The organism is Streptomyces sp. NBC_00210 (genome assembly GCF_045160975.1).
Lineage (GTDB): Bacteria > Actinomycetota > Actinomycetes > Streptomycetales > Streptomycetaceae > Streptomyces.
This window is the reverse complement of record NZ_CP108120.1, coordinates 2,716,838-2,829,942: the sequence shown is the minus strand read 5'-3', so window position 1 is coordinate 2,829,942 and position 113,105 is coordinate 2,716,838. Positions and strand designations below refer to the sequence as shown.

The 113,105-nt window shown below is 69.1% G+C and carries 106 protein-coding genes, 1 tRNA gene and 6 pseudogenes (2 of these 113 running past the window's edge); 63 read left to right on the top strand and 50 right to left on the bottom strand.

The annotated features are described in order from the left end of the window. The 3 genes from OG729_RS12665 to OG729_RS12655 form a co-directional block, all read left to right on the top strand. On the top strand, positions 1-410 hold the 3' portion of the coding sequence (locus OG729_RS12665; protein WP_405806055.1) for a helix-turn-helix domain-containing protein. It extends 340 nt beyond the left edge of the window; 410 of the gene's 750 nt are visible here — the last part of the coding sequence; the start codon falls outside the window, past its left edge; its stop codon occupies positions 408-410. 77 nt (positions 411-487) lie between these two features. Continuing rightward, positions 488-1,168 carry a hypothetical protein gene (locus tag OG729_RS12660; protein WP_405806054.1) on the top strand — a complete coding sequence of 227 codons (681 nt, stop codon included), beginning with the start codon at positions 488-490 and terminating at the stop codon, positions 1,166-1,168. A gap of 202 nt (positions 1,169-1,370) precedes the next feature. Continuing rightward, entirely contained in the window at positions 1,371-1,766 is a 396-nt protein-coding gene (locus OG729_RS12655; protein ID WP_360872343.1) for a nuclear transport factor 2 family protein, read from the top strand. A 115-nt stretch (positions 1,767-1,881) separates the two neighbouring features. On the opposite strand, the pseudogene OG729_RS12650 reads toward OG729_RS12655, so the two are convergent. Beyond that, a pseudogene (locus OG729_RS12650) lies at positions 1,882-2,108 on the bottom strand (DNA-binding protein); the annotation flags it as partial. A gap of 80 nt (positions 2,109-2,188) precedes the next feature. Beyond that, positions 2,189-2,845: a hypothetical protein gene (locus OG729_RS12645; protein WP_405806053.1), complete on the bottom strand. Its 657-nt coding sequence runs from the start codon at positions 2,843-2,845 to the stop codon at positions 2,189-2,191. A 270-nt stretch (positions 2,846-3,115) separates the two neighbouring features. On the opposite strand from OG729_RS12645, the gene OG729_RS12640 reads away from it, so the two are divergent. Further along, on the top strand, positions 3,116-3,262 hold the full coding sequence (locus OG729_RS12640) for an integrase (protein ID WP_405811467.1): 147 nt from the start codon (positions 3,116-3,118) through the stop codon (positions 3,260-3,262). 514 nt (positions 3,263-3,776) lie between these two features. Beyond that, positions 3,777-5,015, top strand: coding sequence for a hypothetical protein (locus tag OG729_RS12635; RefSeq protein ID WP_405806052.1), 1,239 nt, complete (start codon positions 3,777-3,779; stop codon positions 5,013-5,015). Between the two features lie 279 nt (positions 5,016-5,294). On the opposite strand, the pseudogene OG729_RS12630 reads toward OG729_RS12635, so the two are convergent. From OG729_RS12630 to OG729_RS12615, 4 genes and pseudogenes are all read right to left on the bottom strand, one after another. Continuing rightward, a pseudogene (locus tag OG729_RS12630) lies at positions 5,295-5,957 on the bottom strand (maleylpyruvate isomerase N-terminal domain-containing protein); the annotation flags it as partial. Positions 5,958-5,972: 15 nt separating this feature from the next. Beyond that, positions 5,973-6,903 (bottom strand): annotated as a pseudogene (locus tag OG729_RS12625) (IS5 family transposase). Then, positions 6,885-7,097, bottom strand: coding sequence for a hypothetical protein (locus tag OG729_RS12620; RefSeq protein WP_405811465.1), 213 nt, complete (start codon positions 7,095-7,097; stop codon positions 6,885-6,887). The pseudogene OG729_RS12625 and the gene OG729_RS12620 overlap by 19 nt, the downstream one beginning before the upstream one ends. A gap of 393 nt (positions 7,098-7,490) precedes the next feature. Further along, positions 7,491-7,622, bottom strand: a complete 132-nt coding sequence (locus OG729_RS12615; RefSeq protein WP_405806050.1) for a hypothetical protein — start codon at positions 7,620-7,622, stop codon at positions 7,491-7,493. Here OG729_RS12615 and OG729_RS12610 point away from each other — a divergent pair. Continuing rightward, positions 7,620-7,899, top strand: a pseudogene (locus OG729_RS12610) (transposase family protein); the annotation flags it as partial. The gene OG729_RS12615 and the pseudogene OG729_RS12610 overlap by 3 nt on opposite strands. A gap of 296 nt (positions 7,900-8,195) precedes the next feature. Further along, on the top strand, positions 8,196-9,497 hold the full coding sequence (locus OG729_RS12605; protein ID WP_405806048.1) for a PQQ-binding-like beta-propeller repeat protein: 1,302 nt from the start codon (positions 8,196-8,198) through the stop codon (positions 9,495-9,497). Positions 9,498-9,904: 407 nt separating this feature from the next. Here OG729_RS12605 and OG729_RS12600 read toward each other — a convergent pair. Beyond that, positions 9,905-9,976 (bottom strand) — tRNA-Arg (locus OG729_RS12600). A 124-nt stretch (positions 9,977-10,100) separates the two neighbouring features. Between OG729_RS12600 and OG729_RS12595 the strand changes: the two genes are divergently transcribed. The 25 genes from OG729_RS12595 (at position 10,101) to OG729_RS12475 (ending at position 36,375) form a co-directional block, all read left to right on the top strand. Beyond that, a complete protein-coding gene (locus OG729_RS12595) occupies positions 10,101-10,583 on the top strand; it encodes a response regulator (RefSeq protein ID WP_360872266.1) in 483 nt (160 codons plus the stop codon). Positions 10,584-10,638: 55 nt separating this feature from the next. Beyond that, entirely contained in the window at positions 10,639-11,727 is a 1,089-nt protein-coding gene (nrtL, locus tag OG729_RS12590) for an ArgS-related anticodon-binding protein NrtL (protein ID WP_405806046.1), read from the top strand. Between the two features lie 20 nt (positions 11,728-11,747). Then, positions 11,748-13,139, top strand: a complete 1,392-nt coding sequence (gene lysA / locus OG729_RS12585; protein WP_405806044.1) for a diaminopimelate decarboxylase — start codon at positions 11,748-11,750, stop codon at positions 13,137-13,139. 100 nt (positions 13,140-13,239) lie between these two features. Continuing rightward, the gene (locus OG729_RS12580) at positions 13,240-14,529 is read left to right on the top strand and encodes a homoserine dehydrogenase (protein WP_405811117.1); all 1,290 of its coding nucleotides are present in this window, start codon (positions 13,240-13,242) and stop codon (positions 14,527-14,529) included. Positions 14,530-14,535: 6 nt separating this feature from the next. After that, positions 14,536-15,594: a threonine synthase gene (thrC, locus tag OG729_RS12575; protein WP_405806043.1), complete on the top strand. Its 1,059-nt coding sequence runs from the start codon at positions 14,536-14,538 to the stop codon at positions 15,592-15,594. 339 nt (positions 15,595-15,933) lie between these two features. Further along, on the top strand, positions 15,934-16,854 hold the full coding sequence (thrB, locus tag OG729_RS12570) for a homoserine kinase (RefSeq protein ID WP_360872252.1): 921 nt from the start codon (positions 15,934-15,936) through the stop codon (positions 16,852-16,854). 388 nt (positions 16,855-17,242) lie between these two features. Beyond that, on the top strand, positions 17,243-19,246 hold the full coding sequence (rho, locus tag OG729_RS12565) for a transcription termination factor Rho (protein ID WP_405806041.1): 2,004 nt from the start codon (positions 17,243-17,245) through the stop codon (positions 19,244-19,246). 326 nt (positions 19,247-19,572) lie between these two features. Next, a complete protein-coding gene (locus OG729_RS12560) occupies positions 19,573-20,676 on the top strand; it encodes an LCP family protein (protein ID WP_405806039.1) in 1,104 nt (367 codons plus the stop codon). 180 nt (positions 20,677-20,856) lie between these two features. After that, a complete protein-coding gene (rpmE, locus tag OG729_RS12555) occupies positions 20,857-21,081 on the top strand; it encodes a 50S ribosomal protein L31 (protein ID WP_149181220.1) in 225 nt (74 codons plus the stop codon). A 101-nt stretch (positions 21,082-21,182) separates the two neighbouring features. Then, on the top strand, positions 21,183-22,262 hold the full coding sequence (gene prfA / locus OG729_RS12550; RefSeq protein WP_360872242.1) for a peptide chain release factor 1: 1,080 nt from the start codon (positions 21,183-21,185) through the stop codon (positions 22,260-22,262). A gap of 30 nt (positions 22,263-22,292) precedes the next feature. Beyond that, positions 22,293-23,138: a peptide chain release factor N(5)-glutamine methyltransferase gene (gene prmC / locus OG729_RS12545; protein WP_405806037.1), complete on the top strand. Its 846-nt coding sequence runs from the start codon at positions 22,293-22,295 to the stop codon at positions 23,136-23,138. A 40-nt stretch (positions 23,139-23,178) separates the two neighbouring features. Beyond that, positions 23,179-23,826, top strand: coding sequence for an L-threonylcarbamoyladenylate synthase (locus tag OG729_RS12540; protein ID WP_360872231.1), 648 nt, complete (start codon positions 23,179-23,181; stop codon positions 23,824-23,826). Continuing rightward, complete coding sequence (locus OG729_RS12535) at positions 23,823-24,461, top strand: protein-tyrosine-phosphatase (RefSeq protein ID WP_360872228.1); 639 nt, start codon at positions 23,823-23,825, stop codon at positions 24,459-24,461. The genes OG729_RS12540 and OG729_RS12535 overlap by 4 nt, the downstream gene beginning before the upstream one ends. A gap of 466 nt (positions 24,462-24,927) precedes the next feature. Continuing rightward, positions 24,928-26,199 (top strand): serine hydroxymethyltransferase, encoded by a 1,272-nt coding sequence (glyA, locus tag OG729_RS12530; protein ID WP_405806035.1) that lies wholly within the window; start codon positions 24,928-24,930, stop codon positions 26,197-26,199. A gap of 106 nt (positions 26,200-26,305) precedes the next feature. Continuing rightward, the gene (locus OG729_RS12525; protein WP_405806033.1) at positions 26,306-27,673 is read left to right on the top strand and encodes an MraY family glycosyltransferase; all 1,368 of its coding nucleotides are present in this window, start codon (positions 26,306-26,308) and stop codon (positions 27,671-27,673) included. 262 nt (positions 27,674-27,935) lie between these two features. Next, positions 27,936-28,373 carry a hypothetical protein gene (locus tag OG729_RS12520; RefSeq protein WP_360872220.1) on the top strand — a complete coding sequence of 146 codons (438 nt, stop codon included), beginning with the start codon at positions 27,936-27,938 and terminating at the stop codon, positions 28,371-28,373. Between the two features lie 228 nt (positions 28,374-28,601). Then, on the top strand, positions 28,602-29,411 hold the full coding sequence (gene atpB / locus OG729_RS12515; RefSeq protein WP_360872217.1) for a F0F1 ATP synthase subunit A: 810 nt from the start codon (positions 28,602-28,604) through the stop codon (positions 29,409-29,411). Positions 29,412-29,493: 82 nt separating this feature from the next. Next, positions 29,494-29,724, top strand: coding sequence for an ATP synthase F0 subunit C (gene atpE, locus OG729_RS12510; protein ID WP_137993321.1), 231 nt, complete (start codon positions 29,494-29,496; stop codon positions 29,722-29,724). A gap of 44 nt (positions 29,725-29,768) precedes the next feature. Further along, entirely contained in the window at positions 29,769-30,314 is a 546-nt protein-coding gene (locus OG729_RS12505) for a F0F1 ATP synthase subunit B (protein WP_360872214.1), read from the top strand. After that, positions 30,311-31,126, top strand: a complete 816-nt coding sequence (locus OG729_RS12500; RefSeq protein ID WP_405806030.1) for a F0F1 ATP synthase subunit delta — start codon at positions 30,311-30,313, stop codon at positions 31,124-31,126. Before OG729_RS12505 ends, OG729_RS12500 begins: the two co-directional genes overlap by 4 nt. 130 nt (positions 31,127-31,256) lie before the next feature. Further along, entirely contained in the window at positions 31,257-32,849 is a 1,593-nt protein-coding gene (atpA, locus tag OG729_RS12495; RefSeq protein ID WP_360872209.1) for a F0F1 ATP synthase subunit alpha, read from the top strand. Between the two features lie 20 nt (positions 32,850-32,869). Next, the gene (locus tag OG729_RS12490) at positions 32,870-33,787 is read left to right on the top strand and encodes a F0F1 ATP synthase subunit gamma (RefSeq protein ID WP_360872206.1); all 918 of its coding nucleotides are present in this window, start codon (positions 32,870-32,872) and stop codon (positions 33,785-33,787) included. Beyond that, a complete protein-coding gene (gene atpD / locus OG729_RS12485) occupies positions 33,787-35,229 on the top strand; it encodes a F0F1 ATP synthase subunit beta (RefSeq protein WP_360872203.1) in 1,443 nt (480 codons plus the stop codon). The genes OG729_RS12490 and atpD overlap by 1 nt, the downstream gene beginning before the upstream one ends. 185 nt (positions 35,230-35,414) lie before the next feature. Next, positions 35,415-35,786: a F0F1 ATP synthase subunit epsilon gene (locus OG729_RS12480; RefSeq protein WP_360872200.1), complete on the top strand. Its 372-nt coding sequence runs from the start codon at positions 35,415-35,417 to the stop codon at positions 35,784-35,786. Between the two features lie 139 nt (positions 35,787-35,925). Beyond that, positions 35,926-36,375 carry a DUF2550 domain-containing protein gene (locus OG729_RS12475; RefSeq protein ID WP_360872197.1) on the top strand — a complete coding sequence of 150 codons (450 nt, stop codon included), beginning with the start codon at positions 35,926-35,928 and terminating at the stop codon, positions 36,373-36,375. Positions 36,376-36,440: 65 nt separating this feature from the next. On the opposite strand, the gene OG729_RS12470 is transcribed toward OG729_RS12475, so the two are convergent. The 3 genes from OG729_RS12470 to OG729_RS12460 all read right to left on the bottom strand — a co-directional run bounded on the left by OG729_RS12470 (position 36,441) and on the right by OG729_RS12460 (position 40,314). Further along, on the bottom strand, positions 36,441-38,303 hold the full coding sequence (locus OG729_RS12470) for a glycosyl hydrolase family 18 protein (protein ID WP_405806028.1): 1,863 nt from the start codon (positions 38,301-38,303) through the stop codon (positions 36,441-36,443). A 158-nt stretch (positions 38,304-38,461) separates the two neighbouring features. Continuing rightward, entirely contained in the window at positions 38,462-39,112 is a 651-nt protein-coding gene (locus OG729_RS12465; RefSeq protein ID WP_360872191.1) for a response regulator transcription factor, read from the bottom strand. Continuing rightward, positions 39,109-40,314, bottom strand: a complete 1,206-nt coding sequence (locus OG729_RS12460) for a sensor histidine kinase (protein WP_405806027.1) — start codon at positions 40,312-40,314, stop codon at positions 39,109-39,111. The genes OG729_RS12465 and OG729_RS12460 overlap by 4 nt, the downstream gene beginning before the upstream one ends. Before the next feature lie 142 nt (positions 40,315-40,456). Here OG729_RS12460 and OG729_RS12455 point away from each other — a divergent pair, with 142 nt between their 5' ends. After that, positions 40,457-41,047, top strand: a complete 591-nt coding sequence (locus tag OG729_RS12455) for a hypothetical protein (RefSeq protein ID WP_405806025.1) — start codon at positions 40,457-40,459, stop codon at positions 41,045-41,047. Between the two features lie 97 nt (positions 41,048-41,144). Here the strand turns inward: OG729_RS12455 and OG729_RS12450 are convergent, their stop codons facing one another. From OG729_RS12450 to OG729_RS12440, 3 genes are read right to left on the bottom strand one after another with little or no spacing between them, the layout of a single operon-like run. Further along, the gene (locus OG729_RS12450) at positions 41,145-41,717 is read right to left on the bottom strand and encodes a cob(I)yrinic acid a,c-diamide adenosyltransferase (RefSeq protein ID WP_405806024.1); all 573 of its coding nucleotides are present in this window, start codon (positions 41,715-41,717) and stop codon (positions 41,145-41,147) included. 13 nt (positions 41,718-41,730) lie between these two features. Next, the gene (locus OG729_RS12445) at positions 41,731-42,486 is read right to left on the bottom strand and encodes an ABC transporter permease (protein WP_405806022.1); all 756 of its coding nucleotides are present in this window, start codon (positions 42,484-42,486) and stop codon (positions 41,731-41,733) included. A gap of 8 nt (positions 42,487-42,494) precedes the next feature. Continuing rightward, complete coding sequence (locus OG729_RS12440; RefSeq protein ID WP_405806021.1) at positions 42,495-43,277, bottom strand: ABC transporter ATP-binding protein; 783 nt, start codon at positions 43,275-43,277, stop codon at positions 42,495-42,497. A 79-nt stretch (positions 43,278-43,356) separates the two neighbouring features. Between OG729_RS12440 and OG729_RS12435 the strand changes: the two genes are divergently transcribed. From OG729_RS12435 to OG729_RS12420, 4 genes are all read left to right on the top strand, one after another. Then, on the top strand, positions 43,357-43,995 hold the full coding sequence (locus OG729_RS12435) for a TetR/AcrR family transcriptional regulator (RefSeq protein ID WP_405806019.1): 639 nt from the start codon (positions 43,357-43,359) through the stop codon (positions 43,993-43,995). A gap of 128 nt (positions 43,996-44,123) precedes the next feature. Next, positions 44,124-44,972: a 3-hydroxyacyl-CoA dehydrogenase family protein gene (locus OG729_RS12430; protein WP_405806018.1), complete on the top strand. Its 849-nt coding sequence runs from the start codon at positions 44,124-44,126 to the stop codon at positions 44,970-44,972. 208 nt (positions 44,973-45,180) lie between these two features. After that, a complete protein-coding gene (locus tag OG729_RS12425; RefSeq protein WP_041984301.1) occupies positions 45,181-45,504 on the top strand; it encodes an STAS domain-containing protein in 324 nt (107 codons plus the stop codon). A 255-nt stretch (positions 45,505-45,759) separates the two neighbouring features. Next, positions 45,760-48,186 carry an ATP-binding protein gene (locus tag OG729_RS12420; protein WP_405806016.1) on the top strand — a complete coding sequence of 809 codons (2,427 nt, stop codon included), beginning with the start codon at positions 45,760-45,762 and terminating at the stop codon, positions 48,184-48,186. Positions 48,187-48,256: 70 nt separating this feature from the next. On the opposite strand, the gene nucS is transcribed toward OG729_RS12420, so the two are convergent. Then, complete coding sequence (gene nucS / locus OG729_RS12415) at positions 48,257-48,919, bottom strand: endonuclease NucS (protein ID WP_356226140.1); 663 nt, start codon at positions 48,917-48,919, stop codon at positions 48,257-48,259. Between the two features lie 241 nt (positions 48,920-49,160). On the opposite strand from nucS, the gene OG729_RS12410 reads away from it, so the two are divergent. Then, the gene (locus OG729_RS12410; protein WP_142213642.1) at positions 49,161-49,553 is read left to right on the top strand and encodes an SCO5389 family protein; all 393 of its coding nucleotides are present in this window, start codon (positions 49,161-49,163) and stop codon (positions 49,551-49,553) included. Between the two features lie 84 nt (positions 49,554-49,637). Here OG729_RS12410 and OG729_RS12405 read toward each other — a convergent pair whose 3' ends face one another. Then, positions 49,638-50,699 (bottom strand): LLM class flavin-dependent oxidoreductase, encoded by a 1,062-nt coding sequence (locus tag OG729_RS12405; protein ID WP_405806015.1) that lies wholly within the window; start codon positions 50,697-50,699, stop codon positions 49,638-49,640. 212 nt (positions 50,700-50,911) lie between these two features. On the opposite strand from OG729_RS12405, the gene OG729_RS12400 reads away from it, so the two are divergent. Beyond that, positions 50,912-51,244 (top strand): ATP/GTP-binding protein, encoded by a 333-nt coding sequence (locus OG729_RS12400; protein ID WP_360872161.1) that lies wholly within the window; start codon positions 50,912-50,914, stop codon positions 51,242-51,244. Between the two features lie 112 nt (positions 51,245-51,356). On the opposite strand, the gene OG729_RS12395 is transcribed toward OG729_RS12400, so the two are convergent. The 5 genes from OG729_RS12395 to mce all read right to left on the bottom strand — a co-directional run bounded on the left by OG729_RS12395 (position 51,357) and on the right by mce (position 59,473). Then, entirely contained in the window at positions 51,357-52,184 is an 828-nt protein-coding gene (locus tag OG729_RS12395; RefSeq protein ID WP_360872158.1) for an ABC transporter permease subunit, read from the bottom strand. Then, positions 52,181-53,374, bottom strand: a complete 1,194-nt coding sequence (locus OG729_RS12390; protein WP_405806013.1) for an ABC transporter ATP-binding protein — start codon at positions 53,372-53,374, stop codon at positions 52,181-52,183. Before OG729_RS12390 ends, OG729_RS12395 begins: the two co-directional genes overlap by 4 nt. 491 nt (positions 53,375-53,865) lie before the next feature. Beyond that, on the bottom strand, positions 53,866-54,804 hold the full coding sequence (locus tag OG729_RS12385) for a cellulose-binding protein (protein WP_360872153.1): 939 nt from the start codon (positions 54,802-54,804) through the stop codon (positions 53,866-53,868). 114 nt (positions 54,805-54,918) lie between these two features. Further along, positions 54,919-58,878, bottom strand: a complete 3,960-nt coding sequence (scy, locus tag OG729_RS12380; RefSeq protein WP_405806011.1) for a polarized growth protein Scy — start codon at positions 58,876-58,878, stop codon at positions 54,919-54,921. A gap of 166 nt (positions 58,879-59,044) precedes the next feature. After that, positions 59,045-59,473: a methylmalonyl-CoA epimerase gene (gene mce, locus OG729_RS12375; RefSeq protein WP_360872148.1), complete on the bottom strand. Its 429-nt coding sequence runs from the start codon at positions 59,471-59,473 to the stop codon at positions 59,045-59,047. A gap of 146 nt (positions 59,474-59,619) precedes the next feature. On the opposite strand from mce, the gene OG729_RS12370 reads away from it, so the two are divergent. Together OG729_RS12370 and meaB are read left to right on the top strand one after the other, a co-directional pair. Then, on the top strand, positions 59,620-60,828 hold the full coding sequence (locus OG729_RS12370) for an acetyl-CoA C-acetyltransferase (RefSeq protein ID WP_405806009.1): 1,209 nt from the start codon (positions 59,620-59,622) through the stop codon (positions 60,826-60,828). Between the two features lie 32 nt (positions 60,829-60,860). Continuing rightward, the gene (meaB, locus tag OG729_RS12365) at positions 60,861-61,817 is read left to right on the top strand and encodes a methylmalonyl Co-A mutase-associated GTPase MeaB (RefSeq protein ID WP_405806007.1); all 957 of its coding nucleotides are present in this window, start codon (positions 60,861-60,863) and stop codon (positions 61,815-61,817) included. Between the two features lie 370 nt (positions 61,818-62,187). Here the strand turns inward: meaB and OG729_RS12360 are convergent, their stop codons facing one another. From OG729_RS12360 to OG729_RS12345, 4 genes are all read right to left on the bottom strand, one after another. Then, positions 62,188-62,664, bottom strand: coding sequence for a MarR family winged helix-turn-helix transcriptional regulator (locus tag OG729_RS12360; protein ID WP_405806005.1), 477 nt, complete (start codon positions 62,662-62,664; stop codon positions 62,188-62,190). Positions 62,665-62,793: 129 nt separating this feature from the next. Continuing rightward, positions 62,794-63,576 (bottom strand): AIM24 family protein, encoded by a 783-nt coding sequence (locus OG729_RS12355; RefSeq protein ID WP_360872136.1) that lies wholly within the window; start codon positions 63,574-63,576, stop codon positions 62,794-62,796. Then, positions 63,573-64,223, bottom strand: a complete 651-nt coding sequence (locus OG729_RS12350; protein ID WP_405806003.1) for an AIM24 family protein — start codon at positions 64,221-64,223, stop codon at positions 63,573-63,575. The genes OG729_RS12355 and OG729_RS12350 overlap by 4 nt, the downstream gene beginning before the upstream one ends. After that, complete coding sequence (locus OG729_RS12345) at positions 64,223-64,861, bottom strand: AIM24 family protein (protein WP_360872131.1); 639 nt, start codon at positions 64,859-64,861, stop codon at positions 64,223-64,225. Before OG729_RS12345 ends, OG729_RS12350 begins: the two co-directional genes overlap by 1 nt. Before the next feature lie 196 nt (positions 64,862-65,057). Here OG729_RS12345 and OG729_RS12340 point away from each other — a divergent pair, with 196 nt between their 5' ends. After that, positions 65,058-65,402 (top strand): DUF3817 domain-containing protein, encoded by a 345-nt coding sequence (locus OG729_RS12340; protein ID WP_360872128.1) that lies wholly within the window; start codon positions 65,058-65,060, stop codon positions 65,400-65,402. After that, entirely contained in the window at positions 65,399-65,692 is a 294-nt protein-coding gene (locus OG729_RS12335; protein WP_360872124.1) for an MTH1187 family thiamine-binding protein, read from the top strand. Before OG729_RS12340 ends, OG729_RS12335 begins: the two co-directional genes overlap by 4 nt. 18 nt (positions 65,693-65,710) lie before the next feature. On the opposite strand, the gene OG729_RS12330 is transcribed toward OG729_RS12335, so the two are convergent. Next, positions 65,711-66,694: a DUF5937 family protein gene (locus OG729_RS12330; RefSeq protein ID WP_405806001.1), complete on the bottom strand. Its 984-nt coding sequence runs from the start codon at positions 66,692-66,694 to the stop codon at positions 65,711-65,713. An 83-nt stretch (positions 66,695-66,777) separates the two neighbouring features. On the opposite strand from OG729_RS12330, the gene OG729_RS12325 reads away from it, so the two are divergent. From OG729_RS12325 to OG729_RS12310, 4 genes are all read left to right on the top strand, one after another. Then, on the top strand, positions 66,778-68,310 hold the full coding sequence (locus OG729_RS12325) for an MFS transporter (RefSeq protein ID WP_405806000.1): 1,533 nt from the start codon (positions 66,778-66,780) through the stop codon (positions 68,308-68,310). A gap of 10 nt (positions 68,311-68,320) precedes the next feature. Beyond that, entirely contained in the window at positions 68,321-68,830 is a 510-nt protein-coding gene (locus OG729_RS12320; protein ID WP_360872117.1) for a MarR family transcriptional regulator, read from the top strand. 107 nt (positions 68,831-68,937) lie between these two features. After that, positions 68,938-69,261, top strand: a complete 324-nt coding sequence (locus tag OG729_RS12315) for a DUF3817 domain-containing protein (protein ID WP_360872114.1) — start codon at positions 68,938-68,940, stop codon at positions 69,259-69,261. A 77-nt stretch (positions 69,262-69,338) separates the two neighbouring features. Then, positions 69,339-71,039 carry a methylmalonyl-CoA mutase family protein gene (locus OG729_RS12310; protein ID WP_360872112.1) on the top strand — a complete coding sequence of 567 codons (1,701 nt, stop codon included), beginning with the start codon at positions 69,339-69,341 and terminating at the stop codon, positions 71,037-71,039. Between the two features lie 209 nt (positions 71,040-71,248). On the opposite strand, the gene OG729_RS12305 is transcribed toward OG729_RS12310, so the two are convergent. Next, complete coding sequence (locus OG729_RS12305) at positions 71,249-71,884, bottom strand: TetR/AcrR family transcriptional regulator (protein WP_405805997.1); 636 nt, start codon at positions 71,882-71,884, stop codon at positions 71,249-71,251. A gap of 241 nt (positions 71,885-72,125) precedes the next feature. Here OG729_RS12305 and OG729_RS12300 point away from each other — a divergent pair, with 241 nt between their 5' ends. The 4 genes from OG729_RS12300 (at position 72,126) to OG729_RS12285 (ending at position 76,325) form a co-directional block, all read left to right on the top strand. Then, positions 72,126-73,094, top strand: coding sequence for a tetratricopeptide repeat protein (locus OG729_RS12300; RefSeq protein ID WP_360872106.1), 969 nt, complete (start codon positions 72,126-72,128; stop codon positions 73,092-73,094). 655 nt (positions 73,095-73,749) lie between these two features. Continuing rightward, positions 73,750-74,406, top strand: a complete 657-nt coding sequence (locus tag OG729_RS12295; protein WP_360872103.1) for a DUF6230 family protein — start codon at positions 73,750-73,752, stop codon at positions 74,404-74,406. Between the two features lie 97 nt (positions 74,407-74,503). Then, entirely contained in the window at positions 74,504-75,058 is a 555-nt protein-coding gene (locus tag OG729_RS12290; protein WP_405805995.1) for a DUF6114 domain-containing protein, read from the top strand. Further along, positions 75,048-76,325 carry a hypothetical protein gene (locus tag OG729_RS12285; RefSeq protein WP_405805993.1) on the top strand — a complete coding sequence of 426 codons (1,278 nt, stop codon included), beginning with the start codon at positions 75,048-75,050 and terminating at the stop codon, positions 76,323-76,325. The genes OG729_RS12290 and OG729_RS12285 overlap by 11 nt, the downstream gene beginning before the upstream one ends. Before the next feature lie 80 nt (positions 76,326-76,405). On the opposite strand, the gene OG729_RS12280 is transcribed toward OG729_RS12285, so the two are convergent. Both OG729_RS12280 and OG729_RS12275 read right to left on the bottom strand, forming a co-directional pair. Beyond that, entirely contained in the window at positions 76,406-76,822 is a 417-nt protein-coding gene (locus OG729_RS12280; RefSeq protein WP_405805991.1) for a DUF4279 domain-containing protein, read from the bottom strand. After that, positions 76,819-80,559, bottom strand: coding sequence for a hypothetical protein (locus OG729_RS12275; RefSeq protein WP_405805989.1), 3,741 nt, complete (start codon positions 80,557-80,559; stop codon positions 76,819-76,821). The genes OG729_RS12280 and OG729_RS12275 overlap by 4 nt, the downstream gene beginning before the upstream one ends. A 215-nt stretch (positions 80,560-80,774) precedes the next feature. On the opposite strand from OG729_RS12275, the pseudogene OG729_RS12270 reads away from it, so the two are divergent. Further along, positions 80,775-80,972, top strand: a pseudogene (locus OG729_RS12270) (ATP-binding protein); the annotation flags it as partial. 243 nt (positions 80,973-81,215) lie between these two features. Here the strand turns inward: OG729_RS12270 and OG729_RS12265 are convergent. The 5 genes from OG729_RS12265 to pta all read right to left on the bottom strand — a co-directional run bounded on the left by OG729_RS12265 (position 81,216) and on the right by pta (position 87,404). Beyond that, positions 81,216-81,503 (bottom strand): DUF397 domain-containing protein, encoded by a 288-nt coding sequence (locus tag OG729_RS12265; protein WP_405805988.1) that lies wholly within the window; start codon positions 81,501-81,503, stop codon positions 81,216-81,218. Beyond that, positions 81,463-82,311, bottom strand: coding sequence for a Scr1 family TA system antitoxin-like transcriptional regulator (locus OG729_RS12260; protein WP_405805986.1), 849 nt, complete (start codon positions 82,309-82,311; stop codon positions 81,463-81,465). The genes OG729_RS12265 and OG729_RS12260 overlap by 41 nt, the downstream gene beginning before the upstream one ends. A 272-nt stretch (positions 82,312-82,583) precedes the next feature. Further along, positions 82,584-84,014 carry a pyruvate kinase gene (gene pyk / locus OG729_RS12255; RefSeq protein ID WP_360872083.1) on the bottom strand — a complete coding sequence of 477 codons (1,431 nt, stop codon included), beginning with the start codon at positions 84,012-84,014 and terminating at the stop codon, positions 82,584-82,586. 100 nt (positions 84,015-84,114) lie between these two features. Further along, a complete protein-coding gene (locus tag OG729_RS12250) occupies positions 84,115-85,326 on the bottom strand; it encodes an acetate kinase (protein WP_405805983.1) in 1,212 nt (403 codons plus the stop codon). Beyond that, the gene (pta, locus tag OG729_RS12245) at positions 85,323-87,404 is read right to left on the bottom strand and encodes a phosphate acetyltransferase (RefSeq protein ID WP_360872077.1); all 2,082 of its coding nucleotides are present in this window, start codon (positions 87,402-87,404) and stop codon (positions 85,323-85,325) included. Before pta ends, OG729_RS12250 begins: the two co-directional genes overlap by 4 nt. Positions 87,405-87,706: 302 nt before the next feature. On the opposite strand from pta, the gene OG729_RS12240 reads away from it, so the two are divergent. Together OG729_RS12240 and OG729_RS12235 are read left to right on the top strand one after the other, a co-directional pair. After that, on the top strand, positions 87,707-88,732 hold the full coding sequence (locus OG729_RS12240; protein ID WP_360872074.1) for an ATP-dependent 6-phosphofructokinase: 1,026 nt from the start codon (positions 87,707-87,709) through the stop codon (positions 88,730-88,732). A gap of 196 nt (positions 88,733-88,928) precedes the next feature. Beyond that, positions 88,929-89,930, top strand: a complete 1,002-nt coding sequence (locus tag OG729_RS12235) for an RICIN domain-containing protein (RefSeq protein WP_405805981.1) — start codon at positions 88,929-88,931, stop codon at positions 89,928-89,930. A gap of 37 nt (positions 89,931-89,967) precedes the next feature. Here the strand turns inward: OG729_RS12235 and OG729_RS12230 are convergent, their stop codons facing one another. The 6 genes from OG729_RS12230 to OG729_RS12205 all read right to left on the bottom strand — a co-directional run bounded on the left by OG729_RS12230 (position 89,968) and on the right by OG729_RS12205 (position 96,510). Beyond that, complete coding sequence (locus tag OG729_RS12230) at positions 89,968-90,645, bottom strand: helix-turn-helix domain-containing protein (RefSeq protein ID WP_405805980.1); 678 nt, start codon at positions 90,643-90,645, stop codon at positions 89,968-89,970. Positions 90,646-90,786: 141 nt separating this feature from the next. Continuing rightward, on the bottom strand, positions 90,787-91,611 hold the full coding sequence (locus tag OG729_RS12225) for a carbohydrate ABC transporter permease (protein WP_405805979.1): 825 nt from the start codon (positions 91,609-91,611) through the stop codon (positions 90,787-90,789). Next, a complete protein-coding gene (locus OG729_RS12220) occupies positions 91,611-92,477 on the bottom strand; it encodes a carbohydrate ABC transporter permease (RefSeq protein ID WP_405805978.1) in 867 nt (288 codons plus the stop codon). Before OG729_RS12220 ends, OG729_RS12225 begins: the two co-directional genes overlap by 1 nt. After that, positions 92,474-93,829, bottom strand: a complete 1,356-nt coding sequence (locus tag OG729_RS12215) for an ABC transporter substrate-binding protein (protein WP_405805976.1) — start codon at positions 93,827-93,829, stop codon at positions 92,474-92,476. The genes OG729_RS12220 and OG729_RS12215 overlap by 4 nt, the downstream gene beginning before the upstream one ends. A gap of 292 nt (positions 93,830-94,121) precedes the next feature. Next, positions 94,122-94,820 (bottom strand): response regulator, encoded by a 699-nt coding sequence (locus OG729_RS12210; protein ID WP_405805975.1) that lies wholly within the window; start codon positions 94,818-94,820, stop codon positions 94,122-94,124. Positions 94,821-94,881: 61 nt separating this feature from the next. Next, positions 94,882-96,510 (bottom strand): ATP-binding protein, encoded by a 1,629-nt coding sequence (locus OG729_RS12205; protein ID WP_405805974.1) that lies wholly within the window; start codon positions 96,508-96,510, stop codon positions 94,882-94,884. A 125-nt stretch (positions 96,511-96,635) separates the two neighbouring features. Here OG729_RS12205 and OG729_RS12200 point away from each other — a divergent pair, with 125 nt between their 5' ends. Beyond that, positions 96,636-98,009, top strand: a complete 1,374-nt coding sequence (locus OG729_RS12200; protein WP_405805972.1) for a cation:dicarboxylate symporter family transporter — start codon at positions 96,636-96,638, stop codon at positions 98,007-98,009. 275 nt (positions 98,010-98,284) lie between these two features. On the opposite strand, the gene OG729_RS12195 is transcribed toward OG729_RS12200, so the two are convergent. Both OG729_RS12195 and OG729_RS12190 read right to left on the bottom strand, forming a co-directional pair. Then, positions 98,285-99,223 (bottom strand): DUF1996 domain-containing protein, encoded by a 939-nt coding sequence (locus OG729_RS12195; protein WP_405805971.1) that lies wholly within the window; start codon positions 99,221-99,223, stop codon positions 98,285-98,287. A gap of 33 nt (positions 99,224-99,256) precedes the next feature. Continuing rightward, a complete protein-coding gene (locus tag OG729_RS12190) occupies positions 99,257-100,738 on the bottom strand; it encodes a glycoside hydrolase family 16 protein (RefSeq protein ID WP_405805969.1) in 1,482 nt (493 codons plus the stop codon). Positions 100,739-101,032: 294 nt separating this feature from the next. Here OG729_RS12190 and OG729_RS12185 point away from each other — a divergent pair, with 294 nt between their 5' ends. Together OG729_RS12185 and trxA are read left to right on the top strand one after the other, a co-directional pair. Then, positions 101,033-101,425 carry a MerR family transcriptional regulator gene (locus OG729_RS12185; protein ID WP_405805968.1) on the top strand — a complete coding sequence of 131 codons (393 nt, stop codon included), beginning with the start codon at positions 101,033-101,035 and terminating at the stop codon, positions 101,423-101,425. A gap of 3 nt (positions 101,426-101,428) precedes the next feature. Continuing rightward, positions 101,429-101,773, top strand: coding sequence for a thioredoxin (gene trxA / locus OG729_RS12180; RefSeq protein ID WP_405805966.1), 345 nt, complete (start codon positions 101,429-101,431; stop codon positions 101,771-101,773). A gap of 158 nt (positions 101,774-101,931) precedes the next feature. Here the strand turns inward: trxA and OG729_RS12175 are convergent, their stop codons facing one another. Further along, positions 101,932-102,549 carry a DUF3455 domain-containing protein gene (locus OG729_RS12175; protein ID WP_405805965.1) on the bottom strand — a complete coding sequence of 206 codons (618 nt, stop codon included), beginning with the start codon at positions 102,547-102,549 and terminating at the stop codon, positions 101,932-101,934. 619 nt (positions 102,550-103,168) lie between these two features. Here OG729_RS12175 and OG729_RS12170 point away from each other — a divergent pair. Continuing rightward, positions 103,169-103,274: pseudogene (locus tag OG729_RS12170) on the top strand (transposase); the annotation flags it as partial. Between the two features lie 53 nt (positions 103,275-103,327). Here the strand turns inward: OG729_RS12170 and OG729_RS12165 are convergent. From OG729_RS12165 to OG729_RS12130, 8 genes are read right to left on the bottom strand one after another with little or no spacing between them, the layout of a single operon-like run. Continuing rightward, a complete protein-coding gene (locus OG729_RS12165) occupies positions 103,328-104,554 on the bottom strand; it encodes an MFS transporter (protein WP_405805964.1) in 1,227 nt (408 codons plus the stop codon). Then, complete coding sequence (locus OG729_RS12160) at positions 104,554-105,540, bottom strand: LLM class flavin-dependent oxidoreductase (protein ID WP_405805963.1); 987 nt, start codon at positions 105,538-105,540, stop codon at positions 104,554-104,556. Before OG729_RS12160 ends, OG729_RS12165 begins: the two co-directional genes overlap by 1 nt. A 51-nt stretch (positions 105,541-105,591) precedes the next feature. Next, positions 105,592-106,788, bottom strand: a complete 1,197-nt coding sequence (locus tag OG729_RS12155; protein ID WP_405805961.1) for a 3-deoxy-7-phosphoheptulonate synthase — start codon at positions 106,786-106,788, stop codon at positions 105,592-105,594. Further along, positions 106,785-107,813, bottom strand: coding sequence for an FkbO/Hyg5 family chorismatase (locus OG729_RS12150; protein ID WP_405805959.1), 1,029 nt, complete (start codon positions 107,811-107,813; stop codon positions 106,785-106,787). Before OG729_RS12150 ends, OG729_RS12155 begins: the two co-directional genes overlap by 4 nt. Position 107,814: 1 nt before the next feature. After that, positions 107,815-108,471, bottom strand: coding sequence for a DsbA family protein (locus tag OG729_RS12145; RefSeq protein WP_360872008.1), 657 nt, complete (start codon positions 108,469-108,471; stop codon positions 107,815-107,817). Beyond that, complete coding sequence (locus tag OG729_RS12140) at positions 108,468-108,947, bottom strand: nucleoside deaminase (protein ID WP_405805957.1); 480 nt, start codon at positions 108,945-108,947, stop codon at positions 108,468-108,470. Before OG729_RS12140 ends, OG729_RS12145 begins: the two co-directional genes overlap by 4 nt. A gap of 14 nt (positions 108,948-108,961) precedes the next feature. Further along, positions 108,962-109,279, bottom strand: coding sequence for a multidrug efflux SMR transporter (locus tag OG729_RS12135; RefSeq protein WP_360872003.1), 318 nt, complete (start codon positions 109,277-109,279; stop codon positions 108,962-108,964). 45 nt (positions 109,280-109,324) lie between these two features. Next, a complete protein-coding gene (locus OG729_RS12130; RefSeq protein ID WP_405805956.1) occupies positions 109,325-109,750 on the bottom strand; it encodes a DMT family transporter in 426 nt (141 codons plus the stop codon). Between the two features lie 137 nt (positions 109,751-109,887). Here OG729_RS12130 and OG729_RS12125 point away from each other — a divergent pair, with 137 nt between their 5' ends. From OG729_RS12125 to OG729_RS12105, 5 genes are all read left to right on the top strand, one after another. Next, complete coding sequence (locus OG729_RS12125; RefSeq protein ID WP_360871997.1) at positions 109,888-110,334, top strand: MarR family transcriptional regulator; 447 nt, start codon at positions 109,888-109,890, stop codon at positions 110,332-110,334. Positions 110,335-110,802: 468 nt separating this feature from the next. Next, a complete protein-coding gene (locus tag OG729_RS12120; protein WP_405805954.1) occupies positions 110,803-112,278 on the top strand; it encodes an AMP-binding protein in 1,476 nt (491 codons plus the stop codon). Next, complete coding sequence (locus OG729_RS12115) at positions 112,275-112,532, top strand: phosphopantetheine-binding protein (protein ID WP_360871991.1); 258 nt, start codon at positions 112,275-112,277, stop codon at positions 112,530-112,532. Before OG729_RS12120 ends, OG729_RS12115 begins: the two co-directional genes overlap by 4 nt. A gap of 46 nt (positions 112,533-112,578) precedes the next feature. After that, on the top strand, positions 112,579-112,953 hold the full coding sequence (locus OG729_RS12110; RefSeq protein ID WP_360871988.1) for an ectoine synthase: 375 nt from the start codon (positions 112,579-112,581) through the stop codon (positions 112,951-112,953). 78 nt (positions 112,954-113,031) lie between these two features. Beyond that, positions 113,032-113,105, top strand: the start of a protein-coding gene (locus tag OG729_RS12105; protein ID WP_405805952.1) for an acyl-CoA dehydrogenase family protein. 1,081 nt of this gene lie beyond the right edge of the window; only the first 74 of its 1,155 coding nucleotides appear in the window; it begins with the start codon at positions 113,032-113,034; its stop codon lies off the right edge, out of view.

The window sequence follows — 113,105 nt, the reverse complement described above, 5'->3', positions numbered from 1 at the left end:
GAGCCGACGTGAGGCGATACAGCGTGCACCGTGGCCTCCTGCCGACGCTGCTCGACGAAGCAGACGTGGTGCGCGCCGGCGCCAGTGCGGCGCCGCGCGTGGGCGCTGACTATGTGGCTCCGGGCCGAGCCGAGATCTACGTACATCCGGAGCGGATCGGAAAACTGGAGGCTGCATTCGGTCTCGTCCTGGACGCTCGGCGCGGCAACCTCGTTGTTCGCGTGCCGCCGGCTGACGCCTGGCCGTTCCTGGTGTCGGCTGCTGGGGATGCGGATGAAGGGAAAGATGCCCCGGCCGCCGTGGTTGCGGCTGACTTGCTCGACGCGCACGAAGACCGAGCCGGCGTTGCGGCCGTCGGCATCCTTGAATCGTTGCTCGAATCCGCAGCGCTGAGGAGGGATGCCAAGTAATGCCTGAACCGAGGGTGCGGATTGAGTCCGACTTGCTGACAGGGCCGGTTGTGGGGCTGTGGCACACGCTTTTGGACTTGTCGGAGAAGGTTCCACGAATGTGGACCCTGATCGGCGGGCAAATGGTGCTCCTGCACGGTTTGGAGCACGACAGGACCCCGCCGGCTGCGAGTCTCGATCTCGATGTGCTGGCAGATGTGGTTTCCCACCAGAGGAGCCTCCGGCTGCTCGTGGCCGCGCTGCAAGGATTGGGGTTCGAATCTGCCGGAGTATCACCCGAGGGCAAGACACACAGATACAGGCGTGATGACGGCGTGGGAGAGCTGGTGGTCGACCTGCTTGCTCCGGACAACCTCGGGGAGAGGGCCGACCTTACGACCACGCCTCCGGGCTCAACCCTTGAGGTTCCCGGCGGCCGCCAGGCAGTGCAGCGGACGCAAAGCGTGACGGTCCAGCTGGATGAGCGCGCCGGAGTCATCCACCGCCCCAGTCTGCTGGGCGCGATCGTGGGAAAGGCTGCGGCGCTGAGCATCCCGACTGCTCCCCAGGACAAGCACTACCGGGACCTGGCGTTCTTGCTCTCGCTGCCGGCCAATCCGCGAACCTTGAAGCAGGAGTTGACGAAGGGGGATCGCAGGAGGCTGGCCACGGCGACGGCGCTGCTCGACCCTGGCCATGAGGCTTGGCGGGAACTGGGCGATGCCGAGGCCCAGGCTGATGGGCAAGCCATGTACCGCTTCCTGTCATCGGCCGACTGACGGTCTGAGCTGCGTTCACCCACCTCTCACACGCTGGTAGCGCTGGAGAACGACGAAGAGCCGGACCCGGTGGGACTGGATCTTCGGCGACCCGTGGACAGCCGGGGCACGGTGCCCGTAGCGCTCTGGCGGGGGCGGGTAGGGGGTGACAGGGTGGAGGTATCAGTCATATCCCCGTTTATCAGGAAGGGCGGCGAAAGTCATGGCTGAGCATCCGCACGCCGCACTCGTACGCAAGGGCTACGAAGCCTTCTCCCGTGGCGACATGGACACACTCCGTGGCCTCATGACCAAGGACGCCGCGTTGCACGTCCCCGGCAACAGCCAGCTGTCCGGCGACTTCAAGGGGCAGGACGCGATCATCGACTACTGGGGCCGTCTTTTCTCCCTGACGGACGGCACGCTCAAGAGCGAGCTGCAGCACCTGCTCGTCGACGGCCGGGGGCACGTCGTCTCCGTCCACCGCGTCACGGCCACCCGGCAGGGCCGCAGCCTCGACATGATCGGAGGCATCGTCTTCAGGATCGTCGGCGACAAGGCCACCGACTTTGACGAATGCGCGACGGACATCGACGCCTTCGACGAGTTCTTCGCCTGATGGCCTGATGGCCTGATGCCCGGGCGCCCGGGCCCCTCCTACGCTTGTCGGCTACTCGGGCAGGTTTCACCCCTGATTCGCGGGCGCAGTTGAGAGGGATTCTGGGTGCCGGGAATCAGACCTTGATGACGGTGATGCGTGAGCCGCACAGGGCGGTGACGGCTTCGGGGTCCGAGGTGAGGACGGTGACGGGGCCGGGGCGGCGAGAGCGGTGGCGCTGAGCATGGCGTCGATCGCGCACTTGTGGCCGTGCAGCCCTGCGCCGACGAGGAGGGTGGCGGCGTGGCGGGCGATCGGTTCACTGATGGGTTCCACGACGAGGCGGGACAGCGTCCATGGAGGGGAGGGGGCGTGGGGTCGGGGTCCTCGGTGCCCCGCTGCCGGGCGACCACAGCCGCACCGACCCGTAGATCATTTACGAGTCAACCCTCGGCCTGCCGGGCGGTCTCGGAACGGGTGCGTTCGTATTCGGTCGGGTCCAGGATTTGCCAGACTGCCTGGCCGATGGCGAGGACGCCGCGGGCCGGCAGGGCCACGTCACCGATCCGCGGATTGTCCTGCAGCCGGACGGGGAGTCCGAGGTCGACGCCGTCGAGCGTGGCTCGTGAGTCATTGATGAAGTACATCTGCTGTGGCATGAGGGTTCCGGTGTGACCGCTCGGCATCACGCCGGACATCTGAAGGTGCCCCATTCCCAGTGCGCGGGCCATTCGCTCCCGAGCCCGGACCAAAGATCGCGCTCGCCATGTGGCGAGCGGTAGCGCCACGCTGACGCTGTTGAGGAAGCCGAGGAGGCGGGTCGAGGAGGCGGTGAGAGTCCAGTCCAGTGAAGGAGCATCCATCGTCACCTGCAAGGAGGCCGGGCCCGTCCAGGTGAGCCCGATACGGGCGTATCCCGTACGGTCGCAGGCCGCGCCGTAGTACCGGGGGCATGCTGTGTCCAGTCGTGCCCCGTGGACATGGATCGACCAGCTGCCGCTCGGATCGCGATGCCACAGCGTGCGGTAAGGCCCGAAGCTGTTCTCAGGAAAGACTCGGAGCGCGAGCACGTGACCGGAGTCGAAGGGCAGCGCAAACACGCCCCAACCCTTGACGTACTCGTGATCGGGCCAAGGTGCCCGACCCCGCACAGTGGGGATGTCCGACAACCTGGATGACAAGTCGAGCATCGTCATCACTCCCGGGCGTTGACCAAGAACTTCGATGCCCCGGTTCAAGCGTAGGACGGACAGGAGGCGGAAACCGGTCGAAGCCTGCCCGTGGGCTCTTCGACACGGGGAGTAAGGACAGCGCCGGGGTCGGCCGTGCATCTTCGGTCGGTGTCCCGCTGCTCGTCGAGGGGCTTCGACGTGCGCAGCGAGGTCGACCCGACGGAAGTTGCCGAGCGAGCAGGCAACAGTGTTGAGGTCCTGCTGAGTCGGTACGCCAAGAGCATCGATGGACGGCAGGAGGTCGCCAACCGTCGCATCGAGGGTCTGCTGCGCGAGTACAACTGAGACTCAGCGTCCCCGAGACGCACTGCCTCCGGATGCGCGACCGCGCCTGCTCCGGATCGGCCACCACCCTGGGATCCACGCATGCCGTCTCGTACGTCGGTGGCTATCGGCGTGCCCGCGGCCGGCGGCTTGTGGGTCTTTGCTGGAATGTCCCCCGCGCGGCCCGGTCAACGCCCAGGTCAACGGTGAGTTCTGGCGGACGGGCGCTGTTGCAGAGTGGTGACAGTACGGGGATTGTCCGGCCGATCTTGGTGGGTGAGGATGAACACATCGCCGCACAGCCGGAACCGAACAGGGCCGGACGGTAGGCGAGTTCACGCACCATCCGGTAAGCCTCTCCGCGCTGCCCGATCAGTTCCACCCCGTACTGCCTCGTTCCTTTTGCTGTCTCGTACCACCTCTCATCTGCTTCACCGTGCCGCGGCCACTTCGCCGCGCTGCTCCTGCGTTCGGCCGACACCCGCCCATCCAGCGGAAGCCCGGCCCCTAGTCGATTCCTTGGGGGGAGTCCACCATGTCCGCTCGCTTCGCCTCCGCCGCTGCTCTCACCGTCGCCGCTGCCGTCGGCACCACCCTCGTCCCGCTCACCGCGTATGCCGCGCCGGTGGCCTCCGGCAAGCCGCTCACGATCGAGCTGGGCACCCCGGCGCCGGCCGGACCGCTGAGCCGTGGCGGGGCTACCGAGACGTTCACGTTCACCGTGAAGAACTCCTCGGACAAGGCGGTCGACTTCCTGCCGTGGATGGTGGCCGACTCGGACGGTGCGAGCCCCGTGGCGTCCTCCCACATCGTCTTCGACGTGGAGCCGGTGAACGCCCCGGCGACGGACGACTACGTCATGCAGCAGGACGGCTCTGCGCAGGGCCTCTTCTACCCGGCCGGAAAGCCCAAGGGCGACCCGTTCTCGGTGCCCGCCAAGGGCGAGCTGAGCTGGAAGGTGTCCGTCGGCCTCGGCAAGAAGTACCCCTCCAACAACGGCAACCTGAAGCTGGAGGCGGCCGACCTGCTCGACCATGCCCAGCGCGAGAAGGACGACACCCTCGTCTTCGAGACCAGCCCGAAGGTCGAGTCCGGTCCGGCCAGTCTGCGCCTTCTGTCCGACCCGAAGACGCCCATCAAGCCCGGCACGTACGGCCAGGTCTCCCTGATCCACCAGCTCAAGGGCACGGCGACGTTCGACTCCGACCTGGCGACGACGCTGGAGGTCGAGCAGGGCCCCGACGACACGCAGTTCGTCCCCCAACTCGTGGTCGAGGAGCTCGCGGCCGACGGCAGCTACATCAGGGCCACCCGGATCGACGGCCAGAACAAGTGGCAACTGTCGGACATCGGCAAGAACTTCATCATGCACCGCACCACCCTTCGCGTGAGCGTCGTCGACTTCAAGGGCATCCAGAAGCCGCTCAAACTGAAGCTGCACGCGTCGAGCTCGCTGACCGAGGGCAACATAACGCCGTTCCTGGGCGCGGACGGCGCGATCACCATCGCCCCCGAGCGCGGCACCACGACGCCGGGCGGAACACCGTCGGCGCCCCCGTCCGCCACGCCGTCGCCCACGACCTCGGCGTCCGCGTCCCCGGCTCCGTCCGCCTCGCCCACGGACACGGCGACGACCGGCGCGAACACCCCCCGCACCACCACCGGTGCGCTCGCCTCCACGGGCTCCCCCGACACCACCTGGTACGCGGCCCTGGCCGCCGCTTTGATCGGCGCCGGCGGCGTGCTTACCGCGTTGCGTCTGCGCCGCCGCTGAGGCAGTGCGGCCGATGCGTCGATTTCAGCCGTGGGCATGGGGGAGGGTCTGAACCGGGCGATCAACCGCCGCTGTCACGAGACAGCCCGCGGTCAATGAACAAGCTGGGAGCCCTACGCGTCTCATCCTGAAACGCTCAGTCAGGCGGGCGATGGCCCCGCCTCAGCCCTGCGTCTTTGTCGCGAGTCCCCACAGCGGCCCCGAGGCCATCACAGCGTGGCTGTAGCCGTTCGCGGGAACAATGCCCTCGGGGCGGACGAGGTGGCGCGTCGTCACGTCCTACTCCGGCTCCCAGGCTTGGAGCAGGTCGAAGAGATGTCGGTCGCCGTGGAGTTGCAGGGAGTCCACCGGAATGCGGTCGTACAGGGTGAGGACCAGCTCACTGGCCGTGCCCCGGGCGGAGGCGGCGGCCGCGTCCGGGTCCTCGTCGGCAACGGTGTCAGACATTGTGCCGGGCGTGGGGAGGCGGGTGGTCCGTGCGCCGTCGCCGGAGAGGGAGAGGCGCCAGGAGCGGCCCTCTATGGCGTGGAAGTCGACGGCAGCGGCCTTGTGCGGCCAGGCGCTTGTCCATGCGCAGCAAGTGGACAGGAACTCGTCGACACCGTCGAGTGCCGCTTCGTCCGGCAGCGGCTGCGGGGTACCCAGGGTGATCTGGGCGTCGTAGGTGTGCACCGCGATCTCCTGGAGCTGGTGCCGGGCGACGGCACCGGAGGTCTGCGGCGACTCCGACCACCACGTCCAGCAACCGGCATCCGGGCCGGCCTCGCGCAGTGCGCTCAGCAACTGCTCCGTCGACTCGACCGACCAGGCCAGCAGGGCCTCGTGCTCCCGGGGCGCAGCCAGGGCGCCCTCCGAAGCGGTCTCGGCCGGGGGAGCATCGGCATGCCCTGCGGCGACGGTGGCGGCCCAGCGGCGGTGCACCCCGCCCAGATGTTGCACTAGGCGCTGTTTCTCGGATCATGTGCGGAGCCAGATCAGGAGTGCTGCGAGTGTGACGGTGCCGAGGTAGATGTAGGCGCGTTTCTCGTAGCGGGTGGCGACGGCTCGGAAGCCCTTCAACCGGTTGATGGCGCGTTCGACGGTGTTGCGCTTCTTGTAGCGCTCGCTGTCGAAACCGGTGGGCCGGCCGCCTCGGGAACCGCGGTTGCGGCGGTGTTCTTGCTGGTCGAGACGTTCGGGGATGGTGTGCCGGATTCCACGTCGTCGCAGGTAACGACGGTTAATTCGGGACGTGTAGGCCTTGTCCGCCAGGACATGGTCGGGGCGAGTGCGGGGCCGCCCGACTCCGGTGCGAGGCACGGATACCTGCTCCAGCACGCGCTCGAGCTGAGGGCCGTCGCCGTAGTGTCCGGGTGTCAGGACGAGGGCGAGGGGTCGGCATCGTCCCTCCGCGGCGAGGTGGATTTTGGTCGTGAAGCCTCCGCGGGAGCGTCCCAGGCATTCGCCGATCTGACCACCTCCGCCAATCGGGCGGCCAGCTTCCGAAGCACCGGATCGGCCTGGTTCGTCCCCCGGACGGCCCCCTTTGAACAACCGCGGCCGGCCGAGCCTTCCTTGCGCCGGCGGCGTGCTGGTGGGCCCGCACCGCTGTTGAGTCCACCGAGACGTCCCAGTCGATCCGGCCCGCGGCGTCCTCGGCGGCCTGGACCTTCGACAGCAGCATCTCCCACGTTCCATCCGCGGACCAGCGGCGATGCCGCTTATAGACCGTCTCCCACGGCCCGAACCGTTCCGGAAGATCCCGCCACTGAACACCCGTCCGCACCCGGTAGAGGACCCCGTTGATCACCCGACGGTGATCGCTCCACCGGCCCCCACGAGTACCACCACGAGGTAAGCACGAAGCCAGCCGATCCCATTCCGCATTTGTCAGATCCCCACGGCCCATACCCCGAGCCTGACCCCAACCCCCCGCTCACGTCCCGAGATCCGAGAAACAGTGCCTAGATCGAACAGCGTCCACTCGGGGCAGGTCGGCACCTGCACGTCGAGGCTGGGTGCGGAGGCGACCGCGGCCCGGAACGCGACCGACCTTTCGTCGATCAGCCGCAGCAGAACGCGGAACTCAAGTGTCTTTGCCACGCTGGATGTCTACCATCACGCCCGGACAACCGCCGTCGATTTTCACAGCCAGCACAGCCAGCACAGCCAGCACAGCCAGCACAGCCAGCACAACGGGCACGGCGGGCGCGCGACACGGGACGCGTGCCCTCGGATGACGCGGTGCCCTCATTCCGAAACGATCAGTAAGACGGACCGGAGACCCGGACAGCTGCGCTTCGAGCTGTCCGGCAAGTTTCCGCGGGTCATGGGTTTATCCGGACAGCCGGACAGCTGGGACACAAGGAGCCCTTTCCAACCTGACCGCGATGCTGGGTTGTTGGGGGGGCAAGGGCTATACGTAATGACGAAGCTTCTGGTAGACGGGTTCTCGATCAAGATCACCCGTGTCCGCCAGGAGCTTCGCGTGCCTGTCTACCCGTCCTCGATCGATCTGTCCAGCAGCACCTGCGGCACCTGGCCGAGCAACTCGCAGTTCGGCAACGGGAGATCGGTACGCGGTGGCGTCGACTGCCCGCCGGGCGCCAGGCCCTGCTCGCGAGCCACGGGATCGTTGACGCGATCGCCGTCGCGGGACTGAAGTGCTGGGCGGACAAGGCGTACCAAGGCGCCGGCCAGCACATCCGAGTCGCCTTCCGGGGCCCGCCGGCTCAAACGCTGGAAGCGACGACACAACACCACCCACGCCAAGATCCGGTGCGTCGGCGAGCAGGCCATGGCCGTTCTGAAGGGCTGGCGCCTACTGCGGAAGCTCCGCTGCAGCACCAACCGGATCACCGACATCGTGAAGGCCGTCCTCGTCCTTCATCATCCCTCAACATGAGGAGGCTCACGGTCTCGGGAACCCGGTGAGCATCAGCCAGAGGCCCCGCGGCGGTAGAGCCCCCAGGCACACCCGCTCACCAGCACGTAGGGAAGGTCTCATCAGGCGTGTTCCGTTTTCCCCGCCCTACGGCTGCACACGCTCCTCCGGAATCAACGGCTTGGCACAAGCCGTCCGGAACGTTCCAACTCCACGTCCCCGTCTGATGAATAACGAGCGACCGCCATGTAAGACACGGTCTAGGATGCCGCGGAGTTGATGATGTTGAAGCGATGGCAGTGAAACGGGGGACTCCAGTGCGCGTTGCGCATCGCCCGGCCGCGAGTCTGGTGCTTGCCGCGGCCGCCACCATGACCTTGCTCGCGGGTTGTTCCAGCGGCTCGCCGGAAGGGGGCGGCCAGGGCCCTGACCCCAGCGCGAAGGCGTACGACCCTCCGCGCAAGTTCGGCAAGGGAGTGAAGCTGTCCGCCGACGAGAACGCCAACGCAGAGGTCGCGCTGCGCGGCACCGTCGCGTATCTCCTCAATGATGACGGCCTTGAGGCGTACAACACCAGGACCGGAAGCAAGCTGTGGACCGTCTCAGGCCCCGATGGCATGTCCACTGGTGTGGAAGAGCGCTTCCGACTGAAGGACGACGCGCCGCCGGTTTTGGTGCAGCAGGGTGGACGGACATTCGCACTGTTCGCCTATCAGGATTACACCCCGGGCTCGGGTACGACCGCCGATGAGTCATCCGCGCATCTGCGGGCGGTGGACGCAGACACCGGCAAGGTCTCATGGACGGCCGAACTGCCGGTCCCAGCGGGAAAGTCCTTCGGCGACGACTCCACCCCGACCGTCGTCGGCGCAGAGAGCGGGACGGCCGTCGTCTCCGTCCGGACCACCCCGGAGGACGGGAACGGCGAGACCAGGAGCGCCATCACCTACGGCGTCGACCTGAATGACCATCAGGTCAAGTGGCGGCAGGACGACTTCGGGGCCGCGGCGCTCGAAAGCGGGACCGTCGTCGGTGCCCAGCTTCCCGACGCCGCGCAGATCGACTCCGAAAGGTGGTTCGCCGATGACGGAGGCATCAGCATCGTGGGCCGGTCCGCCTCCGACGGAGCCGTGCGCTGGAAGGATTCCCGCAACCTGTACGGGCTGAAAATCGAGCGCGTGGGCGCCGGCTTGTTCTCCTCCGAAGTCAGTGTGGAGTTCAAGGAGAACCCCAGTGACTTTGAGCTGCTCGACACCGGCACGGGCAAGCTTCCGCCCGGCATGACGAAAGACTCCACCGCCGCGATCCTTGGCCTCGACTGCGTGTATGACCAGCGCTCGGTGGTCGTGTGCGAGGGCGAGGGCTCCCTCGCCGCCCTGGACGCCCGCACGCACAAGGTGTTGTGGAGGATGTCCGACGATGACCCGGCGCGCAAGGTTCCCACGTTTCTCACCGCTTGGCACGGAGCCGTCTACGGCCACGTCGCCGGGAACGGCTACGTCATACTCGATGCCTCCACCGGCAAGGACCGCGGTACCTACGACGAGGGATTCCTGCGCGCTGTGAACGAGTACGGCGGCTTGGACCAGGACCTGACCGTCTACCCGGCGACCGGTTGAGATACGCGAATCCCGCCTGACACGAACGGACGACGAGGACCCGGGCCCGTGGTCGACCTCCCTGGCGTCCTCGAGTGGGCACGCGGAAGGGCAGTTCTCCAGGCTCTACAGGATCAGGAGGACACCCTTCTGGGCCAGGGCCCGTAATGGGGCAGCCCACGCCGCACTGCGGCGCGGGCTCCGGGAGCGAGGGCTGGACCGGGCCGTGAGCATCGCCCGGGTCGGCAACGGCGCTTCCGAGCCGCTCGTGGCCAAGGATCGGATCGGCCAGCGTCCCTTTCTATCGCAGGTCTATCGCGATCAGCGCTCAGCAACGACAAAGAGCCGGACCCAGTGGGACTGGGTCCGGCTCTTGAAGTCTGGCACTTCCGCAGGTCAGCGGGTTGATCACGCTGGTCCGGATGAAGTGCCCCCGGCAGGATTCGAACCTGCGCACACGGCTCCGGAGGCCGTTGCTCTATCCCCTGAGCTACGGGGGCGTTCCGCCGCTCTTCGCGGCGACGGGTAGAACCCTACCAGCTCCCATGCGGTCCCCGTGAACAGGTATTTCGGGCCCTCGAGCCGCGCTCCCGGAGTCCGAAAGGTCGCCCGCACGGGGTGGAAGTGGGCAAAACCCGGACGCAGCCCTGCCCTCCGACCTACTCTCGAGTTGTGTCAGGCGCGTCCGGTCGGGTGCTCGTTGTCGACGACAACAGGGTCATCCGGCAGCTGATCAGGGTCAATCTCGAGCTGGAGGGCTTCGAGGTCGTGACCGCGGCTGATGGTGCCGAGTGTCTGGAAGTCGTCCATCAGGTCTGTCCCGATGTCGTCACCCTTGATGTCGTCATGCCCCGGCTCGACGGGCTGCGCACCGCCGCGCTGCTGCGGGATGATCCGCGGACCAGTCATCTGCCGATCGCGATCATCAGTGCCTGTACGCAGTACGAGGTGGAGAGCGGCCTCATCGCCGGTGTGGACGCGTTTCTCTCGAAGCCCTTCGAGCCTGCCGAGCTCGTCCGTCTCGTACGGCAGTTGATGCACCGGGAGGGTCCGCCGTCTGTCGACGGCAGGCATGGTGCCGGGCGGGCGGGGAGCGCGCGCGGCTGACCGGATGGCGAAACCGGTTAGCGAAGGGCCCCCCTCCCTCCCATACGCTTGTCCCGTGACCCCCGCTGAGCTCTCCCGTACCGTGCTGCACGCCGTGTGCCGTGCGGTGGAGGACGGTGTGCTGGACGCGCCCGTGCCCGAGAGCGTCAGTGTCGAGCGGCCGCGGCCCGGGGGGAGCGGGGACTACGCGACCAATGTCGCGCTCCGGCTGGCCGGGCCCGCCGGGCAGCAGCCCCGTGCCGTCGCCGAAGTGCTGCGGGACCGTATGGCCGAGGCCCCCGGGATCGCCTCGATCGAGATCACCGGGCCCGGGTTCCTCAACATCACCCTGGGCGAGGGTGCGCAGCAGGCTCTCGTACGCAGCGTGCTGGAGCAGGGGCGTGACTACGGGTGGGTCGAGCTGACCGGGGAGATTGCCCAGCCCAGTTATCGCGCCGAGGTGCGGGCGGCCGTCGTTGCCGATGCCCTGCGGCGGATTCTGGGCTCGCAGGGTGTCCTCGTCCGTACCAGTTGCGAGGGGAAGGCCGATCCGGCCTGGGTCGAGCTGCGCGTACGCATCGAGGCTCAGGAAGGGCGGCGTCAGCTGCCCGCCGACGTGACGCCCGTGCCCGCCGATGACGACGCAGCCACCCTTGTGCGGCGGCTCGGGGTCGATGCCGCCCGATGGGGGCTCCTGTCCGCCGCGTCGCACGACCGCCCGAGGACCGGCGACGAGCTCCTGGTGCAGCAGGAGAGCAATCCGTTGTTCAAGGTGCGGTACGCCTACTCCCGCACCCGCGCCCTCGCGCGCGGCGCCAAGGAGCTCGGGTTCTCACGCGCCGCCGATACGTACGTCGACGCCCCCGCCCTCACCGCCGCCATCGGCGACTATCCCGCCGTCCTCGCCTCCGCCGCCCGCCTGCGCGCGCCCGACCGGCTCGCCCGGCATCTGGAAGCCACCGCCGACGCTCTGCTCGCCTTCCAGCACACCGTGCTGCCCTTGGGCGACGAGGACGACGAGACAGACGGGAACGACGGGAAAGACCGGAAAGACGAGAAACCCATGGCCGCCCACCCATCCCGCCTCGCGCTCGCCGAAGCCGCCGGGACGGTGCTCGCCGGTGGCCTGTCCCTGCTCGGCATCAGTGCACCCGAATATTTGTGAGACGTGAGAGAGACCGAGAAATGAGCCGTTCCGCACATCCCGCCGGGCCCCGTCACGCAGACGTCCTTCCCGAGGGGCACTACACCGCCCCTCCCACCGACCTCAACGTCCTCGACGAGAAGGTCTGGGCGAAGACCGTCTCCCGCAACGGCGACGGCGTCGCGACCGTCGGCGGGATCGAAGTGACCAGGCTGGCCGAGGAGTTCGGCACCCCCGCCTACTTCCTCGACGAGGCCGACTTCCGCGCCCGCTGCCGTGCCTGGGCCGACGCCTTCGGCAAGGACGCGGATGTCTTCTACGCCGGGAAGGCCTTCCTCTCCCGGGCAGTGGTGAAGTGGCTCTACGAAGAAGGGCTCAACCTCGACGTCTGCTCCGGAGGCGAGCTCACCACGGCTCTCGACGCCGGCATGCCCGCCGAGCGCATCGCCTTCCACGGCAACAACAAGTCCGCGCAAGAGATCGAACGAGCCGTGAGCGCCGGCGTCGGGCGCATCGTCCTCGACTCCTTCGAGGAGATCGTCCGCGTCGCCCACACCGCCCAGCGCCTCGGCAAGCGCCAGCGGGTGCAGATCCGTGTGACGGTGGGCGTGGAAGCGCACACCCATGAATTCATCGCGACCGCGCACGAGGACCAGAAGTTCGGCATCCCGCTCGCGGGCGGCCAGGCCGCCGAAGCCGTACGGCGCGCCCTCAAGCTCGACGGCATCGAGCTCATCGGCATCCACTCCCACATCGGCTCGCAGATCTTCGACACCTCGGGCTTCGAGGTGGCCGCCCATCGCGTGGTCCGCCTTCTCGCCGAGATCCGGGACGAGCACGGGATCGAGCTGCCCGAGATCGACCTCGGCGGCGGGCTCGGCATCGCGTACACCTCCGACGACGACCCGCGCGAGCCGCACGACATCGCCAAGGCACTGAACGAGATCGTCACCCGTGAGTGTGAGGCCGCCAAGCTGCGGACGCCACGGATCTCCGTCGAGCCGGGCCGCGCGATCGTCGGCCCCACCGCCTTCACCCTGTACGAGGTCGGCACCATCAAGCCGCTCGAGGGCCTGCGTACGTACGTCAGTGTCGACGGCGGCATGTCCGACAACATCCGCACCGCTCTCTACGACGCCGAGTACAGCGTCGCGTTGGTGTCCAGGACGTCCACCGCCGCGCCGATGCTCGCCCGCGTCGTCGGCAAGCACTGCGAGAGCGGTGACATCGTGGTCAAGGACGCGTTTCTGCCCGCCGATCTGGCGCCCGGTGATCTGATCGCCGTGCCCGCCACCGGCGCGTACTGCCGCTCCATGGCCAGCAACTACAACCACGCACTGCGCCCGCCCGTCGTCGCGGTCAGGGACGGCGAGGCGCGCGTGATCGTCCGGCGCGAGACGGAGGAAGATCTCCTGCGTCTTGACGTCGGATAGTTGAGATAGATGTCTCGCATCCCGGACGGGGGATAGAAACTTCCGTCCGGTGAGTGAGACTGGTCCACACCGTAGAAGTATTGAGAAGCGAGGTCGGATGATGCGTACGCGTCCGCTGAAGGTGGCGCTGCTGGGCTGTGGAGTGGTCGGCTCAGAGGTGGCGCGCATCATGACGACGCACGCCGACGACCTCGCCGCGAGGATCGGCGCCCCGGTGGAGCTCGCCGGCGTCGCCGTCCGCCGGCCGTCCAAGGTGCGCGAGGGCATCGACCCCGCGCTCATCACCACCGACGCGACCGCCCTGGTCAAACGTGGCGACATCGACGTCGTCATCGAGGTCATCGGTGGCATCGAGCCGGCCCGCACTCTCATCACCTCCGCGTTCGAGCACGGCGCCTCCGTCGTCTCCGCCAACAAGGCGCTGCTCGCCGAGGACGGCGCGACGCTGTACGCCGCCGCCGAGGAGCACGGCAAGGACCTCTACTTCGAGGCCGCCGTCGCCGGTGCGATTCCGCTGATCAGGCCGCTGCGCGAGTCGCTCGCGGGCGACAAGGTCAACCGGGTGCTGGGCATCGTCAACGGCACGACGAACTTCATCCTGGACAAGATGGACTCCTCCGGGGCGGGGTATTCCGAAGCGCTCGACGAGGCCACCGCCCTCGGATACGCCGAGGCCGACCCGACCGCCGACGTCGAGGGCTTCGACGCCGCCGCCAAGGCCGCCATCCTCGCCGGGATCGCCTTCCACACCCGCGTACGACTCGACGACGTCTACCGCGAGGGCCTCACCGAGGTCACCGCCGCCGACATCGCCTCCGCCAAGCGCATGGGCTGCACCGTCAAGCTGCTCGCGATCTGCGAGCGCGCGGCCGACGGTCAGTCCGTCACCGCCCGCGTGCACCCCGCGATGATCCCGCTCAGCCACCCGCTCGCCTCCGTCCGCGAGGCGTACAACGCCGTCTTCGTCGAGGCGGATGCCGCCGGGCAGCTGATGTTCTACGGTCCGGGCGCCGGTGGCGCGCCCACCGCGTCCGCGGTCCTCGGTGACCTCGTCGCCGTCTGCCGCAACAAGCTTGCCGAGGCCACGGGCCCCGGCGAGTCCGCGTACACCCAGCTGCCCGTGAGCCCCATGGGCGACGTGGTGACGCGGTACCACATCAGCCTCGACGTGGCCGACAAGCCTGGCGTGCTCGCCCAGGTCGCGACGGTCTTCGCCGAGCACGGCGTATCGATCGACACGGTGCGCCAGCAGGGCAAGGATGGCGAGGCATCTCTCGTCGTCGTCACCCATCGCGCGCCCGACGCCGCCCTCTCCGGGACCGTCGAGGCGCTGCGCAAGCTCGACACCGTGCGCGGTGTCGCCAGCATCATGCGGGTTGAAGGAGAGTAACCAGCAATGACTCACCAGTGGCGCGGAATCATCGAGGAGTACCGGGACCGGCTGCCGGTCACGGACACGACCCCGGTCGTCACACTCCGTGAGGGGGGCACGCCGCTCGTGCCCGCGCAGGTTCTCTCCGAGCGCACGGGCTGCGAGGTGCACCTCAAGGTCGAGGGCGCCAACCCCACCGGGTCCTTCAAGGACCGGGGCATGACCATGGCCATCACCAAGGCCAAGGAGGAGGGCGCGCAGGCGGTCATCTGCGCCTCCACGGGCAATACGTCCGCCTCCGCCGCCGCCTATGCCGTACGGGCCGGAATGGTCTGCGCGGTCCTGGTGCCGCAGGGCAAGATCGCGCTGGGCAAGATGGGGCAGGCCCTGGTCTACGGCTCGCGCATCCTGCAGGTCGACGGGAACTTCGACGACTGCCTGAACCTGGCCCGCAGCCTGTCGGAGAACTACCCGGTGGCGCTGGTCAATTCGGTCAATCCGTACCGCATCGAGGGTCAGAAGACCGCCTCGTTCGAAATCGTCGACGCGCTCGGCGATGCCCCCGACGTCCATGTGCTGCCCGTCGGCAACGCCGGCAACATCACGGCGTACTGGAAGGGGTACAAGGAGTACGCCGCGGACAAGGTGTCCACGCACACTCCGCGAATGTGGGGCTTCCAGGCCTCGGGATCGGCTCCGATCGTCCGCGGCGAGGTGGTCAAGGACCCCTCCACCATCGCCACCGCGATCCGCATCGGCAACCCGGCCTCGTGGAAGCAGGCGCTCGCCGCGCGCGAGGAGTCGGGCGGCTTCATCGACGAGGTGACGGACCGTGAGATCCTGCGCGCCTACCGGCTGTTGGCCTCGCAGGAGGGCGTCTTTGTGGAGCCCGCCTCGGCCGCGTCCGTCGCGGGTCTGCTGAAGGCCGCCGAGCAGGGCAAGGTCGACCCGGGCCAGCGGATCGTCTGCACGGTCACCGGCAACGGTCTGAAGGACCCGGACTGGGCGGTCGCCGGAGCGCCCCAGCCGGTCACCGTGCCGGTGGACGCGGCGGCGGCGGCGGAGCGCCTCGGTCTCGCCTGAGCCGCCCCCGCCGGCCCGTGGCGACTTCTCGTACGGACTTCTCGTACGGGCGCCTCGTCCGAACGCTGTCCGCGGTCCGGCCGTACCCCTTGGGGAAGGCGCCGTACCCCTTGTGAAAGCAAGGCAAGCCGGACAACGGCGTACGTAGGGGCACAGGAGGCTTGCGACACGCATCGTGCGCCTCCTGTGCGCCCTATGTCGCCACTGAACCTTCCTTCGATAAGCTGTACCGAACCCGCCCCGCCGCATATGCCGCGGTGTTGTTGCCGTTACGGCCCACGGGTGTTGGTACCTCTCGAAAAAACCTTCGCAGTCAGATCCAAGGAGAGTCATCGAGCGATGGCCGGTCCAGCGTTCCGCGCCGCCGCCGTCCGAGTGCGCGTCCCTGCCACCAGCGCCAATCTCGGCCCGGGCTTCGACGCCCTGGGGCTGTCCCTGGGGCTGTACGACGACGTCGTCGTACGGGTCGCGGACTCCGGTCTGCACATCGACATCGCAGGTGAGGGCGCCACGACGCTGCCCCGCGATGAGAGCCATCTGCTCGTACGTTCCCTGCGTACGGCCTTCGACCTGCTCGGCGGGCAGCCGCGCGGCCTCGAAGTCGTCTGTGCCAACCGCATCCCGCACGGGCGCGGCCTGGGGTCGTCCTCGGCAGCCATCTGCGCCGGCATCGTCGCCGCCCGCGCGGTGACCATAGGCGGCGACGCCAAACTCGACGACGCGGCCCTCCTGGAGCTCGCCACCGAGATCGAGGGGCACCCCGACAATGTCGCCGCCTGTCTGCTCGGCGGCTTCACGCTCGCCTGGATGGACGGGGGAGCGGCGCGCGCCATCAGGATGGAGCCGGCCGATTCCGTCGTTCCGGTGGTTTTCGTGCCGGCCAAGCCGGTGCTCACCGAGACGGCGCGCGGGCTGCTGCCGCGCTCTGTCCCCCATGTGGACGCAGCCGCCAACGCCGGTCGCGCCGCCCTGCTCGTCGAGGCGCTGACCAGGCGTCCCGAGCTGCTGCTGCCCGCCACGGAGGACCGGCTCCACCAGGAGTACCGGGCCCCGGCGATGCCGCAGAGCATCGACCTTGTCAACCGACTGCGTGCCGACGGCGTCCCAGCAGTCATCTCCGGCGCGGGTCCCACGGTCCTTGCGCTGGCGGAGGACAGTGCGGCCGACAAGGTCGCACGGCTGGCGGGCGAGGGCTGGGCGGCCAACCGGCTCACCTTCGACGCCGCGGGCGCGAGTGTTCTGCCGCTCGCCCCGCAGTGACACGAGATTGCCGGTGATGGAGAGGGGGAATGTTTGTTGGAGCCGGTAGTGTTAACCTCAAGTCTGCAACCGCCGTCTTTGTGGCGCGGTGCTTCGTGTCCCCATTAGGGACCAACATTCTTCCGGGAGCCTCCCCGACTGCCTGAGCAGCCTGCCTGAGCAGTTTCGAGCACGCTCCGGAACCGGCACGACACCCCTCGCTTTGTCAGGAGTGGGCCGAGCAGGGGGACCTCGGGCCGGGCCTTGCACGTTTATTTCTCCGCCGTTACTCCCGGCGGGACCACCGCCCCGGCTTCGGTCCGTGATACGCAACATCACAGGCCGAGTCGGACAGCACAACCGGTCGCCGAGCCAGAAGGCCGACGTCCGCTCCAGGGAAGGACCCTTCGTGAGCGACACCACCGATCTGATGGGCGTGACTGCCGACAACAGTGTCGACACCTCCGCGCCCGCCGCAGGTGCTGCCTCCGGCACCACCTCACGGCGCCGCCGCTCCGGCACCGGCCTCGAGGGCATGGTCCTGGCCGAGCTGCAGCAGGTCGCGTCCGGCCTCGGCATCAGGGGCACCGCGCGGATGCGCAAGAGCCAGCTGATCGAGGTCATCAAGGAGGCGCAGGCCACAGGCTCCGCTCCGGCGAAGAGCGCCGACGCTGCCGAGGCCAAGCCGAAGCGCCGCGCCACCTCCAAGGCCCGTACGGGCGATGCGCCCGCCGCTGCCGCTGCCGAGGAGAAGGCCGAGAAGGCCGTGGCCCAGCAGCAGATCGACATCCCGGGCCAGCCGGCCAGCGACGACCAGCCGGCCGCGGAGCGCCGCCGTCGGCGGGCCACCGCGCAGGCGGGCAGCCCGGACACCAAGGCAGAGGCCAAGGCCGAGGGCTCCGTCGACGTCAAGACCGACGTCAAGACGGAAGCCCAGCCGGACACCAAGGCCGAGGCCGCCGTCGCCGTCTCCGCACAGGACGGCGAAGGCCGGCGCGACCGCCAGGAGCGGGGCCAGCGCGGCGAGCGCGGCGGCGAGCGCCGTGACCGCCAGCGCGACCGCGGCCGTGGCAAGGGCGACGAGCAGCAGGGCGGCCAGCGCCAGCAGCGCCAGGGCGGTCAGCAGGGCGGCCAGCAGGGTCCGCGCGCCGACGAGGGCGACGACGACTTCGAGGGCGGCCGCCGTGGCCGCCGGGGCCGTTACCGCGACCGCCGTGGCCGCCGTGGCCGCGACGACTTCGCGACCGGCGAGCCGCAGGTCTCCGAGGACGACGTCCTGATTCCCGTCGCGGGCATCCTGGACATCCTCGACAACTACGCCTTCATTCGTACGTCGGGTTACCTCCCCGGTCCGAACGACGTGTACGTGTCGCTGGCCCAGGTCCGCAAGAACGGTCTGCGCAAGGGTGACCATGTCACCGGTGCCGTCCGTCAGCCCAAGGAGGGCGAGCGCCGCGAGAAGTTCAACGCGCTGGTCCGCCTGGACTCCGTCAACGGCATGGCGCCCGAATCCGGCCGCGGCCGCCCGGAGTTCCAGAAGCTGACCCCGCTCTACCCGCAGGACCGGCTCCGTCTGGAGAGCGACCCGGGTGTGCTGACGACCCGGATCATCGACCTCGTCGCGCCCATCGGAAAGGGCCAGCGAGGCCTGATCGTGGCCCCGCCGAAGACCGGCAAGACCATGATCCTGCAGGCGATCGCCAACGCGATCACGGTCAACAGCCCCGAGTGCCACCTGATGGTCGTCCTTGTCGACGAGCGTCCGGAAGAGGTCACCGACATGCAGCGGTCGGTGAAGGGCGAGGTCATCTCCTCGACCTTCGACCGCCCGGCCGAGGACCACACCACCGTCGCCGAGCTGGCCATCGAGCGCGCCAAGCGTCTCGTCGAGCTGGGTCACGACGTGGTCGTCCTGCTGGACTCGATCACCCGCCTGGGCCGTGCGTACAACCTCGCGGCCCCGGCCTCCGGACGCATCCTGTCCGGTGGTGTCGACTCGACCGCGCTCTACCCGCCGAAGCGCTTCTTCGGTGCCGCGCGCAACATCGAGGACGGCGGCTCGCTGACCATCCTGGCCACCGCGCTGGTCGACACCGGTTCGCGCATGGACGAGGTGATCTTCGAGGAGTTCAAGGGCACCGGCAACATGGAGCTCAAGCTCGACCGGAAGCTCTCCGACAAGCGCATCTTCCCGGCGGTGGACGTGGACGCGTCCAGCACCCGTAAGGAAGAGATCCTGCTCGGCAGCGACGAGCTCGCCATCACCTGGAAGCTGCGCCGAGTGCTGCACGCCCTCGACCAGCAGCAGGCGATCGAGCTGCTGCTGGACAAGATGAAGCAGACGAAGTCGAACGCAGAGTTCCTGCTGCAGATCCAGAAGACGACTCCGTCCGCCGGCAACGGTGGCGACTGACGTTCTTCACGGCGGCCCTTGAAGAGGCCCTTCCAGAGTCTCTTCAAGGTCGCGGGCGGGAGATCTTCGCCACAGTCGCAGGACGTGACGTGGCTCCCGCGCCCCGGCTCCCCGCTCCCCGAACTCGCAGGTGAGAACGGAGAGTCCGGCCGGCAAGCAAGCTGATGTGCCCACCGTGCGATGCACGGTGGGCACATTGCGTTCTTAAGGAGTCTTAAGACCCCTGTGCAACCCTTCTTCCTGCTTCACCGTCTGAACAAGTAACAACAAACCGCGCCTGAACAGCACGGCAGGGGGTAGCGGGAAGAGCGGAAGCAAGGGAGACCATGACCGAGCAGAACAGCGGCGGCCGAATACGCGGCCGCGGCAAGCGCCGTAAACAGCCCAGCACGCGCCGCAGGGCACTGACCGTCGCCGCATGGTCGGCCGCGGGTCTGGTCCTGATCGGCGGATCCGGACTCGGTTACGTCTACTTCAAGCTCAACGGCAACATCCAGGGCGTCGACATCAACGCCGCACTCGGCACCGACCGCCCCGAGAACGTCGACAACGGTTCCATGGACATTCTGGTCCTGGGCTCCGACTCCCGCTCCGGCGCCAACGCCAAGTACGGCGTCGACGAAGGCGTCGCCCGCTCCGACACCGCGATGATGGTGCACGTCTACGAGGGCCACAAGAAGGCCAGCGTCGTCTCCATCCCGCGCGACACCCTCGTGAACCGCCCGCAGTGCACGGACGGCAAGGGCAAGTCCGTCTCCGGCGAGAAGCGCGCCATGTTCAACACGGCGTACGAGGTCGGCGGCCCGGCCTGTGCGGTGAAGACCGTCGAGAAGATGTCCGGGATCCGCATGGATCACTACATCGAGGTCGACTTCACCGGCTTCAAGAAGCTCATCGACGAGCTGGGTGGCGTGGAGATCACCACCACCAAGCCGATCCACGACTCCAAAAGCCATCTGGACCTGCCGCCCGGCAAGCACACCCTGAACGGGGAGCAGTCGCTCGGTCTCGTACGCACCCGCAAGAGCGTCGGCGACGGCAGCGACCTCGGCCGCATACAGCTCCAGCAGGCCTTTATGAAGGCCTTCATCAACCAGGTCAAGGGCATCGGCCTGTTCAGCAACCCGAAGAAGCTCCTCGACGTCGCGGACACCGCCACCAAGGCGATCACGCCCGACTCCGAGCTCGACTCGGCGAAGGAGCTGATGGGCTTTGCCCAGGGGCTGAGCGGGCTCGGTGCGCAGGACGTGCAGATGATCACGATGCCGGTGGAGTACGACCCGGTCGACCCCAACCGCGTGATCCCGCTCAAGGCCGCCTCCCAGCAGGTGTGGGCCGCGCTCAAGCAGGACAAGCCGATCCCTCCGGCCGCGATCAAGAAATCGGCGGGCGACAAGGGCGCGGCCGGCTCGCTCGTCCAGAGCCATTAGGCACGGCTCGGCAGCCACGGGACACGGCTCGGCGCACCCGCCGCGCGCCGGGGAATAGTTCTGCCCGCCCCCCGGTTTTGGGAGATACGGCCGGTCCTGGCAGACTGGTACGTCGGCCCCGGTTCACGTACGAGCAATCCGCCCGTGCGACCCGGTGCCCTCCCGAAACTAGGAGACACCTTGAAGCGCGACATCCACCCCGAGTACGTCGAGACGCAGGTCAGCTGCACCTGTGGCGCGTCGTTCACCACCCGTAGCACGATCGAGGCCGGCACCATCCGTGCCGAGGTCTGCTCCGAGTGCCACCCGTTCTACACGGGCAAGCAGAAGATCCTCGACACCGGTGGCCGTGTGGCCCGCTTCGAGGCCCGCTTCGGCAAGGCTGCCGGCTCCGCCAAGAAGTAGCGAGCCACTGCGCCGGTCTTCGGCTGCCCCCGCGCGGGGTGGCTGGGACCGGCGCTTTGCCGTCCCCGCAGCCCTTCCGTACGCAAACCCAGGAGCCCCCGATGTTCGAGGCGGTCGAGGAACTGATCGGCGAACACGCCGATCTCGAGAAGAAGCTCGCCGACCCGTCGGTCCACGCCGACCAGGCCAACGCGCGCAAGCTCAACAAGCGCTACGCCGAACTGACCCCGATCATCGGCACGTACCGCTCCTGGAAGCAGACCGGGGACGACATCCAGACCGCGCGTGAACTCGCCGCCGACGACCCGGAGTTCGCGGCCGAGGTCAAGGATCTCGAGAAGCAGCGCGAGGAGCTCACCGAGAAGCTGCGGCTGCTGCTCGTGCCGCGCGATCCCAGCGACGACAAGGACGTCATCCTCGAGGTCAAGGCGGGCGCGGGCGGCGACGAGTCCGCCCTGTTCGCCGGCGACCTGCTGCGGATGTATCTGCGCTATGCCGAGCGCGTCGGCTGGAAGACCGAGATCATCGACGCCACCGAGTCCGAGCTGGGCGGCTACAAGGACGTCCAGGTCGCGGTGAAGACCAAGGGCGGCCAGGGCGCGACCGAGCCCGGACAGGGCGTCTGGGCGCGGCTGAAGTACGAGGGCGGGGTGCACCGCGTGCAGCGGGTGCCCGCCACCGAGTCGCAGGGCCGTATCCACACCTCCGCGGCCGGTGTGCTGGTGACGCCCGAGGCGGAGGAGATCGACGTGGAGATCCACGCCAACGATCTCCGTATCGACGTCTACCGGTCCTCCGGGCCCGGCGGCCAGTCCGTCAACACCACGGACTCCGCGGTGCGTATCACGCACCTGCCGACCGGCATCGTCGCCTCCTGCCAGAACGAGAAGAGCCAGCTCCAGAACAAGGAGCAGGCGATGCGTATCCTGCGCTCCAGGCTGCTGGCCGCAGCCCAGGAGGAGGCCGAGAAGGAAGCGGCGGACGCCCGCCGCAGCCAGGTTCGAACGGTCGACCGTTCCGAGAAGATCCGTACGTACAACTTCCCGGAAAACCGCATCTCGGACCACCGTGTCGGGTTCAAGGCGTACAACTTGGACCAGGTGCTCGACGGGGATCTCGACGCGATGATCCAGGCGTGTGTCGACGCCGACTCGGCCGCCAAGCTCGCCGCCGCCCAGTAACAACAACATCCCGCAGCCCCGGAGGACCGCGTGAACCTGCTGCTTGCCGAGGTGGCCCAGGCCACCCAGCGGCTGGCCGACGCCGGCGTGCCCTCACCGCGCTTCGACGCGGAGGAGCTCGCCTCGTTCGTGCACGGCGTGAAGCGGGGAGAACTGCACAACGTCCCGGACGGTGACTTCGACGCCCGCTACTGGGAGGCCGTGGCCCGCCGCGAGGCCCGCGAGCCGCTCCAGCACATCACCGGACGCGCCTTCTTCCGCTATCTGGAGCTGCAGGTCGGACCGGGGGTCTTTGTGCCGCGCCCGGAGACCGAGTCGGTCGTCGGCTGGGCCATAGACGCCGTACGGGCCATGGATGTCGTCGAGCCGCTGATCGTCGACCTGTGCACGGGCTCCGGGGCCATCGCGCTCGCCATGGCACAGGAGGTGCCGCGCTCGCGGGTGCACGGAGTGGAACTCTCCGAGGACGCGCTGCGGTGGACCCGCAAGAACGCCGAGGGCAGCCGGGTCACCATCCACCAGGGCGACGCGCTGAGCGCCCTGCCGGAGCTGGACGGCCAGGTGGACCTGGTCATTTCGAATCCGCCGTACATTCCGCTCACGGAGTGGGAGTATGTCGCCCCCGAGGCACGCGACCACGACCCGGACATGGCGCTGTTCTCCGGCGAGGACGGCCTGGACACCATCCGCGGCATCGAGCGCACCGCCCACCGGCTGCTGCGGCCCGGCGGCCTCGTCGTCGTCGAGCACGCGGACACGCAGGGCGGCCAGGTGCCGTGGATCTTCAGCGAAGAGGCCGGCTGGGCTGACGCCGCCGACCACCCCGACCTGAACAAGCGGCCGCGCTTCGCGACCGCGCGCAAGGCAACGCCATGACCAAGCTTGTGTACGTGTCCATGTACGAGGAGGCCCGCTGATGGCTCGGCGATACGACTGCAACGACGCGACGGATCGCACCACCGGTCTGCGTGAAGCCGCATCGGCCGTACGCCGCGGCGAGCTGGTCGTGCTGCCCACCGACACCGTGTACGGGATCGGTGCGGACGCCTTCAGCTCGGAGGCTGTCGCGGATCTGCTGGAGGCGAAGGGGCGCGGCCGCAATATGCCCACTCCTGTCCTCATCGGGTCGCCGAACACCCTGCACGGCCTCGTCACCGACTTCTCCGAGCAGGCCTGGGAACTGGTCGACGCGTTCTGGCCGGGCGCGCTGACGCTGGTCGCCAAGCACCAGCCCTCCCTTCAGTGGGACCTGGGTGACACCCGGGGCACCGTCGCGATCCGGATGCCGCTGCACCCGGTCGCGATCGAACTGCTCACCGAGGTGGGCCCGATGGCCGTGTCGAGCGCCAACCTGACCGGGCACCCGGCGCCGGAGGACTGTGACGCGGCGCAGGAGATGCTGGGCGACTCGGTCTCGGTCTACCTGGACGGCGGTCCGACGCCGGGCATCGTGCCGTCCTCGATCGTCGATGTCACGGGCAAGGTGCCGGTGATGCTGCGTGCGGGAGCTCTCTCTGCGGACGAACTGCGCAAGGTCGTACCCGACCTCGAGGTGGCCAGTTGACCGCCCCTGAGGGGCGTGGCATAGCGGGACCTACGGACACTTTCCGCATCCTCCACGTCAGCACCGGCAACGTCTGCCGCTCGCCGATCACCGAGCGGCTGACCCGCCATGCCCTGAGCGACCGCCTCGGCGATCCGCTCACGGGCGGCCTGATCGTGGAGAGCGCGGGCACGTGGGGGCACGAGGGCGCCCCGATGGAGGCCAACGCCGAGATCGTGCTTGCCGACTTCGGCGCGGATGCGACCGGCTTTGTGGGGCGCGAGCTGCTCGACGAGCATGTGATCCGCGCGGATCTGGTCCTGACGGCGACCAGGGACCACCGGGCGCAGGTGATCTCGATGGGTCACTCGGCGGGCCTGCGCACGTTCACGCTCAAGGAGTTCACCCGGCTTGTACGGGCGATAGACCCGGCAACGTTGCCGGACCCGCGCGAGGGCGTCGTGGCCCGGGCTCGCGCGCTGGTCCGCGCGGCGGCGGCGCTGCGGGGCTGGCTGCTCGCGCCGAGCCCGGACGCGGATGAGGTGTACGACCCGTACGGGGCGCCGATCACGTTCTTTCGCTCGATCGGGGACGAGATCAATCAGGCGCTGGATCCGGTGGTGACGGCGCTGACGGGGGTACGGGCGCGGCGCTGACGGGGGTAGCGGTTGCTTTTCCCCACCCCGCCCTTTCCCTGAACCGGGGCTCCGCTCCAGACCCTCCCCCTACGCCCTGCGGGCGTGGTGGAACCCCCGCGCCTCAATCGCCGGCGGGGCTTGAATGCCCGGGCCGTTGTCGGGGCTCCGCCCCAGACCCTCCCCCTACGCCCTGCGGGCGTGGTGGGACCCCACGCCTCAATCTCCCCCAGACTTCGTCCGGGAGACCCCGACGGGGCTGGCTTTCGGAGCTCGGCCCCGAACCCCCCAAGTCCGCGCCGCGAAGCGGGCGCACGGGGAGCTGGGGGCCTGCCCCCAGTTACGGGATGGGGGTACCTCCCGCGGCCGCCAGGCCGTAGGGGGAGGCGGGGTGGGGAAAGAAAGATCCCCCCGACACCGCGCAGGCCGCCAGAGCCCGGCCTACATTGGAGACGCCGCCCACTCCACGCAAGGCCTGGAGCCACAGATGCCGGTCACCGCTGCACCAGACGCCGTCCGCATCACCCATCACGGCGCCGACTTCGACGCCCTGCGCCGCCAGGACCCCGAGATCGCCGAGGTGATCCTGGGCGAGCTGGGGCGGCAGAGCGACAGCCTCCAGCTCATCGCCGCCGAGAACTTCACCTCCCCCGCGGTCCTCGCCGCTCTCGGCTCGCCGCTCGCCAACAAGTACGCCGAGGGCTATCCCGGCGCCCGCCACCACGGCGGCTGCGAGCTCGTCGACGCCGCCGAGCGGATCGCCGTCGAGCGTGCCACCGCCCTGTTCGGGGCCGAACACGCCAATGTGCAGTCGCACTCCGGCTCCTCCGCCGTCCTCGCGGCATACGCTGCGCTGCTCAAGCCCGGCGACACGGTCCTCGCCATGGGGCTGCCGTACGGCGGTCATCTCACCCACGGCTCGCCCGCCAACTTCTCCGGCCGCTGGTTCGACTTCGTCGGCTACGGCCTCGACGCCGAGACCGGGCTCATCGACTACGACCAGGTGCGCACCCTGGCCCGTCAGCACCGGCCCAAGGCCATCGTCTGCGGCTCGATCTCGTACCCCCGCCACCCGGACTACGCGGCGTTCCGCGAGATCGCGGACGAGGTGGGCGCGTATCTGATCGCCGACGCGGCCCACCCGATGGGGCTGATCGCGGGCGGCGCCGCCCCGAGCCCCGTCCCGTACGCCGATGTGGTGTGCGCTACAACACACAAGGTGCTGCGCGGGCCGCGCGGCGGAATGATCCTGTGCGGCTCCGAACTGGCCGAGCGCATCGACCGCGCGGTGTTCCCCTTCACCCAGGGCGGCGCCCAGATGCACACGATCGCGGCCAAGGCCGTCGCCTTCGGGGAGGCGTCGACCTCCGCGTTCACGGCGTACGCACACAAGGTGGTGGCGAACGCCCGGGTGCTCGCCGACGGGCTCGCCGAGGAGGGTTACTTCGTGCTGACGGGCGGCACCGACACCCATCTGATCAGCGCGGATCCGGCGCCGCTCGGCGTGGACGGCAGGGCGGCCCGCGGCCGTCTCGCCGCGGCCGGACTGGTGCTCGACACCTGTGCCCTCCCGTACGGCGACGGGCGCGGCATCCGGCTCGGCACCGCCGCCGTCACCACCCAGGGCATGGGCGAGGCCGAAATGACGCGGATCGCCGCCCTCTTCACAGCGGCGATGCGTGAAGAGGGAGAAGAGGCGAGAAAGGTACGTTCGGAAGTGCGGGCACTGGCCGGTAGATTTCCGCCTTATCGGGGGTAGCCGCGACATTGTGCAACCATCGCGGCCCCCCGTATGTCCTCAAGCATGTGGCTACCAGAGCTAGTGTGTGGGGCTGAGATGGCCAGCGATTCCTGTGGGGCAGCCCGTGCGTGATTACCTGCTGACGCTCTGTGTCACGGCCGCGGTGACCTATCTGCTGACCGGTCCGGTGCGTAAGTTCGCCATCGCGACCGGAGCGATGCCTGAGATCCGCGCCCGCGATGTACACCGAGAGCCGACGCCGCGACTCGGCGGCATCGCCATGTTCTTCGGCCTGTGCGCCGGTCTGCTGGTCGCCGACCATCTGCAGAATCTGAACAGCGTTTTCGAGCTGTCGAACGAACCACGCGCACTTCTCTCCGGCGCGGCCCTGATCTGGATCATCGGCGTCCTGGACGACAAGTTCGAGATCGACGCCCTGATCAAGCTCGGCGGCCAGATGATCGCCGCGGGTGTGATGGTGATGCAGGGTCTGACGATCCTGTGGATCCCCGTGCCCGGCATCGGCACGGTCTCGCTGACCTCCTGGCAGGGCACCCTGCTGACGGTCGCCCTGGTCGTCATCACCATCAACGCGGTGAACTTCGTGGACGGCCTGGACGGTCTCGCCGCCGGCATGGTCTGCCTCGCCGCCGCCGCCTTCTTCCTCTACTCGTACCGGATCTGGTACGGCTACATGATCGAGGCGGCCGCCCCCGCGACGCTCTTCACCGCGATCCTGATGGGTATGTGCCTGGGCTTCCTGCCCCACAACATGCATCCCGCGCGGATCTTCATGGGCGACTCGGGCTCGATGCTGATCGGCCTGGTGCTCGCCGCGGCCGCGATCTCGGTGACCGGCCAGGTGGACCCCGACGCCCTGAAGATCTTCGAGGGCAGCACCCGCCAGGCCACGCACGCGGCGCTGCCCGTCTTCATTCCGCTGCTGCTGCCGCTGACCATCATCGCGATCCCGGTCGCGGACCTGGTGCTCGCGATCGTGCGCCGTACCTGGAACGGACAGTCGCCGTTCGCCGCCGACCGAGGCCATCTCCACCACCGGCTGCTGGAGATCGGACACTCGCACAGCCGCGCGGTCCTGATCATGTACTTCTGGTCGGCGCTGATCGCCTTCGGCGTCGTCGCGTACTCCGTGCACTCGGCGTCGATGTGGATCGTGCTGGCCATCGTGGCGTTGAGCGCCGTCGGCCTGGTGCTTCTGCTGCTGCCGCGCTTCACGCCGCGGGCTCCGCGCTGGGCCGAGGCCTTTGTGCCGCCGCGCTACCGGCGCCGTACGGTGCAGCCCGAGCAGGCGGCGGTGCCCACGCTCGCGTACGGGGCGGAGCTGCCCGAGGCGCCCGAGGAGCGCGCCCCGGTCACGGTGGGCGCCCCTGGGGCAGGCGGCGTCAACCGCGTCCACGGCGTCAACGGAGCGACCGCGATCGGCCCCCGTTCGCGTTTCCCGGACGGAAGGAAGGCCGGGACCCGCGGATGACCATTTACCGGATCTCCGCCCAATAGCAGACATAGCGACCGGCTAGGGTGCACACACGCGCGCGTTCACTCTCATGTGTGATGGTTGGCACACTCCTGGGTAAAGACCTATTCAAATAGTTTGTGATACGGTTCACGAGACCCGGAGACAGCGCCGAAGGACCGTAGTGCGACGGTCCGTTGGCCCCGAGGCCCATCTCGGACCGGGATTACGCTCGTCCATGACGACACCACTGCCCCCACCAGTAAGCGGAGCTGCCGCCATGCCGACCAATGACGTCCGGACTCTCCTTCACACCGCCGTGCCCGCGGCTGCCGCCGGCGCTGTCGCCGTTGCCGTCAGCGCTGGAGTCGCCGGTGGCAAGGGAGCAATCGGGGCGGTCGTCGGCACCTTGGTGGTCCTCCTCTTCATGGGGATCGGGATGGTCGTGCTCCAGCGGACGGCGAAATCGCTTCCGCACTTGTTCCAGGCCATGGGGCTGATGCTCTACACGGCGCAGCTGCTGCTGCTCTTCATCTTCATGGCGGCGTTCAAGGACACCACCCTGTTCGACCCCAAGGCCTTCGCTTTCACCATTCTCGCGGTGACCCTTGTCTGGGTCTCCGCGCAGGCTCGTGCGTATATGAAGGCCAAGATCCTCTACGTGGATCCCGATGCCGCGAAGGGTGAAAAGCCCGAGAACGCGGGGTCGTCGACGTGAAGGGTAGGGCCGGGATAAGCGCCCGTTCGCGATCCTGCTATCGTCCGGTGCCAACTGCGGCACTGCGGGCGCGGGTGTCCGAGCTGACGCCTGTCCCAGCGCGAGGCTCGATGCCGAACCGTCGCCCCCACATCCGTAAGACCACCAGTCCAGTGCCGTCCCGCGGCTCAGCGCCGCGCCGACACAACGAGGTTGCCGTACCTATGCGCCACGCTGAAGGAGCCCGCGGTGAGTGCTGACCAGACGCTCGCCTTCGACGCGAGTTGCCACATCTTCACCGGATGCGGATTCCCGGCTCCGGGCCTGCATACGTTCATCTACGAACCCATCGCGACGGTGGGCGGCTTCGAATTCACAAAGCCGATGCTCCTCGCGTTCCTCGGTTCGTTCGTGGTCGTCGCCTTCTTCTGGGCCGCCTTCCACAAGCCCAAGTTGGTACCGGGCAAGCTTCAGATGGTCGGCGAGGCCGGTTACGACTTCGTACGCCGCGGAATCGTCTACGAGATCATCGGCAAGAAGGACGGCGAGAAGTACGTCCCGCTGATGGTGTCGCTGTTCTTCTTCGTCTGGATGATGAATATCTGGTCGATTGTGCCGCTCGCACAGTTCCCGGTGACCTCGATCATCGCTTACCCGGCGGCGCTCGCCCTCGTTGTGTACGTGCTGTGGGTCAGCCTGACCTTCAGGAAGCACGGCTTCGTCGGCGGCTGGAAGAACATCACCGGGTACGACAAGTCCCTCGGCCCGATCCTTCCGCTCGTGGTCGTGCTGGAGTTCTTCTCGAACCTGCTCATCCGGCCCTTCACCCACGCGGTCCGGCTCTTTGCGAACATGTTCGCGGGCCACCTGCTGATCTCGATGTTCGCCATCGCGACCTGGTACCTCGCCAACGGCATCGGCTTCGTCTACGCCGGAACCTCGTTCCTGATGGCCGTCGTGATGACCGCATTCGAGCTCTTCATCCAGGCCGTCCAGGCGTACGTCTTCGTCCTCCTGGCCTGCAGCTACATCCAGGGCGCGCTCGCCGAGCACCACTGAGCAGAGCCCGACCCGCACACCTGAAATCAGTCGTCCGGTGGCCAACCCCCACCGGGTCCTTGAAAGAGAAGGAAGAACCGGCATGTCCGCTCTCCAGACCCTTGCTGCCGTCGAAGGTAACGTCGCCTCCATCGGTTACGGTCTCGCCGCCATCGGCCCCGGCGTCGGCGTCGGCATCATCTTCGGTAACGGCACCCAGGCCCTCGCCCGTCAGCCCGAGGCGGCCGGCCTGATCCGTACCAACCAGATCATGGGTTTCGCCTTCTGTGAGGCGCTCGCCCTCATCGGCATCGTCATGGGCTTCGTCTACTAAGCCGGTCTGACGACAGCCCCATCTTTTTCACGGAAGGCACTGATGTGAACGCTCTGTTCATTGCGGCAGCGGCGGAGGAGCAGCCTCCGCTCATCCCGCATCTCGACGAGCTCGTCATCGGCCTGATCGCTTTCGTCATCGTTTTCGGCTTCCTCGCCAAGAAGCTCCTCCCGAACATCAACAAGGTTCTGGAAGAGCGCCGAGAGGCCATCGAGGGTGGCATCGAGAAGGCCGACGCGGCGAGGATCGAAGCCGAGAGCGTGCTCGAGCAGTACAAGGCTCAGCTCGCCGAGGCCCGCCACGAGGCCGCCCGGATGCGCCAGGAGGCGACCGAGCAGGGCGCCGCGATCATCCAGGAGATGAAGGCGGAAGGCCAGCGGCAGCGCGAGGAGATCATCGCGGCCGGCCACGCCCAGATCGAGGCCGACCGCAAGGCTGCGGCCACTGCGCTGCGTCAGGACGTTGGCAAGCTCGCCATCGAACTGGCCGGCAAGCTCGTCGGTGAGTCCCTCGAGGACCAGGCCCGGCAGAGCCGCACCGTCGACCGCTTCCTCGACGAGCTCGAGGAGAAGGCCGAGGCCGCCCGATGAACGGAGCGAGCCGCGAGGCACTGGCTGCCGCACGCGAGGCTCTTGACGCGCTGACCGACAACACCTCGGTCGACGCGGCGAAGCTTGCTGAGGAGCTGGCCGCCGTCACCGCGCTGCTCGACCGCGAGGTGTCGCTGCGTCGGGTCCTGACCGACCCGGCGCAGTCCGGCGAGGCCAAGGCCGAGCTGTTGGCGCGGCTGCTCAGCGGTCAGGTGGGCGGCCCGACCGTCGACCTGGTCTCCGGCATGGTCCGCTCCCGCTGGTCGCAGTCCCGTGACCTGGTCGACGCGATCGAGGAGCTGGCGGCCACCGCCGACCTCACCGCGGCGCAGCAGGCGGGCGCGCTCGACGATGCCGAGGACGAGCTGTTCCGGTTCGGCCGGATCGTCGAGTCCAACGTCGAGCTGCGGGCCGCGCTGACCGACAGGTCGGCGACGAAGTCCGCCAAGGCCGAGCTGGTGAGCACACTGCTCGGCGGCAGGGCCAATCCGGTCACCGAGCGACTGGTAGTCCGTCTTGTTACGGCGCCCCGGGGACGTAGCCTGGAGGCGGGACTCGAGTCCCTGTCCAAGCTCGCCGCGGCGCGTCGGGACCGGATGGTAGCGGTCGTCACCTCGGCGGTACCGCTCACCGACCAGCAGAAGCAGCGCCTCGGCGCCGTGCTGGCGAAGCTGTACGGCCGCCAGATGCACCTGAACCTCGACGTGGACCCCGAGGTCCTCGGCGGGATCTCGGTGCGTGTCGGCGACGAGGTCATCAGCGGCACGATCGCGGAACGTCTCGCCGAGGCGTCTCGCCGTATCGCCGGCTGACAGCCAGTAACTGAACAAGCAGGACGAGCGGCCCGGTTGGGCCGTGCAGAAATTGCAGAAGATTCCTGGGGGTCGGCCCCCAGACCCCCTTAAGAAACTTCGGGCCCAACAAGGAGAGCAGGGAACCCAGATGGCGGAGCTCACGATCCGGCCGGAGGAGATCCGGGACGCGCTGGAGAACTTTGTCCAGGCGTACAAGCCGGACGCGGCCTCGCGCGAGGAGGTCGGTACGGTCAGCCTTGCCGGCGACGGCATCGCGAAGGTCGAGGGCCTTCCCTCGGCCATGGCGAGCGAGCTGCTGAGGTTCGAGGACGGCACCCTCGGTCTCGCCCTCAACCTCGAGGAGCGCGAGATCGGTGCGATCGTCCTCGGCGAGTTCAGCGGTGTAGAGGAGGGCCAGCCGGTGCAGCGCACCGGTGAGGTTCTCTCCGTCGGCGTCGGTGAGGGCTACCTCGGCCGCGTTGTCGACCCGCTCGGCAACCCGATCGACGGCCTCGGCGAGATCGAGACCGACGGCCGGCGCGCCCTCGAGCTGCAGGCACCGGGCGTCATGGTCCGTAAGTCGGTGCACGAGCCGATGCAGACCGGCTACAAGGCTGTCGACGCCATGGTGCCGATCGGCCGCGGCCAGCGTCAGCTGATCATTGGTGACCGTCAGACCGGCAAGACCGCTCTGGCCGTCGACACGATCATCAACCAGCGCGACAACTGGCGCTCGGGCGACCCGAAGAAGCAGGTTCGCTGCATCTACGTCGCCATCGGCCAGAAGGGCTCCACCATCGCGTCCGTGCGCGGTGCGCTGGAGGAGGCGGGCGCGCTCGAGTACACGACGATCGTCGCCGCCCCCGCGTCCGACCCGGCCGGCTTCAAGTACCTGGCGCCGTACACCGGCTCGGCCATCGGCCAGCACTGGATGTACCAGGGCAAGCACGTCCTGATCATCTTCGACGACCTGTCGAAGCAGGCCGACGCCTACCGCGCCGTGTCGCTGCTGCTGCGCCGCCCGCCGGGCCGTGAGGCCTACCCGGGCGACGTCTTCTACCTGCACTCGCGTCTGCTGGAGCGCTGCGCCAAGCTCTCCGACGACATGGGCGCCGGTTCGATGACGGGTCTGCCGATCGTCGAGACCAAGGCGAACGACGTGTCGGCGTTCATCCCGACCAACGTCATCTCCATCACCGACGGCCAGTGCTTCCTGGAGTCCGACCTGTTCAACGCCGGCCAGCGTCCGGCCCTGAACGTCGGTATCTCGGTCTCCCGAGTCGGTGGCTCCGCTCAGCACAAGGCCATGCGGCAGGTCTCCGGCCGTCTGCGCGTGGACCTCGCCCAGTACCGCGAGCTGGAGGCGTTCGCCGCCTTCGGGTCCGACCTGGACGCGGCCTCCAAGGCGCAGATGGAGCGCGGCAAGCGCATGGTCGAGCTGCTCAAGCAGGCTCAGTACCAGCCCATGCCCATCGAGGAGCAGGTCGTCTCCATCTGGGCCGGCACCACCGGCAAGATGGACGACGTCCCGGTCCAGGACATCCGCCGCTTCGAGTCCGAGCTGCTCGAGCACCTGCGCCGTGAGCGCAAGGAGCTGCTGACCAGCATCGCCGAGGGCGCCAAGATGTCCGACGACACGCTCCAGGCCATTGGCGACGCCATCGCCGCCTTCAAGCGTCAGTTCGAGACCTCGGACGGCAAGCTTCTGGGCGACGACGCGCCGGTCAGCACGGCCAAGTGACGACGGAAGGGACCTGACTCATGGGAGCCCAGCTCCGGGTCTACAAGCGTCGCATCAAATCCGTCACCGCGACCAAGAAGATCACCAAGGCGATGGAGATGATCGCCGCCTCGCGCATCGTCAAGGCGCAGCGCCAGGTGGCCGCCTCCACTCCGTACGCGACCGAGCTCACCCGCGCGGTGACTGCGGTGGCGACCGGGTCGAACACGAAGCACCCCCTCACCACCGAGGTGGAGGCGCCGGTCCGCGCCGCGGTCCTGCTCATCACGAGCGACCGCGGTCTGGCCGGCGGCTACTCCGCCAACGCCATCAAGGCGGCGGAGCAGCTCACCGAGCGGCTCCGTACGGAGGGCAAGGAGGTCGTCACGTACATCGTCGGCCGCAAGGGTGTGTCGTACTACGGCTTCCGTGAGCGCAAGGTCACGGACTCGTGGACCGGGTTCACCGACGCCCCGACGTACGCGGACGCCAAGAAGGTGGCAGGCCCGCTGATCGAGGCCGTCCAGCAGGACACGGCCGAGGGCGGCGTGGACGAGCTCCACATCGTCTTCACCGAGTTCATCTCGATGCTGACGCAGACGCCGGTGCAGAACCGGCTGCTGCCCCTCAGCCTCGAGAAGACGGTCGAGGAGTCGGGGACGAAGGGCGAGATCCTTCCGCTGTTCGACTTCGAGCCGTCGGCGGAGGACGTCCTCGACGCCCTGCTGCCGCGCTACGTCGAGAGCCGTATCTACAACGCGCTGCTCCAGGCCGCTGCTTCCAAGCACGCTGCCACCCGCCGCGCGATGAAGTCGGCAACCGACAACGCCGGTGAGCTCATCAAGAGCCTCTCCCGGCTTGCCAACGCGGCCCGCCAGGCCGAAATCACCCAGGAAATCAGCGAGATCGTCGGTGGCGCGAGCGCCCTGGCCGACGCGACCGCGGGGAGTGACAAGTAATGACGACCACTGTTGAGACGGCCGCCGCCACGGGCCGCGTCGCCCGGGTCATCGGCCCGGTCGTCGACGTGGAGTTCCCCGTCGACGCGATGCCGGAGATCTACAACGCACTGACCGTCCAGGTAGCCGACCCGGCCGAGGACGGCAAGCTCAAGACTCTGACCCTCGAAGTCGCCCAGCACCTGGGTGAGGGCATTGTCCGCGCGATCTCGATGCAGCCCACCGACGGTCTGGTCCGCCAGGCCACGGTGACCAACACCGGCTCGGGCATCACCGTTCCGGTCGGCGACTTCACCAAGGGCAAGGTGTTCAACACCCTCGGTGAGGTGCTGAACGTCCCCGAGGCGAACAGCGAGACGACCGAGCGCTGGCCGATCCACCGCAAGGCGCCCAGCTTCGACCAGCTCGAGTCCAAGACCGAGATGTTCGAGACTGGCATCAAGGTCATCGACCTTCTCACCCCGTACGTCAAGGGTGGAAAGATCGGTCTGTTCGGTGGCGCCGGTGTCGGCAAGACCGTTCTGATCCAGGAAATGATCTACCGCGTCGCCAACAACCACGACGGTGTGTCGGTGTTCGCGGGCGTCGGTGAGCGTACCCGTGAGGGCAACGACCTCATCGAGGAGATGAGCGACTCAGGCGTCATCGACAAGACGGCGCTTGTCTTCGGTCAGATGGACGAGCCCCCGGGCACCCGTCTGCGTGTCGCGCTTGCCGGTCTGACCATGGCGGAGTACTTCCGCGATGTGCAGAAGCAGGACGTGCTCTTCTTCATCGACAACATCTTCCGGTACACCCAGGCCGGCTCCGAGGTGTCCACCCTGCTCGGCCGTATGCCGTCCGCGGTGGGTTACCAGCCGAACCTGGCCGACGAGATGGGTCTGCTGCAGGAGCGCATCACCTCGACGCGTGGTCACTCGATCACCTCGATGCAGGCGATCTACGTCCCCGCGGACGACCTGACCGACCCGGCGCCGGCGACCACCTTCGCCCACCTGGACGCGACGACGGTTCTGTCCCGTCCGATCTCGGAGAAGGGCATCTACCCGGCGGTCGACCCGCTGGACTCGACGTCCCGCATCCTGGACCCGCGCTACATCGCGCAGGACCACTACGACGCCGCCACGCGTGTCAAGGGAATCCTGCAGAAGTACAAGGACCTCCAGGACATCATCGCGATCCTCGGTATCGACGAGCTGGGCGAGGAGGACAAGCTGGTTGTCCACCGTGCCCGTCGTGTCGAGCGCTTCCTGTCGCAGAACACCCACGTCGCCAAGCAGTTCACCGGCGTGGACGGTTCGGACGTGCCGCTCGAGGAGTCGATCGCCGCGTTCAACGCGATCTGCGACGGTGACTACGACCACTTCCCCGAGCAGGCGTTCTTCATGTGCGGTGGCATTGAGGACCTCAAGGCCAACGCCAAGGAGCTCGGCGTCTCCTGAGTCTGCTGACTCGTAGAAGGGGGGCGGGTCCGTCCCGCCCCCCTTCGTACGCCCTTCCCGGGGGCCATCCCCGGACCCCCTGCCGTCAGGCGGGGCGGGCCCCGGCGTTTCGACGTCCGGAGCCCTACTAGACTTATGACCCAACACCCGGCAGTACCGCCGGGTGGTGACCCGAGGAGCCACCCTTGGCTGCTGAGCTGCATGTCGAGCTGGTCGCCGCGGACCGGCAGGTCTGGTCCGGCGAGGCCACCCTGGTCGTCGCGCGCACCACGTCCGGCGACATCGGCGTCATGCCCGGTCACCAGCCGCTACTCGGTGTGCTGGAGTCGGGCCCGGTGACAATCCGTACGAGTGAGGGAACGGTCGTCGCAGCAGTGCACGGCGGTTTCATCTCGTTCGCCGACAACAAGCTGTCGCTGCTGGCGGAGATCGCCGAGCTGGTGGACGAGATCGACCCCCAGCGCGCCGAGCGTGCGCTGGAGCGCGCCAAGTCGGAGGAGGACGCCGCCGCCGAGCGGCGTGCCGATGTCCGGCTGCGTGCGGTGGCGGTGCGCTGAGCACCCCGCCGACAGTCGTAGCCCTCAGCCGCGGCCCGGGCTGGAGTTCTCCAGACCGTGCCGCGGCTGCGGCAATGCAGATGCACGTGGGATTGCGTGAGCAGACTCGGACGAGAACGATGCGAGGAGGTCGGTGGACATGTTCCTCGCTCTGCTTGTGAGCGGCCTGGTCGTCGTCACACTGGTGGGGGTCGGGCTGTTCGTCTTCGGGCTGCGCCGACGGCTGATCCAGCGCTCGGGCGGGACCTTCGACTGCAGTCTGCGCTGGAACGTCCCGGAGAAGACCGACTACTCCGGCAAGGGCTGGGTGTACGGCGTCGCCCGCTACAGCGGTGACCGGATCATGTGGTTCCGGGTCTTCTCGTACGCCCCCCGCCCCCGTCGTGTTCTTGAGCGCTCGGCCATCGAGGTCGTCTCACGGCGTACGCCTCAGGGCGAGGAGGAGCTGGCGCTGCTCTCCGACGCGACCGTGCTCGGCTGTGTCCACCGCGGGACGCGTCTGGAGCTGGCGATGAGCGAGGACGCGCTGACCGGTTTCCTCGCCTGGCTGGAGGCGGCGCCTCCGGGCCAAAGGGTCAATGTGGCTTAATTAGGCCGCGTAGGACATGACAAAGCCCGGGAGAGCGAGTCTCCCGGGCTTCGGTGTGTGCCCGGTCAGCCCAGACCGCTGTTGATCGCGCTGACCAGCTCTCCGTTCGTCGTGTCACCGCTGAATTCCCAGAAGAACGCGCCTCCCAGGCCCTGGCCCTTCGCCCAGCTCATCTTCGAGGTGACGGTGGCCGGGGTGTCGTAACTCCACCAGTTGCTGCCGCACTTGGCGTACGCGGTGCCGGCGATGGTGCCGGTGGACGGGCAGCTGTTCTTGAGGACCTTGTAGTCCTCGATGCCCTGTTCGTATGTGCCGGCGGCGGGCCCGGTCGCGGTGCCGCCCGGGGTGGCCTGGGTGACTCCGGTCCAGCCGCGCCCGTAGAAGCCGATGCCCAGCAGCAGCTTGGCCGACGGCACACCCTTGGCCTTGTACTTGGCGATCGCCTCGGCGGAGTTGAAGCCCGCCTGCGGGATGCCGGAGTACGAGGTGAGCGGGGAGTGCGGGGCGGTCGGGCCTTGTGCGGCCCAGGCGCCGAAGAAGTCGTACGTCATCACGTTGTACCAGTTGAGGTACTGCGCGGCGCCCCCGTAGTCGGCGGCGTCGATCTTGCCGCCGGACGAGGCGTCCGCCGTGACGGCTGCGGTGACCAGGTTGTTCGTACCGAACTTGGCGCGCATCGCCTGCACCAGGTTCTTGAAGGCGGCGGAGCCGCTGGTGTCGCAGGACAGACCGCAGGCGTTCGGGTACTCCCAGTCCAGGTCGATGCCGTCGAAGACATCGGCCCAGCGCGGGTCCTCCACCAGGTCGTAGCAGGACTGCGCGAAAGCGGCCGGGTTCGCAGCCGCCTGGCCGAAGCCGCCGGACCAGGTCCAGCCGCCGAAGGACCAGAGCACCTTGATGTTCGGGTACTTGGCCTTGAGCTTGCGCAGCTGGTTGAAGTTGCCGCGCAGCGGCTGGTCCCAGGTGTCGGCGACGCCGTCGACGGACTGGTCGGCGGTGTACGCCTTGTCGTAGTCGGCGTAGGAGTCGCCGATGGCGCAGCGGCCGCCGGTGACATTGCCGAAGGCGTAGTTGATGTGGGTGATCTTGGCGGCGGAGCCCGAGGTCACCAGGTTCTTCACGTGGTAGTTGCGTCCGTAGACGCCCCACTCGGTGAAGTAGCCCAGCTTGACCGAGGAGCCGGGGCCGGGGCCCGGGTCGGTGGTGCCGGTGGTGCGGACCGCGCGGGCGCCGCTGACCGGTCCGCTCTGGTCGGCGGTGTCGCGGGCCTGGACGGTGTACGAGTAGTCGGTGCCCGCGCTCAGTCCGGTGTTGGTGTACGTGAGACCGGTGACCGTGGCGATCTTGGCGCCGTCGCGCAGTACGTCGTAGTTCTTGATGCCCTTGTCGTCACTGGCCGCGGTCCAGCTCAGCGTCACCGATGTGTTGGTGATGCTGCTCGCGGTCGGGGTGCCGGGTGCGGACGGCGGGTTGTCGCCGGGGACGCTTCCGCCGTCGCAGGAGGCGCCGTTGAGCTTGCAGCCGGAGGGGGAGCCGGAGCCGGTGCCGTTGAAGCCGAAGGAGACGGACGCACCGGGTGCCAGGGTGCCGTTCCAGCTCTTGTTCTTGGCGGTCCAGTGGGTGCCTGCGCCGGTGACGTCGGCGTCCCAGGCGCTGGTGACGGCGGTGCCGGAGGGGAAGTCCCACTCGACGGTCCAGGAGCTCAGGGAGGTGGTGCCGGTGTTCTTCACCGTCCACTTGCCCTCGAAGCCGGTGCCCCAGTCGGAGACCTTGGTGTAGGTGGCAGTCGCCGATGCGGCGGCCTCGGCGGGGGAGGCGAGGCCGACCATGGCGGCCAGCGGGAGGAGCAGCGCGGTCAGTCCCGCGGCGGCTCTGGATCTGAGTCCGAATCTGGATCTGGTTCTGTGCAGTGGAGGTTGCGTGTTCACGGGTGCTCCTCGAGGAGGTCCGGACGATCGGCGGTTGGTCCGTGCACTGCGCACCCTGCGTGGCTCACCGCAGTGTGTTGTGCGGTGAGCGTAGGAAGGTCTGGACCAATCGTCAATAGGTCCAGACCAAAGGTGTGGGTGGTGGGTGAGTGCTGCGGTCAGATGCCCAACTCCTGGGCCAGCACGGCCGCTTGCACGCGGCTGCGGAGCTTCAGCTTGCCGAGGAGACGGCTCACATGGGTCTTCACCGTCGCCTCGGCCATCGCCAGCCGACCCGCGATCTCGGCGTTCGACATCCCCTCGCCGAGACACGACAGCACCTCGCGTTCCCGGCGGGTGAGTGCATCGAGGATCGCGAGTTCGGACGCGTCCCGGGGCCGTACGGGAGTGGGCGCCGCGAACTCAGCGATCAGCCGGCGGGTGACGGCCGGCGCGATCAGACCCTCGCCGCGCGCCACCGTGCGCACCGCCTCCAGCAGATCCGCGGCATCGGTGTTCTTCAGCAAGAAGCCCGCGGCCCCGGCCCGCAGCGCCCCGAAGACATACTCGTCCAGATCGAACGTGGTCAGGACGAGCACATCGGCGAGCTGTGCGTCGACGACCTGCCGAGTGGCCGAAACCCCGTCCAGGCGCGGCATCTGAATATCCATCAGCACGAGATCGGGGCGCAGTTCGCGGGCGCGCCGCACCGCTTCCTCACCGTCCGCCGCCTCGCCGACGACCTCGATGTCCGGCGCGCTGCCCAGGATGAGGACCAGACCGGCCCGTACGGCGCTCTGGTCCTCCGCGACCAGTACCCGGATCGTCATGCCTTCGCATTCCCTTCATCGACGGGCAGCTGAGCCCGTACCCGCCAGATCGTTGCCCCGTCCCCGTTGGTCACAGGGCCCGACTCGAACTGACCGTCCAGCAGCGCCACCCGCTCGCGCATGCCGACCAGACCGGCCCCCGAGCCGGGCGCCCTCGGCCCCGGCCGCTCGCCGTACGGGCTGGTGACCCACACCGTCAGGGTCTGCTCGTCCTGGCCCAGGCCGACCGTGATCTCGCCGGGCGAAGCGTGCTTGAGGGCATTGGTCAGCGACTCCTGGATGATGCGGTACGCAGCCAGCTCGACCGGAGCGGGCAGCGGCAGGCCGTCCTTGCGGGTGTCGGTGAGCGTGAACTCCAGGCCGCTGGGTGCGCCGTTCGTCCGCGCCTGATCGAGCAGTGCATCGACGCCGGTCAGCCTCGGCACGGCTGCGGGCTCCGCGCCGGCGCCCCGGTCCCGCAGCAGACCGATCAGTCGGCGCATCTCGGCCAGGCCCTCGACGCTGTTCTCGCGGATGACGGCCAGCGCGTCGCGGCTCGTTCCCGGTTTGTCGATGGAGAGCGCGGCGGTGGAGTGGATCGCGATCGCCGAGAGGTGGTTGGCGACCATGTCGTGCAGCTCGCGCGCCATCCGGGCGCGCTCGGCGGTCACCGCCTGAGTACGGTCGATCTCGGCCAGCAGGGCCGTCTGCTCGGCGCGCAGCTGGGCCGCCTCGGCGGCGTCGCGATGGGTGCGTACGCTCACGCCGGTCCAGGCAGGGGCCACGGTGACCAAGGCGAAGACCAGGCCGAGCAGCACGGCCTGCGCGTCCTGGAAGACGACGAGCGCGGTGACCGTCACGGCGGCCGTGGCCACCATGGACACGGCGGGGATACGGCGTGCGGCGGCGGGCGTGCCGTACAGCACGGCCGCGTAGACCAGATCCGTGAACATCGCGATGGTGGCGACGTTCCCGTCGGTGAACTGGTCGGCGAGCATCGCCGTACACCCGATGGCCAGCGCGGTGTTCGGCATCGTCCGGCGCAGCAGCTCGGCGCCGCTCATGGCAACCAGCGGCAGCAGCAGGAGCGCATGCGGGTCGACGCCGTGGCCACCGCGGGTGTCCAGGCCCAGCGCCCACAGCACCAGGCCGCCGAGGAGTCCAACCACGGCGATGAGCACGTCGTCGCGGTGCGGGCGGGCGGGAGCGGTCACGGGACCCATCAAACACGGCGGACGGCGCGCGGGCCTCCACGTCCGGGGTGAAGGCCGGCTACATCGAAGGATGCAGTGCCACTTCGTCACTGGCGACGACGATCGGCGGCGATACGGACGGGAGGCTTGAGCAGAACGAAAGGAGAGTGCCGTGATCGTCACGCTGATCGTGATCTGCGAGGTCGGCTTCTGGGTGCTGCTGGCCGGCGGACTGGCACTGCGCTATGTGGCGCGGATGCCGCGGCTCGGGGCGGGCGTGCTGCTGCTGGAACCGCTGCTGGAGGTCGTGCTGCTGGTGGTGACGGCGATCGACCTCAAGAACGGCGCCGAGCCGGACTGGAAGCACGGGCTGGCGGCGCTCTACATCGGTTACACCGTCGCCTTCGGTCACTACACGATCAAGTGGATCGACGGGCACGTGGCGCACCGCTTCGCGGGCGGCCCGCCGCCGCTGAAACCGCCGCGGTACGGGACGGCCCGCGCCAAGCACGAGGGCAAACTGTGGCTGCGCACGGTGCTCGCCGCCGGGGTCGCTCTCGCCCTGCTCCAGCTCGCGATCTGGTACGTCGGCGACGCGAGCCGGACCGGTTCGCTCAGCTCCTGGCAGTTCGCGGCGCTGCGGGCGGTGGGGATTCACGGTCTGATCGCGCTCACGTACACGATCTGGCCGAAGAAGGGGCCGAAGAAGGGGCCGGAGCGGGGCGAGGAGACGGAGCGCGAACCGGTCCGGGTCGAGCGGTAGGGGCGTGCGGCGGGCCTCTCCCTTCCCGCAACTGGGGGCAAGCCCCCAGACCGCCCCTTACGCCCTGCGGGCGTAGGGGGCGGGCCCCCGGTACTGCCTACCGCTCCCCGCCCGGGACCCAGAGCACGTCCCCGACCTCCTTGTTCGCCGTCCTCGCCAGAATGAACAGCAGGTCGGAGAGCCGGTTCAGATACGTCGCCGTGAGGGCGTTCATCATGTCGCCGTGCACCTCGAGCGCCGCCCAGGTCGAGCGCTCCGCGCGCCGTACGACCGTGCACGCCTGGTGCAGCAGCGCCGCCCCCGGCGTACCGCCGGGCAGGATGAAGCTGCGCAGCTTCTCCAGCTGCTCGTTGAAGCGGTCGCAGTCCGCCTCCAGCCTGTCGATGTAGAACTGCTCGACCCGCAGCGGCGGATACTTCGGGTCCTCCACCACCGGCGTCGACAGGTCGGCGCCCACGTCGAACAGGTCGTTCTGGACGCGGACGAGGACCTTGACGACCTCCTCGGGGAGCTGTCCCAGTGCGATGGCCGTGCCCAGGGCGGCATTGGCCTCGTTGGCGTCGGCATACGCGGCGATCCGCAGATCGGTCTTGACCGTCCTGCTCATGTCGCCGAGCGCCGTCGTGCCCTGATCGCCGGTACGGGTGTAGATGCGCGTCAGATTGACCATGTGACCAGCGTAGTTACGCTCCGGCCCGGCGGAAGACACGTGTGCCGACCGTCACGGCGAGCGCCGCGAATCCCAGGGCGACCAGCACGCCGTACAGCATGGTGGCCGTGGCGTACTCGCCGATGTACGCGTCCCGCACCGCGTCCACCAGATAGCGGAACGGCATGAAGTGCGAGACCACGTTCAGCCAGCCCGGCGCCAGGGTCATCGGCAGCATCAGCCCGGACAGCAGCATCGAGGGCATGGCGAGGGCGTTGATGGCCGGGCCGAACTCCTGCGGCGTACGGACCTTCAGCGCCAGCGCGTACGACAGCGAGGCGAGCGAGAGGGTCAGCAGGGCGACGAACGCGAAGCCGATCAGGACGCCGGCCAGGGGCGCGCGCAGACCCATGGCCAGCGCGGCCAGCACCAGCAGTACCGCCTGGAAGACGAAGAGCGCGGCGTCGCGCAGCACCCGGCCGAGCAGCAGCGCGAGCCGGCTGACCGGGGTCACCCGCATGCGCTCGACCACGCCGTGGTTCTTCTCGATGATGACCGAAAAACCGGCGAACGCCGCGCCGAACAGGCCGAGTTGGAGCAGCAGCCCGGGGACGAGAACCTGCCAGGAGTCGGCCTGCGCGGAGAGCGGCAGATCGGTGAGCAGCGGTCCGAAGAAGAGCAGATAGAGCAGCGGCATCAGCACGCCGAAGAGGATCTGGAACTTGGACCGCAGGGTCTGGCGGGCGTACCGCTCGAAGATCAGACCGGTGTCGGAGAGAAATTCACGCATCACGATTCCTAGACGGCTACGGGGGTGGCGTCCACCGGCGCGGGCCCGCGTCCGGTGATGGCGAGGAAGGCGTCCTGCAGCGTGGCCCCGGAGGACCCGGCGTACCGCGCCTTGAGCGCGTGCGGGGTTCCTTCCGCGACGACCACGCCCTTGTCGACGATCACCAGCCGGTCGGCCAGCGCGTCCGCCTCGTCGAGGTAGTGCGTGGTGAGGAAGACGGTGGTGCCGTGCTCCTCGCGGATACGGCGTACGAGATCCCACAGATCTGCCCGGCTGCCCGGGTCGAGCCCGGTGGTCGGCTCGTCGAGGAAGAGGACTGCGGGCCGGTGGGTCAGGCCCAGCGCGATGTCGAGCCGCCGCCGCTGCCCGCCGGACAGTGCCCCGGTCCTGCGCTCGAGGAGGTCGGCCAGGCCCAGGTCCTTCGCCAACTCCTGTGCGCGGGCGACGGCTTCGGACTTCGGCAGCCGGTACAGCCGCCCCTGGGTGACCAGTTCCTCCCGCACGGTCACCTGCGGGTCGACGCCGCCGGACTGGGCGACATAGCCGGTCCTGCGCCGAACGCCGCCGGGATCGCGCGCCAGGTCGAAGCCCGCGACGGTGGCCGCGCCGCCGGTGGGCGGCAGCAGGGTGGTGAGCATCCGCAGGGTGGTGGTCTTGCCGGCCCCGTTCGGGCCGAGGAAGCCGAGGATCTCGCCCGGCTGGACGGTCAGGTCGATGCAGCGAACGGCTTCGACGGGCCCGTTCCTGGTCTGGAAGGTCCGGGCGAGTCCGGCCGTACTGATGATTGCCATGACCTCAGAAAAACAGAGTCACTTAAATTTTGCAATGACACCAAGTTTTCATCGAGTCCAACGAAGTTACGATGGGGTCATGGCTGAGGGACTCAGGGAGCGGAAGAAGCGGCAGACCAGGCAGCACATCTCGGACATGGCCACCGGCCTGTTCCTGGAGCGCGGCTTCGATGCGGTGACCATCGCCGAGATCGCGGACGCGGCCGATGTCTCGGTCAACACCGTGTACAACTACTTCCCGGCGAAGGAGGACCTCTTCCTCGACCGCAGCAAGGGCATCGTCGAGCGGCTCTCCCGCTTCGTGCGCGGCCGCGACATCGGAGAGTCGGCCGCCGACGCCGTACTGCGCGAACTGCGCGAGCAGGTCGAAACCGTCTCGCCCACCGTCGGGTTGATGGAGGGGTATGACCGTTTCCTACGGGTTATCCACGGTGCGCACACCCTCCGCTCCCGCCTCTGGCGCATCCAGCAGGAGGCCTTGGAGCACCTCGAAGACACGCTCAGACAGGAGACCGGCGCGGCGCCCGACGACACGCTCCCCACCCTCGTCGCCGGCCAGCTTGCCTGGGTGCAGGCCACCCTCATGGGTGCCATCGGCCGCGAGATGGTCAAGGGCCGCCCGCCCAACGAGGTTTCCCGCGAGGCTCTCGTCCTCCTCGACGACATGGAGGAAGTGCTGGGGGAGAAGGTGCTCAAGTTCGCCGTCCGTGACGCGTGATGAGCCGTGCCGGTGTGATGTCCGTCATCCGAGACGTGACGCGCATCTCTTCACCGCCACACGGCACCTCACGAGCGCTAACCTCCGCCGGAGAGCAGAAATGTAAACGGGTGTTAAGGGGTGCCGCAGTGGCCAGGAAGCTCGCCGTCATCGGGGCCGGACTCATGGGGTCCGGTATCGCGCAGGTCTCGGCCCAGGCGGGCTGGGACGTCGTGCTGCGCGACGTCACCGACGCGGCCCTGGCCCGTGGCAAGGACGGCATCAAGGCCTCGTACGACAAGTTCGTCTCCAAGGGCAGGCTCGAAGCGGCCGACGCCGAGGCGGCGTTGGCGCGCATCACCACCACGACCGACCTGGACGCCGTCGCGGACGCGGACATCGTCGTCGAGGCGGTGTTCGAGAAGCTCGAGGTCAAGCACGAGATCTTCCGTACGCTCGACAAGCTCGTACGGGACGACACGATCCTCGCCTCCAACACCTCCGCCATCCCGATCACCAAGATCGCGGCGGTGACGGAGCGTCCGGAGCGCGTCGTCGGCGCGCACTTCTTCTCGCCCGTCCCGATGATGCAGCTGTGCGAGCTGGTGCGCGGCTACAAGACCAGCGACGAAACCCTTGCCACCACGCGGGAGTTCGCCGAGTCCGTCGGCAAGACCTGCATCGTCGTCAACCGCGACGTCGCCGGCTTTGTCACCACCCGCCTCATCTCGGCTCTGGTCGTCGAGGCGGCGAAGCTGTACGAATCGGGCGTTGCGTCCGCCGAGGACATCGACATCGCCTGCAAGCTGGGCTTCGGTCACGCCATGGGGCCGCTCGCCACCGCCGACCTGACCGGCGTGGACATCCTGCTGCACGCCACCAGCAACATCTACACCGAGTCCCAGGACGAGAAGTTCGCCCCGCCGGAGCTGATGCGCCGGATGGTGGATGCCGGTGACATCGGCCGTAAGAGCGGGCAGGGCTTCTACACGTACTGACCCTCATCGACCGGTTTGGTATCACCCGGCAGGGTGAATTCGGTATCGGTTCGCTTACAAGCAGCAACCGCCCTGCCCATGTGGCAGTCAGTTGTTGCAAGGCATTGAGATGTTGCAAGGCATCGAGAGCAAACCAGAGCAGCAAGAAGCAACAAGAAGAGTCAGAAGAGACAGACACAGGGCACTGACGCACTCACGGGGAGCGCATATGCACATCAGGGGCGACCACGCCGAGCTGGTCGTCGGGGGCCGCCTCGACGTCCGCAGCGCGGCGGACGCCCGTACGGTCCTGCACTCGGCCGTCGACGACGGAGTCGGCGACCTGGTGCTCGACCTGACCGATCTCGACTCCTGGGACGCCACCGGGCTCGGGGTCATCATGGGCGCACACCGGCGGGCCGGCCGGTGCGGTCGCCGGCTGGTGCTGCGCGGCGTGCCGCCACAGATGCAGAGACTCCTCGTGGCGACCCGGCTGCACCGCATTCTTGCCATCGAAGGCGGCATCGCGGCCGAATCGCTCCCTCGGGTGTGAACCGCACGACGCTCGCAATCCTCACGAGAATGTGATGTCACGGGCGGGGTGGCACCCCACTCGTGACGAGATACTGGGCAAAGGTCTAGGGTTCGGACGCCTGCCGAATCGACGGACCCATGCGGTGGGCACCGGACCGAAGCTACAGCGGGGCGTGCAGAAAGCCGGGAGGGACATCCGCACGCGGCTCCGCCACCAGGAATCACATACCTCGGCGGGGACAAGCTGAGCCAATCGCATCTGGGGGGCTTGACCATGGACAACGACAATTTCGGCGAGGGCGCGGGACAGGCGCGCCCCCAGCGCGACACCGGCACTGCCGACTTCGGGCAGCCCAAGCCGGCGCCGGCCCGTACCGTCCGGCTCGTATCGGGTGACTTCCTGCTCACGGTCAATCCCGTGGACGGCAGCGAGATAGAGCCCTGCCCGCCGGGAGAGCAGCCGCCGCGGCCGGCCCGGCGCAGCGCCTCAGAGCGTGCCGAGCTGCTGCGCGCCGCGCAGCCGCCCGTGCCGCCGGGTCCGCCCGCGCCGCGGCTCCCACTGCTCGAGCGCGACGAGGAACGTGAGCGGCTGGTACGACTGCTGGGCCGCGGGCGTTCCGTACGGCTCACCGGACCCGCGGGCTCCGGGCGCAGCGCCCTGCTCGACATCGTCGCCGAGGACTGCGCGGATCTCGCGCCCGACGGCGTCGTACGCCTCAGCGGCTATCACCGCACCCCCACCGAGCTGCTGTACGAACTCTTCGCCGTCGTCCACAGCGCTCCCAAGCACCGGCCCGACCGCGACGCGCTGCTCCAGTACGTCCGGGAGATCGGCGCGATCGTCGTCCTCGACGACCTGGAGTTCGGCGGCGCCGCCCTCGGCGAGCTGCTGGACGCCGCGCCCGAGTGCGCCTTCCTGGTTGCCGCCACCCCCGATGTGCCCGCACCCGCCGCCGACTCGCACCTCGAAGAGGTCTTCCTCGCCGGCCTTGGCCGCAGCGCCTCGCTGGACCTGCTGCAGCGCGCCGTGGAGCGGCCGCTCACCGAGGACGAGGCGAACTGGGCGGGCGACCTCTGGTTCGAGTCCGAGGGACTGCCGCTGCGCTTCATCCAGGCGGGCGCGCTGCTGCGACAGGCCGACAGCCTGCGCTCCGACCCGGACGAGCTCGACGAGTACACGCCCTTCGACGGGATCGCGGAGGTCGAGGTACCGCTGCCGACGCTGGGGGAGGGCGCCGCACCGGCTTCGTTGCTCGCCTCCCGGCTGAGCGAGGCAGCCCGCGACACCCTGCACTTCGCCGTCGCGCTCGGCGGCGAGGTCCCGCACCAGGCCCATCTGCCGGCGCTCGTCGGGGACACGCACGCGGACGCCTCGCTCGGCGAACTGATGGCGTGCGGGCTGCTCTCACCGGTCGGCAGCCGCTACCGGCTCGCGGCCGGCGTGCTCGCCCAGCTGACCGAGAAGGGTTACGCCGAGGACGCGGTCGACCGCGCCCACACCGCCGCCCAGCACTACGCCTGGTGGTCCGGGCACCCCTCCGTCACCCCCGAGCGTGCGGTCGCCGAGGCGGACGCCGTACTTGCCGCACTCACCGCGATGGTGCCGGGTCAGGAGGCGGGACACCCCAGCGCGGCCGTGCTGCTGGCCCGCAGCGCCGGGCCCGCCTTCGCCGCCGGACTGCACTGGGGCGCCTGGGAGAGGGCCCTGCGGGTCGGCTCCGAAGCGGCCCGGATCGCCGGCGAGGTCGCCGAAGAGGCGTACTTCCACCATGAACTGGGCGTCTTCGCGCTCTGCACCGGCAACCTGGACCGGGCCCGTGCCGAGCTGGAGACCTCGATCGGCATGCGCGGCGCGCTCGCCGACAAGCGCGGCACCGTCGCGGGACGCCGGGCACTGGCGCTCGTAACGGACCGCGAGGGCGGCCTCGTTCCCGCCGGCCGCACCCCCGCGGGCGAGGAGGTGCCGGCCGCGCGCCACGAGGAGTCGGCCTCGCCGCCCGGCGGGGTACCGGCGGCCGTGCTGCCGCCCGGCCTGCGGACGGGACCGGGCATGGGAGCCGTGGGGCAGTCGAAGTCCACGGAGGAACCCGCGACGGTGGTGTCGCGGGCGTCGGCGGGCGGTGCGAAGCCCCGCCGCTTCTCCGTCCTCGGCGGAGCCCGCCGCAACCTGGTCGCCGCGGGCGCCGGTGCGCTGCTCGCCGCGGTGCTGGGCACGGTGGTCACGCTCGGGGCGACCTCGGACCACCAGGACCCGCCGGGCAACAAGGTCAGGAACGGTCAGTCCGCGAACGAGGACGACACCGAGAACGGTCTGGACGCGGATGTGCCGACCGACGGTTCGACCCCGAGTCCTGGCGACGAACCGAAGAACCCGGGTGAGGTGACGCCGGGGGCGAGCTCGTCCACGGGCAGCTCGTCGACGCCGGGCGGGAAGCCGTCGTCGCGTGAGACGCCGGAGGGAATGCCGACGACTTCGGGCAAGCCCACGCCGAAGCCACCGAAGCCGACGCCTTCGACGTCGAGCGGCAGGCCGACGCCGTCCAGCACCCCGTCCAGCACGCCGTCCACGACGCCGTCGACCAGTCCCACGGCATCGGAGTCTCCGGGCTCGCCCGGAGGGTCGACCTCGGCAAGCGCTCCCATCACCAGCAGTGCCCCCGCGTCCAACGACCCCTCCGCGGGCGGCTCACCCGTCATCTGACGGCGCCCAGCACGCAGTACGGCCCCGGGCAGCATCCCCGCCCGGGGCCGGACTCATGTCGTAACAGCGCTCAGAAGAGCCGCAGCTTGTCGTCCTCGATGCCCCGCAGAGCGTCGTAGTCCAGCACCACGCACCCGATCCCGCGGTCCGTCGCGAGCACCCTCGCCTGCGGCTTGATCTCCTGCGCCGCGAACACGCCCTTCACCGGAGCCAGATGCGGGTCCCGGTTCAGCAGCTCCAGATAGCGGGTGAGCTGCTCGACGCCGTCGATCTCGCCGCGCCGCTTGATCTCCACCGCCACCGTCGCGCCGTCCGAGTCCCGGCACAGAATGTCCACCGGGCCGATGGCCGTGGGGTATTCGCGGCGGATGAGGCTGTAGCCCGCGCCCAGTGTCTCGATCCGGTCGGCGAGCAGTTCCTGGAGGTGCGCTTCCACGCCGTCCTTGATCAGACCGGGGTCCACACCCAGTTCGTGCGAGGAGTCATGGAGGATTTCCTCCATTGTGATGATCAGTTTCTCGCCCGCTTTGTTGATGACCGTCCAGACGCTGTCATCACCCTCTTTGAGGGTGCAGGGCGGGGACATCCAGTTCAGTGGTTTGTACGCCCTGTCGTCCGCGTGGATGGAGACGCTGCCGTCTGCCTTGACCAGGATCAGACGGGGAGCGGAGGGCAGGTGGGCGGTGAGCCGGCCCGCGTAGTCGACGGAGCAGCGGGCGATGACAAGACGCATGGTCCGCAACGCTACTCGACGCACGCCGCCGCGCGCGATTCGCCCCGGAAGCCCTGTTCATTATTGGCCGGTTGTGCTCCCAATCTCCTGGTGCGCTCCGGACGGCGCACTTACCGTGGAAGCGGGAGGTTGTCGGTCGTGCACGCTGCGTCGTCGTATGTCGTTCGTATGTCGCCGTTGTCCCTCATCCTCCCTCCCTGCCCGTAAGGCCCCGCAACTCGGGGCCGCGAGAGGAGAACCCATGTCGCTCGACGTCTCACCGGCGCTGTTAGAACAGGCCGAGCGAGGCGAGGTCGACGAAGCTGCCTTCGTCGACTGCGTCCGGACCTCCCTGCCCTTCGCATGGGAGATGATCAGTTCTCTGGTGGCTCAGCTGAAGGTGGACGGCGGCGACTTCGCCGACAACCAGACGCCTCCGCCGGACGAGCAGGCACGTGGTCAGCTGCTGCGCGCGCTCGCAAGTGACGCGATACGCGGGGCGCTCCAGCGGCACTTCGGGGTGCGTCTGGCATTCCAGAACTGCCACCGCGTCGCGGTGTTCCCGCTGGACTCCTCGGTCGACGAGCGGCTCGCCCGCTTCACTTCCGTGCGGGCCCAGTTGCTCAATCAGTCGCCCGAACTGCGCGACTGCTGACATCTTTCGCTGTCGCTCCGCATCGCGGGAGGTGCTACTGATGTCGGAGCGGCAGCACCTCCCGTACGGCCGCGAAACCCGGACTCAGCTCAGCAGCGGCAGCACCTCTGCGCCGAGGCGCCGCACATTCTCCTCGGTGGCGGCGAGGTCGCCCGAGCCCTCGGCGAGCAGGGCGAAGCGTGTGATGCCGGTGCGTTCCGCGGTGGCCGCGATCCGGTCGGCGGCGAGCCGGGGCGGGCCCACCGGATGCACCGCGCAGAGCAGTTCGGTGTATGCCACGGGGTCCCGCATCGCGCGCTGCCGGCCGTCGACCGTGACATGCGCTTCCAGCCCCTGCTTGAGCCAGCCCGGCATCGCTTTCAGGAGAGTCTCCGTGGCATCGACCCTGCGGTCCGCGATCTGGACCACTCCGGCCGACACATGTCCGGCGTGCTCGATCTCGTCGTGCGTACGTCCCGCGGCGCGCGCGTACGTCCGCCACAGGGCGACCATCTCCGCCTTTTCCTCGTCGCCGCAGTGCATCCCGAGCAGCATCGGCAGCCCGCGCCCGGCCGCGAGCCGCACGCTCTCCTTGGACGTGCAGGCGACGATCACCTCGGGCCCCTGGTCGGGGCTGCCGATCAGCTCGGGACCCTGCCCGGGGCCGCTGATCAGCTCGTCCGGCCTTGGCACGACCGGGACTTCACGGAATGTGAACCGTTCCCCCCGGGCTGCGACGCGGGGTTCACGCAGCCAGCGCAGCAGCAGGTCCAGGGACTCCGGAAAGCCCGTCTCGTACGCAGCCAGACCGGTGCCGAAGACCTCCAGATCGACCCAGGGCCCGCCCCGCCCCACCCCGACGGAGAACCTTCCTCCGCTTGTGAGATGCAGCAGGGCCGCCTGCTCGCCGAGGGCCACAGGATGGGCGTTCGGCAGGACGCTCACTGCGGTGCCGACCCGGATCCGCCGGGTGCGGCCGAGCAGCAGCGCGGCGAGTGTCACGGCCGACGGGCACACGCCGTACGGCACGAAGTGGTGCTCGGCGAGCCAGACCGAATCGAGCCCGGACTCCTCCGCGACCTCGGCGGACCGCACCGCCCGGTGCAGTGCCTCCCCCTGTCCCTGGCCCGGGAATTGGGCCGCCAGTACGAAAGTTCCCACGCGCATCGCCTTCTGCCTCCTTGCGGCCGACGCGTCACTCCCCTACTGGCAACAACGTCTGACACGTGCCAAAGGCACGGCCATTCGTGAAGTTGTTGCGATTTTCCGGTAACCGCCCCTTGTGGGTGACGCGGTCTCACGCCGTGCGGTACGTGTACCCCTGACTCCGGCCCGTAGGCTGGATGGGAACTGTCCTGACTTGCCCCGTGAGGTGTCACGTGTCCCCGCGCCGCAACCGCCCCCGAGGCGGCGAGAAGCCGACCGAGCAAGCCGCCGAGCCGGGCGACAGGTATGGCGGCTTCGGCCGGACCGAGTCCTGGCAGGGGGAGGAGTGGTCGGTCCGCCATGTCGCAGGGGCAAGTGCGGCGGGCAAGCGGTACCGCTGCCCCGGCTGCGACCAGGAGATCCCGTCCGGGGTGCCGCATGTGGTCGCCTGGCCGGGACACGGCGGCGGCGTCGAGGAGCGGCGGCACTGGCACAAGGCGTGCTGGAACGCGAAGGACCGCCGCACCACGCGGGTGCAGCGGTCCCGTAACGCGCCGAAGTACTGAAGCCCTTACGGCTCTTGCGCGTCCGTGCTCATGTGCCTGTGCTCATGTGTCCGTGGTCATTCGTGCGTGCTCATGTGTCGGTGCTCATGCGTTCGTGCGACTGCCCGCGTGCTCACACGTCGCGCGCGTTGAGTGCGGCGAAGGCGCCGGCCATCGCGGCTGCCGTCACGCCGAGCATGATCCACAGCGGGTCCCAGCCGGCCGGCCCGGAGTCGGTGACGGAGTTGTCGTAGAAGACGCCGAGCTGGTTGGGGATCGAGTACTCGAAGAGGGCCTGGCGCAGATCCGCCAGCGATTCCGAGAACATGAACATGGCCAGCACGAGCGGCAGCAGCACCACGCCGATCATGATGGTGATGGCGCCCGCCGAGTGGCGGATCAGCGTGCCGACGGCGAGCGAGAGCAGACCGAGGACCGCGACATAGAGGCCGACGCCGACCGTCGCGCGGAACCACTCCTTGCCGGTGGCGGAGCCCTGATCGATGATCGAGAGCTGCAGCGCGCCCACGAGCGCGGCGATCAGCGTGGTGATCGTGAAGACGAGCAGGAAGAAGACGATCGACTTGGCGATGAGCACCCGGATCCGGCTCGGGCAGGCCGTCAGCGTCGTCCTGATCATCCCCGTGCCGTACTCGGACGCGATCGTCAGCACGCCCAGCGTGATCACGCAGATGATGCCGAGCAGTACGCCGAAGAAGCCGAGGGAGAGGATCGGCTGACCCTCCAGATTGGTGTCCGACGAGGCGACGGCCACCGCGGAGAGGATGCCGATACCGACCATGAGCACGATCATGACGCCGAGCGTCCACATCGTGGAGCGTACGGAACGGATCTTGGTCCACTCCGAGGCGAGGGCGTCGCCGAGGTGCGCGCTGCGCACGGGGATCGGCGAGGAGTACGCGGCGCCGGGCGCGCCCTGCTGCTGGTAGGGGGTGGTCATCGGGCGTCCTCGGGCTTGGTCAGGTCGGCGGGGGCGGCGGCCGGGGGCATGGCGGGCGGAGCGGCGGGAGCGCCGTACGGACCGGCCGGAGCCGCCGGCGCGCCCGCGTACGGACCGGCCGGAGCTCCCGGAGAACCGGCGTACGGGTTCGGGCCCTGACCCGGCTGGGGCGGCGGCGGGGCGTACCAGCCCTGCTGCGGCACCTCGGGGATCTGCGGCTGCGGCGGGGCGTACCCCATCGGCGGCTGCTGCATCAGACCCGACTTCTGGTCGGCCGTCGAGCGGTAGTCCACGGCGCCCTGCGTCATCCGCATGTACGCCTCCTCCAGTGAGGCCTGGTGCGGCGAGAGCTCCCACAGCCGGACGTCCGCGGCATGTGCGAGATCGCTGATCTGCGGCAGCGGCAGCCCGGTGACGCGCAGCGCGCCGTCCGGCTCCGGCATGACCTGCCCACCGGCCTCGGTGAGCGCGGCGGACAGCTTCTCGCGCTGGTGCGGCTCGGTCCCCGGCGTACGTACCCGGGCGAAGTCCGCGGAGTTGTGCGAGATGAAGTCCTTGACGCTCATGTCCGAGAGCAGCTGGCCGCGCCCGATCACGATCAAGTGGTCGGCGGTGAGCGCCATTTCGCTCATCAGGTGCGAGGAGACGAAGACCGTACGGCCCTCGGCCGCCAGCCGCTTCATCAGATTGCGGACCCAGAGGATGCCCTCCGGGTCCAGGCCGTTGACCGGCTCGTCGAAGAGCAGCACCTGTGGGTCGCCGAGCAGCGCGGCCGCGATGCCGAGCCGCTGGCCCATGCCGAGCGAGAAGCCCTTGGAACGCTTCCTGGCGACCTCCTGGAGGCCGACGACGCCCAGCACCTCGTCGACCCGGCGGGCCGGGATGCCGGAGAGCTGCGCCAGCGAGAGCAGGTGATTGCGGGCGCTGCGGCCACCGTGCACGGCCTTGGCGTCGAGGAGGGCGCCGACCTGGCGGGGCGCGTTCGGCAGCTGCCGGAAGGGGCGGCCGCCGACCGTGACATGGCCCTCGGTCGGCTGGTCGAGCCCGAGGATCATGCGCATCGTCGTCGACTTGCCTGCGCCGTTGGGGCCGAGGAAGCCGGTGACGGCCCCGGGCCGCACCTGGAAGGAAAGGTTGTACACGGCCGTCTTCGCGCCGTAGCGCTTAGTCAGGCCGACTGCCTCGATCATGCTCCAGCCCCATCGACTGTTGGGTCGTCGGGGCCCACGCCATCCTGCCGTACGCCCCCGTAAGAGTTAGGAGGATATCCGGGCCTTGACGGTTCCGGCCAAGCCGTAACACTCCGGTCTCGGTGGGAGGGAGTCGTCGCCCGGCCATTGTCGGCCAGAAGCCGCCCCCCTGATCGCGATCAAGTGGTCGGCGGTGAGGGTCATTTCGCACATCAGACGCGAGAAGATGAACATCGTGCGTCCTTCTGATGCAAAGTCTTCACCGGAATGCGGATCCGGTGAATTCTCTCCGGTCCAGGCCATTGACCGGCTCGCCGAACATCAAGATCTCCCGCATCAAGATCTCCGGCATCAAGATCTCAGGATCGCCCAGCAACGCGGATGGGCCGCGTGCCCTTCGGCACCGGGCGCGCACCTTCTTCGTCGGGCGCGGACGCACGAATGCCCGGCGCCGCAAGGCGCCGGGCACTCTCAGACGTACCGCTCAGGAACTAGCGGGACTGCTGGGCCGGGACGCCGCGGGAGATCGGCTCGTCGTCGGCGGGGGTGCCGGCCGCGGCCACGGCCGCACCGGTCAGCGTGGCCAACATCTCGCGGACGTTGGTCAGCTGCGCGTTGATCGAGTCGCGGCGGTTGGTGAGCGCCGCCAGCTCGCGCTCCGATTCGCTGCGGATCCGGTCGGCCTTGGCGTTCGCGTCGGCCACGATGTCCTCGGCCTGGCGCTGTGCGGTCTCCACCGTCTGACGGGCCCGGCGCTCCGCGTCCGTACGCAGCTTCTCGGCCTCCAGGCGCAGCTGCTCGGCGCGGTGCTCGATCTCGGCCAGGCGCTTCTCGGCCTTCGCCTGACGCGAAGCCAGGTCGCGCTCGGACTGCTCGCGGCGCTTGGCGAGGTTCGTCTCGAAGTCCGCGGCGGCCTGGGCGGCCTTGGCGCGGGTCTCCTCGAAGAGCGCGTCCGCCTCCTCGCGCTTGGACTGCGCGTCCTTCTGCGCCTCGGAACGCAGCGTAGAGGCGTCGCCCTTCGCCTTCTCGACGATACGGACGCCCTCGTCCTCGGCCTTGGCCTTGCGCTCGGCGGCGAACGACTCGGCGTCGTTGCGCACCTGCTGGGCCGCGGACTCGGCGAGGTCACGGTGCTGCTCGGCCGCGCGACGGGCCTCCTCGCGCAGGTCCTTCGCCTCCTCCTCGGCGAGGCGGAGGATCTTCTCGACACGGGCACCGAGACCGGCGTACGACGGCTCCGCGTCGCTGACCTGGGCCTGGGCGTTCTGCGTCTCGAGGTGGAGCTCCTCGATGCGCTTTTCCAGAGAGGTGATTCGGGCCAGAGCACTGTCACGGTCGGCGACGAGCTTGGTAATGCGGTCGTCCACCTGACCGCGGTCGTAACCACGCCGCACGAGCTCGAAGCCGAATGGGGAGGAAGTGTCGCTCATGGGGTTCCTGTCGAATGAGACCGGTGAGGTGATAGGGGGAATCCTAGGGGTCGAAGCGGTGTGTCATCGAGCGGATGCCCGTTTGATCTGGAGAATGTCCAGCCTTTTGAGTGGCTAGGTGTCGGACGACTTGCCACTCGAACGTGTAACCCCGGCTGTCACACCCGCTTTCACACCGCCGCCCTCCTTGCTACCCCCCGACGGCGCTTCGAAAGATTCCAACGCTTCAAGAACGTCCTGGACACGGGAAATCTCCGCCTGAATGTCCTCGCGCCTGCGCACCAGCACGTCGAGCTCGCGCTTGCCCTCGTCGACCATGCGGTCCGCCTCGGCCTGGGCATCCGTCCGGATCCGCTCGGCCTCGCGGATCAGCTCGGCCTTCTTCTGTCCGGCCTCCTTGAGCAGCCCCTCCGCCTTCTTGACCGCGGCGATACGGACCTTGCTCGCCTCCGAATTGGCATCGGAGACCAGCTCCTTGGCCTTCGCCTCGGCCTCGGCCTGCTGCTCGGTTGCGGCCTTCACCAGCTGGTCGACGCGCTCGCCGGCCGTCTTCATCTGCTCGGCGGTCTCCCGGCGGGCCCGCTCGTGCAGCTCCTCGATCTCGGCCTCGACGCGGGCGCGCCGCTCCTCGCCCCGCTCCCTGATGGCGGTGGCGTCCCGGCGCGCTCCGACCAGCAGCTCGTCCGCGTCCGTGCGGGCCTTCTCCACCAGGGAGTTGCCCTCGACGGTCGCGTCGGCGACCAGCCGCTCGGCCTCCGTGCGGGCCGCGCCGACCATCGTGTCCGCCTGTTGTTCGGCCTCGGTGGCAGCGCGCAGCGCCTCTTCCTGGGCCTTGTTGACGAGCTGGTCGGCCTGTTCGGCGGCGTCCGCGCGGCGCTTGGCCGCGGCCTCGCGCGCCTCGTCGACCGTACGCTCCGCCTCCTGCCGGGCCTGAGCACGCGTCCGCTCGGCCGCGGCCTCGACGTCCGCCTTGATCTTCTGCGCCTCGGACTTGATGCGCTCGGCCGCCTGCTGGGCCGAGCCGACCGTTTCGGCGGCCTCGGCGCGCAGCCGCTCCGCCTCGCCGGACGCCTCGGAGATCAGCTGGTCGGCCTGGGTGGCCGCGTCGCTGCGGCGCTTGTCGGCGGCCTGGCGGGCCTCGTCGAGGATCTGCTCGCCCTCGGCCCGGATGCCGGCGTGCAGCCGCTCGGCCTCGGCCTCGGCGTCCGCCTTGACCTGCTCGGCCTCCGCCCGCAGCCGTGCCGCGGCCGCCTCGGCGCCGGCCAGTGCCTCCGCTGCGTCGGTGCGCAGCCGCTCGCTCTCGCTCGACGCCTCGCCGATGAGCAGGTCGACCTGGGCCGCGGCGTCCGAGCGGATGCGGTTGGCGTCCTCGCGGGCCTCGGCGCGGCTGCGCGAGGCGTCCTGCTCGGCCGATGCCAGGGCGTCCGTCGCCTCCGTGCGCATGCGCTGGGCGTACTCGGCGGTGTCTGCGCGCAGCCGGTCCGACTCGGTGATGGCCTCGCCGACGGTCCGCTCGGCGAGCGCATTGGCCGCGTCCGTCTCCTCCTGGGCCCGTGCCCGCAGGCGGCTCGCGTCCTCGGCGGCCCGCTCCCGCTCGGCGTACGCATCGGCGCGGACCCGGTCCGCCTCCTCCTGCGCCTCGGTCCTGGTGCGGTCGGCCGCGTGCTCGGCGGCGGAGCGCAGTCCGGCGATCTCCTGCTCGGCCTGCTCGTGGAGGCCGTTGACGGAGTCCCGTACCTGCTGGGCGGTCTGTTCCGCGGCGGAGACCATCTCGGTGGCCCGGCGGTCGGCCTCCTCGACGAGGCGCTGCGCCTCGGCCTGGGCCTCCTCGACCCGCTTGCGGGCGGAGGCGAGCAGCTCCTCGCTCTGCTCGCGGGCGAGCTCGCGCTCCTGATTCGCTTCCGTGCGCGCGGAGTCGAGGGTCTCCTCGGCCTCCCGGCGGCGGCGGTTCGCCTCCTCCTGGGCGGCGGCAAGCGCCTCGGCGGCCTCGACGCCGATCCGGTCGGCGGCGGCCGCGGCCTCCGCGCGCAGCCGGTCGGCGCTCTCCTGCGCCTCGGTCTTGAGCCGCTCGGCCTCGTTGGCGGCGTCGCTGCGCAGCCGTACCGCGACGTTCTCCGCCTCGGCCCGGGCACTGGACGCGTCGGCCGCGGCCTCCGTGCGCAGCCGCTCGGCCTCCTGCTCGGCCTGCGCCTGGAGCGTACGGATCCGCTCGGCCGCCTCCGTACGCAGCCGCTCGGTCTCCTCGGCCGCCTCGCGGCGCAGCCGCTCGGCCTCGCCCCGGGCGTCGGCCAGGTTCTGCTCGGCGGCGGCGAGCCGGGACTCGGCCTCGGTGTGCAGCCGCGTCAGCTCTTCGGCGGCCTCGGCCTGGCGGGCGGCGATGCTCCGCTCGGCCTCCTCGCGCAGTTGGGCAGCGGCCGCTTCGGCCACGGACCGTACGCCCTCGGCCTGCTCCTCGGCCTCGGTACGCAGCCGCTCGGCCTCGGCGCGGGTGCGCTCCAAGGTCTCCTCGGCCTGCTTGCGCAGGGTGGTGGCGCGCTCGATCGCTTCGGTACGGACCCGCTGGCTGTCGGTGGTCGCCGCCGAACGCATCTCGTCTGCGTCGGCCCGCGCCTTGGTCAGCAGCTCCTCGGCGGTGCTGGCCGCCTCCTCGATCTGCTGGACGGCCTTCCGGCGGGCCTCGCCGCGAATCCGCTCGCCCTCGGCGATCGCCTCGGCGCGCAGCTGCTCGGCCTCTCCGCGCAGCCTGCGCGCCTCCTCCTGCAGCTCGACGGTCTTGGCCCGGTACTCCTTGGTGTCGTCCTTGGCCGCGCCCTTGAGCTGATCGGCCTGCTCGGCGGCCTCGCCGCGCAGCCGGTCCGCCTCGGCCTCGGCCTCGCGGCGGATCCGCTCGGCCTCCTCGCCCGCCGCGCGCGTGGTGGCCTTCGCCTCCTCGGAGGCCTTGGTCAGGACCTCCTCGGCGGTACGGGCCGCCTTGGCGAGCTGGGCAGCCGAGTCCTCGGCCGCGACCGTCTTGGCGCTCTCCGCCGCGGCCGCGACCAGCTTCTCGGCCTCGGCCTTGGCGTCCGCGAGCGCCTGCTCGGCCTCGGCCTTGAGCGCCTCGGACTCCTTGGTGGCCTCGCCGACCAGCCGGGCGATCTCCGCCTTGGCGGTACGGGTGCGCTGCTCGTTGACCGACTCGGCGGACGCCAGCTGCTTGGCCGCCGACTCCTTGGCCTCGGTCAGCAGCTTCTCGGACTCCGCGCGGGCCTCGCGCAGCTTCTCCTCCGCCTCCGCGATCCGCTGCTCGGCGGCGCGGCTCAGTTCGGCGGCCTGCTGGCGGGCCTGGTCGGACTCGGCGGTGGTGGACGAGCGCAGCTGCTCGGCGTGGGAGGTGGCCTCGTGCGCCTGGTTGGAGGCGGCGTTCAGCAGCCGTTCGGCGTCCTTGCGGGCGCGCAGCAGGATCGACTCGGCCTCGGCGCGGGCGGACTCCGCCTCGGAGCCGAGCCGCTGACGTGCCTCCTCGGCGACCCGGGTGGCCTCGGCGCGGGCCGCGGCCAGCGACTGCTCGGACTCGGCGCGGGACTCGTCGAGGAGCCGGCGGGCCTGCGCCTCGGTGCGGGCGCGCAGCTGCTCGGCCCAGGCGACGTTCTCGTTGACGTGCGCCTCGACGGTCTGCCGGCGCTCGGCCAGCTCCTGGTCGAGGCGCTGGCGGCGCTGGTTCGCCTCGGAGTGCAGTTCGGCCTGGAGACGGGCCTGGTGCTCGGCGTGCTCCTGGAGGATGCGCTGGGTCTGGGCGCGGGCCTCACGCAGTTCCCGCTCGGCGTCGGAGCGCAGCTGGTCGGCCTGGATCTGGGCGTTACGCAGCAGCTGCTCGGCCTGGTAGCCGATGTCGGCGCTGTCGTAGGCAGGACGGGAGGCCAGACTGCGCCTCGCCTCATGGAGCTTGGCGCGCAACACCTCGACCTGGTAACCGAGGTCCTCGGCGTGCTGGACGGCCTTCTCCCGCTCGGTCTTCAGCCGGTCCATCTCGGCTTCGAACCGCGAGAGGTGGTCGTCGTCAGCTCGGTGGCTCTCCTGGCGTTCGTAGCCCCGCACTGCGCGGTCCCATCCGTCCCCTGGTCGCAACTGACTCCGTACGAGCACCGTTCGCCGGCGAACGGCCCCCCGGGGAATGGTGACAGATCAACGGAGGGAACGCGGCGCGGCCCCGACCCGGCCCCGGCCCGGAATCGCCCACTCTACCGGGCCGGGAATCCGGAGGTCAGTGGTCCGTTGCAGAGGTGACGAGTTCGGTGAGGACGCCGTGGCAGTCCTTGGGGTGGAGAAAAGTGATACGGGAGCCCATGGAGCCGATACGTGGCTGGTCGTAGAGGACTCGCACGCCCTTCTCGCGGATCGACTGTGCGTCACCGTCCACGTCGGCGGTGCCGAAGGCGATGTGGTGCACGCCCTCACCGTTCTTGGCCAGCCACTTTCCCACCGCGGAGTCCTCCCGGGTGGGTTCCAGGAGCTGGAGGTAGGAGGCGCCGCCGTCGGACGTCTCATTGATCTTGAGCATGGCTTCGCGTACGCCCTGCTCCTCGTTGATCTCGGTGTGGAACACCTCGAAGCCGTATGTGGCCCGGTAGAACTCGACAGTCTTGTCGAGGTCGAAACAGGCGATCCCGATGTGGTCGATTCGCGTCAGCATTCCCCCAGTGCAGCGCCCCGGACGGTGGTTACGCAACGTGCGCGCGATCACACTGGCTGCCCGGTGACCTGGGGCCGTACCGCTCAGTACATTGAGGTAAACCCTCGTTCACTCCTCAGCTCCGTGCTGGAAGGGGATCGTGCCTCATGTCAGGAACGACCGGTAACACCTCAGTGATCGTCGCGGGCGCCCGTACGCCCATGGGACGCCTGCTCGGCTCGCTCAAGTCCTTCTCCGGCGCCGATCTTGGCGGCTTCGCCATCAAGGCCGCGCTGGACCGGGCGGGCATCGGCGGCGATCAGGTGCAGTACGTGATCATGGGCCAGGTGTTGCAGGCCGGGGCAGGGCAGATCCCGGCACGCCAGGCCGCGGTCAAGGCGGGCATCCCGATGAGCGTGCCCGCGCTCACTGTCAACAAGGTCTGTCTCTCCGGGCTCGACGCCATCGCGCTGGCCGACCAGCTGATCCGCGCGGGTGAGTTCGACGTGGTCGTCGCCGGCGGTCAGGAGTCGATGACCAACGCGCCGCATCTGCTGCCGAAGTCGCGCGATGGCTTCAAGTACGGCGCTGTCGAGATGCTCGACGCCATGGCGTACGACGGTCTGACCGACTCCTTCGAGGGCGTCGCCATGGGCGAGTCGACGGAGAAGCACAACACCCGGCTCGGCATCGCGCGCGCCGCGCAGGACGAGATCGCGGCGCTCTCCCACCAGCGGGCCGCGGCCGCGCAGAAGAACGGCATCTTCGAGGCGGAGATCACGCCGGTCGAGATCCCGCAGCGCAAGGGCGAGCCGGTCGTCTTCGCCAAGGACGAGGGCATCCGCGCCGAGACCACGGTGGATTCGCTGGGCAAGCTGCGCCCCGCGTTCGCCAAGGACGGCACGATCACCGCCGGTACGTCCTCGCAGATCTCCGACGGCGCGGCGGCCGTCGTGGTGATGAGCAAGGCCAAGGCCGAGGAACTGGGCCTGGAGTGGATCGCGGAGATCGGCGCCCACGGGAACGTGGCCGGCCCCGACAACTCCCTCCAGTCGCAGCCGTCCAACGCCATCCGGCACGCGCTGGGCAAGGAGGGCATCGGCGTCGAGGACCTCGACCTCATCGAGATCAACGAGGCGTTCGCGGCGGTTGCCGTGCAGTCAATGAAGGATCTGGGGGTATCCCCGGAAAAGGTGAACGTCAACGGCGGCGCGATCGCACTCGGCCACCCCATCGGCATGTCCGGCGCGCGGGTGGTCCTCCACCTGGCGCTGGAGCTGAAGCGCCGGGGCGGCGGAGTGGGTGCGGCCGCGCTGTGCGGTGGCGGCGGCCAGGGTGACGCGCTGATCGTCCGCGTCCCGGGCAACGGCAAGTAAGTCCGGGGCAACGGCAAGTAAGGAGCGCTCGCATGGTGGACGTCCCCCAGCTGGTTGCCCAGGCGAGGGAGGGCCGGCCGCGGGCCGTGGCCCGGCTGATCTCACTCGTCGAGGGGGCGTCACCGCAGCTGCGCGAGGTGATGGCGGCGCTGGCTCCGCTGGCGGGAGGGGCGTACGTGGTGGGCCTGACGGGCTCGCCCGGCGTCGGTAAATCCACGTCCACCTCGGCGCTGGTGTCCGCGTACCGCAAGGCGGGCAAGCGGGTCGGCGTCCTGGCCGTCGACCCGTCCTCGCCCTTCTCGGGCGGGGCGCTGCTCGGCGACCGGGTCCGGATGTCGGATCACGCGTCCGACCCGGGCGTCTACATCCGCTCGATGGCCACGCGCGGGCACCTGGGCGGTCTCGCCTGGGCGGCTCCGCAGGCGATCCGGGTGCTGGACGCGGCGGGCTGCGACGTGATCCTCGTGGAGACGGTCGGCGTCGGGCAGTCGGAGGTCGAGATCGCCTCCCAGGCCGATACGTCGGTGGTCCTCCTCGCCCCCGGGATGGGCGACGGCATCCAGGCGGCGAAGGCGGGCATCCTCGAGATCGGCGATGTGTACGTCGTGAACAAGGCGGACCGGGACGGGGCTGATGCGACGGCCCGCGAGCTGAACCACATGCTGGGCCTGGGCGAGGCACGAGGCCCCGGGGACTGGCGTCCGCCGATCGTGAAGACGGTGGCGGCGCGGGGCGAGGGCATCGACGAGGTCGTCGAGGCGCTCGAGAAGCACCGCGCGTGGATGGAGGAACACGGCGTACTGGCAGACCGCCGGGCCCGCCGCGCGGCGGGCGAGGTGGAGGCGATCGCGATGACGGCACTGCGGGAGCGGATCGGCGACCTGCACGGGGACCGCCGGCTGGGCACGCTGGCGGAGCGCATCGTGGCGGGGGAGCTGGACCCGTACGGGGCGGCGGACGAGCTGGTGGCGGGCCTGACGGAGGGCTGACGCGGGGGTCTTCTCTCTCCCCGCCCCGCCCCGCCCCTTCCCGAACCGGGGTCAGGCCCCCCGGGACGCGCGGTGCGCGGCGGCTTCGCGCCGCAGGGGAATGGGCTGTCTGAGGCCCGGGGCACGCCCCGGCGTCAACGGCCGTTGTTCCGCGGCCTGTTCGCGAAACGGGCCAAGCCCCCGCCCTTTGTGCGGGGCGGTTTCGCATCGCGTAGCCCGATACGCGGACAGGGCCCTGGGCTTCAACGGCCCCCCGCGGCCTCACGGGGAGGCCAGCCCCCGCGGCCTCACGCCGCGCATCGCCTCCCGGGTACGCCCAGCGCGATCCGCGCATCGCACCACCGCACCCTCCCAGCGCGGGCCCCGAACGCTACGGCTTGCCCCGGTGCCCCCGCAGGTGGTCCGCCACCGGTGACAGTGACTCCCGAAGGTCCGCCAGCGCCTCCGGCGTCAGCAGGTCGATGAAGTGCTTGCGTACGGACGCGACATGATGCGGCGCGACCTTCTGCATCGTCTCCATGCCCTGCTCGGTCAGGACCGCGTACAGCCCGCGACGGTCCGACTCGCAGTTCACTCTGCGGACAAGACCCGCGTTCTCCATCCGGGTGATCTGGTGGGAGAGGCGGCTCTTGGACTGCAGCGTCGCCGCGGCCAGGTCGCTCATCCGCATACGCCGGTCCGGCGACTCCGAGAGGTTGACCAGGATCTCGTAGTCGTTGTTGGTCAGGCCGAACGGCTGGAGGTCCTTCTCGAGCTGGTGCATCAGCAGCCTGCTGACGTCCAGGTGGGTGCGCCAGGCGCACTGCTCGTCATCGGTCAGCCAGCGGGTGGCCGTCTCGGTCTCCATATATGGATTCTACCTAAGAAGTTGAAAGACGGACGAAGTCGGGAAGTGTGACGCCAGGCACCCGGCGCACAAGGCGCACCGCGCGCAGAAGGGTGCAGACGTTCGACGTCACACTCCGCAGACTACCGCTCACAGGCCGAAGCGACGCTGGAGGTCCCCCAGCTGACCGGGAAGGCGAGGAGTGGACCCGTGTTGACCTGGGGCTCCGGCTCCGGCGTGGCCCCCGGGGACCCCCGCCTGCGCGGGCACCGCACCTGTCGCGGTCTCGGCCATCAGCGCCTCCGTCGACTGCAGCAGCACCGTTCCCGCGCCCACGAACTCGAACTGGTGCTCCTCGCCGGAGGCCCCGCCGATCCCTGTCATCGCCCGCAGACCGCCCATCACGCCCGTCATATAGCCGTGGTCGTAGTGGTGGCAGGGGGACGGACAGTCCGCCCACCCCACCAGCGCCTGTGGATCCACCCGGATCGGCGGCTCCATGAAGACCACCGGGCCATTGGACGCGGCCACGAACTTCCCCGTGCCGATCAGCGTCAGAAAGCCGGGCACGATCGACTGCTTCAGCGCCAGCGTCGGCTGGTACGCCAGCAGATTCCCCGACCGGATCGTCAGGTTCCCCTCGTCCAGGTCGTAGGAGTTCACATCGAAGGCCCGGTCGGCGAGCAGCATCTTGCCGCTGCCCTCCGCCACCACCCAGTCGCTCGCGTGCAGCGGCGAGTGGAAGGAGGTCCGCAGCAGCCGGTCCAGCCGGCCGTGGCCGATGCCGTTGAAGTCGATGCGCCCGTAGTAGGCGATCATCTTCCCCTTCTGCAGGAACCACTGACTGCCCTTGAGCTCCACGCAGAAGGTGTACGCGTTGACGTTGTCGTCGCTCGGCAGCGTCATCGGGTCGTACACAACGGGACCGGTCACAGCTTCTCCTCCGAGGCCTGTACGTACACCGCGCCGCTGCCGGTCAGCTCCAGCTGGAACGCCTCGCCCGAGCCGCGCCCCACCATGTCGCGCCAACCCAGCGCCGTGGAGAGCTTGTTGCGTACGTCGCCGTGGTGCGCGACATACGCCTGCGGGTCCACATGGACCGCCCGACCCGGCGTGATCGGCAGCTCGATCACCCCGCCGTGCGCCATGACCGCCACCGCGCCATGCCCTTTGAGGGTCGTCGTGAAGAGCCCCTGGCCGGTGACCTGGCCGCGCACCATGCCCATGACCCCGCCCTGCGAGCCCATGAACATCGTGCCCTGCTGCAGTGTCCCGTCGAAGGCGAGCAGCCGGTCCGCCTCGACGTACAGGGTGTCGCCGGTCAGCTGGATGACCTGGATGTGGTGCCCGCCGTGACCGAACATCACGGTGCCGCTGCCTTGGACCGTCATCAGTGGGGTCGCCTCGTTGGCCACCCGCCGGCCGATCATCGACATCAGGCCGCCCTGGCCGCCCTGGATGTTCGGCGTGAAGCTGACATCGCCGCGGTACGCGAGCATCGCGCCACGCTGGCTGAACATCTTCTGGCCGGGGACCACCGTCGCCTCGACCATCTTCGAGTTGATCTCACGGAACGGCATCAGACGTCGCCCCCGATGGTGTTCCGCTCGCTCGGCTGCACGTACACCAGGCCGTCGCCCTCGAAACGTATCTGGAAGGCCTCGCCGCCGCCTTCGCCCAGGAAGGTCCGGAAGGTCACTCCCGACTGGAAGTCCTGCCGCAGATTGCCCTGGTGCGCGATGTACGCACCGGGGTCGACGGAGAGCGGGTACTGCGGCGTGACGCGCAGCACCACCGCCGGGCCGTCCGACATGATCGCCGCCTGGCCGGTGCCCTCGACGGTCGTCGTGAACAGGCCGTTGCCCGTCGCCCCGCCGCGCAGCCCGGTGAAGGTCGTCCCGGTGCGCAGCCCGGCGTCGGTGGCGAGCAGATTGCTCGCCTCGACATAGAGCTTGTCGCCGTGCAGGTTCACCAGGTTGATCTCGGACGCGCGGTCGGCGAAGTAGCAGGTGCCCTGCCCCTTCACTTCCATCATCACCATCTGTTCGCCGGTGAGGCGGCGGGTGACCATCCCGCGGATGCCCTCACCGCCGCCGGACATCTTTTTGAACGCCATCTGGCCGTCGTAGGCGACCATCGAGCCGTTCTTCGCTTTGACGGCGTCGCCGGTCATGTCGACGGCGAGCACCTTGCTGCCTTGGAGTCGGAACGTTGCCACGGGGTGACGTTAACCGTCAGTGCGCGGCGCGAACAGATCCCCCGGGAGGATACGAACCCCGACTTGTCCCCGATGCTCCGTTTTCCGCCGGGACACCCCGGACCACGGCTCGGCCAGGACGGCTGCCACAATGGGTGGGCTCTTGTGAGCGCGTTCACAAGAGATCACTGCCGCCTCACCCACCGAAGGTGCCCCCGTGGACATCAAGACCGCCTCGTCCCTCCACCGCCTCCGCCTGGTCTCCGCGCCGGAGGCCGTCTCCTTCCTCCTGCTTCTCGTCTGCTCGGTGCTCAAGCGCACAACGGAGTTCAACGCGGTCCCGGTCATGGGCGCGGTCCACGGCGTGCTCTTCATCCTGTACGTGCTCTTCTGGCTGGACGCCTGGAACCGCACCAAGTGGGACAAGAAGACCGCGGCCCTCTACTTCGTTCTCTCCGTCCTCCCCTTCGGCGGCTTCGTCGCCGAGCGCAAGCTCAAGCGCGCCGCCGAGGACGAGGTCATCGCATCCCGCGCCCGCCGCGAAGGCAAGGTCAACGCATGATCGTCGCCTTCTCCGTCACTCCGCTCGGCGTAGGCGAGGATGTCGGCGAGTACGTGGCCGACGCCGTGCGCGTCGTCCGCGAGTCCGGTCTGCCCAACCGTACGGACGCGATGTTCACCTCGATCGAGGGTGACTGGGACGAGGTGATGGACGTGGTCAAACGCGCCGTCGCCGCGGTCGAGGCCCGTGCCCCGCGCGTCTCCGTCGTCCTCAAGGCCGACATCCGGCCGGGTGTCACCGACGGCCTCACCTCCAAGGTCGACACGGTGGAGCGCCACCTGTCCGCCTGAACCCCCTCGGGCAGTGCGTCAGGGCTGGTGGCCCGCCAGCGCGATGCCCAGGGGTGTGCGTTCGTACAGCACCTGGTGTCCGTAGCGGCGTGAGGTGAGCAGCCCCGCGTCGCGCAGCACCGACAGGTGCGCCGATACGGACGAGGGTGCGAGACCGAGGAGTTGCGCGAGCGCGGTCGTGCCGGCGGGCTCGTCGAGCGCGAGGAGCACGGCGGCGCGCCGGTCGCCGAGCAGGCGCGCCAGGGTCCCCGTGGCCTGGCCCGGCTGCTCGGTCCACAACGCGCCGATGCCGCGCGCCGGATAGACGACGGTCGGCTGCCAGGGCGGCTCGAACCCGGTCACGACGTCGGGCCAGCACAGGACGCTGGGCATCAGCATCAGGCCCTGGCCGTCGAGATCGCGTACGTGGTCGCTGGGCGTGGCGAGGGTGAGGGTGCCGTCGGCCCAGCGCAGCCGGGGGTCGATCCCGGCGAACAGTCCCTCCAGGCCGACCTGCGCCAACCGCCGCGTATGGAACGCCACATCGGCCTCGAGGAGCGCGCGCAGCCGCGGCCACTCCGGCTCGACGAGCGCGTGCCAGACCTGCGTCATGGCGCCGGCGAGCTCCTGGACGGCCAGCGCGGGATCCGCCAGGAGGGCGCGTCCTTGGGGGGTGTCGGCGGCGCCCGGGGTGCACGCCAGCGACCACTGCAGGCCCCGCCGTGCCTCCTCGGGATCCACGCTGCGTACGGCGGCGATCTCCTCCTCGAAGGAAGCGGCCGGCCCGATGGGCGGGGGCCCCAGGAAGTCCGGGGTGTGCCCGCGCTGCGGCATCAGCAGCCACAGCGCGCTGAGATCGAGCCCGGCGGCGGCCTGCCGGATGCGGCGCAGCCAGGGGAGGTGATAGCCGTGCCGCTCGGGGCGCTTGAGGGTGCGTACGGCTTCCTGGGTCTCCCAGAGGGGGGAGATGGCGAACCGGATGCGGAGGAGATCCGCTTCGCGGAAGTGCATGTGGGACGGCATGGTGTGGCTCGGCCTCCCCTGGAAGATTCGGCTGGAGCCGAAAGTCTAGGGGTGGGTGGGGTGGGTTGGGCAGGCTGCGGGCCATGCGAGAAGAGAACGTGGGGGCGTCCTCTGCGGGGGGCGAGCGCCCGGGCCCTGTTGGCGCGCCCGGTGCGGCGGCTGCGGCGTCGGGCGGGCCCGCCCACGGCCCAGGCTTCGCCGGGCGGAAGAGTCAGGCGTCCCGGCCTGGTGGGGCGGAGGCGTATGAGCCCGGTGCGCCGAGGGGCAAGGCGTGCGGGCCTGGCGGACCACAGGCGTCCGGCCCTGGTACGAAGGAGGCGTACGAGCCCGGTGGGACGGACACCGAGGCTCTCGGGGCCGCGTTCGGCCGGGGCGAGGCAGTGGCCCCTGATGAACCCGGCGGGTACCGCGGGGTTTTCCGGGTGCGCGAGTTCCGGGCCGTCTTCGTCGCCCATCTCATGTCGCTGCTCGGGGTCGTCGTCAGCGAGATCGCCCTCACCGTGCTCGTCTACCGGCTCACCGGGTCCCCCATGCTCAGCGCCCTCACCTTTGCGCTCGGGTTTCTGCCCTATCTGCTGGGCGGGACCCTGCTCGCCGGGGTCGCCGACAAGTACCCGGCGCGGCGCGTGCTCGTCGTGTGCGACCTGCTCTGTGCCGCCTGCGCCGCCGCAATGGTGCTGCCCGTCACCCCCGTCGCCGCCCTGCTCGCGCTGAGGTGTGTCATCGCCGCCATCTCACCCGTCTTCAACGGGACGCGCACCGCGACCCTCGCCGACATCCTGGGGAACGGGGATCGCTTCGTGCTCGGGCGGTCGCTGCTGCGGATCGTCTCGCAGAGCGCCGTGCTCACCGGATTCGGCCTGGGCGGACTGCTGCTCGCGGTCGTGTCGCCGCGGGGCGCGCTCGGCATCACCGCGTGCACCTTCGCCGGCTCCGCGCTGCTGCTCCGCTTCGGCACGAAGAGGCGCCCTGCGCGCGGCGGTGACAGCGGCGCCCTCCTGCGGTCCTCGCTCTCCGGCGCCCGGCAGGTCCTCGCCGACCGACGGCTGCGGGTGCTCATGCTGCTCTTCTGGGTGCCGCCCATGTTCAGCGTCGCGCCCGAGGCCCTCGCCGCCCCCTACGCCGACGTCATCGGCATCGGTCCCGCCGGCCTCGGACTCCTCATGTGCGCGCTGCCCGTCGGCACCATCGCGGGTGAGCTGTACGCCGGATCCGCCCTGGGTCCCGCCACCCGCTCCCGTATCGTCCTGCCGCTGGCCGCCGTCACCCTGCTCCCGCTCACCGTCTACGCCGCGACCCCCGGCCTCGGCTGGGCCCTGGTCGCGCTCACGCTCAGCGGCGCCGGATCCGCCTACACCCTCGGTCTCGACCGTTGGCTCATCGAGGAGATTCCCGGGGAACTGCGCGGCCGGGCCATGACCCTGCTCACCGCCGGGCTGATGACGATCCAGGGCGTCGGCATGGCGCTGGCCGGGCTGGCAGCCGAGTTCTTCCCGGTGAGCACGGTCGTCGCGGCCGCCGGAGCCCTCGGCACCCTCAGCTGCCTGCTGCTGGTCGCCGAGGCCCGAAAGACCGAAGAGCGAGACGGGGCTGACCGCAATATGACCAGTGGGTAGGGTCGGTGCCGTGCCGAAGCCGCTCAGCCTCCCCTTCGATCCCATCGCCCGCGCCGACGAGCTCTGGCAGCGGCGATGGGGCCCCGTGCCCTCCATGGCCGCGATCACGTCGATCATGCGCGCACAGCAAATCCTGCTCGCCGAGGTCGACGCCTGCGTCAAGCCGTACGGCCTCACCTTCGCGCGGTACGAGGCACTCGTGCTGCTCACCTTCTCCAAGGCCGGTGAGCTGCCGATGTCCAAGATCGGCGAGCGGCTGATGGTCCACCCCACCTCGGTGACCAACACCGTGGACCGCCTGGTCAGGTCGGGTCTGGTGGACAAGCGGCCCAACCCCAACGACGGCCGCGGCACCCTTGCCTCCATCACCGACAAGGGCCGCGAGGTCGTCGAGGCGGCAACCCGCGACCTCATGGAGATGGACTTCGGGCTCGGCGCGTACGACGCGGAGGAGTGCGCCGAGATCTTCGCGATGCTGCGCCCGCTGCGGATCTCCGCCAACGACTTCGACGAGAAGTAGACGAGAAGCAGGCGGAAAGCACGCGCAAAGCAGGCGAGAGGCGGGCGAGAGGCAGGCCACACGCCCCGGGCGAAGATCGGCCCTTGCGTCCCGTTACGCTCGATCCCATGAAGTCGAATGTGCTGTCCCGTTACCGGGTGATGGCGTACGTCACCGCCGTCTGGCTGCTGGTCTTCACCGCGGCGATCATCCTGAAGCGCGGGTTCGAGATCGGCGACACCCTGCTGATCTCGCAGATCCACGGCGTGCTGTTCATCATCTACGTGATCTTCGCCTTCGATCTCGGCTCCAAGGCGAAGTGGCCGCTCGGCAAGCTGCTCTGGGTGCTGGCCGCCGGCTGCATCCCGGTGGCCTCTTTCTTCGTCGAGCCGCGGGTCACCCGCGAGGTCCGTCCGCTGATCACGGACGCCCCCGCGACCGCGGAAGCGTAAAACCCGGACCGGCGCGCGCAAGGCTCGCGCCGGTCAGCCATCGACATTTACTAGGACGTCCTAGTAAATTCGTAGGCATGGACGCTGACGCCATCGAGGAAGGCCGCCGACGCTGGCAGGCCCGTTACGACAAGGCCCGCAAGCGGGACGCGGACTTCACCACGCTCTCCGGGGACCCGGTGGAGCCGGTCTACGGGCCCCGGCCCGGAGACACCTACGAGGGCTTCGAGCGGATCGGCTGGCCGGGGGAGTACCCCTTCACCCGTGGCCTGCACCCGACCGGCTACCGCGGCCGCACGTGGACCATCCGCCAGTTCGCCGGCTTCGGCAACGCCGAGCAGACCAACGAGCGGTACAAGATGATCCTCGCGGCGGGCGGCGGTGGTCTGAGCGTCGCCTTCGACATGCCGACCCTGATGGGCCGCGACTCCGACGACCCGCGCTCGCTCGGCGAGGTCGGTCACTGCGGTGTGGCCATCGACTCCGCCGCGGACATGGAGGTCCTGTTCAAGGACATCCCGCTCGGCGATGTCACGACCTCGATGACGATCAGCGGGCCCGCCGTGCCCGTCTTCTGCATGTATCTCGTCGCCGCCGAGCGGCAGGGCATCGACCCAGCCGTACTCAACGGCACGCTGCAGACGGACATCTTCAAGGAGTACATCGCGCAGAAGGAGTGGCTCTTCCAGCCCGAGCCGCATCTGCGTCTGATCGGCGACCTGATGGAGCACTGCGCGCAGGGCATCCCCGCGTACAAGCCGCTGTCGGTCTCCGGGTACCACATCCGCGAGGCGGGCGCGACGGCCGCGCAGGAGCTCGCGTACACGCTCGCCGACGGCTTCGGCTATGTCGAGCTGGGCCTGAGCCGCGGCCTGGACGTGGACACCTTCGCGCCCGGCCTGTCCTTCTTCTTCGACGCGCACCTCGACTTCTTCGAGGAGATCGCCAAGTTCCGCGCGGCACGCCGGATCTGGGCGCGCTGGATGAAGGAGGTGTACGGCGCGAAGACCGACAAGGCGCAGTGGCTGCGCTTCCACACCCAGACCGCAGGCGTCTCGCTCACCGCGCAGCAGCCGTACAACAACGTCGTACGCACCGCGGTGGAGGCGCTCTCCGCGGTGCTCGGCGGCACCAACTCCCTGCACACCAACGCCCTGGACGAGACCCTCGCCCTCCCCAGCGAGCAGGCCGCGGAGATCGCCCTGCGCACCCAGCAGGTGCTGATGGAGGAGACCGGCGTCGCCAACGTCGCCGACCCGCTGGGCGGTTCGTGGTACGTCGAGCAGCTCACCGACCGCATCGAGGCCGACGCAGAGAAGATCTTCGACCAGATCAAGGAGCGCGGTCGCCGGGCGCATCCGGACGGTCAGCACCCGATCGGCCCGATCACCTCCGGCATCCTGCGCGGCATCGAGGACGGCTGGTTCACCGGCGAGATCGCCGAGTCGGCCTTCCGCTACCAGCAGTCCGTGGAGAAGGGCGACAAGCGGGTCGTCGGTGTCAATGTCCACCACGGGTCGGTCACCGGCGATCTGGAGATCCTGCGGGTCAGTCACGAGGTGGAGTGGGAGCAGGTCCGGGAGCTCGGCGAGCGCAAGGGCAAGCGGGACGACGCACGCGTGCGGTCCTCGCTGGACGCGATGCTGGCCGCGGCGCGGGACGGCTCGAACATGATCGAGCCGATGCTGGAGGCGGTGCGGGCCGAGGCCACGCTGGGCGAGATCTGCGACGCGCTCCGGGACGAGTGGGGCACGTACACCGAGCCGCCCGGCTTCTGACGGACTGTCCGGCCGGCGGGGCGCGCGATGCGCCCCGCCGTCCGTGTGACAGTGCGAGCCGAGCGTTGCGCCCGGACGGGTCCGCGGTGGCGTCCCGCCGCTGTGGGCGACGCCGCGTCGGCCGTACGTGGCGAGGCCCGCCCGGCAGCAGGTCGGCCCCGTGGCCCTGTCCGCCCGGTGTGCGGTGGGCGCCCCCACCCCCTCGGGCGTCAGTTCTCCAGTGAGGCAAGCCCCGACACCAGCAGCGTCGTAAAGCTGCGCGCCCACTCCTCGTCCACCGGCTCCGCGCTGACCAGCGCCCGGTGCACCACCGCTCCCGCGATCACATCGAAGATCAGATCCGCATTGCGCGCCGCCGCGTCCGCGTCCTCCTCGTACGGAAGCTCGCCGCGGGCCTGCGCGCGGGCGCGGCCCTCCAGTACCAGCCGCTTCTGGCGGTCCACGATCGTCGAGCGGATACGGCCGCGCAGCGCGTCGTCCCGCGTCGACTCCGCGACCACCGCCATCAGTGCCGTCTTGGCCTCGGGCCGGGCGAGCAGTGCCGCGAACTGCAGTACCACCCCTTCCACATCGGCCATCAGGCTTCCGAGGTCGGGGAGTTCGAGCTCGTCGAAGAGAACGGCGACGGCGTCGACGACGAGCTCGTTCTTGTTCGCCCAGCGCCGGTAGAGGGTCGTCTTGGCGACTCCCGCGCGGGTGGCCACGTCCCCCATCGTCAGCTTCGACCAGCCCAGTTCCACGAGCGCCGCGCGCGTCGCCTCCAGGATCGCGGTGTCGGCCTCGATGCTGCGAGGACGTCCCGTACGACCCGTACGCAGGGATTTGGGGCGGGTGTGGCTGCACATGCGGCCGACCATACCGGCCGGTAGGCGAATCGCTGTGAGCCAGTTCACCGGAGGAATCTCACACGCGTGCGGCCTCGTACAGTTACGCTACGACCTGTAGCGAAAAGCTGGGCGAAAGCCGGGCACTCGCAGCGACAACCACAGGCGCCGGGTGGGGACCCGGTGCCGAACATTCTTGCCAGTGCGGCGGGCTTTTGGCCGCACTTTTCACATGCGCGCGCGGAAGGGGGAGGATGTACTCATGCAGCCTAGGAACATGTCCATGAGCGGCGTCGTCGACCTTGCCGCGGTGAAGGCGGCCGGTGAGGCCAAGGCCAAGGCGGAGCAGGCCCGCGCCGAGTCCGCCCGGCAGGGCGGCGGCGGTGCCGTGTCCCCTGCCAGCCTCGTGATCGACGTCGATGAGGCCGCCTTCGAGCGCGACGTCCTCCAGCGCTCCACCGAGGTCCCGGTCGTCATCGACTTCTGGGCCGAGTGGTGCGAACCGTGCAAGCAGCTCAGCCCGCTCCTGGAGCGGCTGGCCACCGAGTACAACGGCCGCTTCGTGCTGGCCAAGGTCGATGTCGACGCCAACCAGATGCTGATGCAGCAGTTCGGGGTCCAGGGCATCCCGGCCGTGTTCGCGGTGGTGGCGGGACAGGCGCTGCCGCTCTTCCAGGGTGCGGCCCCGGAGGCGCAGATCCGCCAGACGCTGGACCAGCTGATCCAGGTCGCCGAGGAGCGCTTCGGTCTCACCGGTGTCACGGTCGACGGGGACGCGACGGCCGAGCCGGCCCCCGCCGCGGTGCCGGCGGGTCCGTACGACGCCCTGCTGGAGGCGGCCGTGCAGGCGCTGGACGCCGGCGACTTCGGCGGCGCCGTCCAGGCCTACAAGAACGTGCTCTCCGACGACCCCGGCAACAGCGAGGCCAAGCTGGGCCTCGCGCAGGCCGAACTGCTGGCCAGGGTGAAGGACATGGACCCGCAGAAGGTGCGCCAGGAGGCCGCCGAGAACCCGTCCGACGTGGCGAAGCAGATCGCCGCGGCCGACCTCGACCTGGTCGGCGGTCATGTGGAGGACGCGTTCGGCCGGCTCGTCGAGGCGGTGCGCCGCACCGTGGGCGAGGACCGGGACGCCGCGCGGGTGCGTCTGCTGGAGCTGTTCGAGGTCGTCGGTCCGGACGATCCGAGAGTGACGGCGGCGCGCTCGGCGCTGGCACGCGTGCTCTTCTGATCGGATGTTTGAAATGCTTGTGCGGAAGGTACGGTTCCGCCTGGTGTGACGGATTTGCGGCGGCGGCGTCTGTGGGATGCCGCCGCCGTTTTGGCGACACAGTGACAAAACGCGGCTCCGCTTTACCAAAACTTGGCAATCGCACGCGGTGTTACTCGCAGTAAATCAACCCGTATGTTCTGTCCGCTTATTGGCGGCAATTTCCCCCTCCCGCTCACCCCCTGGCTCCACCCTGCGTGGCCACCCGACATCAGCCGGTCGTTGCGTGGTTATCAGGCCGTTACTAGTGGGTAACGAAGCCTCTTGTGCCGCGGCCTGGAATGGACCACGATCGGCCACGCTCGGTCCAATACCGCACCAGCCCGGCCCCCAGCCGTGCCGCGGGGTGTTGGGTCCCCACCGAGTCGACCGGCGGCAGTGGCGCCGGTCGCGGACAGGGGGGTTCCTGCTCAACGGCGGGGCCTGTCCGGCAGGTTGTGCGTGATGCGTCAGGCGCGACCAGTGGTTGTCGCTCGGGGGTGATCGCCGGTGTTTCGGACGCAGCAAGCGCCTGAAAGTACAGGCGCTCTCCTTCCCGAGGACGTAGCACTTCTCCCATCCCAGGCCGGACCTGAGGGTCCGGACCGGAGATGTACGTCCGAGAAGGAGGAAAGTCATGGAGTCAGGGACTCGGGGCGGAACCAGATGGAAGCGGTTCGCCCTTGTCATGGTGCCGAGTGTGGCCGCAACGGCTGCGATAGGCGTCGGTCTGGCACAGGGAGCGCTCGCAGCGTCCTTCGCTGTGTCCGGCCAGGAGTTCAAGGTCAAGGCCGGTCACCTCACGGGGCATGGCTTCGCGCAGTACGGCGGCGTGGACATGGGGTACGCCGACGTCAAGGGTGACGCGAAGACCGCGCACCCGGTGGCGATCTCGTCGTTCCAGAACGCCACGATCAACAACATGTGCCAGTCCGTGGTGACCGATGTGCCGTTCGTCGGCAAGGTCACACTGAAGCTGAAGGCCGGCGACAAGGAAGCGGTTCAGGCGAAGAACCTCTACCTCGACGTCTCCGAGCTGGACGCCGATGCGACGTTCACCAACATCGACATCGGCGTCGCGGCCAGGGACACGGCCGCGTCCAAGGGCGGTAAGGGCCCGGAGATCAAGCCGCGCGAGAACTACCTCGAGAACGGGTTCGCGCAGCAGGCCGAGGTCGCGGAGCTCGACGGTGTCGAGCAGAAGGCGTGGGCGACCACCGCCGGCACCTTCAAGCTCAGCGGTCTGAGCATGCGCCTGCTCAAGGGCTCGGGCGCCGGCATCGAGTGTTACTGACGGTCATCCCGTCAGGGCGGGCGGGGAAGCCTGTGGCAGCCTCGCCCGCCCGCCTTCTTCTTCACAGAGCAACGCCAGTTCCAGGGAGCTGTTTTCCATGAGCGCCGAGTCTGCAGTGTCACCGGGGCGGGACGAGCACTACCTTCGCGTCATTCGGCGGGGCTTCCGCACCTGGCGGGGGCAGCGGCCCTTCTGGGCAGGTCTGTTCACCGTGCTCGGCGGAATCCCCATCGCCTACTTCCCGTACGCGAGCTTCAAGCTCGGCCACATGACGCTCTCCATGTCGACGACCGCGGGCGCGGGCTCGCTGATCATCGGCGTGCTGCTGGTCACGCTGGGTCTGACGCTCTGGCTCCAACCCATCGTCAGGGTATTTGCGGGTGTCGCCACGATTTTGCTGGCACTGATCTCGATTCCGATCGCCAACCTGGGCGGCTTCGTGATCGGCTTCCTGTTCTCCCTGATCGGCGGTGCACTCGCGCTCTCGTGGGTGCCGGAGAAGAAACCTGTCGCCCAGTCGGCCCCGGCCGAGGAGCCGGAGCCCACGCCCGACCCCGCACAGGCACCCGTAGCGGAGCAGTGGGACACGTACGGCGTGGACACGCACAAGACCATTGACGAAGGCAACGGCGGGAGGAACAGTGCCGGGTGATGTCACACCGCTGACCACGGCTGGAGGCGATGGCACGCAGCCGAGAAAGGGGCCGCGGCACGCGGCCCCCCGCAAGTCGCTGCTGACCAAGCTCCAGATGCCGGCCGGCAAGGCAATAGCCCTGGCTGCGATGCCGACCGCCGTGTTCGTGGGCATGGGGCTCACCCCGAAGCTGGCACTGGCCGAGGACAAGGACATTCCGTTCGCCCCCGGGCCGTGTGTGACCCGGTCGGACGAGCCCGCGGAATCCGAGTCCCCGAAGCCTTCCGACTCGGCGAAGCCGTCCGAGTCGCCGTCCCAGAAGCCCGAACCGACCGCGAGCGAGTCGGCCGCTGACAAGGACGAGCCGCAGCCGTCCGAGACGCCGTCGGCCGCCGACGCGGGCAAGACCGCACAGGCCGAGGCGCCCGTGGCGCAGGCGACTGAGGCGCCGACCGCGACCGAGACCAAGAACCCGCTGGACCCGCTGGGTCTCGGCGACGCGCTCAAGGACCTGTTCGACGGCCCCGACAAGGAGCCCACGGCCAGCCCCACGCCGACCGCTTCCGAGACCGCCAAGCCGACCGACGAGCCGACGGCGAAGCCGTCCGCGACTCCGTCCGAGGAGCCGTCCACCAAGCCCACCGACCCGGTCGACGGGACGGCGGACAAGGCCAAGGACGCCATCAAGGACGCGGCGGACAAGGCAGGTGCGACGACCGAGGAACTCGACGACGCGGTCAAGGGACTCGACCCCAAGAAGGACGAGGACATCCCGGACGGCGCCAAGCCGCGCTTCCCGTGTCCGACCTCGGACCCCAAGGCCATGGCCGCAGCGGACATGGAGCAGGGCATCCCGCTGCTCCCGGACGACCCGTGGATCCTTGAGAGCTCGAAGCTGACCCTGACGGGCCTGGACTACAAGGGCATCGTCGAGGTGAAGACGGGCAGCGGCAAGGTCAAGAAGGTACTGAAGTTCACGGCTTCGGGCGTGGACATCAAGGACCTGCACCAGCTGGTGGTCGGCCCGAAGGGCACCACCTCGCACGTCGAGGCGAGGAAGGGCTCCACCTCGACGATCCGCAACGGCACAGTCACGATGTACACGGAGGAGCTGAAGGGCAACCTCTTCGGCCTCATCCCGATCACGTTCAGCCCACAGACGCCTCCGCCACTGAACGTCCCCTTCGCCTTCTTCACCAACGTGAAGGTGACGCAGGCGGGCCAGTTCGGTGGGACGCTGACGGTGCCCGGTCTGCACAACTACTTCACCGGTGGCAGCATCTGATCTTCCGGGAGCCGCGGAAAGGGCTGTGGGCCGCACCCTCAGGGGTGCGGCCCACAGTCGTGTGGCTGACGGTCAGTAACTCACGGGCAGTCGTGGTGGATGTACTGGTCGATGTCGAGTGACGCATGCGCGGAACTCAGCCACTCGATCAGGCGAGGCCCCAGGAAGATCCCCTTGGCCGCGGTGCTCTCGATGTCTTCGATCCGCTGCACGATGACGAGGGACACCTCGGCGCCGTTTCCGGCGAGTTCTCCGAGCGCGGTGGCGAAGCCGGGCCCCCAGCCGAGGACGACGGGTTCGAGATCCTCCGGCCGTGCTTCAGGAACCGGGGCTTCCGCATGCCGTATCCACGAGGTGAACGCGCGCGGAGGGTGCTCCGGACGGCGGCGGCTGCCGACGGCGTGCGCCTCGTCCGGTCGTACACCCAGCCGTTCGGTGATGTCCTCCGGCGTCAGAGTGCCGCTGACCACGCGCACGTACATCCGGAACACGCTCACGGCAGATACCTGACGTTGGTCACGATCATGCCTACTCCGTCCTTGGTCAGCAGAATGATGCGGTTCATGTTGTCCCGGAACGCGTCGAAGCGGGACACGCCCCTTCCGACGTACCCCTCCTTGAACGAGTGCGCGTCCTCGTCGATCGTCTTGAGTGCCTTCTCCAGCTGCTTCTCCCTGATCTTCACCAGCGAGCCCCGGTTGATCTCTTCCGGTGAAGGGATTTCACCCGGGATGTAGCTGCAGGAGGGGGCGCGTACGCCCATGGCGACCATGCCCGAGGAGGCAGGTGCGCCGACGAACGCGGCAGTTCGCACACCTGACTTCGCCGCCGCGGCAGCCGGCACCCGGCGGCACTCGGGAGTCTTGCGGACGCGCTCGATGATCTTCCGGAACTGTGTGACGAGGCGCTTGCCCGCTTCAGCCTTCTCGAAGAAGTGCACGACGCCGCTGCTCACCCTGACAATCGCCTTGGAGACTGCCGGAATCTTGCCGAGTACGGCCACCAGGCTCGCGACATCGACGAGCGCCCACAGGCAGCTCTCGATGTCACCCTGTCCGAAGCAGCGCCTGACGTTGTTGACGCCCAGAACCTCGAGCAGGATGTCCGCGCCATTGGCCTTGATCCAGTCGACGACGTCCGCGTTGCCGTCGGCCATGGCCTGGCGGTACTGATCCACGCACTTCTGACCGCACTCCTTGAGGAGGATCGCCTCCTCATCGGCGGACAGCGGCTGACCGGGACCTCCCTGGACGCCGGTGCTTCCGGCTTCCATGGCCTTGCGGCGGTCCTCCTCCATCGCCTTGCGCTCGGCCTCTTCGGCGCGGTCGGCCGCGGCATCCGCGTCCTTGGCCGCTCCGTCGGCATTCGTCGCGGCTTCGTCCGCCGCCGTCGCGTCCTTCTCCGCCTGGGTGGCGGTGTCGCGGGCGCTCGATGCGTCCGCCTCGGCGGCGCTCGCCGACGACCGGGCACTGGCCGCGTCGCGCTCGGCCTCGGTGGCCTCGCGGTCTGCCGCCGCGGCCTCGGTCTCGGCGTCGTTCGCCGCGAATCCCGCGTATACGGCGTCGGTACCGGCCTGTTGGTCGTACTTCTGGGCGTTGGCATCGGCCTTCTTGGCGGCAGCTGCCGCCTTCTCGGCTTCCGCCGCCGAGGCACGAGCCGCCGCGACGGACTGCAGGGCCTTGGCCGCGTCCGCCGCTGCCGCCGCCGCGGCCTGTGCCGCGATCTTCGCGTCTCCGGCTGCCTTGTCCGCGAGAGCCTTCGCATCGGCGGCGGCCTTCGCGGCTTCGTCGGACTTCGCCTTGGCTGCGGCGGCCTGCTGCTCGGCCATCGTCTTCGACGTCTGCCCGACGAGGACCGCGAAGGCGGCGGAGGAGTCCGCTTCCTGGTAGGGGGCGCCGATGGAGATGGCCTCGTTGGCCGCCTTGGTCACAGCGGTCGCCGCGTCACGTGCGGCGGTGGCGGCCTGACCGGCGGCGAAGGCGAAACCGGCCGTCTTGGCGGCCCAGGCCGCGGTCTTGGCCGCCTCCTCCTTCGCTCCCGTAGCCTCCTGGCGCGCCTTGACGGCCGCGGCCTGGGCCTTCTTCGCCTCGGCCTCGGCGTTCCTGGCGTTCGTCTTGGCAGCCGCTGCCGCATCGATTGCATCGGCCGCGGCCGCATGTGCCGTCGCCGCCGCCGCATGTGTGGTCAAGTACGCCGACCACGCGCTGTCGGCGGCCGCACGCGAGCGGGAGGCCGCGCCCTCGGCACGGGTCGCCGCTGCGCGTGCGTTCACGGCCGCGGTGGACGCCTCGTTGGCCGCGGTACGGGCCCGACTCGCCGCCGACGAGGCCTCATTGGCGGCGGTACGCGCCTCTGTCGCCGCCTGCCGGGTCTCGGCCGCGGCGGCTGTGCCCTCGGCCGCAGCCGCAGCGGACTCAAGTGCCGCGGCCCTGGCCGCACTTGCCTGCTTGTTGCGCTCCGCTTCCTGGGCCTTGTCCCGTGCCAGATAGGCACGGCCCTCGGCGGCTTCGGCCGCATCACGCTTGTCGCTCGCCGTCGCCCCGGCGGATTCGGCCGCCGAGCGAGCCCGGCCCGCCGCGTCGCGTTCCGTCTGGGCCCGCTGCTCGGCGGCCGCGGCCTTCTCACGCTCACGCGTGGCGTTGGCGTGCTCCCGCGCCGCGTTCGCCTTCTCCTTCTCGGCGATCCCGCGCTGCTTCTTCGCCTCGGCCGCGCCCGTCTGCGCGGTTTTCTCCGCGGCCTCCGCCGTGGCCTGCGCGGTCTTCGCCTTCGCGGCGTTGGCCGCGGCTTCCTTCGCCTGCGCGTCCGCCGCGGCAGCCGCCGCCTTCGCCTGAGCAGCAGCCTCCTGCGCCGCGGCCTTGCGGAACTCGGTGTTCAGCGCGTGCGACTGCGTCTGGGCGAGCGCCAGCAGCGCCTGGCTGTCGGCTGCCGTCGCCTTGGCCGCGTTGGACGCGGTCAGGGCCGTCTTCGCGGCCGCCTGCGTGGCCGCGTACGACGCCTTGGTGACCTGCACCGACTGCTGGCCGTACATGAGTCCGCGGCCACGGGGGGTCTTGGCCGCGTCCGCGATGCCCCAGGCGGCGGTCTGCGCGGCGGCGGCCTTGTCCGACGCCGTCTTCGCCGCAGTCACGGCCTTGTCGGCGATCGGGACCTGAGCAGCCGCGGCCTTGCGGGCGGCAGTCAGGTCGGCCGCGGCCTTGGTGAACACCTCCTTCTTGGGGCGCAGGATGCTGTCCGGCCGGGCGGCCCAGTACTTCTGCCAGTACAGGATCTGGTCGGCCTGCCACGCCTGCCGGATGGCCTCGACCATCGCCTCCGTGGCGGCGCGGGCCTGCTTGGCAGCCTCCATCTCCGCCGCGACGATCTCGCCGCGCTGCTTCGCCTGGGACGCGTACTCCGCCTCCCACTCGGCGTGGGCCTGGAGCACAACGCCGGAGAGGGCTCGGTAGTGGTCGATGGGGTTCGCGCTGTCGCAGACCGCCCACGCGACCTTCAGCTGCTCGACCTCGGCCCGGAACTCCGGCGAGTCCGGCTCCGGAGCCTTCTTGAGGAAGCCACCGAACCGCAGGAAGGTGGCGATGTCATTGGCGGAGCCCGGCGTGCCCTTGCCGGCGACGCCGAACAGCTCTTCGCCCGCGAAGGGCTTGTACGCAGCACCGAAGCTGTCGTCAGTGGTGTCGAAGGCCTCGAAGACCTCCTTGGCTTTGTCCAGGGAGGCCTTGCCGGGCAGCGGCTTGGCCTCCTCGAACGTCTTGTAGTAGAGGTCACGCTGCTTGCCGAAGGTGAAGGCGAGGATGTCCCCGCCGAACTCCGGCGCGTGGTAGTCCCGTCCGCCCGAGGAGTTCTCGGAGGCGTAGGGCTTGTTTGTTTCATTGAGCTTGGCCTGGCGGGCCTTGAAGGAGTCGGCGTAGGTGTTGCCGGCCTCCTTGTCCCGGTCCATGGCCTGCCCGACCGGGCCGAAGCTCCAGTCCTTGATCGCCGCGTGGACATCCGCGTCCGTCCCCGACAGGGCGGTATTCGCGACGGTCTTCATCTCCGGACCGCCGTAGTGCACGCCCCGCGACACTTGGCAGCGGTCCTTTCGGGCCTGCGCGCCCAGACTGATCCGTACCGTCCGCTGGTATGGATCGGTCGGATTGTCCCCGGGCTCGTCCGCCTGGGCGGGTACCGCGTACACCAGGCCCAGCAGGATCGAGGACGCGGTTGCCAGTGCGGTGCCGGCGATTCCCCGTGCCAAGGCGCGTCTCGCGCGTCTGTTTCTTGGCAGCATTCTTTTTCGCACTTCTCAGCCTGTCTTCTCGGCAAAAGGTCGGCCCAGGAAGGAAGCACGGAATAAGGGAACCCGGCTGGTCTGACGGGTCGTCAAAACCACTCTGGTCAGAGTGAAAAGCCCTCAGGGGCACCCATTGGGCACACCCTTCCCCCACCTTCCCCCCGAAGGCGAGTTGATCATTGCATGGGGGACCCGACGGGGAAAAGTGCCGTGGGCCGTCGCGCGGCGCTCATGTCGCACGGCGACTGGTGTCTCACCGGCTCGACGGCTGGGGTCATCCATGCGCCTCGGACGTCAACGAGAGGGCCGGCCTTCTCGCGGCTGAGCTGACAGCCAATGCTGTTCGGCACGGCCATGTCCCCGGGCGGGACTTCCACGCGAACAGGCGGTGGACGTCGATACGGACCTCGGGTTCCGGCTGTTGCTCCGGGCCGTGAAGCTCGGCCTCGGTGAGGACGTCGTCGACGACGGTGACTTCAACATCTGGTCGGACCTGGTGGACTGATGGCGCGCAGGTAGCGTCCTGAACGGGACACGCGTACGCCTGACTTCCGGGTCCTACCGCCTCACGGTCGAGCGGAACAGGTGACGGAGCTACGCCCGGCATTGCGGCCCGCACCCTACTGCCAAAGGTGCGGGTCGCCCTCCACGGCGGCCGTGACGAAGGCCGCGAAGGCGGCGGGGGTGACGGTGAGGGCGGGGCCGTCGGGGTTCTTGGAGTCACGGACGGCGATACGGCAGGGCTGGGCGGCGACCTCAATGCACTCGCCGCCGGTGCCTCCGCTGTACGTCGACTTGCGCCAGCAGGCGGCGCCGAGTGGGGCGCACTCGATGCAGTCGCCGCCAGTGCCTCCGCTATAGCTGGACTTACGCCACAGCGCTCCGGTCAGATCCTGGCTGGTCCCCATAACGTTCCTCCCGTACGCGGGCGATCAGTGCCGTCGAGTCCTCCACCGAGAGGGCCGCGGCCTGCAAATGATCGTAACGGTGGGCACAGTCCCTGGCGGTCTCCGGGTTGGCGGTCACATGAGCCGAGCCGTAGCTCTCGGCGTAGACGATATCCGGGTCTCCGTCGAACCTCAGGACAGTAAATGGCCCTACCGTCGCCGGGTGTTGACCGGCATCGAAGGGGAGCACCTGGATACGGACCTCACGCTGATCCCGGAAGCCCAACAAGTGGAGCAGTTGATTCCGCATGATGTCTCGACCGCCGAACGGCCGGTGAAGCACCGCTTCGTCCAGCACCACCCATACCAGCGGCGGGCGCTCCCGGTTCAGGATGCGCTGGCGCTCCATCCTCGCGGCCACCGCCTCGTCGAGCCGGTCCGACCACCCAGCCTGGAGCACCGCACGCGCATAGTCGGGCGTCTGCAGCAGTCCGTACACCAACTGCGCCTGGAACGTGGAGATGTACGCGGCTCGCGCCTCCATCTCCGCATACGCCTGGAACCAGCTCGGCAACTGGCTCCGCAGCACCAGCCCCACCAGCCGCGAGAACACCCCGCCCGTCCCCAGCGCCGCGTCAACGCGCTCCGAGAAGTCCCGCGTCGGCACCTTCCGCGCGGTCTCGATCTGGCCGATGAGTGACGCCGTACAGAAGACACTGACGCCCAGCTCGCCCTGCTTCAGCCCGGCGTCCTCTCTCAGGCGGCGCAGTTCGGAGCCGTAGTAGTCCAGCGGTGATGCGCTGGGATCGAGGTCGCGGATGTTGACCACGCGGCGGTCACCCCCAAGCAAAGGCCTCGCGGCGTACGTTTCCGGTCATGGCCGAGCGTAACCGCGCCGCTCCACGCTGGTGACATGAATCAAGCAACTGAATGCCCACCAGCGGCGGTCGACGACTCCCGGGTGGCCCTCGCCTGAGGGCCAGAGAGTCGAGTGCCCCTGCTCGGGTGAGGTCGACCAGCCGCGCCCATCGGAAAGGCCCGAGGGCGGTACCCCCGACCAATCCGGGGTACCGCCCTCGCCATCTCCGCAGGCGCGTGGCCCTACTTCGCGTCGACGCCGCCCAAGTGGTGCACCCGCACCATGTTCGTCGTCCCCGGAACACCGGGCGGCGACCCCGCCGTGATGATCATGGTGTCGCCCTCGTTGAAGCGCTGCAGCTTCAGCAGCGCCGCATCCACCAGGTCGACCATCGCGTCCGTCGTCTCCACGAACGGTGCGAGGAAGGACTCCACGCCCCAGCTCAGAGTCATCTGGTTACGCGTGGACTCGTCCGTCGTGAAGGCCAGGATCGGCTGCTCCGCGCGGTAGCGGGAGAGCCGGCGGGCCGTGTCTCCGGACTGGGTGAAGGCGATCAGGGCCTTGCCGTCGAGGAAGTCCGCGATCTCGCAGGCGGCGCGGGCCACCGAACCGCCCTGCGTACGCGGCTTCTTGCCCGGGACCAGCGGCTGGAGGCCCTTGGAGAGCAGCTCCTCCTCCGCCGCGACCACGATCTTCGACATCGTCTTGACGGTCTCGATCGGGTAGGCGCCGACCGAGGACTCGGCGGAGAGCATGACGGCGTCCGCGCCGTCCAGGATCGCGTTCGCCACGTCCGACGCCTCGGCGCGCGTCGGGCGGGAGTTGGTGATCATCGACTCCATCATCTGGGTCGCGACGATCACCGGCTTGGCGTTGCGGCGACAGAGCTCGATGAGGCGCTTCTGCACCATCGGGACCTTCTCGAGCGGGTACTCGACGGCCAGGTCGCCGCGCGCGACCATCACGCCGTCGAACGCCATCACGACGTCCTGCATGTTCTCGACGGCCTGCGGCTTCTCCACCTTGGCGATGACGGGGACGCGGCGGCCCTCCTCGTCCATCACCTTGTGGACGTCCTTGACGTCGCTCGCGTCCCGTACGAAGGAGAGCGCGACCAGGTCGCAGCCCATCCGCAGGGCGAAGCGGAGGTCCTCGACGTCCTTCTCGGACAGGGCCGGGACATTGACCGCCGCGCCGGGCAGGTTGATGCCCTTGTGGTCGGAGATCACACCGCCCTCGACGACGATGGTCTTCACGCGGGGACCCACGACCTCGACGACGCGCAGCTCGACGTTGCCGTCGTTGATCAGGATCTGGTCGCCCTTGGAGACATCCCCGGGCAGGCCCTTGTACGTGGTGCCGCAGATGGACTTGTTGCCCTCGACATCCTCGGTGGTGATGGTGAACTCGTCGCCGCGGACCAGTTCGACCGGCCCCTCGGCGAAGGTTTCCAGACGGATCTTGGGGCCCTGGAGGTCGGCGAGCACGCCAACCGCGTGGCCGGTGTCCTCGGACGCCTGGCGGACGCGGTGATACCGCTCCTCGTGCTCAGCGTGGGTCCCGTGGCTCATATTGAAACGGGCCACGTTCATACCGGCCTCGATGAGCAGCTTCAGCTGATCGTACGAGTCGACGGCGGGGCCCAGTGTGCAGACGATTTTGGAACGGCGCATAAGGCGGATCCTATCGGTTTGTTTCTATGGGGAATATTCCGTCTGGTGGAATGTACAAATGGGCGGGCCGCCGCTCAGGCGTGGGCCCTTTATGCGCCCTTTATTCACCCTCGGGGGCGACCAGAGCGAAGGTCTGCCGGGCGATCTCCATTTCCTCGTCCGTCGGTACCACTGCCACCGCGACCCGTGCCGAAGCCGCCGAGATGATCCGTGCCTGGTCGGAGCGCTCGGCGTTGAGCTCCGGGTCCAGCGTCATCCCCAGCTCCTCCAGGCCGGCGATGGCAGCCTCGCGCACCGACGCCGCGTTCTCACCGACCCCGGCGGTGAAGGCGATCGCGTCCACCCTGCCGAGTACCGCGTAGTAGGCACCGATGTATTTCTTCAGACGGTGTATGTAGATCTCGAAGGCGAGCCGCGCCCGCTCGTCGCCCTCGTCGATCCGGCGGCGGATCTCCCGCATGTCGTTGTCGCCGCACAGACCCAGCAGACCGCTCTTCTTGTTGAGAAGTTCGTCGATATCGTCCGCCGACATTCCCGCGACCCGCTTGAGGTGGAACGTAACCGCGGGGTCGATGTCACCGGACCGGGTGCCCATCACCAGGCCCTCCAGCGGCGTCAGCCCCATCGAGGTGTCGACGCACCGGCCGCCGGCCACCGCCGACGCGGATGCGCCATTGCCCAGGTGCAGCACGATGACGTTCACCTCGGACGGGTCCTTGCCGAGCAGGGCCGCGGTCTGGCGGGAGACATACGCGTGCGAGGTGCCGTGGAAGCCGTAGCGGCGGATCCGGTGCGCGTCCGCCGTCTCGACGTCGATGGCGTAACGGGCGGCCGACTCCGGCATCGTGGTGTGGAACGCGGTGTCGAAGACCGCGACCTGCGGCAGGTCCGGGCGCAGCGCCTGGGCGGTACGGATGCCGGTGATGTTCGCCGGGTTGTGCAGCGGAGCGACCGGGATCAGCCGCTCGATCTCCGCCAGCACCTCGTCGGTGATGACCGTCGGGGCCGTGAACTTCAGCCCGCCGTGCACCACCCGGTGGCCGATGGCGGCCAGTTCGGGGGAGTCGAGGCCGAGCCCGTCCTGCGTCAGCTCCTCGGCGAGGGCCTTCAGGGCCGCGCTGTGATCCGCGATCGAGCCGATGCGCTCGCGCTTGCCGCCGCCGGTCAGCGGGGTGTGCACGAGTCGCGATGTCTCCTCGCCGATGCGCTCGACGAGACCGACGGCCAGCCGGGAGGCATCGCGCATGTCCAGCAGCTGGTACTTCACCGACGAGGAACCGGAGTTGAGTACGAGGACACGATTGGCTCTCATGCGGGGAGCTCCTGACCCTGGGCCTGGATCGCGGTGATCGCGACCGTGTTGACGATGTCGCTGACGAGCGCGCCGCGCGACAGGTCGTTCACCGGCTTGCGCAGACCCTGCAGAACCGGCCCGACCGCCACGGCGCCGGCCGAGCGCTGCACGGCCTTGTAGGTGTTGTTGCCGGTGTTGAGGTCGGGGAAGATCAGCACCGTCGCCCGGCCCGCCACCTCGGAGTCCGGCAGCTTTGTCGCGGCGACGGACGGCGCGACGGCCGCGTCGTACTGGATCGGGCCCTCGATCCGCAGATCCGGGCGCGCCTCGCGCACCAGCTTGGTGGCCTCGCGCACCTTGTCGACATCGGCGCCGGAGCCGGAGGTGCCGGTGGAGTACGAGAGCATCGCGATCCGCGGCTCCACGCCGAAACGGGCCGCCGTCGCCGCCGACTGGACCGCGATGTCCGCGAGCTGCTCGGCGTTCGGGTCGGGGTTGACGGCGCAGTCGCCGTACACCAGCACTCTGTCGGCCAGGCACATGAAGAAGACGGACGAGACGACCGAGGCGTCCGGCGTTGTCTTGATGATCTCGAAGGCCGGGCGGATCGTCGCGGCCGTGGAGTGCACCGCGCCCGACACCATGCCGTCGGCCAGGCCCTCCTGAACCATCAGCGTGCCGAAGTAGTTCACGTCCGCCACGACGTCGTACGCCAGCTCCACCGTCACGCCCTTGTGGGCGCGCAGCTGCGCGTACCGCTCCGCGAAGCGCTGGCGCAGTTCGGAGGTCTGGGGGTCGATCAGCCGGCTGCCGCCGAGGTCGATGCCCAGGTCGGCGGCCTTCTTGCGGATGATCTCGGTGTCGCCGAGCAGGGTCAGATCGCAGACGTCGCGGCGCGCCAGCACATCGGCGGCGCGCAGTACCCGCTCCTCGGTGCCCTCGGGGAGCACGACGCGGCGGCGGTGGGCGCGGGCCTGCTCGAGGAGATCGTGCTCGAACATCATCGGGGTGACCCGGCCGCTGCGGGCCACCGCGAGCCGGGCCAGCAGCTCGCCGGTGTCGACATGGCGCTCGAACAGGCCGAGCGCCGTCTCCGCCTTGCGCGGCGTGGAGGCATTCAACTTGCCTTCAAGTCCGAAGAGTTCGGTCGCGGTCGGGAAGCTGTTGCCGGGGACGGAGACCACCGGGGTGCCGGGTGCGAGCCGGGCGGCGAGCGTCAGTATCTCCTCGGTCGGCCGCTCGTTCAGCGTCAGCAGTATGCCCGCGATGGGCGGGGTGCCCGCCGAGTGCGCGGCCAGCGCGCCCACCACGATATCGGCGCGGTCCCCGGGGGTGACCACCATGCAGCCGGGCGTCAGCGCGTTCAGGAGGTTCGGCAGCATCGCACCGCCGAAGACGAAGTCGAGCGCGTCCCGGGCCAGGCCCGAGTCGTCGCCGAGCAGCACGGTGCCGCCCAGGGCGTGGGTGATCTGGGCGACCGTGGGGGCCGCGAGCGCCGGCTCGTCGGGCAGCGCGTAGCAGGGGACCGGGAGGCGGGCCGCCAGCCGCTCGGCGATGCTCTCGCGCTCCGCGGGGGCGACCCGGTTGACGACCATGGCGAGGACGTTGCAGCCCAGGGCCTCGTACGCGCGGTGGGCGTTGCGTGTCTCGGCCCGTACCGCTTCGGCGGTCTGGCCCTTGCCGCCGACCACCGCGATCACAGAGGCGCCGAACTCGTTGGCGAGCCGGGCATTGAGCGCCAGCTCGTCGGGAAGCTGGGTGCCGGAGTAGTCCGTGCCGAGCACGATCACGATCTCGTAGTCCCGGGCGACGTGCAAAAAGCGCTCGACGATCCAGGAGACCAGCTCGTCGGTGCCCTTCTCGGCCTGCAGGGCCGCGGCCTCGTGATAGTCCATGCCACAGGCCGACTCAGGGTCCTGCGACAGCCGGTAGCGGGTCCGCAGCAGGTCGAACAGCCGGTCCGGTCCGTCGTGCACCAGCGGCCGGAAGACGCCCACCCGGTCCACCTGGCGGGTCAGGAGCTCCATGACTCCCAGCTCGACGACCTGCCGGCCGTCCCCGCGGTCGATCCCGGTCACGTACACGCTGCGCGTCACGCGTCCACTCCCGTCCATGCTGTCGCGTACGGAATGGGTGTTCCGCACAAAAGGGCCATATGGTCGTGCGTAAGGTGGTGTATACAAAAAAACCGCTCGGGGCGGCGCCGCCCTCTTGACAGTACCTCCGCGGGTGGCTAGGGCGCCCGCCGGGCGAGGCCGGATCCAAGGGCCCCGCGAGCGAGCACCAAGCGGCGTCCGGCCCAGTAGGCGCAGCGGCTGGGAGCGCGGGTTCCCCGAGGCCCGTGGAACAATCGAATCCGGGCTCACGTGTACCACTGACGGGCAGGAGACACAGCACAATGCGCATCGGAGTTCTCACGGCAGGCGGCGACTGTCCCGGCCTGAACGCAGTGATCCGGTCGGTTGTGCACCGCGCCCTCACCGGCCACGGCGATGAAGTCATCGGTTTCGAGGACGGGTTCAGGGGGCTGCTCGACGGCCACTACCGCATGCTCGACCTCAACGCGGTCAGCGGCATCCTCGCCCGCGGCGGCACGATCCTCGGCTCCACCCGCCTGGAGCGGAACAGGCTGCGTGAAGCCGCCGAGAACGCTTCGGAGTTGGCGAAGAAGTACGACCTGGACGCGCTCATCCCGATCGGCGGCGAGGGCACGCTCACCGCGTCCCGGATGCTCGCCGACGCGGGGATGCCCGTCGTCGGCGTACCGAAGACCATCGACAACGACATCTCGTCCACCGACCGCACCTTCGGCTTCGACACCGCCGTCACGGTCGCCACGGAGGCCATCGACCGCCTCAAGACCACCGCGGAGTCGCACCAGCGCGTGATGGTCGTCGAGGTCATGGGCCGGCACGCGGGCTGGATCGCGCTGGAGTCGGGAATGGCGGGCGGTGCGCACGGCATCTGTCTGCCCGAGCGGCCCTTCCAGATCGAGGACCTGATGAAGATGATCGAGGAGCGTTTCTCGCGCGGCAAGAAGTTCGCGGTCATCTGCGTCGCGGAGGGCGCGCACCCGGCCGAGGGCTCGATGGACTACGGGAAGGGCGAGATCGACCAGTACGGCCACGAGCGTTTCCAGGGGATCGGCAACCGCCTGGCGTCGGAGCTGGAGAGGCGGCTCGGCAAGGAGGCGCGGCCGGTGATCCTCGGGCATGTGCAGCGCGGCGGCACGCCGACGGCGTACGACCGGGTGCTCGCGACGCGCTTCGGCTGGCACGCGGTGGAGGCGGTGCACAGCGGGGAGTTCGGGATGATGACCGCGCTGCGCGGCACGGACGTGCTGATGGTGCCGTTGGCACAGGCGGTCACCCGGCTGAAGACCGTGCCGGAGAACCGGATGTTGGAGGCGGAGTCGGTCTTCTGACCCCGCGCCCGAAACGACGAGTGGCCCTGATCGCACCCCCCGTGGGCGATCAAGGCCACTCGCGCTTCCCCCGTCCATTTCCGCCGCGGATGGCGCAGATCACTCTTGAGCGAAGTGGCGTGAATGGCAAGGCTGTTGCGTGTCCGGGACATGTCCCAGCTCTGTCCCAGCACGTGAAGTGGAGAGGGAGGGACGCATGGCCTCAGCCGGGCAGAGCGCTCCGGATCCGGAACTGGCCCAGAACTCCGCCGAGTTCGTCGCCCAGATGCAGGCGCTCAAGGAGTGGTCGGGCCTGACCTACCGGGAGTTGACGGCCCGGGCCGACGCTGCCGGTGACGTACTGCCGCGCTCGACCGTCGCCAATATGCTCAGCCGCTCCACGGCGCCGCGCGAGGAGCTGGTGGCGGCTTTTGTGCGCGCCTGCGGCTGCGGCCCCGGGGCGACCGAGACCTGGCTGCGCGTCCGCAAAGAGCTCACCCGGCGGGAACGGCAGTCCCTGGACGTGCCTGAGTACGGCGTCGGCGACATGGAGCCGGGCCCCGGCGCCGAGGAGCCCCCGCCGGCACAGCCGCGCAGGCCCTGGCTGGTCCGCGCCGCGCTGCCGTCGGCCGTCGCGGCGCTGGGCGTGGTCGCGCTGGCGGTGACGCTCGCGACCCACGACTTGGACGATTCGAAGGAGGAGGGCAAGAAGCAGCGGCCGAGCTCGGCGAAGACGGAGAAGCCGATGACCTACCTGCCGCCGGGCCCTCCCCGGCCCGGGCGCCTGCAGATCAAGGCCGTCCACTCGGGGCTGTGCCTGGCGGAGGACGGCGGGCAGAACGGTCAGCTCTACCAGCAGCCGTGCGCCCCCGGCACGATCCCGCGCTTCTCCCTGAAGCAGGTCGGGCCCGGCTGGCGGATCGTGACCTTCCACGAGAAGTACGGCGAGGGCTGCACCGGCGTCATGGAGAAGTCGACGGAGATCGGCGCCCCCGTCGAGGACCAGGAGTGCGGCAAGCGTGGCCCGGCCGAGGCCTTCCGCTTCGAGCCGGTCGGCACGCCGGTACGCGGCTACCGGCTGCGGCCTGTGCACACCGGCCTCTGCGCCGGGGTGGAGAACGCCGTCACCAGGCCTGGCGCCGAGATACGCCAGCTGGCCTGCACTCAGGACGCGAAGGGCCAGCTGTTCGCGTTCGAGCGCGAGGCGGGTACGCCGTAACCGCGCGGCAGGCGCGGCACGCCCCGCCAGGGCAGCGCTAGGCGCGGGCCAGCGCCCAGAAGTGCTCGACGATCCGGTCCAGGAACTCCCGGCCCGGCTCACCGGTGTCCTGAGAGGCCGTGCCCCAGCTGAGCGTCGCCACCATCCGGGACTGGTAGTCCGAGTGCAGCTGCTCCAGTACGTCCTCGATGTGCTCCCGGTCCATCGGCAGCATCTTCGCCACCGGGCGCACATACGCCTGCCAGCGCGCCTTCACCGCGTCCCGCAGCACCTCCGCGAGCTCGGGGTCCCGCCCGGTGGCCATCAGCAGCTCGCGCGGCCCCAGGCCCAGCACCTCGGCGAGCAGGGCCGTCTGCCGCTCATTGCCGCGCCAGCGCCCGGTCTGCTCCATGCGCAGATACGCACCCGCTTCCATGCCCACCCGCCGCGCCAGGTCGTCGGGCGCGAACCCGCGCGACATCCGGTGTTCGCGCAGGGTGGTCGCCTCGGTGAGCAGATCTGTCGGCGCACACCACAACACCCCGGCGAGCGCGGTGAGCTCACGCGAGCCGGGAGCGGCGAGTCCCCGTTCCCAGGAGACCACCGTGTCGGGTGAGACGTGCAGCCCGTACTGCGCGCGCAGACCGTACGCGACATGGCCGGGAGCCATACCGAGGGCCTCGCGCAGTCGGCGCGCGGCGGGGGCGTTGAAGGGCGGGGACGGGGTGTGGTGCACGCGGCCACGCTAGAGGGCGAAGAGGCGCGGCGACTACGGTGCGTTCACCCAACGCCACTTGTCGTAGGAAGGTATGAGCTGATCGCTACCGTTTGGTAACGTCGCGTGAGGGATCATGCTGCCGAGAGGGATGCCCGGCCGTCAACCCTTGACCGCGCCACCCAGCGCGAAGCCGCCGCCCAGCCTGCGGGCGATCAGCACATACAGCACCAGCACCGGCGCCGAGTACAGGATCGAGAACGCCGCGAGCTGGCCGTAGATCACCGAGCCGTAGTTGCCGAAGAAGGTGAAGATCGAGACGGACGCGGGCAGTTGCTCGGGGCTCAGGATCAGCATGAACGGTACGAAGAAGTTCCCCCAGAGCTGGATGAAGGTGTAGATCGTCACCACGGTCAGACCCGGGCCCATCAGCGGCAGTACCACCCTGACCAGCGTCTGCAGACTCGATGCGCCGTCCGTCCAGGCCGCCTCCTCCAGTACCAGCGGGACGCCGTCCATGAAGTTCTTCATCAGCCAGATGGCGAACGGCAGGGAGGAGGCGGCGAGGAAGAGGCCCGTGCCGTACATCGTGTCGATCAGATCGACCTGTACGAACAGGCCGTAGACCGGGACCATGATCGCGGTGATCGGCAGACATGTCGTGAACAGGATCGTCAGCAGATACGAGCGCCCCCAGCGCGATTGGTGGCGCGAGAGCGGATACGCGGCGAGTGCCGCGCAGAGAACCGTCAGCAGGGTCGCGCCGCCGCACAGCAGCAGGCTGTTGAGCATCGGAGTGAAGGTGATCTCGTCGGTCAGCACCGCGTCGAAGTTGTCCGCGGTGACCGACGAAGGGGCCCGCAGGCGCAGGTCCGCCTCCGTGTCCAGCGAGGCCAGCACCAGCCAGATCAGCGGCAGCGCGAAGGCCGCCGCGGTCAGCAGCAGGGCGGCGTCGGCAGTGAGCCGGGTCCGGGTGGTCCGGCGCATCACAGTTCCACCTTCATCAGACGCAGATAGACGACCGAGAAGAGCGAGCCCACCAGCAGAAGCAGCAGCGCCACCGCCGTGCCGTAGCCGATCAGGCTCTTCAGGAACGCCTGGTCGTACATGAACACCGGCAGCGTCTGGCTGCGGTTGCCGGGTCCGCCGCGTGTCATCGCCCAGATCAGGCCGAAGACCGACAGCGTGGAGAGCGTGTTCAGCATCAGATTCGTGCCGATGGAGCGGCGGATCATCGGCAGCGTGATGTGCCAGACACGACGCGGGCCGCTCGCCCCGTCGACCTCCGCCGCCTCCGTGATCTCGCGCGGGATCTCGGCGAGCGCGGCCGAGTAGATCAGCATCGAGAAGGCGGTCCCGCGCCAGACGTTGGCGAAGGACACGGCCAGGATCGGCAGCGTGAACAGCCAGTTCTGGGAGGGCAGTTGGAGCCAGTCGAGCAGGGCGTTCAGCGTCCCCTCGCGGCGGAAGAAGATGTACAGCAAAAACGCCGCGACGATCTCCGGCAGCACCCAGGCCGTGATCACGAGGGTGCCGGTAAGGGTCCGGACGGGACGGGACGCGGCCCTCATCAGACCGGCCAGCGCCAGGCCCAGGGTGTTCTGGCCGAGCACCGCGGAGACAAAGGTGAAGACGAGCGTGAGCCAGACGGCGTTACGGAAGTCGTCGTCCGCGAACGCCCGGCGGAAGTTGTCCAGGCCCACGAAGCCGGAGCCGGACGCGCCCGTCAGCTGGGTGTCGGTGAAGGCGATCCAGACGCAGTAGCCGATCGGGCCGGCCAGAAAGAGCAGCAGCAGGAGGGTGGCGGGGGCGATCGGCGCCCACCGCCAGGGCCCCCTTCTCGCCGTGCTCACCTGGTGACGACCGCGCCGTCGACGATGGTCTTCAGCTGGTCGTCGTACGCCTTCGCCGCGTCCTCGGCCGAAGCGTCACCCGTCGTCACCTTCTCCATCGCCTCGCCGATGGCCGAAGAGACCTGCGGATAGACGGGCAGCGCGGGCCGGTAGTGCGTGTACTGCACCAGCCCGGTGAAGAAGTCGATGCCCGGCATCGACTTGAGATACCTCGGATCGGCGGCGACGTCCTTGCGCACCGCGATCTGGGCGTCGACGATCGTCCACTCGACCGCATTCGCCCTGGCCTGCATCGTCTTGATGAACTCCCAGGCCAGCTCCGCGTTCTTGGACTTCTGCGGGATCGCCCAGGTCCAGCCGCCGGACATCGACACCTTGCCGGGGGCCTGGCCGTTCTGCGTCGGCATCGGGGCCCGGCCGAGCTTCCGCTCCCAGTCGGGCCATGCCTTGGGGCCCTTGTTCACCCAGTTCTGGCCCATCCACGATCCGTCGAGTGCGATCGCCAGCTTGCCCTCGGGCAGAAACTCGGTGGCCACACGGGTGTTGACGTTGGGGTCGAGGGCGTCGGAGACATCAGGGCCGAGCTTTTGCGCGTACACCGTCCGTACGAAGTCGAGCGCGTCCCTGAAGCCCTTGCTGCCCGTCACCCACTTTTTGGCGGCCGGGTCGTAGAGGGGGTCGGCGCCGGTGCCGTACACCAGCATCTCGAAGCCCTGCATCACGGCCGCCTCGCCGACTCCCTTGCCGGTGTAGACATTGAGCGGGATGACGCCGGGGACCTTCTGCTTGATGGCGCGGGCGGCGGTGAGGATCTCGGCCCAGCTCTTCGGCTGCCAGTTCGCGGGCAGGCCGGCCTTGGCGAAGATCTCCTTGTTGAACCAGAGGCCGCGGGTGTCCGTGCCGTCCGGGATGCCGTACGTCCTGCCGTCCTCGGCCTTGGCCGCGGCCTTCGCCGTGTCGGCGAACTGGCTCCACTGGGCCCATGTGCCGATGTAGTCGTCGAGCGGCTTCAGATACCCGGCCTTGATGTCGGAATTGATCCGGAAGGTGTCCTCGTAGACCAGGTCGGGCGCGGTTTTGGGGGAGCGCATCATCTGCTGCGCCTTGGTGGCGTAGTCGTTGTCCGGCGCCTGGATCGGGACGAGCTTGACCTTCTTGCCCGGGTGGTCCTTCTCGAACTGCTTCTTCATCGACTGAAGGAACTGGTCCTTGAAGCGGATGTTGTTGTCGGTCGAGCGGTTGTAGGCGACCTTGACGGTGTCGGCGCTGCTGCCGGAGCCGGCGCCGCAGGCAGTGAGCGAACCTGCGGCGAGCGCGGTGGCGAGGAATAAGAGTGGGGCGGTGGGGCGCACGGGCACGACCTCCTCTTCAGCCGTGGGGGCTGCCCGGAGAACGTAGGACTGCCCGTGACCAAGGTCAATCCCCATGCAAGCCAAGGTCGTTGGCCAGGCCCTGTCCGGCAGGATCGGCCGGACAGGGCTTAGGGCGTGTTTAGAAGTCCCGCCTGCCCCGCGACGCCTGGCACGCACACTCGCGATGTTGTCGGAGTCGCCCAAGTACGTCCAGTACGAGGGCGATCCTCCGCCTTGCGATTGCACGCACCAGACGCCGCAGGGCCCGCCCTGCGGGCGGACGGCGCTACTTCTAAAACACGCCCTGGTGGCGGGCCGGCTTCCAGCGGTACTGGAGCTCGGGGCGGCCGATCTGTCCGTACTGCGGGGCGCGTGCGGCGCGGCCCTCGGTGACCAGATGCTCCAGATAGCGGCGCGCGGTGATCCGCGAGATACCGACGGCCGCGCCGGCCTCGGTGGCGGTGAGCCCGGCGGCGGATGCGCGCAGGGTACGGGTCACCGCGGCCAGCGTCGGGGCGCTCAGCCCCTTGGGCAGACCCCCGCCCTGGGGTGCGCGCAGCGCGCCGAGCGCGCGGTCCACCTCGTCCTGGCCGCTGGCCTCACCGGCGGCGGCGCGGAACTCGGCGTACCGGTTGAGACGGTCCCGGAGGGTGGCGAAGGTGAAGGGCTTCAGGACGTACTGGACGACGCCGAGGGAGACGCCCTCGCGGACGATCGCGAGGTCGCGGGCGGAGGTGACGGCGATGACGTCGGCGGAGTGCCCGGCGGCACGCAGGGACCGTACGAGATGAAGGCCGTGTCCGTCGGGCAGATAGAGGTCCAGCAGCAGCAGATCGACCGCGGTCCGCTCCAGCAGCCGCACGGCTTCGGACCGCGAGTGCGCGACCCCGGCAACGTCGAAACCGGCGACGCGACGGACACAGAGGGCGTGTGCGTCGGCGGCGACGGGGTCGTCCTCGACGACGAGAACTCTGATGGGGGTGTCGCTCACCTGGCCACCTCCGCGGTGCGCTGCGCGCGGACGCGGATCGTGGCCCTGCGCGGGGCGTTCGTCATGTGCGCACCTCACTCGTGTGCAGGGGGAGGCGTACGGTGAACTCCGCACCGCCGTCCGGGCCCTGCGTCAGATCCACCGTGCCGCGGCTACGGTGCACCGCCTGGCGGACGAGCGCCAGCCCCAGGCCCCGGCCCGCGCCGTGGGTGGACCAGCCGCGGCGGAAGACCTCCTCCGTGTCCGCCGGGTCGATGCCCGCACCCGTGTCCGCGACACTCAGCAGCAGCTCCTCGTGGTCCGCGTGCGCGGTGACCGTCACCCGGGCGCGCGGCGGCCGCCCTCCGTCCCCGGTCCGGCCGCCCACCGCCGCCTCCGACGCCGCGTCGACCGCGTTGTCGATCAGGTTGCCCAGGATCGTCACCAGGTTGCGGGCCGGCAGCGAGGGCGGCAGTACGCCGTCGTCGATACGGCTGTCCTCCGCGAGGACCAGCTCCACGCCGCGCTCGTTCGCCTGCGCCGCCTTGCCGAGCAGCAGTGCGGCCAGCACCGGCTCACCGACCGCGCCCACCACGCGGTCGGTCAGCACCTGCGCCAGCTCCAGCTCCGCGGTGGCGAAGTCGATCGCTTCGTCCGCCCTGCCCAGCTCGATCAGCGAGACGACCGTGTGGAGGCGGTTGGCGGCCTCGTGCGCCTGGGACCGCAAGGCCTGGGTGAAGCCGCGCTCGGAGTCCAACTCGCCGGAGAGCGCCTGGAGTTCGGTGTGGTCCCGGAGCGTGACCACCGTGCCGCGCTGCTCCCCGCCCACGACCGGGCTGGTGTTCACCACGATGACCCGGTCCGCGGTCAGATGAACCTCGTCGACCCTCGGCTCGGCCGCCAGCAGCGCGCCGGTCAGTGGGGCCGGCAGGCCGAGCTCCGCCACCTGGCGGCCGACCGCGTCCTCGTCCAGGCCGAGCAGCTCCCGCGCACCGTCGTTGACCAGCGCGATCCGTCGCCGTCCGTCCAGCATCAGCAGCCCCTCGCGCACCGCATGCAGCGCGGCCTCGTGGTAGTCGTGCATCCGGCTCAGCTCGGCCGCGTTCATACCGTGCGTGTGCCGCCGCAGCCGCGCGTTGATCACATACGTACCGAGCCCGCCGAGCGCCAGCGCCCCGCCCGCCACCACGAGCAGCCCGACGACCTGCTTGCTCGCCTGCTCGCTGATCTTCTGGATGGTGATGCCGGCGCTGACCAGCGCGGTGATCTTCCCGTTGTCGTACACGGGAGCCACCGTCCGTACCGAGGGGCCGAGCGTACCCAGATGCTTCTCGCTGTAGATCTTGCCCTGCAGCGCCTCGTCGATGCTGCCGAGGTACTTCCTGCCGATCTCGCCCGGGTCCGGATGCGTCCACCGCGTGCCGTCCGGAGCCATGATCACGACGAAGTTGACGCCCGCGTCGCGGCGCAGCCGCTCCGTGTACGGCTGAAGCTGGTCCGTCGGATGCGCGGAGCGCGCCGCGGCGACCACCGAGGGGGACCGGGCGACTGCGGTTGCGGCAGCCCGGGACTGCCGGCGCGCGGTCTCCTCGGCCTGGGAACGGTCGGTGAGGTAGGTGAAGAGCGCGCAGCCCGCGACGATCGCCGCGACCAGTACGACCTGCATCGCGAAGAGCTGGCCCGCGAGGCTGCGGGGGCGAGGTATGCGCATGCAGTAAGTCTGCCTGGCCGGAATTGCGTGAACGAAACGAACGTAACGGTGACCGGGGTCACAGGCTGGTGGATAGTCACGGCATCCATAGGGACATGGACGCATGTGAAATCTAGGAGGACCCCGTGGCTACTGGAGCCGTCAGGCGGGACCGGACCCACTATCTCTACATAGCCGTGATCATCGCGGTGGCGCTGGGCGTCGCCGTTGGCCTGGCTGCCCCCGAGTTCGCCGTCGAGCTCAAGCCACTGGGTACCGGCTTTGTGAACCTGATCAAGATGATGATCTCGCCGATCATCTTCTGCACCATCGTGCTGGGCATCGGCTCGGTACGGAAGGCCGCCAAGGTCGGCGCGGTCGGCGGTATCGCGCTCGGCTACTTCGTGGTGATGTCGCTGGTCGCGCTCGGCATCGGCCTGGTCGTCGGCAACATCCTGGAGCCCGGTACGGGCCTGGCGCTGACCGACGCGGTCAAGGACGCGGGCCAGGGGGCGGTCTCCACCGAGGCCAAGGACACCACCGAATTCCTGCTCGGGATCATCCCGACGACGATCGTCTCCGCCTTCACCACGGGTGAGGTCCTGCAGACGCTCCTCATCGCGCTGCTCGTCGGTTTCGCGCTGCAGGCGATGGGCTCGGCGGGCCGGCCGGTGCTGCGCGGCGTGGAGCACATCCAGCGGCTCGTCTTCCGCGTCCTCGCGATGATCATGTGGGCCGCGCCCATCGGTGCCTTCGGCGCGATCGCCGCGGTCACCGGCTCGGCCGGTCTGGACGCGCTCAAGAGCCTCGCCGTGCTGATGCTCGGCTTCTACGTCACCTGCTTCCTCTTCGTCTTCGTCGTGCTCGCCGCGCTGCTGCGCGTCGTCGCGGGCCTCAACATCCTCACCTTCTTCAAGTACCTTGGCCGGGAGTTCCTGCTGATCCTGTCCACCTCTTCGTCCGAGTCCGCCCTGCCGCGGCTCATCGCGAAGATGGAGCACCTGGGCGTGAGCAAGCCGGTGGTCGGCATCACCGTTCCGACCGGCTACTCCTTCAACCTCGACGGCACCATGATCTACATGACCATGGCTTCGCTCTTCATCGCCGATGCGATGGGGCAGCCGATGTCGCTCGGCGAGCAGATCCCGCTCCTCCTCTTCCTTTTCGTCGCGTCCAAGGGTGCTGCGGGCGTCACGGGCGCCGGTCTGGCGACACTGGCGGGCGGTCTGCAGTCGCACCGCCCGGAACTGGTCGACGGCGTCGGCCTGATCGTCGGTATCGACCGCTTCATGAGCGAGGCGCGTGCGCTGACCAACTTCGCGGGCAACGCGGTGGCGACGGTGCTGGTCGGGACATGGACGAAGGAGATCGACAAGGCGCGGGTGGACGAGGTGCTGGCCGGCCGGATTCCGTTCGACGAGAAGACGCTGCTCGACGACACAGGCGGCCACGAGGCGCCGGAGGCCGACGTCGAGGTGCCGGAGCAGCGGGACGGGGACGGGGTCCCGGCGAAGGTCTGAGAGCGGGACCTTCTCAGGGACTGGCATCCGGAGGGTCTGACCTTATGAGGGCCTGACATCCGCAGGGCATGACATGAGCCGGGACCGGCGCACTCGGGGCGCCGGTCCCGGCTCCTTCCGTAGCGCCGGCCCCGGACCACAGCGGCCGGAGGGGACCTGTAGCCCCGCCACGATCTCCTGCGCCCGCTCGGCCCTCACGCCCGACCGCCGCCTCGGACCGGGACGCCCTGACCCGCAGGCTGCTGGGCGTCCCGGACCCGGCGGCGGAGTAGCAGTCACTGCTGGATCGGATTGCCGTCCGTCCCGCAGATGTACCCCGCGACGATGCAGTTGGCCACCCGGCGCTTCAGCTCACCGTCGTCCCAGGCGTTGAAGAAGTCGCCGTGGAAGGTGTAGCCGGGCGCGTTGGTGACATTCGCTCCGTTCCTGGTGCCCGCGAGGGTGAGCCCGCCGCCGTTCACCGGCCAGGTGATCAGCAGTTCAAGACGCGGCACGACCACGGGGTGCGAGGCGGGACACGTCTGCCCCACCGCGTACGCCATGTGATCACGGTGGTTGGCGGTGTCCAGGCTCTTCCCGTCCCAGCAGGTCGGGAAGTCCAGATAGTTCTCCAGCTTGGTGCCGGGCGGGCAGTTGATGAAGTCCCGGCTGGACTCCGGCCGGCCCACGCACGACCAGCGTGCGGCCGGGTTCTGGTCGGGCGATGTGGCCAGGGCGTTGCCGACGACGTACCGCAGACCGCGCGGATGGGCGACGGCCCGGGTGTGGTCGGTGATGCCCTGGTAGTAGACGGTGACCCGTTCGGGGGCCACGGGCACTCCGTTCTGGTAGAGGGTGGGGGTCCAGTACGAGGAAAGGTCGGTCTTCGGCGTGCAGTTGGTTGTGCCCTCGGCCAGCGACTGGAGCGTCGAGGACGCGTTCGCCGTCCGGTTTCCGTAGAACTCATGGATGTGGGAGCGGCCCGCCTGACCGGGGAAGACGATCGGGTCGTCACCCTGGCGGTGGCTGGAGAAACAGTCCGCGCGGAATTCGCTGCCGCGGACCGGGGCCGCCGCCTGGGCGACGATCGCGGCCGCCTGTTCAGCGGTGAAGGTGTACGCGTGGCCCGCATGGCCTGTGTGACGCGAGGCCGTCTCAGGGGCCGGTGAATCGCTCCTCGTGGTCACCCATCCCGCCGTGATCAGGAAGATCACGGCCGCGGTGCTCGCGAGCATTCGGCGGAACATGTGTCGGTTCTCCCGTCAGGATCAGTCGAAGGGGATGCGTACGACGGACTGGTTGCCGACGCCGAGCGTGCCGGCGCCGTTGCCGATGGCGCTCCAGACCTCGATCTGCACCTTGCCGTTGGTCAGATCGCCGAGCGCTCCGGTGGCCGACCTGAGGCCCTTGGCCTGGGTGTAGTGCTCGTAGCCCGTCACGGGATCGGTGGCGAAGTAGTTGTACGTCTCCGTCCTGTCCCAGCTGCCGTCGGCGGTACGGTCGTAACTCACCCTGATCTGCTGGCCGTTGGCGACCGTGGAGCCCGCGTCCACGAACAGGTCGAACTGAGTGGCCCCGCCGTTGTACTTCCGGGTGATCCCGGTCGAGGTGAAGACCTGCGGGTTGTGCGGGGTGCCGTCGTAGTTGGCGCCGCCCGCCGACGCCAGGCTCACCGTCGCCGCCGAGGCCGCCGCGTCGCCCGCGCCCCCTCCCGTACGCAGATACAGCTGCGAGGAGCCGGACGGCGGCGGCGTGGTGGGCGGGGGAGTGGTGGGCGGCGGCGTGGTCGGCGGGGTTGTCGAGCCGCCGCCGCGGGTCCAGACGGCCACGTAGTCGACGAGCATCGGGCGGCCGGGGACGGTCGCCGCAGTGGGGGTCTTGCCCGCCAGCGCGTCGGGGAACGCGCCGCCGATCGCGACATTGAGCAGGATGAAGTAGCCCGCGTGACTGGTCATGTTCGCCCAGGTCCCGGCGTCCACGCGGTTCTCGGCGACGCTGTGGAAGAGCTGGCCGTCCACGTACCAGCGCAGCTCATTGGGGGAGACGGAGCGGTCCCACTCGAAGCGGTAGGCGTGGAAGGCGGACTGGCAACTGGCTCCGGGGCAGGCGCGGTTGTTGGCAATGCCGCTGGTCTCGTTGCAGGGACCGCCGGGGTTGACGCCGCAGTGCAGCACGCCCCAGACGGAGTTGATCCCGTTGACGTTCTCCATGATGTCGAACTCGCCGATGGACGGCCAGTTCCAGTAGTTGCCGCGGTAGGGGGAGCCGAGGGCCCAGAAGGCGGGCCAGTAGCCGAGCGCGGCCTGGCCGGTGACATTGGGCATCTGGATGCGGCTCTCGATGCGCAGAGTGCCCCCGGCGGGCGCCTTGAAGTCGGCGCGCCGGGTCTCGATCCGGCCCGAGGTCCAGTTGCCCGCGCCGTCACGGAGCGGGTTGATGCGGAGGTTGCCGCCTCCGTCGAGGGAGAGGTTGTCTGGGTTGTCGGTGTAGTTCTGGATCTCTCCGGTGCCCCAGTTGCCGGGTCCGCCGGGGTAGGCGTGGCCGAGGTCGATCTGCCAGTTGGCGGACGAGGGCAGGGTGCGGTTGGCGCCGTTGAAGTCGTCGCTCCACTGGAGGTTCCAGCCGGGCGTGGGGGGTACGTCGCCGCGCGCGGACCCGGCGCCGGTGACGGCGATGAACCCGGCGAGGGCGACGGCGAGGGCGACGATCAGGGTGAGGAAGGGGGTGCGTCTGATGCGGCTCGTGCTCAAGGAACACCTCCGGAAGGATGGTGTAAGCGGGTCTTGAGAGCGCTCTCACCAACAGTTTTGTAGATGTAGACAGAGCGGCCGTCAATAACCCTGGACCCTTAACTTCCTGAACGCAGTAGCGGAGTTGGGCTGAACGGCTGGTCAGGAGCGAGGGGGGGCGGTGCGCACCCGGAATTTGTTCATCCGCGAGGGCGGCGGTCTCGTTGGGGGCCGACGGTCGTGGCGTCGAGGCGCTGAGGGGCCGGAACTGAACCCATTGCCTTGACGTCGGCGTCAAGGCTTACCGTCGAGGACATGCGAATCGGCGAGCTCGCGGAGCGGGCGGGAACCACCACCCGCACCCTGCGCTATTACGAGTCCCGCGGGCTCCTGCCCGCCCGGCGCGCGGTGAACGGCTACCGCACGTACGACGAGGACGATCTGCGGCTGCTCCAGCAGATCCGAACCCTTCAGGACTTCGGGTTCGATCTGGAGGAGACCCGGCCGTTCGTCGAATGCCTGCGCGCCGGGCACCCCGCCGGGGACTCCTGCCCCGCCTCGCTCGCCGTGTACCGCGCCAAGCTCGGCGAACTGGACACGCTCATCGAGCAGCTCCAGTCGGTACGCGCCCAGGTGGGCGCGCAGCTCGCGCGGGCCGAGGCGGAACTCGCGGGCGGCCCGGAACCACGGTGCGAATTCGGAGGGTGACTAATGATTCAGGCAAAGGGCGTCGCGGCAGTGACGGACGCGGACTTCGACGCGGAGGTGCTCGAGGCTCCGCTGCCGGTCCTGGTGGAATTCACCGCCGACTGGTGCGGCCCGTGCCGCCAACTCGCGCCGGTACTGAGCGCGATCGCGAGCGAGGAGGCCGGCCGGCTCAAGGTCGTGCAGCTCGATGCGGACACCAACCCGGAGATCATGACGCGGTACGGCGTGCTGTCGATGCCGACGCTGATGGTGTTCCGGGCGGGGGAACCGGTGAAGTCGATGGTGGGCGCCCGACCCAAGCGCCGACTGCTTCAGGAGCTGGATGACGTGATCCAGTCGCGTCCGTAGTGCCGTGGGCGGCGCGCGCTGAGACGGCGCAGGGGGCGCCCGGCCGGCTGTTCCGGCCGGGCGCCCGTCCGGACTCCCGTGTCTCACAGACCAGTGGTCAGGTGGTGTGAAGGCTGCTGGGATCCCCTTCGTGAGGGAGCGCCCGAACGCTCCGCCTGTCAGAGGCGTGCCGAAGGCGTGGGTGCCGGCGTGCGGCGGCACAGACTGATGAACTCGTAGACGGCGCCGTAGGGCACTTCGGCGGTCGGAGTCGTCGCCGGGTCACAGGATCCGGCCGGGGCCACGCCGCCGCTGGTGTTCAGGCGGCGGATCTTCACCACCTCGGCCAGCTTGCCGGTGGACCTGCCCGACTGTGTGGCGGTCAGCTCCAGTTCGGGGATGTTGCCCGGGCCGTTCGGGGTCTTGCTCGCCACCTTGCCGGTCACGGCGCTGCCGTCCCGGGCGATCCACTGCGGGGGGCCGGAGTCCGGGTTGACGAACGAGTGCTTGATGCCGCCCTGAAGGGTGGCGCGGACGCCGCGCTGGGTGAAGGCGAAGGTGCCATCCGCCTGCTGGGTGCAGGCGTAGATCTGGACGCCGGAGACCACAGACGCCCGGAAGGTGCGCTCGACGGCGCCCTGGGCTGCGGCGGTGCCCTGGGGCGCGTCGGCCTGTGTCCCGGTCTGAGAGGCGAAGCCGGATCCGGTCGTCACGGCGAAGCCGCCCGCCACTATGCCGGCGCCTGCGACCAGCCAGGCGATCTTCTTTCTCCGGGTGGCGGTTCGTTTCCTGGACATTCCACTCCTCATTTCGTCATCACGTACGGAGAGTTGGGCAATCGCACCGTGGAAGCGTGAAAGGACGCATTGCAGGGCGAAGGTACTGCGCGCTTTTCCCGCCTCACCATCTCCATTCTCCGGAGCGGATGTCAACCTCGGACAACCGAATTACCAGAGCTACTTGGACGGTGATTGCCGGAACCCCTCCCGGTCATTCGGCCGGTGCAGAGATCTGCTCTGCGCCCTGATGTACGCGCCGGGTCCACCAGGTACTCAGCTGTCGCCGAACTCCTTTCGGGAGCGTGCTGGAACGCGGTGGCAGGGGAGTGGTCAACCCTGGATGTGGCGAGCAGGCGTCAAGATAATGGCAGGTCAGGGCAGTTCGTCGAACTCTGGCGGATTCCTCTTCGGGGGTCCCGAAATCTTTGCTCTGAGGACCGAAACGCTGCACCGGAGGAACCGAAACATTGCGGCCTGCGGGCCGTTGCTCTTGCCTGTGTCAGCCCCGCCCTGATGGGATGGGCCGTCCCCCTGCATGCGTTTCTCCTCCGGTTTCCCGAGAATGCAGTACGCGCACGATCGGGTCGACGGCCGGAAGGCATGTGGAGTGGCATTTCTGGGCTTCCGAATCCGCACCGCTGGCGCCTACCGCGGCGAGGGGAAGACCGACGCCCGTGACGCGGCGATCATCGCGGACCAAGCCCCGCATGCGACGCGATCTGCACCCCATGCGCCCAGGGAACGTGGGGGCATTCAAAGGCCAGCGTCGGCCAGGCTCACGCAACCCGCCGAAGTGCTAGCGGGGAACCGGCTGCCCGGCACACCCTGTGGCCAGCCGGGTGACGACGAGTGCGCCCGCCCCGGCCGCCGCGGCCACGACCAGGCCAAGCAGCGTGACGCTGGACCCCATCCCCGTCGCGTCCGTGAGGTATCCGGTGCACACCGGGAGGATCCCCGCGAAGAGGTAACCCCAGGCGCTCAGTGCCGCATTGGCCTCGGCCAGACGGGCTGTCGGGACACGGGAGTTGAGTATCGAGAAGCCACCCAGCTGTCCCATGCCCTGCCCGGTGCCTGCGAGCACGCCGGCGGTGAGCAGCAGCCCGATGGAAGAGAAGTGCACGGCGAGGATCACGAGCACCATGCCCGCACCGGTCGCGGCCGTAGCCGTGGTCAGCAGCCTGCGTGGCCGCCAGCGGCTCACAAGGAACTGCACTCCGGTCGACGCGCCGAACATGACGAACGCCGAGCCGCCCGCCACGATCCGGTTGGCCGTACCGAGGAGTTCCGCGAGCACGGAGGGGCCGAGTGCGAGCAGGAACGAGGTCCCGGTCATACCCGGCATGTAGGCCGCCAGACTCAGGAGGAGGTCCCGCCGGTTGGGCCGCGGCACCGACGGCAGCCGCAGCCACGAGTCGCCTGCGCCGTGGCGGCGTACGCCCGGCAGGGAACGTATGACCAGCAGGGCCGAGACCAGGAGCGCGGCCTCAAGGACGAAGACCGTCACCGTCGGTGCCGGGAGCAGCTGGGCCACGCAACCGGCGAGCAGGGGGCCGGTGGCAAGGCCAGTGCCCATCGCCACCGATCCGGCCAGTGAGGCCTGGCGGCGGCGCTCGGGCCCGCCGACGTCCGCGACCGCCGCCATGCCCGCCGCCACCGTGCCGCCCACGGCGAGGCCGGTGAGCAGGCGAGCGGTGAGGAGGGCCGCCACGCTCGCGGCGGTCGCGTACAGCAGACACGCGGTCAGCGCAAGCAGCACGGCAGGGAAGAGGACCGTCCGCCGGCCGTAGCGATCCGAAAGGACGCCGGCGACGGGGAGGGCGAGCAGCAGGCCGCCGATGTAGGTGGCGAAGACGACGGTCAGGGTGCCGGTGGCGAAGCCGATCCGGTGCTGCCACAGCACGAACAGCGGGGTCGGTGCGTTCGACAGCATGAAGACAGCGGTGAGGGGCCAGGCGGCGAGCCAGATGTCCGCCCGCCGACCGCCGAGCTTCCGTGTCGCAAGAGGCTGCTGGACCGTGGTCATCACGCGATTCCGCGCAGCAGCGGCAGCAGTTCCTCGGCCGTACGCTCCAAGGCCGCGCGGTAGCTGAGCTCGTCGAGGACAGGGGAGGGCAGCCGCAGCACGAGGTGACGGGCGCCGGCCGCGATGTACTGGCCCAGCCAGTCGGCCACCTGCTCGGCGGGGCCGCCGAGGATGCCCTGGGTTGTGCGCATGGTGGCCAGGTCGAGCCGGTAGTACGCGCCGAAGTAGGAGTGAAGCGTCTCCTCGGCCTTCTCGATGCTCTTGTCCACGGCGACCGAGAGATAGACGGCATTGGTAACGGCGGTGGCGGGGCGTCCGGCAGCCTCGCTGGCCTCCTCCACCTGCAGTCGGCCCTTCTCGTAGTTGCCGGGTGTGGTGCTGGTCGGCATCCAGCCGTCGTAGATCTGCCCGGTGCGCTCCAGCATCTTCTCGCCGGAGTGCGCCATCCACAGCGGCGGCCCGCCCGGCTGGTCCGGCACGGGCAGCAGCGCCGCGTCCTTGAGCTGGTGGTACTTGCCTTCGTACGACACCGGCTCACCCTCGGCGGCCCACAGCGCGCGGCAGATCTCGATCGTCTCCCGCAGCCTGCCGACCCGCTCCTTGAACGGAATGCCGTACGCCTCGAACTCGGCCTGGGTCGCGGGTGAGGAGAACCCCGAGCCGACGCCCGCGATCAGCCGGCCTCCGGAGATCCGGTCCAGGCAGGCGAGTTCATGTGCGAGGTGGACGGGTGGGCGCAGCGGGAGCAGCACCGCGGTGCCGAGCTGGACGCGGTCAGTGGTGGTGGCCGCCGCTGTCAGGGCGAGCAGCGGATTCATCCGGGAGCGGGCCAGCGGGGACTCGCCGGCCCAGATCGAGTCGTATCCGAGCTGCTCGATCAGCTGGGCCAGTTGGCCGAGGTGGCGCGGATAGGCGTTCCGTTCGACGACGGATTCACGTCCGGGAAGGACGACACCGATCCGGAGGTCGGTCTTCGTGTCGGTCACGGTGATCCTCTTTCAGCAGGTCAGCAGGTCAGCAGGTCAGCAGGTCTGCGGTCAGCAGAAGACGGCGTCGATCAGTTCGCGCGCCTGGCGCGGGTTGAGCCGTGGGTCGCAGAGCGACTCGTAGCGTTCGGCCAGCGCGTGCTCGCCAGGCACCGGGCCGCCGATGCACTCGGTGACGTCGTCTGTCGCGGTCTCCAGATGGAGGCCGCCGACATGCAGTCCATGTTGTTCAAGGACCTGTCGGAAGGTGACGGCCTCGACGATGATGTCGGCGAGGTGGCGGGTCTTGAGACCGGATTCGGTGCGCTCGGTGTTGCCGTGCATCGGGTCGCTGAGCCAGATGACGGGGTTGCCCTCGCGGCGTACCGCGGCAGCGATCGGAGCGATCGCGCCCACGCCTCGCAGTCCCATCCGCAGGATCAGGGTCAGCCGGCCCGGCAGGCGGTTCGGGTCGAGGATGCGGCAGAGCCGGACCACGTCATCGGGCGTCGCGGTCGGGCCGATTTTGCAGGCGATCGGGTTGCTGATCGCGGCAAGGAACTCCACGTGCGCCAGGCCAGGTTGGCGGGTACGCTCCCCGACCCACGGGAAGTGGGTCGAGGCCAGATATGCCGCGCCGGTCTCCGGGTCGCGGCGTACCAGCGGGCTCTCGTAGTTCATGACCAGCGCCTCGTGGCTCGACCAGGGCCCGCGCGTGTCGGTGCGCTCTTTCTCCAGGCCGCGCAGCACGCTCGCGCTCGCCTCGTAGGCCTGGAGCATCCGGTTCGGGTCGTGGCGACGCGAAAGCAGCGACCGTTCTGGCGAGTTGATGAGATGGCCGCGGAAGGCAGGGATGGGCATCCCGTCGTACGTCTCGGTCGGGCTGCTGCGCGGCTTCGCGAACTGGCCGCCCATCCGGCCGATACGCACCACCTGCTGACCGGTGTGCCGGGCGAGCCGGTCGCTCAGCTCGCACAGCAACTCGCTCTTGGCTGCGGTGTGTTCGGGCCCGCATGCGTGGATGTCCTCTGCGCAGTCGCCGGTCTGCAGCAGCCGTGCCCGGCCGAGCGCCACCTCGGCGAGGGTGCGGCGCAGCGTCCTGACCTCCTGCGCCGTGGCGAGCGCGGGGGCGTCGCGCAGGGCTCGCCGCACGTCGTGGAGATCGGGGTGCGCGCTCCAGTGCGGCTGCTGCTCGGCGGGCAGTACGTCCCACAGTGCGGGGGGCGCAGCGTGGGCCCCGTGCACCGCGGTCGGCGGCGACTCGCTCACCGGGACAACTCCGGGCCGGGGACCAGTCCTTCTATCTCGACCAGCAGGTCGTTACGGCACACGGCCACATTCAGGTACACGATCTCGGCGTCGGGCCCGAACGAGTCCCGGCACTGGGCCCGCACCACGGGCAAGTCCTCGTCGTGGCGCACGTACACCTTGACGAGCCGGACGTCCTTCAGCTCGTGGCCCTCGTCGAGGCCGGCGGCGGCCAGGTTGCGGCCGCCGATCAGCTCGGCGATGTTGTCGAGCACCACCTCGGTCTGCTTGACGACGTCGCCGCGGTGGACGGTCTCATGGCCGAGGATGCTGGCCGTGCCGGAGACGAACAGCGGGCCGTCGCCGTAGCGTGCGCCCGCCGGGTGCAGCCGGGTGGCGCGGGCGAAGCTCGGCGGCTTCGGGCCGTACTGCTCGGGATAGTGGTAGGCGGGCGTCTGCCGCTGGTTTTCCAGATGCTGAGGGCGGCCCTCACGGCAGGCGAGCAGGGTGAAGGAGATCCCCTCGCCGCGCGTGCCGATGCCGGTGGCGGCCGGCATGTAGCCGGCTCCGTCGCCGTACGAGGCGAACGCCTCGGCCCGTCCCGCGACGAAGTCCTGGTAGATCTCCTGGCCTTCGGCGTTGGAGCCGATGATGTCGCCGACGAAGTTCCACATCCGGAAGATGTGCGGGTAACCGAGCTCCTCGACGAGCGCGAAGGCCGACTCGTACACCTCGCGCACCTTCGGCCCGTACACGCCGAGCGGCTCGATGGCCCCGGAGACGAAGAGGTATTCGCCGTCGTGGGCATAGGCGAGTTCGCCACGCAGGCCCACCTCGGGCTTCACCCTGGTGGTCCACACCTCGCGGAAGGAGGCGAAGCCGGGCGAGGACATGGGGATGGCGAGTTCGGGGTGTCCCTGCGCGGTGAGGGAGAGACCGGTCGTCTCTCCGAACGCGACCGTGCCCAGTATGTGCCGCCCGAGGGCGGGCTGAGGTATGCCGTCCAGAGGCGCGAAGTAAGCCAGTAGTCCGGTGTGGTGTGTCATGTCAGCACCCTTCTATGTCGCAGGCGGCACCCCGGGTCACGGCCTGTTCGGCCTGCACGTCGAGCACGGCTTTGCGGATCTGGGCCGGGCCCGGGACGCCTTCGATCCGGTGGCGCTCGCCGATGACGATCGTGGGGGCGACGGAGATGCGGTACGCCTGCGCCGTCCGCAGGGCTTCCTGATGGGTCTCGCTGTACGTCCCGGCCGTCAGGGCACTGGTGAAGCCATCGGCATCCAGGCCAATGTCGGCCGCGACGTCGGCGAGCACGTCCAGCCGGCCGATGTCCCGGTTCTCCTGGAAGAAGGCCCGCAGCATCCGCGGGGTGTATTCGGCGGCCTTCCCGTGCTCGGCCGCGTACTGGTACCCCTCGAACGCGAGCCGGGTATAGGGCTGTGGGGAAACGGTGGGCAGGGTGATGTCCACCCCCATCCGGCGGGCCATCGGGTAGACCGAACGCTTCCAGATGGCCGGCAGGTACTCGTCCTCGGGCCGCAGGGTCGCCGCCGGATGGGGCCGCAGCTCGAACGGCATCCATTCGATCGCGACATCGAGGTCGTGGGTCGCCTCGTGCAGCGGGCCCTCGGCCAGCATGCAGTACGGACAGACGTAGTCCGACCAGACCTTGACGGTGACTTTGTCCGCGGCTGTCTCGGTCATGCCCGCCTCCGCTCCATGGTGAGGTACTCCTCGAACGGCTTCGTCCCGTCCGCCACCTGCAGCGAGGTCACCTTGACGGGCCAGTTCACCGGGTCATCGGCGAAGATCGAGTACGAGCCCGAGTAGTCGAAGCCGTACTGCGCGGCCGTCTTGCGATCGACTGCATACACGATGTGGCTGACGTTGAAGTGCAGGGAGGCCATGTAGCACAGCGCGCACGGCTCGCCGGAGGCGATCAGGGTGGCCCCGGCGGTCGCGTACAGCCCGCTCTTGGCGGCGGCCTCGCGCAGCGCGACGACCTCGGCGTGTGCGGTGGGGTCGTTGTCCTCGCGGACCCGGTTGAACCCGGTCCCGAGGATGCGGCCATGGTTGACCACCACCCCGGAGAAGGGGATCCCCCCCTCGGCGACATGCCCGCGGCTGATCCGCACCGCCTTCTGGACGTACTCGGTCAGTTCGCTCTCAGTCAGAGGCACGCCGCTTCCCCTGCTCATACGGCCGTCAGGCGGAGCAGCACGGCGCCGCCGATGATCGAGGCGAAGGAGATCAGCCGGGCCGGCGTGATCTTCTCCTTGAAGATGAACGAGCCGAGCACGACCGTGCCGACACCGCCGAGGCCGGTCCAGATGGTGTAGCCGACGCTGACGTCCAGCTCCCGCAGGGCGAGCGAGAGCGTGTAGATACCGCCCGCCGCGGCGAGCAGCGTGAGCACGGACGGCCACAGGCGGGTGAACCCCTTGGTCGCGTTGGTGCCGAGCGCGAAGGCAATTTCGAAGAGGATGGCGATGCCGAGGAAGAGCCAGGTCATGACAGGTGGCCTTTCTGTACTGGGGAGAAGGGACGAGGGCGCGCTTCAGGAGACGGGCAGCCCGGCCGGGGCGGTCTCGGCGGCCGGGGCGGCCGCCGCCTTCTTGGCCGCGACGTTGTCCGAGATCCGCAGGCCCAGGGCGCCACCGATGATGAGGATGAAGGCGAGGACCTTCCACACGGTCATGGGCTCGCCGTAGATGATCGTGCCGAAGACGACGGTGCCGACACCGCCGATGCCGGACCAGACGGTGTAACCGACGCCCACGTCAATGGTCTTGAGGGCCTGCGACAGCGTGTAGATGCCGCAGGAGGCCGCGGCTGCCGTGAGCAGTGAGGGCCCCAGTTTGGTGAAGCCGTCGGTGGCATTGGTGCTGAGCGCGAACGTGATCTCGAAGAGAGACGAGAACAGCAGCCAGGCCCAGCCCTTGGAGACGGTTCCATTGGCGGCGTTCGCCGTGGTGCTGGACATAGAACCTCCATATAGTTGCTTGTACGTGCATGTTTCTGTCCACCGTGCTCGTCCGGAGCAGGGAGGAGGGACCGGTTCAGAAGCTTGCATGGACATGTATCTTGTTGTCAAACGCCGCCACGGGAGGAGTTCTACTCATGACCACGACCGCCTACGCGACCACCGCCTCCTCCGACCAGGCCATGTGGGACAAGGTCCTGACGTTGTACGCGCATGTGGAGCGCCAGCTCGCGCAGGCTCTCCAGCGGCGGCACGGCATAGGGCTGTCCGAATATCGCGCTCTGGAGGACCTCTCGCAGGCCGGCGACGGTGAGCTGCGCATGCAGGAGCTGGCCGACCGGATCGGGCTCGGCCAGAGTTCGGTGACCCGCCTGGTCGGACGTCTGGATTCGGCCGGGTTCGCGCACCGGGACGTATGTCCGGACGACAAGCGTGGCGTCTACGCCGTCATTACCGAAGACGGCAGACAACGTTACGCCGCCGCGCGAGCCACCTATGCCGAGGTGCTCAGCTCCGCGCTGAACACCGCCGGGGCCGATCCGAAGCTCGTGACCACGGTTCAGGCACTGCGCAGCGCGCTCTGAGCGCGACTGCCCGAACGCATTCGGTATCCGGCTTCGACCGAAAACCTCTGGTCCCGCCGGTGTTTCCGTAGAGAGCCGCCCGCATTCCGGGCGGCTTTCGGGCGTTCTGGAGCCCCTGCAAACACCCTCAGGTAAACGCGCGACCCCCTCTCGGGGGTCTTTGTATACCCCCCGCACACCTCGGCGACAGCTTGCATGTGCGGCCAAACCAATAGTTGATCCGGCAAGGCAATCCGAGGTGATGCACGTCACTTGTTGCTGGAAAATTATTTGCTTGACTCTGCATACACCTGCCCGGGTAGTGTTTTTTGCGGCAACGATCACGGGGGAACGTGAGCCGGGCCAGCCGACCTGATGGGTGCCGTGCCCTTGGCCTTTCGGCGCTGACTACGCGCCACCACTTCCCCGACGATCACCTTCGCATCGTTGATCACTTTCGCATCGACACGTGAAACTACAGGGGGAAGTGTGCCTTCACCGGGCCTTATTGACGCGTTTGCCACGCAGTCGCTGAACCAGCCGGAGCGTGTGGCCCTCGTCCTGGCCGAGCGCCAGTTGACATACCGCCAGTTATCGGATCTGGCTGAGCATTTCACTGCCGAACTCGAAGCCCTCGGCCTCGGCCGCGACCAGCCGCTGTGCGTCCCTGCGCACAAGACGCCCGAAACGATCGCCCTGCTCATCGGGGCTTTCCGGGCCGGCTACAGCGTCCTGGCCCCGTCACCCGAACTGGGCAACGAATCCCTGGAGACCCTCTGTGCGCAGGCACGGTGCTCACGGGTGCTCACCGCCGACCAGGAAGGTCTGCACGCGACCGACGTCGCACAGAACGCGCAGGCCGCCGAGGGCTTCTCCCAGGTCGACCCCACCGCGGCCAAGCTGCTGCTGACCACTTCCGGCTCCACCGGCGCCCCGAAGATCGTGCCCATTCCTGGCACCGCCCTCGACCGCTTCGCCGACTGGGCCACCGACTACTTCCACCTCACCGACGCAGACACTGCGCTCAGCTATGCGCCGCTCAACTTCGACCTCTCGCTGCTCGACGTCTGGGTCTTCCTCGGACTCGGGGCGCGAGTCGTCCTGGTCGAACGGGAGCTCAGCACGGACGCCCGCCACCTGCGGAAACTGGTGACCGAGCACCAGATCACCTTCGTCCAGGGAGTGCCGATGCTGTACCGGCTGCTCACCCAGGGCAAGGCGGTGTACCCGGACACCCGGACGGTGGTCTTCACAGGCGACGCGCTGCCGCAGGCGCTGCTGCGGGAGCTCGGCACCGCATTCCCCCGTTCCCGGTTCCACAACGTCTTCGGATGCACCGAAACCAACGACAGCTTCATCCACGACGTCGACCCCGAGACCACAGGACCGAAGATCCCCATCGGCCGGCCGCTCGCCGGAGTGAAGTCTCTGCTGCTCGACGGCGACGGGCAGGTCATCGACGGGCCCGGCACCGGTGAACTCCTGGTCTCGACCCCTTTCCAAACCACGGGATACCTGCAGCTCGCCCGCAATGAAGGGGTGTTCGTGCCCGCTCCCGATGGCGGCCATGAGGTGTTCTACCGCACCGGCGACATCGTCACACGCGACGCCGACGGCCTCCATCTGCTGGAGGGGCGCACCGACTTCCAGGTCAAGGTCCGAGGCGTGCGGACCAATGTGCAGGAGGTCGAGGGCGTACTGGCCGCCCATCCGGACGTCGCGGAGGCCGTGGTGGTGGCGCTGCCCGACCCGGAGGCCGGATACCGGCTGCACGCACAGGTGACCCGGCGCGCCGGCACCTCGCTCACCTCACTCAGGCTGCGGAGCCACAGCGCCCAGATCCTTCCCCGCCACGCCATTCCGTCCTCGGTCGCGGTCGGCGACAGCCCGCTCCCGCGCACTCCCACCGGAAAACCAGACCGCAACCTCATCAAGGCAGACCGACAGAAAGGGAATACGCCATGACCGCCCTCGCGGACGAAATACGAGGCTATGTCGTGACCGAGTTACTGGACGGTGAGGACACCGCCGATCTGACTCTCGATTTCGATCTGATCGAGAGCGGTGTCGTGGACAGCCTCCGTCTGGTCCGGGTCATCTCGCACATCTCACGTACGTATGAGATTCCGGTCGATGACATCCCGATCGCTCCGGACAACTTCCGCAGCATCGGGGCGATTTGCGCCTTCATCGAGAGCGCCACCAAGACTGCCGCCTGATTCATCGATTTGTTTCACAGAACCCGCAAATCTGTAGGAGACACCCATGATTGTCCGCAGCACTGACGAGATCTCCCCCGTCGAGTGGGGCAACGGCACCAGCCACCGCCTCCTGACCGAGGCCGACGGCATGGGCTTCACGGTGTGCGAGACCGTGGTCCGCAAGGGCAGCACCAGCCCGTTGCAGTACCGGAGTCACCTGGAGGCCTGCTACTGCACGGGAGGCTCGGGCGAGGTCGTCACCACTGACGGCACGCGTTACAAGATATCCGCGGGCACCATCTACGCCCTCAACCAAAACGACGCCCACTACCTCATAGCCTCCAACTATGAGGATCTCGTACTGATATCCGTGTTCAGCCCGGCGCTGCGCGGAGACGAAAAGCACACGCTGTCCGCCGACGGGTTCTCCCAGTACTGAGCAGAGTGAATCCGGGGCCGCACCGCAAGGGGCGGCCCCGGGCCCCGTCAAGCGACGTACCGGAAGGTCTGGTTACACATGACATCCGCACAGTCCGCACCGCAGTCCACCGATTCTGTATCGGACCCCTACGAGATCTCCGTTCCCTGGGC

What these genes read in the sequence shown, in the direction of transcription:
- OG729_RS12580 (WP_405811117.1), top strand. Translation starts at nt 13,240, where the DNA reads ATGCGTACGCGTCCGCTGAAGGTGGCGCTGCTGGGCTGTGGAGTGGTC.
- OG729_RS12395 (WP_360872158.1), bottom strand. Translation starts at nt 52,184, where the DNA reads ATGACCACCCCCTACCAGCAGCAGGGCGCGCCCGGCGCCGCGTACTCC.
- OG729_RS12225 (WP_405805979.1), bottom strand. Translation starts at nt 91,611, where the DNA reads ATGCGCCGGACCACCCGGACCCGGCTCACTGCCGACGCCGCCCTGCTG.
- OG729_RS12405 (WP_405806015.1), bottom strand. Translation starts at nt 50,699, where the DNA reads ATGCGCGTGGGAACTTTCGTACTGGCGGCCCAATTCCCGGGCCAGGGA.
- OG729_RS12635 (WP_405806052.1), top strand. Translation starts at nt 3,777, where the DNA reads ATGTCCGCTCGCTTCGCCTCCGCCGCTGCTCTCACCGTCGCCGCTGCC.
- OG729_RS12655 (WP_360872343.1), top strand. Translation starts at nt 1,371, where the DNA reads ATGGCTGAGCATCCGCACGCCGCACTCGTACGCAAGGGCTACGAAGCC.
- OG729_RS12420 (WP_405806016.1), top strand. Translation starts at nt 45,760, where the DNA reads ATGGACAACGACAATTTCGGCGAGGGCGCGGGACAGGCGCGCCCCCAG.
- lysA (WP_405806044.1), top strand. Translation starts at nt 11,748, where the DNA reads ATGAGCCGTTCCGCACATCCCGCCGGGCCCCGTCACGCAGACGTCCTT.
- OG729_RS12370 (WP_405806009.1), top strand. Translation starts at nt 59,620, where the DNA reads ATGTCAGGAACGACCGGTAACACCTCAGTGATCGTCGCGGGCGCCCGT.
- atpA (WP_360872209.1), top strand. Translation starts at nt 31,257, where the DNA reads ATGGCGGAGCTCACGATCCGGCCGGAGGAGATCCGGGACGCGCTGGAG.
- OG729_RS12560 (WP_405806039.1), top strand. Translation starts at nt 19,573, where the DNA reads ATGACCGAGCAGAACAGCGGCGGCCGAATACGCGGCCGCGGCAAGCGC.
- OG729_RS12110 (WP_360871988.1), top strand. Translation starts at nt 112,579, where the DNA reads ATGATTGTCCGCAGCACTGACGAGATCTCCCCCGTCGAGTGGGGCAAC.
- OG729_RS12205 (WP_405805974.1), bottom strand. Translation starts at nt 96,510, where the DNA reads ATGCGCATACCTCGCCCCCGCAGCCTCGCGGGCCAGCTCTTCGCGATG.
- OG729_RS12135 (WP_360872003.1), bottom strand. Translation starts at nt 109,279, where the DNA reads ATGACCTGGCTCTTCCTCGGCATCGCCATCCTCTTCGAAATTGCCTTC.
- OG729_RS12390 (WP_405806013.1), bottom strand. Translation starts at nt 53,374, where the DNA reads ATGATCGAGGCAGTCGGCCTGACTAAGCGCTACGGCGCGAAGACGGCC.
- thrB (WP_360872252.1), top strand. Translation starts at nt 15,934, where the DNA reads ATGGCCGGTCCAGCGTTCCGCGCCGCCGCCGTCCGAGTGCGCGTCCCT.
- OG729_RS12185 (WP_405805968.1), top strand. Translation starts at nt 101,033, where the DNA reads ATGCGAATCGGCGAGCTCGCGGAGCGGGCGGGAACCACCACCCGCACC.
- OG729_RS12175 (WP_405805965.1), bottom strand. Translation starts at nt 102,549, where the DNA reads ATGTCCAGGAAACGAACCGCCACCCGGAGAAAGAAGATCGCCTGGCTG.
- OG729_RS12305 (WP_405805997.1), bottom strand. Translation starts at nt 71,884, where the DNA reads ATGTGCAGCCACACCCGCCCCAAATCCCTGCGTACGGGTCGTACGGGA.
- OG729_RS12290 (WP_405805995.1), top strand. Translation starts at nt 74,504, where the DNA reads ATGAGCGCCGAGTCTGCAGTGTCACCGGGGCGGGACGAGCACTACCTT.
- atpD (WP_360872203.1), top strand. Translation starts at nt 33,787, where the DNA reads ATGACGACCACTGTTGAGACGGCCGCCGCCACGGGCCGCGTCGCCCGG.
- OG729_RS12235 (WP_405805981.1), top strand. Translation starts at nt 88,929, where the DNA reads ATGGCCTCAGCCGGGCAGAGCGCTCCGGATCCGGAACTGGCCCAGAAC.
- OG729_RS12445 (WP_405806022.1), bottom strand. Translation starts at nt 42,486, where the DNA reads ATGCGTGAATTTCTCTCCGACACCGGTCTGATCTTCGAGCGGTACGCC.
- OG729_RS12115 (WP_360871991.1), top strand. Translation starts at nt 112,275, where the DNA reads ATGACCGCCCTCGCGGACGAAATACGAGGCTATGTCGTGACCGAGTTA.
- OG729_RS12460 (WP_405806027.1), bottom strand. Translation starts at nt 40,314, where the DNA reads ATGGGTCCCGTGACCGCTCCCGCCCGCCCGCACCGCGACGACGTGCTC.
- OG729_RS12165 (WP_405805964.1), bottom strand. Translation starts at nt 104,554, where the DNA reads ATGACCACGGTCCAGCAGCCTCTTGCGACACGGAAGCTCGGCGGTCGG.
- glyA (WP_405806035.1), top strand. Translation starts at nt 24,928, where the DNA reads ATGCCGGTCACCGCTGCACCAGACGCCGTCCGCATCACCCATCACGGC.
- OG729_RS12150 (WP_405805959.1), bottom strand. Translation starts at nt 107,813, where the DNA reads ATGACACACCACACCGGACTACTGGCTTACTTCGCGCCTCTGGACGGC.
- OG729_RS12265 (WP_405805988.1), bottom strand. Translation starts at nt 81,503, where the DNA reads ATGGGGACCAGCCAGGATCTGACCGGAGCGCTGTGGCGTAAGTCCAGC.
- OG729_RS12435 (WP_405806019.1), top strand. Translation starts at nt 43,357, where the DNA reads ATGGCTGAGGGACTCAGGGAGCGGAAGAAGCGGCAGACCAGGCAGCAC.
- OG729_RS12465 (WP_360872191.1), bottom strand. Translation starts at nt 39,112, where the DNA reads ATGACGATCCGGGTACTGGTCGCGGAGGACCAGAGCGCCGTACGGGCC.
- OG729_RS12440 (WP_405806021.1), bottom strand. Translation starts at nt 43,277, where the DNA reads ATGGCAATCATCAGTACGGCCGGACTCGCCCGGACCTTCCAGACCAGG.
- OG729_RS12335 (WP_360872124.1), top strand. Translation starts at nt 65,399, where the DNA reads ATGATCGTCGCCTTCTCCGTCACTCCGCTCGGCGTAGGCGAGGATGTC.
- OG729_RS12125 (WP_360871997.1), top strand. Translation starts at nt 109,888, where the DNA reads ATGACCACGACCGCCTACGCGACCACCGCCTCCTCCGACCAGGCCATG.
- OG729_RS12450 (WP_405806024.1), bottom strand. Translation starts at nt 41,717, where the DNA reads ATGGTCAATCTGACGCGCATCTACACCCGTACCGGCGATCAGGGCACG.
- OG729_RS12425 (WP_041984301.1), top strand. Translation starts at nt 45,181, where the DNA reads ATGCACATCAGGGGCGACCACGCCGAGCTGGTCGTCGGGGGCCGCCTC.
- OG729_RS12500 (WP_405806030.1), top strand. Translation starts at nt 30,311, where the DNA reads ATGAACGGAGCGAGCCGCGAGGCACTGGCTGCCGCACGCGAGGCTCTT.
- OG729_RS12315 (WP_360872114.1), top strand. Translation starts at nt 68,938, where the DNA reads ATGAAGTCGAATGTGCTGTCCCGTTACCGGGTGATGGCGTACGTCACC.
- OG729_RS12130 (WP_405805956.1), bottom strand. Translation starts at nt 109,750, where the DNA reads ATGTCCAGCACCACGGCGAACGCCGCCAATGGAACCGTCTCCAAGGGC.
- OG729_RS12295 (WP_360872103.1), top strand. Translation starts at nt 73,750, where the DNA reads ATGGAGTCAGGGACTCGGGGCGGAACCAGATGGAAGCGGTTCGCCCTT.
- OG729_RS12195 (WP_405805971.1), bottom strand. Translation starts at nt 99,223, where the DNA reads ATGCTCGCGAGCACCGCGGCCGTGATCTTCCTGATCACGGCGGGATGG.
- OG729_RS12145 (WP_360872008.1), bottom strand. Translation starts at nt 108,471, where the DNA reads ATGACCGAGACAGCCGCGGACAAAGTCACCGTCAAGGTCTGGTCGGAC.
- OG729_RS12520 (WP_360872220.1), top strand. Translation starts at nt 27,936, where the DNA reads ATGCCGACCAATGACGTCCGGACTCTCCTTCACACCGCCGTGCCCGCG.
- meaB (WP_405806007.1), top strand. Translation starts at nt 60,861, where the DNA reads ATGGTGGACGTCCCCCAGCTGGTTGCCCAGGCGAGGGAGGGCCGGCCG.
- OG729_RS12540 (WP_360872231.1), top strand. Translation starts at nt 23,179, where the DNA reads ATGGCTCGGCGATACGACTGCAACGACGCGACGGATCGCACCACCGGT.
- trxA (WP_405805966.1), top strand. Translation starts at nt 101,429, where the DNA reads ATGATTCAGGCAAAGGGCGTCGCGGCAGTGACGGACGCGGACTTCGAC.
- OG729_RS12240 (WP_360872074.1), top strand. Translation starts at nt 87,707, where the DNA reads ATGCGCATCGGAGTTCTCACGGCAGGCGGCGACTGTCCCGGCCTGAAC.
- OG729_RS12250 (WP_405805983.1), bottom strand. Translation starts at nt 85,326, where the DNA reads ATGAGAGCCAATCGTGTCCTCGTACTCAACTCCGGTTCCTCGTCGGTG.
- atpE (WP_137993321.1), top strand. Translation starts at nt 29,494, where the DNA reads ATGTCCGCTCTCCAGACCCTTGCTGCCGTCGAAGGTAACGTCGCCTCC.
- OG729_RS12300 (WP_360872106.1), top strand. Translation starts at nt 72,126, where the DNA reads ATGCAGCCTAGGAACATGTCCATGAGCGGCGTCGTCGACCTTGCCGCG.
- pyk (WP_360872083.1), bottom strand. Translation starts at nt 84,014, where the DNA reads ATGCGCCGTTCCAAAATCGTCTGCACACTGGGCCCCGCCGTCGACTCG.
- OG729_RS12360 (WP_405806005.1), bottom strand. Translation starts at nt 62,664, where the DNA reads ATGGAGACCGAGACGGCCACCCGCTGGCTGACCGATGACGAGCAGTGC.
- thrC (WP_405806043.1), top strand. Translation starts at nt 14,536, where the DNA reads ATGACTCACCAGTGGCGCGGAATCATCGAGGAGTACCGGGACCGGCTG.
- prfA (WP_360872242.1), top strand. Translation starts at nt 21,183, where the DNA reads ATGTTCGAGGCGGTCGAGGAACTGATCGGCGAACACGCCGATCTCGAG.
- OG729_RS12330 (WP_405806001.1), bottom strand. Translation starts at nt 66,694, where the DNA reads ATGCCGTCCCACATGCACTTCCGCGAAGCGGATCTCCTCCGCATCCGG.
- OG729_RS12325 (WP_405806000.1), top strand. Translation starts at nt 66,778, where the DNA reads ATGCGAGAAGAGAACGTGGGGGCGTCCTCTGCGGGGGGCGAGCGCCCG.
- OG729_RS12385 (WP_360872153.1), bottom strand. Translation starts at nt 54,804, where the DNA reads ATGAGCGACACTTCCTCCCCATTCGGCTTCGAGCTCGTGCGGCGTGGT.
- OG729_RS12310 (WP_360872112.1), top strand. Translation starts at nt 69,339, where the DNA reads ATGGACGCTGACGCCATCGAGGAAGGCCGCCGACGCTGGCAGGCCCGT.
- OG729_RS12475 (WP_360872197.1), top strand. Translation starts at nt 35,926, where the DNA reads ATGTTCCTCGCTCTGCTTGTGAGCGGCCTGGTCGTCGTCACACTGGTG.
- OG729_RS12410 (WP_142213642.1), top strand. Translation starts at nt 49,161, where the DNA reads ATGTCGCTCGACGTCTCACCGGCGCTGTTAGAACAGGCCGAGCGAGGC.
- mce (WP_360872148.1), bottom strand. Translation starts at nt 59,473, where the DNA reads ATGCTGACGCGAATCGACCACATCGGGATCGCCTGTTTCGACCTCGAC.
- OG729_RS12490 (WP_360872206.1), top strand. Translation starts at nt 32,870, where the DNA reads ATGGGAGCCCAGCTCCGGGTCTACAAGCGTCGCATCAAATCCGTCACC.
- OG729_RS12350 (WP_405806003.1), bottom strand. Translation starts at nt 64,223, where the DNA reads ATGCCGTTCCGTGAGATCAACTCGAAGATGGTCGAGGCGACGGTGGTC.
- nucS (WP_356226140.1), bottom strand. Translation starts at nt 48,919, where the DNA reads ATGCGTCTTGTCATCGCCCGCTGCTCCGTCGACTACGCGGGCCGGCTC.